Origin of the sequence: Brucella sp. (assembly GCF_032066345.1) — a bacterium.
Lineage (GTDB): Bacteria > Pseudomonadota > Alphaproteobacteria > Rhizobiales > Rhizobiaceae > Brucella > Brucella pseudogrignonensis.
In genome coordinates this window covers 132,497-241,501 of sequence record NZ_DAMBKZ010000005.1, presented here as the reverse complement: position 1 = coordinate 241,501, position 109,005 = coordinate 132,497, and the positions used below count along the sequence as shown (strand labels likewise).

Here is a 109,005-nt window from a genome sequence, read left to right as displayed (position 1 = left end):
CCTTTACCGGCCCTGCCGCCGTCTGGAAGACGACATCTTTCTGATATGCACGCGCTTTTAGTGAAACATAAGCGTCTTTAACGCGCTTTTCAGGCACGGAATCGCGACCATTGATATCGCGCATTTCGTTGTAATCGATGACTTTATAGTCGCCATTATCGGCGCTGCTTAGCACGCCCGGATAGGCGAAATAGTCATCCTTGAACGGAGGGAGCGATCCTTGGGCAAAAGCGGATGTTGCAGTCAACAGCAACAAACCCGCCAATAATCCAGCCCGCTTGTTCATTCTCCCTCCCTCAAACAATTTCAGAGTTCCAGCGTATGATAGCGGCGATTGAGATAAATCAGCGCTTCTTCGTCTGCATTCGAACGCAAGCCAACGACCTCGCCAAACAGTACATGATGCGTGGAATGCTCCTGCACACTTGTCACACGACAATCAAAAGCTGCCAGCGCGCCTTTGAGTACAGGTGCACCCGTATCGATTATGTCCCATTGTGCCAGCTCGAAACGCTCGTCTTGCGTAAGCCCTATGCGCCCTGAAAACGCATCGGCAAGCTGCTGATGTGAGCCTGCCAGCGTATTAACCGCAAACACGCCGTTCTTGATGAAAAGCAGGTTCTCTTCGTGCATTTTCTGCAGGCATATCAGCAGAGTTGGCGGGTTATCCGAAACTGAACAGGCCGCAGTTAAAGTAAGTCCGCGCCTTCCGGCAGCACCTGCGGTGGTAACAACCTGCACCGCACCTGCATAATGACTCATCGCATCGCGGTAAGTCTTCGGCTCGAGCGATACAGTATTTGAGGTAGTGTTTTTATCCGTTTGCACGTCAGCAAGCATCCGTATTGTCTGCCAGGCTTCCTGAAATCAATATCTGATTGCCTGTATACATATACGGGCATTGCACAAAGGCGAGGAAACCGCTACCCACTTTTCGTTCAATTAGCCATGAAATGTTTGAAGAAGATAAATCGCGTGATCAAGCCAGAGCAATTGCCGGAAAGACATGAAGCGGTTTTCCGCCCGGAATTGCGCGTTCTCAACGGGACGAAACTCTTCGCCATAGCGCTATCGGCTTTCACAATGCTTTGCCTTCCAGCATCAGCGCAGGAAAATGCGACTGAAATCCGCATTGGAATGGCAGCACCTTTGAGTGGCGGCTTTGCCCCGCTTGGAAGCCAGCTGGTAGAAGGCGCCCGCGTGGCGGCCAGTGCCAAGAATGCACAGCTCGTCGTTGCAGATGATCGCTGTGATGCAGAAGGTGGCAAAGCCGCTGCAGAAACCTTCATCAAAGAAAACGTCCAGATCGTAACCGGGTTTCTCTGTTCGGAATCGCTGGAAGCAGCACTTCCCGTTTTGAGCCAGCGCAATATCCCTGTTATCGCCTCAGGCGTCAGCGAACAAACCCTTACAGAAAAGCGTGCAGCAACGCCTTTTCCGGTTTACCGCATTACGACGGGGCTGGACAAGGAAACGCGTGCTACGGGTAGCTTTCTGGCAAGCCTATGGCGCTCCCAGCCCTTCGCGGTCATAGACGATGGTACGATTGAAGGCCGCGAACGTGCGGGGCAGGTTTTGGCTCACCTGAAGGACCAGCAGCTTCAGCCTGTTTTCACGGATACATATCGCCCCGGCCTCGAAAGCCAGAACGCGCTTGTTGCACGCCTGCGTCGTGCAGGAGCAACGCATGTTTATGTCGGTGGGGAACGCGACGACATTGCAGCTATTGGCACAAGTGCCGTGGCACTTAAATATCCGCTGGTGATCGCGGGCGGCAGCGTCCTCAATGCAGCGCCGGGCGCTCAACCACTGAGCACTGAAACCCTGATGATTGCACCTTTGAAGCCGCAGGATCTTTCGACAGCAAAAACGGCGGTCGATGCCATCAGTCAGGCAGGCAAACTGCCGGAAGCTTATTCCGTCACCGGTTTTGCTAGCATTGAACTCGCGACTTCCGCGATCAGCAAAGCTGGGGAACAAAAGCAGCCGCTTATTGATATCTTGCGCGACAGCTCATTTGAAACCGCGCTTGGCACAATCAAATTCGATGGTAACGGTATGCGCAGCGACAATCCAAATCGTCTGCAGCGCTATGATGGAACGCATTTTATAACAGCCGACTGATAAGCCCGATCAGGCTAGCAGCGATAATAACCCCGGTCATAACGCTCATACTCGACCAGAAAAGCGAAAGCGCAGCATCGATATCGTCTGCATCAGCTTCCCGCTTACCTTCACCATAAAACAGCGGTGCTTCGACCTTTTCCGATCCATATTGGCGCGGTCCGGCAAGTGCCAGCTCAAGCGCACCTGCAAAGGCCGATTCCGGCCATCCAGCATTGGGCGAACGGTGCAGCCGCGCATCGCGCCACATGACGGATAGTGTTCTTTTCCCGGCTTTTTTATCAACCGTAAACGCAGCAGCTATTGCAGTCAGCAAACCAGTCAATCGTGCTGGAATATAGTTTGCAACATCATCAAGACGGGCAGCGAAGCGCCCGAAATGACGATAGCGGTCATTGAGATGACCGATCATCGAGTCTGCCGTGTTGATGAGTTTATAAGCGAAGAGCCCCGGCAAGCCGGCGACGAGAAACCAGAAAGCAGGAGCAACAATGCCATCCGACGCATTCTCGGAAAGGCTTTCGATCGCTGCGCGACTGATACCGCCTTCATCGAGCTGATCCGGGTTACGTCCGACAATCATCGAAACCGCTTTGCGACCACCTTCAATACCGTCTTCACGCAACCCAGAGGCTACCGCCCGCACATGATCGGCAAGGCTTTTCTGGGCCAGAAACACTGCGACGATGGTGATTTCAACCAGCGCGCCCGCTGTCCCCAGATAAGGCAGCAAATATTCTAGCGCCAACCCTACCACAATACAGGAAATTACCAGTCCGATTATCAGCCACATGCCATTGCTGCGCAGTGCATTGACGGAAAGACTGTGATCGTTGAGGCGTTTTTCACCCCAGCTGATTGCCTTGCCAAACAGAACCACCGGATGCGGAACTTTCTGCCAGAGCTGTGGCGGATCACCCACCACACGGTCCAGAACAAGCGCTAAAGCAAGAATAATCAGCTTTATTTCCATGGACTTGATGCGCTTTCCTGAATCACTTTTTCAAGCGGAGAGTATCCCGCAATGCCTGTTCCAATCGCATAACGCCCGCCTGATCAGGCGCTAGTCCTATGCGCAGCCAGCTTGGTGCATAGGCAAACTTTCGGACAAGAATATGCCGCTCACAAAGTGCATCGTAAATTGCATGAGCATTTTCATGTTCAACGAGCGAAAACAACGCTGTGCCACCTACTTCCACGAGCTGACAATGTGCGAGCGTCGCGGCGAGCTCTGCCCGTCTTGTATCAATGCGTCCGTGAAACGCCTCAAGCTCAACACCACTTTCGAAAGCATGGAGTGCAATCGCAAGCGTTGGCCCCGCCACGGCCCATGGACCGAGCCTGCCTGCAACGCGCTTCACAAGCGCATCATTTGCAAGCAGGAACCCAAGCCGAACGCCTGCAAGGCCAAAGAACTTGCCAAAGGATTTCAACACGACCAGCGGCGCATTCGCAGCATGTCTTGCAATGCTCACCTCCGGATGCGGATCAGCAAAAGCCTCATCCACAACTAGAAAGCCACCACGCTCGCCCAACTTTCGCGCAAGCCCCAGCAAATCAGGCCGCGCAACAGTCCGGCCATCCGGGTTGTTCGGATTGACGATTGTGACCACCAGCGCATCCTCCGGGATGTCGTCGAGCGTCGCACATTCGATCACATTCCAGTTTGCCGCTTCAAAAGCTGCCGCATGTTCCTGATAGGTCGGACCCAAAATGGCGACCGTGGCAGGCTCAAGCAATGTCGGAATAAGCTGAATAAGCGCCTGCGTTCCCGGGCTGGCAACGATTGGCGCATTCTGACCGGCTTCGTAATAGGAACGCGCCGCAGTCAGAACCCGCAACAATAGCCCCTCATCCGGCAAACGGTTCCACAAGGGCGCAGCCAGTTCCGGCAGAGGAAAATGTTCGGGATTGATACCCGTTGAAAGATCAAGCCAGTCTTCGGCCTTGCCGCCAAAGCGCGCAATAGCCTTATCCAGCGCTCCGCCATGCTCAATAGTCATGTTCAGGCATTCTCTCCGGAAAAATCAATCACATGCATGAAGGAGCCAGCAACTGAACCAACGCGAAGTCCCGCCTCTCCCAACTCTTCACCCAACGCATCGCGGACGCGGAACAGCCGTTCGGCCTCACCTTCAAGCACAATACTGGCATAGTGAAACTCATGAGCCGAAAGCGGCAACTGCCATGGCGAACCCGGCAAAGGTTCCAGTTTGCGATAGCCAAGGTGCATTTTGCGTTTGGCAAAGCTTGTTTCAAGCGGAAGCAGCCCAAGCATAGGATGCTTCACGCAAGACGAATCTTCCAGCGTCTCACCCAGCACCATATAGCCGCCACACTCGCCGTAGATACGCACACCACGATCCGCAGCGCGTCTCATGCTCTGCTGGAAATGCTTCGCTTGGCTCAGTTTTGCGGCATAAAGCTCAGGATAACCGCCCGGCAGATAAATGGCGTCAACGCTTTCATCGGGCGCTTCATCAGCAAGCGGTGAAAAGAATGAAAGCTCGGCACCACGCCTGCGCCAGCCTGCAAGTAGATGCGCATAGGCAAAGGCGAAGGCGTCGTCTCGCGCTACTGCAATGCGGTTTCCAAGCGGCGTGAGGCGAGGAACATTCGCCATAGCCTCATGATGCTTTGGCCGCGACCAGATATGCTCTAAAGCGCTTAAATCAATACGCGCATCAACCACATCCGCAGCGTACTCAAGGAAACGCTCCAGATCGGCATGTTCTGCTGCTTGAACGAGACCCAAATGCCTTGAAGGCAGAACCAGCGCTTCATCGCGCGGAATTACGCCCAGAACGGCAATACCGAGCGGTTTGATCGCTTCGCGCAGCATGGCCTCATGTCTGCCGCTGCCAACCCGGTTAAGGATGACCCCGGCAATCAGCACATCTTTGCGAAACTGGCTGAAACCTGAAATAAGTGCAGCAATGGAATGGGATTGGCGTGCGCAATCAACCACCAGAACAACTGGCAGATCAAGAGTTCGCGCCAAATCTGCCGACGCACCCTTTCCATCGAGCGCTCCGTCGAAAAGCCCCATCATGCCTTCAACAACAAGCAGCTTATTGCCTTCGGTCATACGGGATGAAATGGCACTGATAAGCTCTGGCCGCATGGCCCAGGGATCAAGATTAAAGCAATCCACACCGCTGGCAGCCTTATGGTAGGCAGGATCTATGTAATCCGGACCAGCTTTCGCAGATGCAAGCGCCTCGCCGCGCCGCTTTAGAGCGCGCAGCAGCCCAAGCGTCAAAGTGGTTTTGCCTGAACCGGAAGCCGGCGCTGCAATCATGAAACCCTTCATGCGCTCTTTTCCCTGCTAAGATGAAGCGGATCGCTTGTCAGTTTTCGACCCTGAGATGCACCGGCCCAGTCAAGCCCCGCACGCAGCTTCACAACCTCTCCCACAACCACGATTGCCGGTGGCTTGAGACCCGATGCTTCTACATCTACAACCGCGCGTGACAATGTTGTCTCCAGAACCACCTGTTCAGGCAAACTGGCATTGCAGACAAATGCGACCGGCTCATCTGGCGAGCGTCCTGCTGTCATCAGACGCTCTGTGATGAGGTCGATATGCTTCATCGCCATATACATCACAATAACCGGAGAAGACTGAGCAATGCCCTCCCAATTAATACGATCTGGCATCAGCCCTGTTGCATCGTGGCCCGTGAGGAATGTAACTGATTGGTTGATATCGCGATGCGTGGCCGCAATTCCTGCATAGGCAAGACCGCCGATACCCGCTGTAATGCCTGGCACAATGCGAAACGGCACGCCATGTTCGACAAGCGTCAGCGCCTCCTCGGCACCGCGCCCAAAAACAAATGGATCGCCACCTTTCAGGCGCAGAACCTTCTTGCCTTCTTGAGCCAGTTCCACCAGTCGAAGCGAAATATCGCGCTGCTTTGGTGAAGGCTTGCCGCCGCGTTTGCCTGCGTATTCAACAATTGCGTCATCGCGCTTGAGTGAAAGACAGGCTTCATCAACCAGCGCATCATAGACAATAACATCCGCTTCCCGCAGCGCGTTGACTGCATGCAATGTGAGCAGGCCCGGATCACCCGGCCCGGCACCAACAAGCCAGACGTGCCCGGGCTGTATCGCGGGCAAGCTGACTTTGCTCTTCGCAACGATACATTCCGGCGCATGTTCAGGCTTATTCATCGTCATCAACCATAATTCTATCTAGTGGTCTAATTCCAAAATTTACCACCATCGGTTACCAACGCTGAGAAATTTTGGAATTTAAAAGATCACTAGCATCTCTATGAACCTAGTGGATTTTTCGAATTTTACGTTTGTTACGACGCCTACTTCAGTAGAAATACAAACGTAAGATTCAATCCACTAGCGGCACAGCTATCAGATACATTATAAGGCGTCCATGAACGATGAAACCGCCCCTGCGAATAAAACTCCGGAAACGGACAAAGAAAAAGCCGAACTGCGTCGCGGCTGGACAACGGGTGCCTGTGCCACAGCTGCTACCAAGGCAGCGCTGACTGCGCTCATTACCGGTGAATTCCCCGATCCGGTCGGCATCATCTTGCCCAAAGGCGAAGTCCCCTATTTCCAGCTTGAATATGAAGGGCTGGGTGAAGGCTATGCCATGGCAGGTATCGTCAAAGATGCGGGTGATGATCCGGATGTCACGCACGGAGCAACAATCATTTCAACCGTTTTCCCTGCCCCTCCCGGCACAGGCATTGTGTTTCAGGCCGGTGAAGGTGTAGGCACCGTAACCCGACCCGGCTTGCAAATTCAGCCGGGCGAAGCGGCAATCAATCCAACTCCGCGCCGCATGATGACAGAAATCTGCGAACAGATATGCGCGGAATATGGTCTGCCTGCTGATCTGGTGATTACGATTTCCGTTCCGGGCGGCGAAGAAATTGCGCAGAAAACGTGGAACCCCCGCCTTGGCATCGTTGGCGGCATTTCGATCTTGGGCACAACAGGCGTTGTGCATCCCTTTTCGTGTTCAGCATGGATACATTCTATCCATCGCGGCATAGATGTGGCGCGTGCTGAAAAGCAAAAACATGTACTCGCTGGGACCGGCTCAACCTCTGAAGACGCAGCACAAGCACTTTATGATCTGCCGGATTTTGCAATTCTCGACATGGGTGATTTTGCTGGTGGCGTACTCAAATATCTGCGAGCGCATCCCATCGATAAGCTTACCCTTGCAGGTGGATTCGCCAAGCTTACAAAACTTGCTCAGGGTGAACTTGATCTTCATTCCGCGCGCTCACAGGTCGATAAAAGCTTCCTCTGGACTATTGCCGAAAAGGCTGGCGCGCCAAGCGACATGAAGGACCGGATTCTTTTTGCGAACACTGCGCTGGAAGTGCTTGAAATGACTCAAAGCCTTGGCATCGACATGGCTACGCCGATTGCTGAAAAAGCTAAGCAGGTGGCGCTCGAAACCCTGCGCGGCGCACCTGTTGAAGTCGAAATCATTGTGACGGATCGCAAAGGCAATATCCTTGCCCGCCTCTAAAATACTCATTCTTGGCGGCACGGCCGAAGCATCAAAGCTTGCTTCCTCACTGGAGGCCCTACCCGTCGAAGCTATCACCTCGCTTGCAGGCCGAACGGCCAACCCTGCTCCAGTCATCGGCAAGCTGCGCATTGGCGGATTTGGCGGCGCAGAAGGTCTAACGGCTTATCTGGCAACCGAAAAAATTGATCTTCTGATTGATGCGACACATCCCTATGCAACGCGCATTTCACACAATGCTATCGTTGCATCCGATATGGCAAATATTCCGCTACTCCGGCTTGAACGTCCAGCATGGGAAAAGGCAAGCGGCGATAACTGGATTGAGGTCGAGAACGAAGCGCAGGCTGCGACCTTGATCCCCGCTGGTGAGCGTGTTCTGCTCGCACTGGGCCGCCAACATATCAAACCCTTTGCAGATCGTAGCGATGTTCACTTCATCATGCGGATGATCGACCCGCCAGAAGTAAGCCTCCCGCACGATTGTGAAATCGTTCTGGCACAACCCGGAAACTATGAATCTGAGAAGCAATTCCTGAGCGGGCGAAAGATCGGCCTGATTGTCAGCCGCAATTCTGGCGGCAGTATATCCTATGCGAAAATCGAGGCAGCGCGCGATCTCGCCTTACCTGTACTGATGATCGCACGCCCACCCGTTGAAGCCAAAACTGTTGTCGCCACCGTGGATAAAGCAATTGAATTTGCGCGTTCAGCTCTAAGGTTTTGAGCGCGCAACATGGCTATGCGCTTCATGATAAAGCGCTGAATCACGGAAGTTCTTCGGATCAAGACCACGTCCAATGAACACCATCGCCGTTCTTTTGACGCCAGAAAGCTCCACTTTTGCCACAATGTCAGACAGTTTTCCGCGCAGAATCTGCTCATCTGGCCACCCAATTCGGTATGCAACGACCACTGGACAGTCAGAACCGTATAGTGGCGTCAGCTCCTTTTCGATCTTCGCAAGGTTCCGGATCGACAGGTGAATGACCAAAGTCGCACCAGATTTACCCAGCGTGGCGAGATCCTCACCTTCCGGCATCGCAGATGATTTTACCGAAGTCCGCGTCAGAATAATGCTCTGGTTAACTTCCGGAATTGTCAGTTCCTGTTTCATTGCAGCCGCAGCCGCTACAAAAGCCGGGACACCCGGCGTCACGTCATAAGGGATGCCGAGCGCATCAAGCCTGCGCATCTGCTCGGCCATCGCGCCATAAATCGACGGATCGCCTGAATGCACGCGTGCAACGTCATGCCCTTTGGCATGAGCCGCCTCAATCGCCGCAATGATTTCATCAAGTGTCAGCGAGGAACTATCAATCAGCAGCGCATTATCGGGTGCAGATGCAACAACTTCTTTTGGCACCAGCGATCCTGCATAAATGCAGACCTGACAGCTTTCGATCAGTCGCAAACCACGCACGGTGATAAGGTCGGCGGCACCGGGACCGGCTCCGATGAAATGAACTGTCACGTTTTCTTCCTCTGTTCAGGCGTTTCGAATGCCTGTCAGGTGGCAGAAGAGTCAATCTTTTTCAGGCAAAAGTCCTTGAATATCATTGAAGATCGACTGCCACTCTTCCGGCGTCAGCTCGAAGAAGTTGAAGCTTCTGAGCAGAAATGCACCCTCATTGGCAATGAAAGCCAGTCGCGCGCGCCTGCCTTCAGGTGTCGAAACATCAAGTCCATCCCACTGCTTGCGATACCAGGTCCGCGTTTCATCAAGATAATGGGAGTTGGGAATAAGGCTCGCCATCATTGCGGCAAATCGTGAATCGTCCTCAGCATCGCTTTCGCGCGTCACCGCGATATGGGCAGCAATATGTGAAATCGCATCTTGTCTGTGCTGTTTGCGCGCTGTCACCAAATCGTCGAACCGGTCGCCCCACCGCTCGATCATAGCTTTCATCAGCCCGTCTTTATTACCAAAGCAATACTGCACGCCGCCCTTGGTAACGCCGGAGGCCTGTGCCACCGCATCCATGGTCAGCGCAACGATACCACCTTCGGCAACCAGCTTCTCGGCCATATCCAGGACGTGGTCACGGTCGATTGAGCGCGGACGGCCGGTTTTCAGCAATTTCTTACTTTCCATACGGACGGATTTATATTATGTCAGCCACCCTGACAAGTTTGAATACGCTCGTATTGAAAAGGTGTAATCCGATGTTGCCGCAAAATCGCTGGCTCGTTCTCGCAATTGTTTCCAGCGCGTTGTTCCTGATCGTTGTGGATATGACAGTGCTTTACACAGCGCTGCCACGCCTCACCCATGATCTGGCGGCAAGTGCTTCCGAAAAGCTCTGGATCATGAATATCTACCCGCTGGTGGTGGCAGGCCTGCTGCCGGGCCTCGGCACGCTAGGCGACAAGCTCGGCCACAAGCGCATGTTCATGAATGGCCTGGTGGTGTTTGGCCTTGCTTCGCTATGTGCAGCCTATTCGCCAAACCCGGAAGTGCTGATCGCAGCCCGCGCATTTCTCGCTTGTGGCGCGGCGATGATGATGCCTGCTACGCTTTCGATCATTCGACTGACCTTCACCGATGAAAAAGAACGCTCGCTTGCCATTGGCATCTGGGCGGCGATTGCTTCGGGTGGCGCGGCCATCGGCCCTGTCGCGGGCGGTGTACTGCTCGAATATTTCTGGTGGGGCTCAGTGTTCCTGATTAACGTGCCTGTTGTACTGGTGGCCCTGGCACTTTCAGCCTTCAACCTTGAAAATCGTCCCCTTGGCTCCAAGCGCAAATGGGATCTCGTCGGTTCGATCCAGATTATGATCGGCCTGATCGCATTGACCTATGCCGTCAAGGAACTGGCCAAGCGCGATGCATCAATGACTGTCTTTGCGAGTGCTCTGATTATCGGCCTCATCGCAACGACCATTTTCGTGCGCCGTCAGTTTTCAAGCAAGGAGCCGCTCATCGACTTCTCGCTTTTTAACAACAGGCTGTTCTCAACAGGTGTGTTTGCGGCTCTCGTTGCATCAGGTTCGATGACTGGTATGGAACTGGTATTCAGCCAGCGCATGCAGCTGATCGAAGGCATGACGCCTTTGCAGGCTGGCCTGATGATCTTGCCTATTCCGCTTGCGGCCTTTGTAGCTGGACCGCTGGCTGGCATGATGTTGCCGCGCCTTGGCGCAGGCAAGGTGCTTTGGGCGTCGCTCGGCATCACCGCTCTCGGTGTGGTGATCTATATCCTGACCTATAAGCTCTCGACGCATTTCTATCTGGCAGGGCTTGCTGTCCTCGGTTTTGGTGTTGGCTGTGCAATGACCGGCGCATCCTCGTCAATCATGGGTAATGCACCGGCCGAAAAGGCTGGCATGGCGGCATCTGTCGAGGAAGTTTCGTTTGAACTTGGCAATGCGCTGGGTGTGACGATCTTCGGCAGTATCCTGTCGGCATTCTATACCGCCAGCCTTATCCTGCCTGCAGGCTCAAACATTCCATCTGTTGTCCGCGACAGCCTGGATGAAGCGCTTCTCGCTGCACAATCGATGCCGGAAGCGGATGCCTATACTCTGACTACCCTCGCATCGCAGGCATTCGAAAATGCCTATGTGGCTGTCATCGTTGCAACCGCTGCCCTGCTGCTCGTTGCGACTGTTGCAACCTACATCGTGCAACGTCGCAAGGTGAAGATCGCGTAATTCATACGCTCCGTGTCACCGCAATCGCTGCGGTGGCACATTCACTGGTCGTTTTTCCGATCAGCAATTCTGCATCATCTCCGGCCGCAGCAAGCGCTGCAGATTCTGCAACGCCATGGCATCCGACCGTAGCGAAAACCACGTCCGACGGGTGCTTCAACTTTGGCGTTTCTTCTTCAAGCCGCACGGCATCAAAGAAGAGCAGCTCGCTACCATAATGTTGAGCAAGCTTGGCCCAGACCGGATCACCTTGCTTAGTGGAAATTGTCGCTATGACAGAAGGTCGCTTCAAACCGGCTTTAAGCAAAACCTTGTCTGCCAATGAAACGAGTTCCTCGAGACTTACGCCTGACGAACTTCCCATCCCAAGCGCAGCCCATTTTTCCTTAGACTGCACGAGGTGCCGACTGCGGGGCCAGCTGCTGAGCCTGCCGCAAATCATCCGCTGTAACGCCAAGGATGTCGGCAATGCGCTTGATCATCGCTGTTTCGGACTGATCAACATGATTATCTGCACGCGCAATGCGCATCAGATCGCGCAGTAGTGATGCACGGCGTTCAGGGGCCATTTCAGCCAGCATAGAAGCCGCCTGCTTGGTGGTGGTCTCATAGCCGAAGTCTTTAAGATACTCGGTAACTTCCGGCAGCTCTTCCGCCGAAATACCAAAATTCTCGGAAACGATATCTCTGAAAGCTGCAATTTCTGCCGGATGACGATCGCCATCGGCAAAAACCACATGAAGCAGAAGAAGCAGTTCCGAAGCGAGTGCCGGATCTTCGGCGACACGCTGCACAGCACTCTTTTTGCTGAGAAACGCAGTAATGCGTTCGAAAATGCTTTCGCTCATGGATGACCGTCTCCTGTTACCAACCTGACCTGCATCAATAATGATGCCTGAACAAAAAAACAACGCAAGCGCCAGCAAGTTCCCGCCCTCGTCTTTACCCGAAAAAGCAGGAGAAACGCGTCTGGCGCAATCAGGTTGTCTGCTCTATGTTGCATCAACTTTTGCCGGACCCCCTCCATGCTTGAATTTTTCGATACATTGACGCTCCTCCTGACCATGGCCGCTTTCATTGCGGGCATTATCGATTCTATCGCAGGCGGAGGCGGTATGATTACGATCCCGGCATTGCTTCTGGCAGGTGTGCCACCTGTCGAAGCGCTTGGCACAAACAAGTTGCAAGGCCTGTTCGGCTCTTCCTCTGCAACCATTGCCTACGCGCGCAAAGGCCATGTGAACATCAAGGAACAATGGCCCGAAGCCATTGCATCGCTGGTCGGTTCAGTTTTTGGTGCGCTTTTGGCAACTGTCCTGCCAGTCGATATCATGCGGGCAGCCTTGCCAATTCTGCTGATCGCGATTGCCATTTACTTTGCGGTGAAACCAAGCCTTGGTGATGTGGATCGCGCACGTCGGATAGGACCCTTCCTGTTTGGCGTCACGCTGGTTCCATTGATTGGCTTTTACGACGGGCTGTTCGGTCCGGGAACCGGCTCATTCTTCATGCTGGCATTCGTCGCACTGGCAGGCTACGGCGTACTGAAAGCAACCGCTCATACCAAGCTGCTCAATTGCGCATCCAATATCGGCGGCTTTGCCACTTTTGCGCTCGTTGGCACGATCAACTGGAAACTAGGCATCTGTATGGGGATTGCACAGTTCATCGGCGCTCAGATCGGTGCAAGCCTTGCCATGAAGATTGGCTCACGCATCATAAAGCCCCTGCTGATTGTGGTGAGCCTCGCGCTTGCCGTGCGGCTTCTCATGGAGCCGAGCAATCCCATTCGCCAGATGATAGGTTTCTAAATCCTCAGCGCTACCAGCACGACACCACAGCCGATCAGCGCAATTCCAAGCCAGTTGATCGTAGACATACGTTCGCCAAGGAATGCTGCGCCGAAAAGCGCAACTAATACCACCGACAGTTTATCGACAGGGGCGACGCGTGACGCGTCACCAATTTGCAGCGCCCGGAAATAGGCAAGCCATGACGCGCCGGTGGCAAGGCCAGAGAGCACGAGAAACACCCAAGACTTTGCAGAAATTTCGCCGGGCTTCTGCCATTGGCCTGTCACGGTCAGAAAAAGGCAAAGCGCGCCGATGATCACCAGCGTGCGAACCAGCGTGGCAAAATCTGAGTTGATGCCCTGAATGCCGACCTTGGCGAATATCGCCGTCAAGGCAGCGAAAACCGCCGACATCAAGGCCCAGAATTGCCAACTCGCTACCATGATCAGAACTCGATCCCCTTTTGCGCCTTCACGCCCGAACGGAACGGATGTTTGATCATTTCCATCTCTGTGACAAGATCAGCAAACTCGATCAGCTCATCCTTGGCATTGCGGCCAGTAATGATGACGTGTTTCATCTCAGGCTTGGCGGCAAGCACTTCGATGATTTCCTCGACAGGCAGATAATCATAGCGAAGCACAATATTAAGCTCATCGCAAAGCACCATGTCATAGCTTTCATCGAGGATCAGGGCCTTAGCCTGTTCCCATGCATCGCGCGCCATGGCGATATCGCGGGCACGATCCTGCGTTTCCCATGTAAAGCCTTCACCGAGTGCCGAGATCGTCACCTGCTCCGGAAACTTCTCCAGTACCCAGCGCTCGCCGGTATCCCATGAACCTTTGACAAACTGCACGACACCAATCTTCATACCATGGCCAAGTGCGCGGAAAACCATACCGAAGCCTGCGCTCGACTTACCCTTGCCTTTGCCTGTATGGACAATGACCAAACCTTTTTCGTCGGTCTTAGTGGCTTGAATCTTATCACGCGCCGCTTTCTTCTTGCGCATCTTATCCGCATGACGGGCATTCAATTCCTCTTCCGTCATCGAAAGAAGTTTCGCAGATTTCTCAGCCATTTAATGCCCTTTCCGGAATCAGTTTTTTAAGTTTAGCAAGGTCCATGGAAGATGACAGATCTTCCAGATCGGACTTTGCTTACAAACAAAGAGTGGCACGTCACATCATCGTTTTCGTGCGGTACTCCATAAGGTTTTCCAGCTCAAACCGTGCTGAATTGGAACGTGGCACCCAGAAGCCACGTTCAATTGCATCGTTGAGCTTTGAAGCGGTTTCACTCAGCGCAGCCGGATTTTTCTCAAGCATAAAATCATGCACCGCTCTATCAGCGATATAGGCCTGATAGACAGCCTCGAAGTGATGATTGCCAACTTTGCCAGTCGTGGCCGCAAAAGCGAAAAGATAATCGACAGTGGCTGCAATTTCCGCTGCCCCTTTGTAGCCGTGGCGCATGACGCCAGCGATCCACTTAGGGTTCGCCGCACGGCCGCGCACAACCCGCGCCAGCTCTTCTTCGAGCGTGCGGATCACCGGCTTCTCAGGTTTTGAATGATCATTGTGATAGACGGTCGGCATCGCGCCCGTCAGCTTCTCAACAGTCGCAGCCATTCCACCTTCGAACTGGTAGTAGTCATCGCTGTCGAGCAGATCATGCTCGCGATTATCCTGATTCTGCACCACGGCCTGCACAGAACGAAGCCGCTCTTCAAGCAACCCGCGCTCCGCTTGTCCTTCTTCGCCTGCACCGTAGGCATAGCCACCCCAGACAAGCCAGGCTTCCGCCAGATCATTGCGGCCAGCCCAGCCATTTTCGTCAATCAGTGCCTGCAAGCCAGCGCCATAGGCGCCGGGCTTTGATCCGAACACGCGATAGCCCGCGCGACGCTCGGCGGTCTTTTCGTCAGCCCCCGTTGCGATAAGCCGTGTTTGTTCGGCTTTGATGCGATTAGCAATCGGATTGTCATCCGCCTCTTCATCAAGCGCACCCACAGCACGAACAGCCTTGTCAAACAATGCAATCTGCTCGGGGAATGCATCGCGGAAGAAACCGGAAATTCGCAATGTCACATCAACACGCGGGCGGCCAAGCTTGGCAATCGGCACAATCTCGTAGCCGGTGACGCGCCGCGAAGCCATATCCCAGACAGGTTTCACGCCGATGAGCGCAAGTGCCTGCGCAATATCATCGCCGCCGGTGCGCATGTTGGAGGTTCCCCATGCGGTCAAACCAAACGAGGTCGGCCACTCGCCGTGATCCTGCGTGTAACGGGTAATCAGCAGTTCCGCCGACTTGCGCCCCAATTCCCATGCGGCAGGTGTCGGCACGGCACGACTATCGGTCGAAAAGAAATTACGCCCGGTCGGCAAAACATCTGGCCGTCCACGCGTTGGCGCACCCGATGGTCCCGGCGGCACAAAGCACCCTGAAATAGCAGATAGAAAACCTTCAATCTCCGAAGGGCCACAGGATGTCACCATGGGGCGCAAATGATCATTGATCGATTGCAACACGGCATTGGTCTGCGTCCAATCTGCCGGGCACTCGACTTCGCCCTCAACAAATTGCGCGGCAAGCAATTCGATACGTTCAACCGTATCACCTTTAATACGCCAGCTCGCAGGGCTTGCAGCCAACAGCAGTGTAGGCTTCGGCCCGGTCCACGGATCAGCCATCACACAGTCGAGTGGATCAAAATCTTCCCCAAGGCCTACGTCTTTTGCGATTGCACGTTGCAGGCTTTGTTCGCCCGTCAAACCACCCAGCGCAACAGGAATACCACGCGGAACGCGTGCCAGTGCTACCAGCAAATCGGTAAGCAAACGCCCCTCTGGGGCCAGACCAAAAATGTGCAGCCCATCGCGGATTTGCATTTCCTTGAGATCGCAGAGATAGGCATCAAGCTTTTGCAGCGCCATATCTTCATCGTCATGGTCGTGAATACCCGCGTCGCGGTCGAGACCAATATCGCGCACAAGATCAAGAATCTGCGCCTTCAACCGCAGCAGGCGACGCGGATCGACGCCCGACGCCTCGTAATATTCATCGACCAGCGCTTCCAGATCTTTAAGCGGACCATAGCTTTCGGCTCGCGTCAGCGGCGGTGTCAGATGATCAATGATCACGGCACCCGCACGGCGCTTGGCCTGCGTGCCTTCACCCGGGTCATTAACGATAAACGGATAGACATGCGGTGTCGGGCCGAAGACCGCTTCGGGATAGCAATTTTCCGATAGCGCTAAGGCTTTACCGGGCAGCCATTCCAGATTCCCATGCTTGCCCATATGCACGATGGCATCGATCTTCGCCACATCACGCAGATAAGCATAAAACGCGATATAGCCATGCGGTGGCACCAGATCAGGTGAGTGATAGGTTTCTTTCGGATCAATATTATAGCCGCGTGCTGGCTGAATACCGGCAATGGTTTCGCCAAGTTTCATCAGCGGCAGTGCGAAACCTTCAAGCTTTCTATCAAAGAACGGGTCATTCTCCGGACCACCCCAGCGCATTGTCACTTCATTCTGAATCACATTCGGAAGCTTTGCAAAGAAGGCTTTGTATTGATTCAGAGAAATGACTTCGCGGATTACACGCCCGTCACGCGCGGCATTGGTTGGGCCGGCCATTAAAAGCTGCATAAAAGCATCACTATTGGCAGGCACATCACCCACCTGATAGCCCTCGCCTTTCATAGCCCGCAGCACTTCCACCGTTCCCGCGGGCGTATCAAGCCCAACGCCATTGCCCAGCCTGCCATCGCGGTTTGGATAATTGGCGAGGATCAGCGCAATGCGGCGTTCTTCTGGTTTCCTAAGCTTCAGGCGCACCCAGTTTGCCGCCAGTTCCGCCACAAAAGTCACGCGACCGGCATCCGGCTCGTGGGTGACTATATTGGCTTCAACGGCGCTATCGAATTGCTTTGCCGATTTAAACGACACCGCACGTGACAGCACACGGCCATCCACTTCCGGCAGCGCTACGTTCATCGCGAGATCGCGCGCCAGCAGCCCCTGCTGCGATGCTTGCCATGTGGCTTTTGGCGTACCGGAAAAGATCACCTGCAAAACCATATTACCGCGCTTATCGAGCACGGTCGGTTTGCGCTCAGCACCCGGTGATGAAATCGCAAAGCCGGTGGCATTGAGAACGATATCCGGCTGGTAATCTTCAAACAGACCATCGACAACCGCCGCCGAAAGTCTGTCTTTGAGGCTGGAAACAAAGATCGGAACCGGGTTCAAGCCCTTTGCCTGCAATGCACTGATCAGTGCTTCAACCGGCTGTGTCTGTCCGCTCTGCACCAGCGCACGATAAAAAATGATTGCCGCAGTAGGCGCCTCAACGGCCTTCCATTGCTGGCGGATCAGATCGAGCGAAGGCGTGGCCATATTGGGCCACCACAGCCCAGCTTTTAGAAGCGGTGCAGCCTCTTCCGGCTTTTCGCTCTCATCAATCAGTGCGCAACAATAATCGAGAAAGCGAGACGTATTGGCGGCCCCGCCTTCGATCAGATATTGCCAGAGGGCATCCCGCTCCTGCGCTGGCACGGTTGAAAATCTTGTCAGTCCGTAATCGGGCTTATCATCACCCGGCAGCACGGCGATTTTGATGCCGTGTGAAACTGCACAGGCATGAAGCGCCTCAAGCCCATAAGGCCAATAGGTCTCGCCACCAATAATCCGCACGACAATAAGCTTCGCATGCTTTGCCGTACGCTCAATATAAGCGTCGACTGACATGGGATGTGTGAGGCTTAGAAAATTAGCGAGCCGGAGATTTGGCCCGCTTTGCCCAAGCTTATGTGCTTGAGCAAGGCTTGCCAGTTCCGTATCGGCAGCGGAAAGGAACAATATATCGCCCGGCGTCTGGCCGAGGTCGACGGCCTCATTGCCGTCGCTGATCGTTCCTTTCTGGGCAAGTAAAAGATGCATTACAAGACGGCTTCTTTCACGGCTTTGGTGATAGCCTGCTCATCGATCTCATGCAGACCAATGACGACAAGACGCGTATTACGCACCTCATCCTTGCCCCATGGGCGGTCGAAATAATGCTCAATGCGTGGACCTACGGCCTGCACAACCAGACGCATCGGCTTGCCCGGCACATCGACAAAGCCTTTGAGCCGCAGAACATCGTGCTCCGCAATCACAGCCTTGAGCTTCTCGGTAAATGCCTTTGGATCAGCAACCGAGCCTGCTTCGACCACAAAGCTTTCAAACTCATCGTGATCATGCTCATGGCCATCAGCATGATGGATTTCATGATGCGACTTGCGGTTGGCGATATCGTCTTCCGTACCCACGCCAAGACCGAGCAGCACATCCGCACCAAGCTTGCCGAAGCTTGCTGGCACCATGTTGACGCGACGCGATGAGCGTGCAGCCACATCGGTCTTCACGCTATCGAGTTTGGCCGGATCAACGAGATCGGCCTTGTTCAGAACAATAAGGTCAGCTGCATGAATCTGATCCTCAAAAAGTTCCTCTAAAGGGCTTTCATGATCAAGAGATTCGTCCGCCGCGCGCTGAGCATCCACCTTGTCGTGATCGTCAGCAAAACGACCTTCGGCAACGGCGGCAGCATCGATAACCGTCACCACGCCGTCGACTGTTACCTGCGTCTTGATTTCAGGCCAGTTGAAAGCAGCGACCAGCGGCTGAGGCAGCGCCAGGCCAGAAGTTTCGATCACGATATGATCAGGACGATCCGCACGATCCAGAAGCTTGGTCATCGTCGGAATGAAATCATCGGCAACAGTGCAGCAGATGCAACCATTGTTGAGCTCGATCACGTCTTCCTCACGGCAGCTTTCGATACCGCAGCCTTTCAGAATTCCGCCATCAACGCCCAGATCGCCAAACTCATTGATAATGAGCGCGATGCGCTTTCCATTGGCATTTTCCAGCAGATTGCGGATCAGCGTCGTCTTGCCGGAACCTAAGAAGCCGGTGATTACGGTCGCTGGAATCTTTTGTCCCTGCATCGAATTATCCCTTCATTTTGAGCGGCAAGCCTGCCGCCAGAAAATAGACTTCATCCGCCACTGATGCCACGGCCTGATGCAAAAAACCGGCATGATCGCGAAACTCCCGCGCCATCTGATTTTCCGGCACAATGCCTAGGCCAACTTCGTTGGAAACGAAAACAACCGGACCTGAAAGCGGACTCAACGCCGCTATCAGTGTCTCGGTTTCAGCAGCGATATTCTGCTCTGCCATCATCAGATTGGTGATCCAGAGCGTCAGGCAATCGACCAGCACGAAGCGGTCATGCCCCGCATGTTTTTCAAGCGCCCCAACAAGGTCGAGTGGTTCTTCCACCGTCTGCCATTCACGTCCGCGACGGTCGCGATGAATGGAAATACGGCTTTCCATTTCCTTGTCGAATGCACGTCCTGTCGCGAGATAGACTGGCTGAAGTCCTGAGTCCTCAACCAGTTTCTCCGCAAACGACGACTTACCAGAACGGGCTCCGCCAAGAACGAATGTAATTTTTGCATTTTCATTTCTGGGCGGAGCCATAGGTATCAGCCTTCAATATCCGACTTTGCATAAGCCTGAATGAACCAGCCCAGCGCAAGACCAATGACGGCCCACATGAACAGGTTTGTTGCAAGCGATGCGACTGCATATTGCGAAGCAAGCAGCGATGGGATTGGCGATGCAATATCTTCAGGATGCGGTGCACCATAAAGATGTGGTGCGATAATCAACACAAGCCCGAGAATTTTGGAAATGATCTCACCACGCAAAACCAGCAGATAAATGCCGACGCCGCTTAACACCACTGTCAGAATCCACCAGAGCTGGCGCTGCGCCAGATCGGCTGCGGGCATCGCAGGCAGTTCCGGCGAAAGCCCCAAAGCTGGCAGGAAAGCGACTGCAAAGAAACCGGCCACACCCCAGAAAATACCGTTCTGCGGCGTAATACGACGACCAAGCAACAGAGCAACACCGCCCAAAAGCAGGGCAAAACCTGCGCCAGCTACGAGATTGGCGAGCAATGTATTGCCAAGACGACCAAACGGCAGTTCTGCCCCGGCCTCACCTTCACCTTCGCTGGTTGCAGCTGCTGCATGATCGTGCGGTGCAGCCGCTTCGGCTGCATCACCATGACTATGACCACCACCAGCGTCTTCATAAGTTTCCGCCTGAATGATCAGCGGAACGGTTTTCAAGTACATGGCAGGCGTCACGAGAAGCCCTGCCAAAAGGCCAGCAGCAAGTGTGGCCAGAAGATAACGGATCAACATTTCATTCCCTCAATAGCAATTCCCGCTCCGATGGCCGTCCACCATCGAGCGTTGCTCATTTCCAATTCAAAAAGCTAAACGGCTTAGTGGCAGGGAAAACCGTATGAATGACGCGTGTCGTGCGCTGAATCGTGCAGCGTATCGGAGTGAGCAAGACCCACGCCGTAAATCAGAAATGCACCAAGAAGCAGCGAAACGACGGCCGTGCCAAGACGCGTTGCAAGCGGCATAGCTAAAGTGTTGGGAACAGAATTTTGGGTACGCGCAGCCATGACAACCTCCGTGCAGGCAGCAGGGAAAACCTCCCATGGGGTGCGGACAAAATGTCCTTCACGCAACAGGCAGGTCTCCTGGCTCACGGGTCGTAGGGTTTGAAGCTGCCTTCCCAGAAACGCTGTGTTTCCAGTGGCCGCCGGTTAACCGGCTTGCCTCATCCCTCTCCGCTCTACAGTCGCGGGGTCGGCTGCGATAAAGACGCCCGGATTGGGTCCGTCCGTCGCATTCCCTTTTGGTATCGCCGGGATTCGTCCCGGCAAAACCTGTTGTGTAAATCGACACTAGGCTTTCACAAATGCGGCGTCAATCGAGTGCGAACAACGCATCAATATCAAGGCAGTTTTCAAGGCCGTCAGCCAGCTCATCAAGTGCCGTTTCAATGCCAGCACGATAATTCTCGACTGAACTGCTCACGCCGAGCGTTGCAAGAAACTGCCGACGGAACTCATCCGCACCAAAAACACCATGCAGGTAGGTGCCCATCACCCGACCGTTCGCCGAGACTGCCCCGTCATCGTGATCGCCGATCCGCGCGAATGGGCGGATAGCATCGGGACCATTTGTACGCCCTATATGAATCTCGTATCCATCAAGTGCTGCATCATAAAGTTGCGAGTGAGCCGCAACATTGCGCACGACTTTTTCCGGTTCCATCACAGTGTTGACGTCCAGCAGCCCCAACCCGTCAATGTCGCGCACCTGCCCCTCGATGCCGTCCGGGTCACTGATCCGGTTGCCGAGCATCTGAAACCCGCCACAAATACCAAGCACATGCCCGCCGCGCCGCACATGGAGCTGCAAATCGCGCTCCCATCCGTTTTCACGAAATGCAATCAGATCGGCAATCGTTGATTTCGTGCCCGGTAAAACCACAAGCCCTGCGTCATGCGGCAAAGGCTGTCCCGGCGGAACCATTACAACCTCAACCTGGTTTTCTGCTTTCAGCGGATCAAAATCGTCGAAATTCGCAATACGCGGCAACAGGGGGACTGCTACTTTCAACGCCTTGGCATCGCCGCGCGTGGCTCGTTCCAGAACGACCGAATCTTCAGCAGGCAGTCGTGACACGGCTTTCAACCATGGAACAACCCCAAAAGAACGCCAGCCCGTAAAGCGGGTAATCGCTTCCAGACCGTCATCAAACAGCGAAATATCGCCGCGAAACTTGTTAATCATGAAGCCGCGCACCATGGCGCGATCTTCATCCGGCAGAATTGTATGCGTACCGACCAGCGAGGCAATCACCCCGCCGCGATCAATATCACCCACCAAGACGACTGGCACATTTGCGCGCGTGGCAAAGCCCATATTGGCGATATCGCCGGCACGCAGATTGATTTCGGCAGGCGACCCCGCGCCTTCGATCAACACCAGATCGGCGCCATCACTGACAATATCAAAGGATTCCATCACCGCCGCCATCAGTTGCGGCTTTAACTGCTGATAATAGCGCCCACGCGCCTCGCCACGCACTTTACCCTGCACAACCACCTGACTGCCCATGTCAGTCTGTGGCTTCAGTAGAACCGGGTTCATATGAACCGATGACGGCTCGCCGCAAGCCAGAGCCTGAAGCCATTGCGCGCGCCCAATCTCGCCGCCATCATCGCTGACGGCTGCATTATTCGACATGTTTTGCGGTTTGAACGGCCGGACTTTCAGCCCGCGATTGCGTGCAACGCGACAAAGACCGGCAACAAGCACGCTTTTGCCGACATCCGAACCCGTTCCCTGAAACATGATTGCGCGTGTCATGCGAGCTTGCCTATCCCAACTTCATGCGACTGGCAATCGCCAGCGGTTGCGGCAACCTTATATGCAAAAATGCGCATCAGTTTATTACAAAAGTGAGCAACATTATTCCAATGGAGCGTTGGCAGCCACGCGCCATTGTGATCTAGTCGCCTCAGGAGGGTGCGGTGCTCATAGGGAGGAAACCATGGATACTGCCGACCAGAACCAGTTTGAACTCAATGAAGATCAACTCGCCATTCAAGATATGGCGCGCGGCTTCGCATCGGATTTTGTTGCGCCTCATGCACTGCGATGGGATCGCGACAAACATTTCCCGATTGACGTTATAAAGGAAACCGGACCGCTTGGCATGGGTGGCATTTATGTTCGCGAAGACGTAGGTGGATCGGCACTTAAACGCTCTGATGCGGTCCTTATTTTCGAGGCGCTTGCCGAGGCTTGCCCAGCTTTTTCAGCGTTTATTTCCATCCACAATATGGCAGCATGGATGATCGATACGTTTGGCAATGAAAGCCAGCGTCAGACATTTTTGCCTAAACTTACGTCGATGGAATGGCTTGCGAGCTATTGCCTGACTGAACCCGGTTCAGGCTCCGATGCAGCCGCACTTCGCACCCGCGCAGAGCGGGATGGCGATCACTATGTACTTAACGGCACCAAGCAGTTTATTTCCGGTGCGGGAGCTACCGATCTTTATGTAACTATGGTGCGTACCGGCGAGGACGGTCCGAAAGGAATTTCTACCATCGTTGTGCCGAAAGATGCGCCCAGCCTGTCGTTTGGCGCCAATGAGCACAAGATGGGTTGGAATATGCAGCCCACCCGCACAGTGATTTTCGACAATTGCCGCGTGCCTGTCGCCAACCGTCTGGGTGACGAAGGTACGGGCTTCCGAATCGCCATGGCCGGCCTTGATGGTGGACGACTAAACATCGCCGCCTGCTCGCTCGGTGGTGCACAATCTGCACTCAATAAAGCTTTGGAATATACGGGGCAGCGCAAGGCTTTCGGCCAGAGAATTGACCGGTTTCAGGCGTTGCAGTTCCGCCTTGCTGATATGGAGACCGAGCTCTCAGCAGCAAGACAGCTTCTTTACACTGCTGCGAGCAAGCTTGACCGCAAAACGCATGATGCCGGCAAATGGTCAGCGATGGCCAAACGCTTTGTCACCGACACAGGCTTTAACGTCACCAATGACGCGCTGCAGCTTCTGGGTGGCTATGGCTATCTTCATGATTACGGCATCGAGAAACTTGTCCGCGATCTGCGCGTTCATCAGATTCTCGAAGGCACCAACGAGATCATGCGCGTCATCATTGCTCGCCAGCTGATCGGACGCTGATACAAATATTGAATGGGAGGAAATCATGGCCACTATCGCGTTTATCGGCCTCGGTAATATGGGCGGCCCAATGGCCGCCAATCTGGTGAAAGCCGGACACAAGGTCATAGGCTTTGATCTGCTGCATGCTCATCTTGAAGAAGCTAAAGCCAACGGCCTTCAGATCGCGGCAAATGCTGCAGAAGCGGTCAGCGATGTAGACGCGGTTATAACCATGTTGCCTGCTGGTAAACATGTTCTTTCTGTTTATGAAGACATTGCCCCTAAGGCTCGTAAAGACTCACTCTTCATCGATAGCTCGACGATTGACGTTGATTCGGCGCGCAAAGCTCACGAAATCGCAGCCCGCCATGGCCACCTCTCCATTGATGCACCGGTTTCGGGCGGCACAGGTGGCGCCGCAGCAGGTACCCTCACCTTTATGGCGGGCGGCAGCGATAATGCCTTTGCAAAGGCTGAGCCGCTTCTTCAGCCGATGGCTGGTAAGATCGTGCATTGCGGCGGCGATGGCGCAGGTCAGGCTGCAAAAATTTGCAACAACATGATTCTCGGCATTTCGATGATCGGCGTCAGCGAGGCCTTTGTGTTAGCTGAAAAATTAGGCCTCTCGCATCAGGCACTGTTTGATGTGGCATCCACCTCATCGGGGCAATGCTGGTCGCTGACGACCTATTGCCCGGTGCCCGGACCAGTACCAACATCGCCTGCCAACCGGGATTATAAGCCCGGATTTGCAGCAGCTCTGATGCTCAAAGACCTCAAGCTTTCGCAGGAAGCGGCAAAAAGCTCGGGTGCTGCAACGCCGTTGGGCGCTCATGCAGAAGAACTTTACAGCCGCTTCGACAATGAAGGGCATGGCGGAGACGACTTTTCGGGCATAATAAATTTCTTGCGCTCAACCAAAGCAGGCAATTGAGAAATTCTTCGCCAAAGCAGCGAAAAACTTGCTTTGTTTAGATTTGCTTAAGTATCTGATAACTGTCCGGTAACGATGTTGCGCTAAAAAGGAGCCAGAGACGGTGCAAACCTTCTCGACGCTCCGGATCTGGTACTGCGTACCGGAGCTTCAGTCTCTCCCGCCTGTGTATTGTTTGGCGGGAACGCCATGCGTTTTTGGCAAAACCGTGCACCTTCAGAGGCAGCGCGGTTTTTGCCATTGTTCATTTCATAAATTATGCGTGATTTTTATATTAGATCTGGTTCCAAAGATTGAATTCTGGCCATAATCCTGTGAAAGCTAACCGCTGCTTGGTACGCAGATAAAGCGTAATTTTTTCTGGGATCTATAGATTTTGAGTGCAACACGACCAATAACGGCACTTCCAGCCGAAAAAAACACGTTCGGTTTACCGGCGGCGGTGCTTTTTGTCCTTTGTTATTTCGCCTTCCAGGCAATATTGGTCACGTTTGTATCAAACGGTGCAGGTCTCGACGATGCGGAACAGCTCGCCAATATCGGCTATCTTGATTGGGGTTACGGCGGCTCTCAGCCACCGCTTTACACCTGGATAACAAATATTACGGCGTCGGTGCTAGGCACTTCTATGCTGACGTTGCAGATCGTCAAGTTCGGTGTACTCGCAAGCCTTTTTCTAAGTGTATTCGCCGCAATGCGGCTGCTCGGGTTTTCACGTATCGTTGCCTCGACGTCAATGCTTGGGCTTTTTCTCATTCCGCAGATTGGATGGGAATCGCAGCGCGCACTCACACACTCTGTTGCAGGCACAGCGGGCTGTGGTTGGGCCTTTTTGGCTCTTGCCTGGCACATGCGCGCCCGTCATGTGGGTTCGGCGGCCGTACTCGGCATTACTATGGCTGCAGCGATTCTGGGCAAGTTCAATGCCTCGCTTTTCATAATTATGCTGATTGTCACCGCTCTTTCAGTCCCCGAATATAGAAAAATTCTCCTTTCAAAGCTCTCTATCGTCACAATCATTGCCTTTGGCGCGGCTTTCGCCCCCACGGGCATGTGGATGCTCGCGCACAAATCGAGCGTCATTGCTCGCTCTGGCAAACTCCAGATAGGCGCTTCGGGAAATCTCTTTATTGACCGCCTCAACGGTGTCGGCAGCTTTATTGAAGCAGCCTTTCTATTTTCGATTGTAGCACTCGCGGTTGCGGGCATTATTGCGCTTATCCACTCGAAAGCACGGACATCACCAAATAAACCGTTCACTTCAGGCGAGATTTTTATGCGTCGCCTGCTTATCATCGGAATGGGAATTGTTTTTGCCGGTGTCGTGCTGGCCGGTGTCAGCAATATCAAAGACCGCTGGTTGCAGCCGGTTCTTTTCCTTCTGCCTGCAGCCACCGCTGCCTGGTTTGCACATTATCGAGCCGGAACACGAGCGCTGATAGATTTCGCGACTGTAAGTATCGTTGCGGCTCTAATTGTGCCACCTGTCCTTGCCTATTATCTCACATATGGCTCAAGCACGCCGCCCTATGGCCAGCTGGAATATCAGCGTCTTTACGATGAAGTGAGGCAGCAGGGCGAGTTTAAAACGATCTTGACGGACAACGCACAGATCCCCGGTAACTTCCGTCTCTTCGACCCGTCTCTCCAGATTATTCATCCTGAAACACCGTTTGGTGCGGCCAATGCAGCGAGACCTACGCTGGTTATGTGGTTCGGAGATGCAGTTCCAAATGAGCGTGTATCGGCGCTTATAAACGAGGCGCAGATTCATATTCCTGAAACGGGTATTACAACGACCAAGATCGCCTACAGAACCCGTCCAGACATGAACATCACTGTGAGTTACTTCCTGCAGAAATAAAAAAGGTCCGGGTTAATTACCCGGACCTTTTCATTTTATTCTACTGTTTCCTGCACCGCATGTGCGGTGCCTTTGACGTCGCGCCCGACGCCGCGGACTGTATTTGCGCAAGACGCCAGCGTGAAAGCACACAGAACGATGGCAACGGGGACAATGCGGGATAGCTTCATAACAGTCTCTCCATTGAGATGCTCAATTCAACCAAATATGCCTCCCAAACTACCTGACGCGCGCTGCCCGGTATTCTGGCGGTGAAGCCGTTACTCGGCTGTCACATATAAAATCTAGCGCAGCTTTTTTCGCTGGCAAGAGAGGTATTTAGTAAACTGCTAAAGTTTCATTGCACGGCTCAACCTGCGCGAAATGTATCGAAGCGACCGCTGCGGCGATAGCTTTCAAAAACATTGCGTAAATGTTCAGCGACCACCTGAATGTGCTGGCGCGCGTCCGGTTTAATGATCATTCCGAGCTGATAACGTCCAAGCTGCGGCAGATTATGTTCAGGTCCGAGCGCTACAATTCCCTCTCCCAGCAATGTTTTACCGAAAGGTGCAATAGCGAGATCAGCCTGTATGGCAGCGCGCTGCCCTGTAGAATGAGAACTCATATAGGCGATACGATAAGACCGGCCTGACTTCTCCAATGCTTCCAGCGCATTTCCACGCCATGCACAGCCCTCTTCCCATATGGAAAGCGGGAGCGGATCACGACGATAGGCCGTACCACATTTTGCGCCTGCCCAGACCAGCTCCTCATCAAGCAACACTTCAACGTCACCTCTGCCCGGGACTGTGTGCGAGAGATTGACCAGCGTGACATCAAGACGGCGTTCATCCAGCCGCTTGCGCAGATTGGTGCTTTGATCAATGACGACATCGACAGTGACGCCCGGATGGGTCTCAGCAAATCGCTTCAAAACCAGAGGCAAAACACATTCGCCAATATCGTCAGGCGACCCTAAGCGAACAACGCCTGTAACCGTCGGAGCAACAAATTTGGCCACGGCCTCGCGATTGAGCGCAAGAAGTCGCCGTGCGTAGCCGAGCAATATCTCACCATCACTCGTCAGCGTGACCGAACGCGCATCGCGCTCAAAAACGGCAACCCCGAGCTGCTCTTCAAGTTTCTTGATCTGCATCGAAACAGCCGAGGGCGTCCGAAAAACCACATTAGCCGCCGCCGAAAAACTGCCTGTATCGGCAATGGACGCGAATGTGCGCAACACATCAATATCGAGCATTGGCAGAGGATGTTGAACCGGCGCTGTCATGTTGAACTCCGCGATTTCCGTTAGTTCAATTTTTCTGATCTTATACCTTTCTATATTTCGTTTGATTGAACGTCAAGATGGTCGCAAGTTCTCATCATCGAGATCAGAACATCTCCAACCAACCACTTGGTCTCACTTTTTGTCAGGAGAACGAAAATGAGCATTCAATGTGAAGCACTGCAAAACGAATCTGGTTCGCGCCCATCTGTCATCCCAAGCTGGCTGCAAGCGAACATTGCATCGGTCGTCGCTTTCTATGCCGAATGGGCTTATCAGCGGCGCGTAAAGAAAAGCCGCAGGGTGCTGGAGTCGTTACCGGAACACATTCTACACGATATCGGCTGGCCTTGCGTGGATGATCGCCTTCCCACTTCCACACGCATCAGCCGAAAGAAGTAAATAACATCATCAGTTGAGGGCAGGATATTCCTTGCCCTCAATTAAACGACATATAGATGCCAATTTACGGCAGGCATTTAGCCGCACTATGCAATCTGAAAGTTCTATGTCTCAATATGTCTGTCCTGTTTGCGTCATAGCCTACCCCCTATAAATCCGGGCTGGAGCAACAGGATGGCCGGTCAGAAAGCGACCGGATGACAGGGTCTGACAAAGCCCCGGTGTCATGACGGAGGCACAAAGCCGGAAACTGCGTCGGGAACCGCAGTTCGGGCTTTCGAGAATGGGAACGATCAGGCTATGAATCAAGCTTCATCGGTTAAGCGGTCTATTGTTTTTTTTCTGGTCCCTGACTTCTCGATGATCGCATTTGCGACAGCAATTGAACCGCTGCGCATTGCCAATCGAATGCTGGGCTATGAAGCCTATCGCTGGCGGTTGACATCCACCGACGGCAAGCCGGTAACAGCGTCGAACGGCGTGGAATGCGCTGTCAATGCTTCGCTGGAGGACGAGCGACGCTTCCTTCAGCGCGAACAGCGCCCTTCCATGGTATTTGTTTGCTCGGGCGTTTTTGTCGAAGAATTTCGCAACAAGTCAGTCTTTGCCTGGCTGCGCGAAGAATATAACCGCGGCGTCGCGGTTGGCGGCCTTTGCACCGGCGCGCATATTCTGGCGGCTGCCGGCCTTCTCTCTGGTAAACGTTGCGCCATTCACTGGGAAAACCTGCCCGGCTTTTCCGAAGCTTTTCCAAAAGCGGAAGTCTATGCCGATCTCTTCGAAGTCGATGGCAACATCTATACCTGTGCAGGCGGAACCGCCTCACTCGATATGATGCTAAAGCTCATCGGTGATGACTTCGACGATAATCTGGTCAACCGCATTTGCGAACAGGCTCTCACGGACCGCGTGCGCAATCCGCATGATCGCCAGCGTCTGCCGCTTCGCGCTCGTCTTGGTATCCAGAACTCGAAGATTCTGACAATCATCGAAATGATGGAAGCCAATCTTTCAGAACCGGAAGCGCTTATCGATGTGGCGCATAATATCGGGCTTTCGCGTCGCCAGGTCGAACGTCTGTTCCGTCAGGAAATGGGTCGCTCACCAGCGCGTTATTATCTCGAAATTCGTCTCGACCGGGCCCGGCATCTGCTGCTGCAATCATCCATGCCGGTTGTTGAAGTTGCCGTTGCCTGTGGCTTTGTTTCCGCGTCGCATTTTTCCAAGTGCTACCGCGAACTTTACGGGCGTTCGCCGCAGCAAGAACGGGCAGACCGCAAAATGCTGATAGCGGCCTGATCGGAGAACCAAGCATAAAAGCCGCATCATTCACAATGCGGCTTTTCTTTTTAAATCATAGTGATAGCCCTACTCTGTGAATCAAATTCTCAACACATTAAGGTTCCGGATTTCCTGACCGTCAAAACGATCAAACAGCCAATGAGCTTCGGTCGCCTCACGCCGTGATTATGTCGTAGAATGACAATTGTAAGCTCCTGCCAATCACTATGATTCCATCAAATGAAAAATGGGATCGCATAAAATGGCAGAGTTTCCTAAGAAAGCGAAAGTAGTCATTGTCGGGCTGGGAGGCATAGTTGGCGCATCCGTCGTCCATCACCTGATTGAGCGTGGCTGGGACGATATTGTTGGCATTGATAAGTCAGGCATCCCCACCGATATCGGGTCCACCGCACACGCATCTGATTTCTGCTATGCAACCAGCCATGATTTTCTGTCGTGCTGGACAACGCTCTACTCCATCGATTTCTATGAAAAGATGGGCCATTACGCACGCGTCGGCGGCATCGAAGTTGCTCGCGTCGGCGACGATTCCCGCATGGAAGAACTGAAACGCAAAGTCGCATCCGGCAAAGCCTTCGGCACACGCGCCCGCCTGATGGAGCCTGCGGAAGTCAAAGAAAAATTCCCGCTAATCGAAGAAAGCCTCGTTCAGGGCGGCTTGTGGGACCCGGATGCAGGTCTCGTTATTCCGCGTTCGCAGACGGTTGCGGGCAAGCTGATTGACCAAGCCGAAGCAGCTGGCAAGCTTCAGAGCTTCGCCAATACCCCCGCACAGTCGCTTGTTGTTGAAAATGGGCGCATCAAGGGCGTTGTCACCCATCGCGGTACGATCGAAGCGGATTATGTTGTGATCTGTGCCGGTCTCTGGGGCCGTCTGATTGCCGAGATGGTTGGCGAAGACCTGCCAGTCATGCCGATTGACCATCCGCTCACTTTCTTCGGTCCCTATAATGAATTTGCAGGAACCGGTAAGGAAATCGGCTGGCCGCTCATGCGCGATCAGGGCAACTCAGCCTATATGCGCGACACCGGCGACCCGAAGACGGCAGAAGGCGGTCAGATCGAATGGGGCTATTACGAAGAAACCAATCCGCGCCTCTGCCATCCGCGTGATTTGCTTGAAAAGCATGAAGCACGCCTGTCGCCATCACAGCGCGATCTCGACATGGAACAGGTACTCGAACCGCTTGAACGCGCCATCGAACTGACCCCGATCCTCGGCGAGCTGGGTTACAATGAAAGCCATTCCTTCAATGGTTTCCTTCAGGTCACAACTGATGGCGGTCCCTCGATGGGTGAAAGCCAGAAGGTGCGCGGCCTCTGGTATGCAGTTGCGATCTGGGTCAAAGACGGCCCCGGGATGGGCAAGCTCATTGCTGACTGGATGACAGATGGCCGTACAGCAATCGATCACCACGCTATCGACTATTCGCGCTTCTATCCGCATCAGATGACCGAGCAGTTCATATGGGATCGCTGCACCGAAACGGCGATGAAGGTCTATAATCCGGCAGTGCATCCGCGCGAACCATTTTCCAAAGGCCGCAATATTCGTCGCTCACCTTTCTATGAGCGTGAAAAGGAACTTGGCGGTCACTTCATGGAGCTGGGCGGCTGGGAGCGTGCGCACGGCTACGCGGCCAACGAACATCTGCTTGAGAAATATGGCGACCGCATTCCGGTCCGTGAGAACGAGTGGGACAATCGCCATTTCTGGCGCGTTTCCAACGCTGAGCATCTCGCACTGAGTGAAGATTGCGGCATTATCAATCTGTCGCATTTTGCCATGTATGACATCGAAGGTCCGGATCATGTCGAGCTGATGGAATGGTTATGCGCTGCCAAGATCGGCGGCGATGCCAATATCGGCAAAGGCATCTATACGCATTTTCTCGATGATGAAGGCATGGTGCGCGCCGATTTCACGGCCATCCGCATGGCAGACCGCATCCGCATGATCAACGGCGCGGATGCCGGTCCGCGCGATTTCCATTATATGCGCCGCGTGGCTGAAGATAAGGGCTTTGATGTCACTATTACCGATGTGACTGAGAAATATGTCACCATCGGCATTTGGGGACCGAATGCACGAGACAATCTCAAAAAGGTTGTCGAGAACCCGGAGGGTCTTGACCTTGAGAACTTCGCGTTTGCCGCCATCAAGCCAATCCGTATTGCAGGCAAGGACGTAACAGCGTTCCGTATTTCCTATGTCGGCGAACAGGGCTGGGAATTGCACATGCGCTATGAAGACGGCCTCGCTGTCTGGGATGCGCTGCGATCAACCGGGGCAATTGCTGTCGGTGTTGAGACCTATGCGAATACACGCCGCATGGAGAAAAGCCTACGCCTTCAGAATGCAGATCTGCTCACTGAATACAATCTGCTTGAAGCTGATCTGGCTCGCCCGAAGGTCAAGGAAGCAGACTTCCGTGGCAAGGCGAAGCATCTTGAGTACAAGGCTCGTGAGCATCAGCCAGCCATGCTTTGCACGCTGGTTATGAGCGAGAATGTCGACTCCAAAGGCGTCAAACGCTACCCGGTCGGCATTCTGCCGGTGCTCGACCCTGAAACGGGTGCAACATTGGTTGATGAACTCGGACGTCGCTCGTTCACGTCGTCCATCGCCTACGGCCCAACCATCGGCAAGAATATCGCACTTGCCTATCTGCCTTGGTCCTACTGCCAGGAAGGCCGGAAGTTGAATGTGGAGTATTTTGGCGAGACTTATCCGGTCGAAGTCGTATCGATTGGTTACAAGCCACTCTACGACCCGGAAAATCTCAAGCCCCGCAGTTAAAGAGCAGACCGAAAAGTGCGACGCGGTTCTCGGAACAAGAGGCGCGCAAAAACAAATAGATAGAGACTTCCAATGGTTCAATGAAGATGGGAGACGCTCTAATCGTAAAGTTCAATAAAAAGCCGGGGTTGTGCCCCGGCTTTCTCAATTCGTGTTGATCTATTTATTGAATGGTCGCCTTACCACCCGAAATCGTAATGGTTTCGTCGCCCTTCAGCGCCTCACGATCACCATTCGGGAACGTTACAAAACAACCGCCATTGCAGAAATCGACTGTTTCACCAGGTGCCACCAGCATTTCACGCTTCGAAGCGCCTTCAGTCACCACAATGGTCTGAGCCGAGCTGTCATTGTTGGCAACAGTTGCAGCATAAAGACTCGGTATGGAGAACGAAATCGCGAGCATCGCACCGATAGCGACCTTGCCAGCATAATTGACCTGAGTTCTGTTCATATCGTTTCAGCGTTCCCGCTGCTCCCGCTACAAGCCGAGTATTCGGCCCCATTGCTCTAAGACAGTTCGCCTGCCTCTTTTCGTAATCATTTATAAGACTTCAAAACTGAACTGCAACTGAACGACATATTCATAATTCGCATTAAAGCGCATCCCAAAAAGCACGAAGCGGTTTTCGGAACAGGATGCACGCAAAAACGAATAGATAGAGAGTTTCCAACGATTCAGTGAAAACTGGAAGTAATTTAAAGCGTTCAGACTTTGTCGTCATGTTCAGGCTTTTCGCCCTTCTCAGACTCAGCAGGCTTTTCCTTCCGCGTCTTTGTAGCGCGTGGGGTATCTTTATTCACAAGCTCGGAAAGCTTTTCGATTTCAGTAACACCAAGAACCAGATCAGTGGAAGACGAAGCCAGCTCGATACCTTCTGCGTGAAAACGTTCAACAATCTGGAATCGCAGCTCATTCTTGATACCGCCTGTCGATGTAATATCTGCAACATGTGCGTAGATATCGAACACCAGCAGAGAATCCGTCATGCTCTGAAACGCTACGAACGGTTCCGGATTTTTTAGAATTGAAGGATGACTGCGGATGATTTCTAGCAGCAATGTGTGAACGCGACGCGGCTCATCGGTATAGGCTGCCTGCACATTAATATCGATGCGGCCAAGCTTGTTACGGAGGGTCCAGTTACCGACATTGCCGTTGATAAGCGTCGAGTTTGGAACGACAATCGACTGCTTCTGGAAAGTCTCAACTTCTGTTGCACGCACGCTGATCTTTTTTACGATACCGCTAACCGTGCCTGCTTCGACCCAGTCGCCCACTTTGAACGGACGTTCAGCCAGAAGAATAAGGCCCGAAACGAAGTTCTGGACAATGTTCTGCAAGCCAAAACCGATACCAAGTGACAGACCACCAGCAATCAGTGCGAGACTGGACAGATTGAAGCCAGCTGCCGAAACACCAACCAGCGCCGCAAGTACCAGACCAACATAGCCAACCACCGTACGGATCGAATTACGAACGCCGGAATCCACACGTCCACGCGCCATGACGCTGTTATCAAGCCAGTTCTGGAACCAGCGCGTCATCAGATAGACAACGACGAAAAGCGCAATACCCGTCAGAATACCCATCAGCGAAATGGAAATATTGCCGATAGGGATGCCGGTCATCAGATTATAGAAAGTGCTTTTCAGCTCCGACCATTGAAAACCAAACTGCATCAGCACGAGCGGTATGCCGACCAGCGCCACCGCAAAATTGATGAGAATGCCGACACCAAGCCCTATTTGATCAAGTGTCGCTTCATCAAAATGGAAGCGGTCACGCATAACCCGACCAATCGGGCTGGACGCAAAGGCCTGTTCTTCCGAAATTGCACGGCCGGTCAAAAACCCGAGATACATCGTGACGAGGAACGCCCCGGTAACAACGATCTGCTGTGCAGCAAAGCGTGCAAGTCCGATAAAGCCAAGACCAGCTGCGATAATCGGCAAAAGACCAAGGACGATCAGGAATATCCTGAACATCTTAGGCCAGGGGCGGACGCCCTCTTCTCCGTCTTTTTCTATTGGCTTCACAAAGGCGACGATGAGGATCAGAACGCCGATAACGACCGTCGAAAGCAAGCTTTTCGCCATCGTCAAAGAGAGCGGCGAGGAAAGAACCTGGTTTACTTTGCTGAAAAACGAGTCGAGCCCGTTAATCAATGCCATGCCTGTAATCAGCCAGACGAGAACTCGACCTGGGCGTGGCGCGACCGGCACCAACCGCCATGCTGGTGTGTATGGGCTTATACAGGCAAACGCCAGCCGGCTGATAAAGAACACAATGCCTAAAACGACGAAGAGCGACTGTAGAAGCCCTGCAATATCAGGTCTTAAAACATTGAAGTAATTGAGAAAGAAATAGGTCGTTGCCAGAAACACACCGACAGCACCCGATGGGATCGCTGTCGACCAGAATGCAACCGACAAACGGCTCAGATAAGACGGTGTTTCAATCGTCGGATCACGTTCGTAAAGCGAACCGAGAACACGGCGCGCGCCGAGCTGGATGATCAGTGCCGCAACAAATGCGAAAAAGGCCGCTGCCAGAAACGAATTCAGCTTGAAGGTGGAGACAAAGCGCCACCATGATTTCACGATGCTCCACAGCGAAACCATCTGATCGCCAGCAGCCGAGGTTACTTCAGATCCGAGTGTAAGATCGAGATTGACGCGCTGAGACAAGGTTTGCGCAAACAGGTCACGGCGCATATTACCGATTTTCGCCGACATCTGATTGACCGAAAGCGATGCATCTTCCGTCTCGCCGATAACGGCGTTGATCTCGGCCTTTTCAGCAGTCAGTCGTGCGCGTTCATCCGCAACGATTTGCGGCTCTGCTGGTTGATCGCCGGAGGGGGCGGCACCCAACTGCTCCAGACGTGTGTTGATTTCCGTCAGCCTTGGACGAAACGCAACACCCGCATCAAGCAGCTTCTTGGAAAGACCATCAAGCTGTAGCTTGAGATTTGCGAGCGTCTCATCGCTGGTCGAAGATTTTTGCAGCTGATCGTTGATCGATTTGGTCTGCTGCTTGAGATCGTTGATGATCGGCTTTTGTTGCTGCACCACACCAGAAACGGGTGTGCTAGCTGCCGCAGGTTCTGCTGATACCGGTGCAGGAGCTTGAGCAGGCGCCGATTGCTGAGCGAGAGGCTGAGCCTGTTGCGGTTTGTTATCCTGAGCAAACGAATGATCCAGCGCCCCAAGCGACACAGCAAAAGTGGTCATTGCAAATGCAATTGCGCGGAACGTCGGTAAATATGCCAATTTAAGCTCTGCCAGTTTCACGATCACTGTTTCAACATAAAGCGCGTTAAAGCGGAAGCAAGCCCTACAACATTGGGCCGAAAATCGAAATCGGTTTTATGACCAACAGAGCCTAATCGACGCAGGATTTTGGTTGTGTGAGCAGCAGATCAGGAACCATCGCAAACCCTTTCATGCGAACCGAGGGGCAGCAGGTGACAGAAATAGATTCCAATTTGTGAATCGATGCTGTAGGTGTCAACGCTAAGTCCCGATAAAAATACAAAGTTTTTGAATCGGGCTTTGCATAAAATCGAATAACTAGAGTGGTTTAGGCCAATCGGAAAACCACTCTGGCACTGGCTCATTTCTGCGGAAAGACTGTAGAGGAAAGTCCAAGCGTTTTGATTAAGGGCATGAACAACACAGATCAGCGCACTGATCGTTATCATCAGCATGGATTCATGCTGTTTGTAACGTGCGTCCTGTCGTTTGCAGCCTTTATGTTTGCAGTGGACCTTTCTGCCCTTGGCGATGAAGCCTGCCGCACTGTTCCCAAAAGCATGGCAGCCCAGCAGGTCGAAGACGCGCCTGCGATACCTGGACGCCAGCAATCCACGCCTGCGACGCAGCCGTTACGCGCCGTTCTGGCCGAAGCGATTGCTGCTAAAATCAAGGCAACCTATCCCGACGGAAATGGTGCAGGCTTGTCGGCAATGCCGCGTGATCTTGCATTTTTCGACGCAAAACCAGTCGAATCCGCAAGGACAAACGCGATTTTGAGACTTTCGCGGAGCACATATGCTCCCGTACGCGCGCCACCAAGGAGCGCCTGAAAATCGTCATTGAGATTGGTCATAGCCAATCCTGAATCATTTACGAAGAAATGCGCCTTAAATTTTTGTATTCATTACGAAATTTGAATGCGCTCAATATCCGGAACTTCAACTCATGCGTACTTCTAAATGGGTCGCTGTGCTATATGGCCTGATCGTTCTGATCGGCGTCATTATCGCCCTGCCCAATTTCTTCACACAGCAGCATCTCGACGCGATGCCGTCGTGGTTCCCTAAACGACAGGTAACGCTCGGCCTCGATCTGCGTGGCGGCTCCTACCTTGTTCTTGAAGTGGATGCAGCTGGTCTCAAAAAAGATCGTATGCGTGCGCTGCTTGATGATGCGCGCGGCAAGCTGCGCGCTGAACGCATTCAGCCACAATCGATCCGCGCCGTTGGTGATTCCGTCATCGTGACGATCCCTGACGCCGATCAGCGTGCAAAGGCCGATACCGCGCTCAAAACCCTGATTTCTCAGGTTAACACGAGCGGCTTCGGCGCAGCGATCAACGATATCGACGTCACGTCCAGCGACAATCAGATCCGTCTGACGCTGACACAGGCTGGCTTCACCTATCGCCTTGATTCAGCGCTTCAGCAGAGCCTTGAAATCATTCGCCAGCGTGTTGACCAGGTCGGCGTTGCCGAGCCTTCGATCCAGCGCGTTGGTTCCGACCGTATCGTTGTTCAGCTTCCAGGTCTTCAGGACCCAGCACAGCTTCGCCAGCTTCTCGGAAGCACCGCGAAGATGAGCTTCCACATGGTGGCTGACGCGAATCCGAATGATGCACCGCCTCCGGGCGTCAGCATCCTGCCGGATTCCAAAGATCCAAACATCAAGTACCCAATTGAAGATCAGGTTGCCCTGTCCGGTGAGCGTCTTACCGATGCGCGTGCAGGATTTGATCAGCGCACCAACGAACCAATCGTTTCGTTCCGCTTCGACAGCCTCGGTGCCCGTCAGTTTGCTGACATCACCACCAAGAATGTCAACCGCCCATTTGCTATCGTTCTTGACGGCAAGGTGCTGAGCGCGCCGGTCATCCGTGAACCGATTACCGGTGGTAATGGCCAGATCAGCGGCAGCTTCACGGTTCAGGATAGTGTTGTTCTCTCAGCACTGCTGCGTGCAGGTGCTCTCCCTGCCCCACTGACGGTTATCGAAGAGCGTACAGTTGGTCCTGACCTCGGTGGCGACGCCATCAAGATGGGTCTGATCACCGGTATCGCTGGCTTCATCCTCGTCGCGATCTTCATCCAGCTCCTTTACGGCGTCTGGGGTCTGATTGCCAACGTAGCACTTCTGCTCCACACGTTGCTGACCTTCGCAGCACTGAGCCTTATCGGCGCGACACTGACGCTGCCCGGTATCGCCGGTATTATTCTGGGTATCGGTATCGCGGTTGACGCGAATATTCTCATCAACGAACGTATTCGAGAAGAAACCAAAAGAGGCCTTGGTGCTATGGCAGCCCTCGACCGAGGCTTCCATAGCGCTTTCGCAACAATCGTTGACTCCAACGTTACCTCGCTGATTTCGACGCTGCTCCTCTTCATGTTCGGCACAGGCCCGGTACGCGGCTTTGCTGTTGCCATGATGCTCGGTATCGTGATCTCGATGTTTACCGACGTGACGCTGGTTCGCATGGCGATGGGTTGGTATGTGCGTCGTCGCAAGCTCAAGGTGCTTCGCATTGAGCCACTGGTAAGGATCGCACCTGAAAACCCTAACTTCCGCTTCATGAATGCGCGCTTCTTCGGCATCGGCGTTTCCATCGTCCTGTCGATTGCTTCGATCGCGCTCTTCTTCAAGCCGGGGCTGAATTACGGCATCGACTTCAAGGGCGGCATTCAGGCGGAAATCACCACGTCGCAACCTGCTGATCTGGCGCAATTGCGTGAGAAGCTCGGCGGACTTGGCCTTGGTGAAGTTGCCCTGCAGTCTGCTGGCAGCCCAAATGATGTGCTGATCCGTATTCAGCGTCAGGATGGCGGTGAAGAAGCACAGACGGTTGCAGTCAACAAGATGCGCGACGCTGTTACTGAAATCGATCCGGGTGTGAAGATTGAACGTACCGAAGTTGTGGGACCAAAGGTCTCCGGCGAACTGGCCCGTTCTGGCTTCATCGCGGTCGTGCTTTCGGCTCTTGGTATGCTCATCTATCTTTGGTGGCGCTTCGAATGGTTCTTCGCAGTCGGCGCGATTATCACGCTGATACTCGATACCACGAAGATGGTTGGTTTCTTCGCGCTGCTTCAGCTCGACTTCAACCTGACCGCCATTGCAGCGCTTCTGACCGCTATCGGTTACTCGGTAAACGATAAGGTCGTTGTTTATGATCGTATGCGTGAAAACATGCGTCTCTACAAAACGAAGCCTCTGCGTGAGATCGTCGATATGAGTATCAATCAGGTACTCGTCCGCTGTATCTATACATCGGTTGTGACGTTCCTCTGCCTTCTGCCAATGGCAATCTGGGGCGGCAGCGCCGTTCATAATTTTGCCGTGCCAATGCTGTTCGGTATCTTCATTGCAACGACGTCGTCGATCTTCATCGCTGCACCGATCCTGCTGTTGCTGGGCAACTGGTGGCAGCATCGTCGGGAAGCGCATCAGGCGCTTGAAGACAACACGGCTGCACAAAAATAACTCCATTGCCGGGCATGGTTACGATCATGCCCGGCTCTCCATAAAAATTTTATAAGACTGAAGAACGGGAAGGCACCCCTATGCCCCATGACACGCCTTTGATTGCGACAATCGTCATCGGGTTATGTCTGGCGTTTATCTTCGGCGCGATTGCCACCCGTCTCAAAATCTCCCCCCTCGTCGGTTATCTGCTTGCTGGTGTCATAGCTGGCCCGCACACGCCCGGTTTTGTTGCCGATCAGGACCTCATTCTCCAGCTCGCGGAAATCGGCGTTATCCTGCTGATGTTCGGCGTTGGTCTGCACTTCTCTCTCAAAGACCTGCTTTCTGTGAAAGCAATTGCTGTTCCCGGCGCGCTGGCACAGATCGCGACAGCAGCAGCACTCGGCACAGCTCTCGGTCTTGCACTTGGCTGGGACGTAAAAGCCGGTCTTGTCTTCGGGCTAGCGCTTTCAACGGCCAGTACCGTCGTTCTCCTGCGTGCGATGCAGGATCTGCGTCTTATCGATACAGATCGAGGCCGCATCGCCATCGGATGGCTGATAGTCGAAGACCTCGCCATGGTCATGGCGCTGGTGCTTCTGCCTGCCCTTGCCAGTGTCGGCACTGAAGCCGGACATGCCGCAGCCAACGATCCTATCGCCGAGTGGCTGGGGCTAGGCATTGGCGGCATCATTCTTCTGACCATTGCCAAGGTTGCAGTTTTTGTAGCGCTTATGCTGGTGGTGGGGCGAAAGGTGATCCCATGGCTTCTGAACGTCATTGTTCAGACAGGCTCGCGTGAACTGTTCCGCCTTGGCGTTCTGGCTATAGCGCTTGGTGTTGCCTTTGGTGCCGCCCATCTGTTCGGCGTATCTTTCGCGCTTGGTGCATTCTTTGCTGGCATGGTGATGAGCGAATCTGAGCTAAGCCATCGCGCCGCAGAGGAATCGCTGCCTCTGCGCGACGCTTTCGCGGTTCTGTTCTTCATTTCCGTGGGCATGTTGTTTGATCCGATGAGTCTCATCCGTGATCCCCTGCCCCTTATTGCGACACTCCTGATCATTCTGGTTGGCAAATCGGTTGCAGCATTCTTCATTGTCCGCGCATTTAAACGTCCCGTTGGAACAGCTCTTACCATTTCCGCAAGTCTTGCTCAGATTGGCGAGTTCTCATTCATCCTCGCAGGGTTGGGAGTAGGCCTCAACCTTCTCCCGCCTGAAGGGCGCGATCTGATCCTCGCCGGTGCAATCCTTTCGATCTTCCTCAACCCGGTCATGTTCATTGTTGCCGAGCGACTACGACCTTGGATCGAAAAGCGTCTGGGCGTTGAAGGCTCAACCAATGATTTGGGTGAAACAAGCCTCGATATCTCGGAACCCGAACCGCTACCGCTCACCAAATTGACAGCTCACACAATCATTGTGGGCTATGGCCAGATCGGTAAACGAGTGGCTTCGACCTTGCAGGAAAAGCAAATGCCTTTCCTTGTGATCGAAAATTCGCCCAAGATTTATTTCAGATTGAAAGAAATCGGCATTGAAGCTATTGCGGGAAATGCCTCTGATGCTGAAATATGGGAGGCGGCGAATCCTGAGATGGCAATCAATCTGGTGATTGCTATCCCGAATGCATTTGAAGCCGGGCGCGCAACATCACTTGCCCGCGCTGCAAATCCGGGCCTGCGCATCATCGTGCGAGCCTGCTCGGCAGCTGAAGCACAATACCTGCACGATCTAGGTGCAGACTCCGTTATCCTGGGCGAAGCCGAAATCGCCGGAGCAATGGAGAGAGCAATTATAAACGAGAGACGAAACGAGGGTGTTCAGCAACATCGCCCTTCGTCCGAGACCTTGGTTGATTTGAAGGGGATCGAACCGGAAGCAACCTGATGCAAGAACCGGAGAGATCGATAAAGGGGAATTAGATGCGAGTTGAAGGTGCGGTGATCGGTTAATGAAGTTCAAGGATTACATCTGGCCGGTAATAGGCATTCTAGCAGTCATTGTTTCAGCCTGGCTTCTTTATCGGGAGCTGCGCAGTATCTCGCTTGAAGACGTTCTGGATAGTCTTTACGCGATCCGCGCGCATCATTGGTTGCTGGCAACAGCAGCGGCACTCCTCGCCTATAGCTCGCTGGCCGGTTATGATCGCATTGCGCTTCTCCACTTGCGTCGCAAAATTTCCTGGCTCTTCATCGCTCTCTGCTCGTTTACGACCTACGCATTGTCGCACAATATCGGCGCGTCGGTCGTTTCAGGTGCAGTGGTGCGTTATCGCGCATATTCCTCGCAAGGAATGCCAGGCAGTGAAATCGCTGTCCTTATCGCTTTCTGCTCATTCACATTCATTCTCGGCGTAATCATCACCTCCAGCATTGTCCTGCTGCTGGAACCGCATATTTTGATGCGGTTCAACTCGGACTTGACGCCGACTGTGTCGATAGTCATCGCGTTGTTGATGCTGGCTTTTGTACTGCTTTATATCTTCGGCAGCTGGTTGCAATTACGCCCACTTCAGATCGGCAAATTCCGCCTCGAATATCCGCGTTTGCCAGTTGTTACACAGCAGCTGATTGTAGCGCCGCTCGAACTGATTGGTGCCGCAGGCATCATCTATTTCGCATTGCCAGAAGCAGGCAATCCGGGCTTCCTGATTATTCTCGGCATCTTCCTGGTATCGTTCTCGGCAGCCCTCATATCACACGCTCCGGGCGGCCTTGGGGTGCTTGAGCTGGTTTTCCTCACCGGCCTGCCGGATATGGATCAGGCTGACGTTCTGGCGGCACTTATCGTCTTCCGCCTGCTTTATCTTCTCATTCCATTTGCCATGTCGCTGATCGTGGTTCTCGTTTTCGAGAAATCGCAATTTGTGCTGCGCTGGAACGACAAACAAAAGAAGTAATCAATCTGAGGCGGGATTAATTTTTACACACCCGCCTCAATTTGAATTTATATTCCTTAAATTGATATGAAATAGCCCCTATCTTGGAAATTGCTTCGCATATCCTCCCGATGCAGAGCAGAAACGCCTCCCAAGGCACATTCCAAGAGGAACTAACGCATGCCTGCGACATTGATCATCCCCGGTTACAAGGGATCGGAAGCAGGCCACTGGCAGCGCCAATGGTTGCATGACGATCCGTCAGCAGTGCTCGTCGAACAAGATGACTGGCACTATCCGGTGCTATCCGACTGGATGCACGCGCTTGAAGCCAAACTCGCCGAAAATCCCGGTGCGGTTCTGGTTGCCCATAGTCTTGGTTGTATTCTTGTTTCGCATCTCGCAAGCCGTCCGGCTGCGGCTCACGTTGCTGGCGCACTTCTGGTCGCCCCGGCAGACGTTGAAACTATGTCGCGTCGCGATAGCCGCTTTGCGAGCTTTGCACCCTTGCCTCGGCATGAATTAGCTTTTCCATCCATCGTCGTTGCCAGCCGCGATGACGAATATATGCGCTTTGCCAAGGCAGAAGCCATTGCGAATGTCTGGGGTTCTGGCTTTGTCGACGTCGGCCATGCAGGCCATATCAACGTGGCAAGTGGCTTCACGCATTGGCCGGAAGGCGCAATCCTCGCCTCATCCCTGCAACGCGAACCAAGAACACACACGCTCTCCCAAGCAGCGTGACCGCCAGCCGCCTGCCTCTAAAAAAGCAGGCGGTTTCTTTTTAGCCGTTCTGTTTCCGCTCAAGCCAGATTTTCAGAACAAGCGTCAGCAATGCTAAGCCGGCCAGTGTCGAGGCGGCAGCAAAGGCACCAGCGACATTGTAATCGTTGAACAAGAGCTCAACCTGCAGCGGCAATGTATTGGTCTTGCCACGGATAGCGCCTGACACAACGGACACCGCGCCAAATTCGCCCATCACGCGGGCATTACAAAGCACAGCACCGTAAAGCAGCGCCCATTTGATATTGGGCAGCGTGACATAGAAAAATGTCTGCCAGCCATTCGCTCCAAGCGTAAGAGCCGCTTCTTCCTCATCACTGCCCTGCACTTCCATCAGTGGAATCAGCTCGCGTGCCACAAAAGGCGACGTCACGAACAGGCTCACCAGAACGATCGCGGGAACCGTGAACATGACCTTGATGTCGTAGCTCTCAAGCAACGGTCCTAGCAGTCCCTGCGAGCCATACAGGAAAAGATACGTAACACCAGCGACGATCGGAGAGACCGAGAACGGAATTTCGACGAATGTGATCAACAGTCGGCGACCCGGAAAGCGGAATTTTGTGACCAGCCAAGCTACACAAATGCCGAAAGCCATATTGATCGGCACAACCACAATCGCGGTCAGGATCGTCAGCCACACCGCATGAAGCGTATCAGGCTTGAGAATTTCTCCAAAGAAGACATCCACCCCTTTGCTGAAGGCATAGGAGAAGATGACGGCCAGCGGCGCGCCAATGCAGATTGCTGACAAAATGGCAGCCATTCCGATCAGCAGGCTACGCACAGAGCCCGGCTTGTTGCGCGCCTGCGCGCTTGCACTAGCGCTCTGCATAACGAAGCCGCCTTGCCTGAATAATATTAGTCACAAGAAGCATAAAAAACGCCATGAGCAGCATCATGAAAGCGAGTGCTGCAGCAGCTGGATAATCATATTCATCCAGCCTGATGAAAACCAGAAGTGATGTGACTTCCGTTTCAAACGGCAAATTGCCGGAGATGAAAACGATGGAGCCGAACTCACCGAGACTGCGGGCAAAGGACAACGAAGCGCCAGCCAGGAACGCCGGGAAGATTGTCGGCCAGATAATATGTGAGAAAACCTGCCAGGGGCTGGCACCCAGGCTGCGCGCAGCCTCTTCCACATCAGCACTCATATCTTCCAGCACCGGCTGTACGGTGCGGATGACAAAGGGAATGCTGGTAAAAAACATCGCAATCATAATGCCAAGTGGCGCATAAGCAACCTTGATACCAATCGGCTCAAGAAAACGACCAAACCAGCCATTGGGTGCGAACAGCGTCACGAGCGCCAGACCGGCTATCGCAGTAGGCAAAGCAAAAGGCAGATCGACTGCCGCATCGATCAGTCGCTTGCCAGGGAACTGATAGCGGGACAGAACCCATGCAAGCAGAAGTCCAAACAGACCGTTGAACACGGTAGCTACGGCTGCGGCACTGATTGTGATGCGAAACGTCGCCAGTGCACGATCTGAAGACACGATGTTCCAGAAATCGCTCCATCCAAGACTGGCGGTTTTCAGGATCATTGCCAGTAGCGGCAAGGCGACAATGACCGCCAGATAAAGCAAAGTGCAGCCAAGGGTCAGTCCGAACCCCGGCAGCACAGAATTGCGTTTCATGCTAAGAAGCGACACTGGATTTTTCCAAAAGAAAGGCGAGAGCTGGGTGCTCCCGCCGGGTAGTCTTGTTTACTTAGCAGTAAAGAGCTTATCAAGTACGCCGCCTTCGGCAAAATGCTCTTTCTGAACCTTTTCCCAGCCGCCAAAAGCATCTTCGACTGTTACAAGGCGCACATCTGGATAGATATCCTTATGCTTTGCAATCACGTCCTTATCGTGCACGCGATTGAAATTCTGTGCGAGGATTTCCTGACCTTCAGGCGCGTAGAGATAGTTTAGATAAGCTTCGGCAATCTTGCGCGAGCCGCGCTTGTCGACAACCTTATCAACGACAGTGACTGGGAATTCAGCCAGAAGGCTGACTTCCGGAACAACCACATCATACTTGTCTTCGCCGAGCACCTTGGCTGTACCGCGCGTTTCCGCTTCAAACGTTACCAGAACGTCGCCGATACCTCGTTCAGCAAAGGTCGTCGTTGCACCACGACCGCCTGTATCGAACACTGGTACGTTCTTGAAAATCTTACCGATAAACTCGTGGACCTTTTCCTGATCGCCCTTGAAAGCTTCGTTGGCATAAGCCGTCGCTGCCAGATAGGTATAGCGCGCATTGCCAGAGGTCTTAGGGTTCGGGAAAACAACCTTCACGTCGTCACGAGCGAGATCATCCCAGTTCTTGATGCCCTTTGGATTGCCTTCACGCACAAGGAAAGCCGGGAACGAGTAATAAGGCGAAGAATTGTTTGGCAGGCGCTTCTGCCAATCAGCAGGAATAAGGTCTCCCTTATCGTGCAACACCTGAACGTCCGTCACCTGGTTAAAGGTTACAACATCAGCTTCCAGACCTTCGAGAATGGAACGAGCCTGTTTGGATGAACCGGCATGGGACTGATTGACAGTGAGGTCTTCTCCAGTCTTGGCTTTCCAATCGGCGATGAATGCCTTGTTGACCTGCTCGTAAAGCTCGCGTGCGATGTCATAGGAAACGTTAAGGATTTCCTTTGGCTCCTGCGCGTTGACCGGAGCTGCGCCCAAACTGAGAGCAACAGCCGCATATAGAATAATTTTCTTCATAGATCGCACCCTTCTCACTTTGCTTGCGCAAAGCGCCCGTAAATCGACTTCTGTTGGGAAACAAATCTACAGAGAGACAAGCAAGAATCAATCTAAATCATTGATTTAAATATATAAACTACTTTCACAACCATTATTGGAAACCTCGCCTAACGGAAAAATTGGCCTGAGAATATTTTTCCAAAGACAGGTAGAAACGCGCAATAAAAACGCGAAAGCCGGAAGCTTTCGCTCCCGGCTTTCGAAACTTTTTTCATTGCTTAGATGTTACCAAAACCCACGGTGCTGCCAGCACCAGAGAAAATTTTGCTCGCCACGCTCCAAGCGATTACGACGACGCTCTGCAATTTCATCAGCGCTCAGCTTCATGCCGCGCCAAGGCTGCTCCAGATAGGCCGTCATGCGCAGCACAGCATCTTTTATGCTTTGCGCCAGCAATTGAATTTTACGGTTCATAAGAGCCTCCATTTCACGTTCACCACTCAAGCTGCAATCTGAAGCCCAATTTGGGCCACGCTTTCGCCGCATCAATGAACGATGTGTTAATTTTGAAGGCTTCTGCGATAAAGTCAATATCCCACTTATTTTATGGGAGTTAACATCGCGAAATATTTTGCGAGCAACCATGTGGATGCCCGCAAAATTATTCTATTTTAGACTTCGTAGTCGTCGACAGGCCTGATCCGGACCTTTTCAACATGACGACCGCTCATCGCTTCGATGGTGAACTGGTATCCATCCTCTACAAAGCTTTCACCGCCCACCGGCAGATGGCCGAGGTGCCAAAGCGCATAACCCGCAAGCGTTGTGTAACGATCGCTATCATCCACCAGATCGCGCTGCAGGATGCTGCTGAGACGGCGAATATCTGTGAAACCATCAACCAGATAGCCACCCTGTCCGTCTGATTCTGCAACAGCAGCCTCTTCGTCTTCATCCGGGAACTCACCGGCAATGGCTTCAAGCACGTCGGTCGGTGTGACTACGCCTTCAAACGAGCCATGTTCATCCACCACCACAGCAAGCTGCACCGGCGAAACGCGAAGCTGTTCCATGACGCGAAGCACATTCGCATTTTCATGAACCACCAATGGCTGCTTGACCACTTCATCCCAGTTGATCTGCTTCTTGTCGGTCATATCAAGCAGCAGATCCTTGACCGAAGCAACACCGACAAACTCATCAACCTGACGACGGGCAACAATTACGCGGGAATGCGAAAGCTTACGGATCGCTTCATGAAGCTCAGCTTCATCCTCATCCAGATCAAGCCATTCGATCTCATTACGCGGCGACATGATGGAACGAACCGGGCGATCGGCAAGATCCAGTACGCCTCGGATCATTTCCTTTTCTTCCGGCAGGAAGACGTCACTGGCAGCCGTCTGCTGCGCAATCACATCAACTGTGTCTGAAAGTGGGTTATCGCCGCGATGACCACCGAGCAGGCGCAGAACAGCGCCCGCTGTGCGTTCACGAAGATCGTTTGTGGTCACGAGCTTTTCGCGATTCTTACGCGCCATCTGATTGGCCGCCTCGATCAATACCGAGAAGCCGATAGCGGCATAGAGATAGCCCTTCGGAATATGGAAGCCGAAGCCTTCAACGACAAGGCTGAAGCCGATCATCATCAGGAAGCCGAGGCAGAGGATAACCACTGTTGGATGCTTGTTGACGAAGTCCATCAGCGGACGCGAAGCCAGCATCATGACTGCAATCGCAATAATGACCGCGATCATCATAACAGGCAGATGCTGCACCATACCAACAGCCGTGATCACGCTATCGAGCGAGAAGACCGCATCAAGCACGACGATCTGAACGATAACCTGCCAGAAGATCGCATGGGCAACGCGCGTGTTCTTAGGTCCATGCGCGCCTTCAAGGCGCTCATGCAACTCCATCGTACCCTTAGCGAGAAGGAACAGACCACCAACCAGCATTATGAGATCGCGACCAGAGAAGGAAAGTCCCATCACTGCAATCAAAGGTTCACGCAGCGTCACGATCCAAGAGATCGAAGCCAGCAATGCAAGACGCATTATCAAGGCCAATGAAAGACCGATTATACGCGCACGATTACGCTGATGAGGCGGAAGTTTATCGGCCAGAATGGCGATAAAGACGAGATTGTCGATGCCGAGAACAATTTCTAGCACCACCAATGTCACGAGTCCTACCCAGGCATTGGGGTCGGCAATCCAGTCCATGGACCAATCCATGATTTGTCGGCTCCTGTAAAATCAGAGAAAAGAGGAAACAGAAAAAACGCCGCATGCGTTTCCCTCCCGAACCACAGAAAAGCGGATCGGCCAGAAGGAATTGCAAACGGCGTGAGAAAGCTCAAAGCCTTTTAAGTCCAATGCTCCCATACAGGGAGCGGGACTTCGTGAAGACGAATCGTCAGAACTGTCGTCGGGCATAAAGCGCGATGAACCTTTTAAAGAGACACGAAGCAGACCCTTTGTCTGCTCCAGAACACCATGTTTTCATATGGCATATGATGGCTGCATTATGCAGACGCGCGGCTTACGCGCAAGACCATATACTATTCAGCCGGAGAAACATGCACGCCGCGCTTGCGCTCACGACGTGGGCGACCTTTGAAATAACGCATACCGATCACCGTTGCCACGATCGTCAAGGCCGTAATGCCTATCACGGACCAGAACATGTGATCGCCATCCATCTTCGCAAATACGCCTATGCCGCGACCAGCGAGCCAGCCTGGTAGGAACATGAGCGGCGCCCAGACCACTGCAGAAAGCACGTTTGCGGTCTGGAAGCGCTTCTGATCCATCGACATCATGCCTGCAACCATCGGAACGGTACAACGGACCGGCCCAAAGAAGCGACCAAGGAAAACAGCCGAGAAGCCATAGCGGCGAAATAGCAATCGTGCCCGCGCAATGCCGGTGCGGTGCTTATTGAGCGGCCACTTGTGAATAATGCTGCGACCAAGCCACCAACCAAGCAAATAAGAAACGATATCGCCAATGACCGCGCCGATGATGGCGCCGATGATAATTGGCCAAGGCTCCACGATTCCGGCGCCCACCAGACCGCCAATGGCGAGCATGATAGGTGTGGCAGGAATGAACATTCCGATAATAGCGAGAGACTCGCCGAAGGCTATAATGCCTACGATAGGACCCGCCCATACCCGATGATCGGAAATGAACTGTCCGAGATCGCTAATTATGCTTTCCATTCCGTCCTCAAAATGCCGCGAACCGGATTCTGAAGTCAGACCCCAACCGTGGGGTGACTTCGGGTTTTCTTAAACGAGGACAATCCGGTGCGTGAACCCCTCGCCTGCCTGCGCGTAACAAACGCTTGCAGCATTCTCTCAATGGCAAAGAACTTATTTGCCTATCAAGTCTTTTATATGCCGAACCATCTCAGACAAGCATCAAAAATTGATGACATGGCTGCGAATTTTGCTGCGCAAATCATTTAGCTCGAACGAATAATGCCAGTCCCCTCTTGAGCGAAGCATTAGCAAGTCCAAATCGAGCGTTGCGAATATGGAAATTCCTGCGTCCACTTACAACGTCATTTGGAAAAAATGATTCAAAATCAGAATCATGACAAGAATGATTCCACTGGCAGAAATTTATTTTAGCAATCAAAACGATTAGTTTTCACTTATACGCGGAATAGGTGCATTGAGTATTTAATTAAGAACTCCGCATTTCCGGGCTTTTTGAAATCTCTGCAACTTTTTTTCATTTTTTTATCACTGAAGGCTAGACAGACAGAAAAGCGGCCTTTATAGAACCGCTCACCTCACCGGGGCCGCTGCCTCGGAGAAGCGAGTGGGTGATTAGCTCAGTTGGTAGAGCAGCTGACTCTTAATCAGCGGGTCGTAGGTTCGATCCCTACATCACCCACCATTTTCTCCTCTTCTTTCAAAGAGTTACCGCTGATTACACGATAGCCGGACGAACCGGCTCAAGTTTCAATTGCGTTGAAAATCTTCTTCCTTGCTACTTGTAAATATCCAGCAATATTGCAGCCTAAATGCGCAAATAGGCATGGCGAAACCAATAAGGTGGTACTATGAGTGTGCCACATGACCCCAAAGAGCCTTGGTTACACATTCACACTTCTAGCCGTTGCCATTTTTGCGGCACAAGATGGCATCTCGAAGTATCTCGGATCACATTACTCGCCCATCTTCATAACGATGGTGCGTTATTGGGCGTTTGCCGTTTTCGTGATTCTACTTGCGATGCGCGCCGGGGGAATTGTACGCGCTGCTTCGACTAAGCGTCCATTTTTGCAGATCTTCCGCGGCGTCTTGCTAGCAACGGAAATCGTTATCTTCGTATTCGGCCTTAGCCGGGTCGGCATGGCCATGGCGCAGTCAATCTTTCAGGTAGGCCCATTACTCGTCACGATGCTCTCAGTGCCCTTCCTTGGCGAAAAAGTAGGCTGGCGTCGCTGGACCGCGATTGTGGTTGGTTTGTTCGGTGTTCTTCTCATCATCAATCCAACTCATGTGAAATTCGACCTGAACTTGCTGTTCCCCATGGCTGCAACAACCATGTTTGCAATTTATGCGATTGCGACACGCGCAGTCAGCAAATCTGATAACTCCATGACCAGCTTCTTCTATACGGGCATTGGCGGCGCTGTTGTACTAACCGCAGTCGGTCTTTTTCATATGGAACCAATTGCGCAGCATGACTGGCCCTGGATGGCGGCGCTTTGCGCCTGTGGCATTGCAAGCCATTATTGCCTCATCCGCGCCTACGACATTCTTGAAGCCGGTGAGGTGCAACCATTATCCTATCTCCAGCTCGTGATTGGAGCGTTCATTGCAGTTCTTGTTTTCAACGAACATCTGACCTGGAATGTAGTGACCGGTGCAAGCATTGTCGTCGCGGCTGGCCTCTTCTCGATGTTTCGGGAGAGAAAGCTCGCAAGCAAGGCATCGTAACATTACGAATTATTAATTGGCCTGTTCATATCAGGTTCACCTAAAATGGCTGACATTGCTCACACGCCAATAAATGGCGCCGTGTATAGAGTAATGGAGTCAAATAACCATGAAATCGAAGACCTTGTATATTGCAGTTATCGCTTCTGCATTGCTTTCCACCGCCGCATTCGCACAGGAAAAGGCCAGCGAAAATACAGACAAGTCAGCGACGGATACTTCCATTACACAGAATGATGGATCTAAAGGCAAGCGCGGACCAATCGATCTCGAGAAATTCTCCCGCATGGACGAATTGAAAGCCGCCGACACAAATGGCGACGGCGTCCTCTCTCGCAATGAAATTGAAGCACTCGCGCTCAAGCGCATGGTCAGCCGCGCAGCAGACCGCATGGAACGTCGCCTTGATGTAAAGGGCGATGGCAAAATCACTCTGGAAGCGATTGAAAAGCAACGACAGAAGGAATTTGCAGCGCTTGATCGCAACGAAGATGGTAAGCTAGACCGCCACGAACTACGTGCGGGCAAGAAGTTCCACCACCATGGCCCAAAGGGTCCGCATCACGGTGGCAAAGGCAAAATGGAACACCACCAGCCAAAGCCACAGCAGTAAAATGGACATTACGAAAAAGCCCCGCAATGCGGGGCTTTTTTTGTTTCCATTATGAGCGAATAACGCCCTTCTTGAAAATGATATTGCCATAGAGACGCTTTTCGCCAGAGCGGATGACTGCATAGGCAGCACTCGCCCGATCGTAGAACGCAAAGCGATCAATCGGATCAACAGCAATTTTGCGGCCTTCTGCCTTCTCAATGATGGCTTCAAATTCACCAAAAATCGCAGGCGTCTCGCTAGGGCACTCCATCACAGCCGCTGGCTTATCAACAAAGTCGTCGAGCGGCAGCAGTGAAAGCACAGCGTCTGCAATATCTGTCGCGCTGATCCCCGGAAAGTCCAGAACCTGCACACCGGAAGCCTGTGCTGGATAATTGGCATCAACGATAACAAGATCGTCGCCATGGCCCATATCCGCAAGCACTTCAAGAAGCGAACCGGTCAGCAGTGGGTTTAGATTTTTAAGCATTGGGTAAATCCGAATGGTGGAGTTTGAATGCGCGCACCCTATAGCATCACCGTAATAACCGATATCGGTTTCTGGAGACACGGGGCAAAGATAAAAGAAGCGAAAGTGTCGTGTCCACACTCATTATGGTGATCACAAGCGACAAAAAACGCCGGCTGATTAAAGCCGGCGTTTCCAGTTGATCACTTAAAAAGAAACGTACCGTTATTCAGCTTTCGCTTCAATATTGACCTTATCAAGCAGCGCTAGCGGGTTCTGCGATGCCGCAACCATTTCCAGCGCACCAATACCCTTGTCTGACTTGGACTTGACCGTCACCTCAAAGATATTTGGCTTAGCAAGGAATGTCGAAAAAGCAGTGATCGCATCTTGAAGCTGCGGTTGGTCGGCAGCAAGTTCCTGCAGAACTGCATTAGCAATCATGGTCAAAGCGCTGCGGGCATCTTCGACAGTCATGTTGTTTTCGTCTGCGTAGAACTTGAGACCCTTTTCAATCAGACCCTGTTCTTCAATCTTGAGCTTTACCTCACGAGCCTTGAGGCCGAGAAGTGCAACCTGTGCCAAAACTTTATCACCGGAGAAGAACTCTTTGGTGAAGCCGCCCAATAGACCAGACATGGAAATTTTTCCCATGTCCTGACCGCTGACCGACAGATCCTTGATGACGAGGCTCTGGCTGGCTTCATCCCAATTTGCTTCCAGATTGGATGAAACGTTTACACGGTCATAACCGAGCTTGCGCAGCTGCTGATACATTTCTTCACGGCTGTTCGCAGGAACAGGCAAAGACATATCCTCATAGGCAACACGAATATCAGTCGGAATACCGTTGAACGGCTTGTTCAATGCCAGCTCGTAGCTCTTCATGCTGAACTTGATGCGCTCAGGCAAACCGGTTGCTGGCGGCGTTGCAGTGGTGTCCTGATCTTCCTCAACATCAACATCGTCATTGGCGTTACTGTCGCCCGGCAGATCAGCATCAACACCTTTGACGACCATCGTGCCGAATTCAGGCAGCATGGTCGTGAACGGGAAATTCTCCATTTCCTGGTCGCTCAGACCTGCAAACTTTGTCACGGCCTCTGCCGACGGCGCCCAGTTGAAGCCTTTAAGCGAGAATTCGTCCAGCTTCACGAAGTCGGTGCCGTTACCAGCCGAGAAGCCATTAAGCGACATGTCGAGCTTCTTATTGTCGAAGGACATCGCCATCTTGTCGATTTTGCCTTCGCCCTTTTCTGGATCACCCGGTTGGATTTTCATCCCGAGTAACTCGACGTCGCCCTTACCAATCGTGTCGAAGAGACCGATCAGGCGCATGAAGAACTCTTTACGTTCTTCATGCGAAAGAGATTCGATGTCCTTGGCTGCTTCCAGTTTCTGTAGTGTTTCGGTAAACGGCTCTGCAGGCAGGCGCATGGTAAAGCCGTTGCTGCGAACTTCATCATAGCTGAAGCTCGACTTTGTGCCCTTTACGGCGATATTCTTCGCAGAAAACGGTCCATAAACTGGCTTCGCTTCGGTATCGCTCGGGCCAGCCTTCTCAGTATAAAGACGCGCTATAAAAACGCCGTCAATATCCTTGCCTTCTGATGCGCCGATCGTACCAGCCATACGTTCTTCATTAATCGTGCCGTTCTCATCGGGCAACGAAAGATCAAGATCGAATGTCGCGCCACTTGAAGTGTAGCGTGCGACATGGCCATGAACGATGTCTTCCAGCGCGACATCTTTATAAGATGTCTTCTGTTCCTTATCGTTCAACATCTGAACGATGTTGATTTCAGGCACCAACATGCGCTTGGCAGAAACACGCCCAACGCGTTCAGCAAGGCTCAACTCGCCATTGCCGAACGTATCGCGCAGCATCTGGATATCGAAATTCGCATCGTCGATAAGAACACTCGGCATCTCAATCTTAAACTGAGCGATTTCCGTCTTGATACCTTTGGCATCAAGCATGCCATTCAGAAACAGTACTTTTGGACGACCTTCGATCGAAGCGATGGTGACGTTCGTGCCGTTTTTCAAAGGCAGGACCACATCGGTCAGCTTTATGTGGCCGAGAAAATCTGCCGAAACAGAGGCAGCCTTGCCGCCACGCCGCTCAAGCTGGGCGTTAATCGTCTTTTCGAGTGTGATCTTGTATCCGACTGCACCTGCAGCCGCGATGGCTATGACTGCGACAGCTGCCCAAAGCGCTTTGCGTCCGCCCTTGCGTTTTCCGCTCGTTGCCTGCTCCACGATTTCTCATCCTTTCAGCGCAATTTCAACGGGATCTGATAGATGATTGGTTAATCACAAGAAATTGTAAGAGCAAGCAGGATCGGTAAAGATTAAGATTTTTTCGGCCGCCAGATGTGAAAAATCCTGCACATTCTGGAAGGATTTTGCAGAAATTGGTGCAGAAGAGCCTCAGAGCGGGTTTGCTGGATGCGGAGACGAATCGTATGCACCCCAAATCGACTGGTCAAAATTCACGATTGCACCAGTCATCATTCCGGATTCTTCCGACGCCAAAAACGCAATCGCGCGCGCAACTTCCCTGGGATCAATCAGACGTCCAAATGGCTGGGCCTTGACCGCTTCATCCAACCAATTGGCGGGTGCGCCGTGGAATTCGCGCTGGATACGATCTTCGCCATCCGATGCCATCCAGCCGATATTGAGGCTGTTGACGCGGATGCGATTACGCAGCACCGAATAGGCAATATTGCGCGTGAGCGTATCAAGCGCACCCTTGGACGCACAATAAGCAGCGATGAATGGTTGGCCGCCCATGGAGGACATGGACGAAATATTGACAATCGCTCCTTCAACCTTTTCACGCCGGAAAAGCTTGATCGCTTCCTGAATAAGAAAGAAAGGTGCACGCGTATTGACCGCAAAAAGCCGATCAAACAGTTCAGGCGACGTATCAAGTATATCGCCACGGTCCGTCAATCCGGCTGCATTGACGAGAATATCAAGCCGTCCAAAAGCCCGATCCGCTTCCGAAATCACCTGACGGCAATCTTCGACCTTTTCCAGATCGGCTTGAACAAACACGGCCTTCACACCGAGCTGCTCCAGCGTGTCGGCCTGCGCCCTGCCTTTTTCGGCTGAGCGACCGCAGATCACTATGCCCTCCGCGCCACGTTCGGCAAAAAGCTGTGCTGTAGCCGCACCAAGACCTTGGGTGCCGCCAGTGATGACCGCAACCTTGCCATTCAATTGTCCGCTCATTTCTGGCTCCAAATATAAGTTAAACCCGTCCACCCAACGCAGATGAGAGATCAGCCAGTTCCTGGCCGCCTGCCATAAGGCTCTGCAGCTCATCCATGTCCACATCGCTTCTGGTGCGGGTTCCAAACGTGGCACCGCGATTAAGCACGGTAAACTTGTCGCCTACGGCATGAGCGTGGCGCACATTATGCGTGATGAAGATCACACCAAGCCCTCGCTCACGCACAAGGTTGATATACTTCAGCACCATAGCTGTCTGACGCACACCAAGTGCCGAGGTTGGCTCATCGAGGATCAACACTTTCGCCCCAAAATAGACTGCCCGTGCAATCGCTACACATTGTCGTTCGCCGCCCGACAACGTGCCAACGGCCTGCTGCGGATCACGGACATCAATACCGATCTTCTTCATCTCTTCACGGGTCACATCTTCCGCAAACTGCGTATCGAACCAGCGAACTGGCCCAATCCCCTTGGTCGGTTCCCGACCGAGAAAGAAATTTCGCATGACCGACATAAGAGGGATCATCGCAAGATCCTGATAGACCGTCGCAATGCCGTGATCGAGCGCATCGCGCGGACTGTTGAAGACAACCTGTTTGCCTTCAACAAAGAACTCTCCGCTTGTTGGTTTGTGCACGCCGGACAGTGTTTTAATCAGCGTCGATTTACCGGCACCGTTGTCACCAAGCAGACAGTGTACCTGCCCCGGTTCCACACTGAGTGAAACGCCGTTCAGCGCAATAACAGGGCCGAAGTGTTTGACAAGATTGCGAACTTCAATGATCGGGGTTGTCATAGTGCATACTCCCTATCAACGCAGTTTCAGGAAAGTTTAGAAGCGGTTTCCCCGAAACTGCGTGAATGCTGAAACCTATCGCTCGCCGGTGGCGCGCTTACGGATAAAGTTGTTGAAGAGAACGGCGATCAGCAGCATTCCGCCAAGGAATACCAAGTACCAGTCCTGATCAATCGTCGTGTAAGTCAGGCCAATCAGCACCATACCGAAGATGATCGAGCCGAAGAATGCCCCAATGGCCGAACCATAGCCGCCGGTAAGCAGACAGCCCCCGATAACAGCTGCAATGATCGCTTCGAATTCCTTCTGGAAGCCGCGCCGCGCATCCGTCGACCCCGCATCAAGAACAGTAAGAATGGCAACAAGTGCTGCTGCCATTGCCGTACACATGAAAAGAATTGTCTTAACACGACGCACAGGCACACCCGAATTGCGCGCAGCCAGCGCATCACCACCGGACGCGAAAATCCAGTTGCCGAAGCGGGTACGAACCAGAACGTAGGTCGCCACGAGAGCAATGCCGATGAACCAGAGAACTTCGACGGGTACACCCTTCACCGTCGGTTGGCCATTTGGGAACTTCGCGATGAGGTCTTTTTCCGCAAGCCATTCAAACAATCCTTGAAAAGCATCACCAGAAAACAATCCTGCAAGATAGCTCGTGCCAACAGCTTCCTTCACGCCACGCAATTGCGTTGCACCGCCCGTCGCCCATTTGAGGCCGACCAGCGAAAGCCCACGCAGGATGAACAGAAACGCCAGCGTAACGATGAAGGAGGGCAAGCCGGTTTTAAGCACAATCTGCGCGTTCACAGCCCCCACAAGCGCCGCGAAAACCAGTGTCAGAATGATGGCAACGATGAGCGGTACCTGCCAAACGACGAGGGCAGCAGCGAATATTAGGCCGGCGAACGCTATCATTGAGCCTATAGAAAGATCAAATTCGCCACCGATCATGAGTAGCGCGGCAGCCACAGCAAGAATGCCAAGCTGCGATGCGGGCGCCATGAAATTCATAATACCGGCGGCGGTGAACATTGCCGGATTGGCTGTCGACAGGAAGAAGATCGTGATGAGCACGAGACCTGAAACCGCACCCAGTTCAGGCCGACTAAGCATCCGCTGAAGTGCACTGGCGTTCTTCAGCCGCTCATCCCGTTGCGCAGCTGCGATCGCCGGATCATTTGCTGCGGTCTGAGCGGGCTGCTCTGATGAAGTTGGCTCACTCATGCTTTCCTCCTTCAAGCGTATCCGCGAAAATACGCATTAAAACAATTCCCTAGAGCACCATTTTGATTCAATTTGAGAGAAACGCGCTCTAGACAACGCGACATGAAAGTCGCGAACTTATGGGTATGGATACTCGATCCCGCCCATTTTCATGGGCGGGGTGAGATATTCAAAAGTTATGCGTTGCTGCTTAGCGGATGCCCTTGGCAGACAGTTCAACCACCTGCTTGGCTTTGTCCTTGGTAATCAGGTTCGGGCCCGACGGCACATTGCCGCCCGGCATCAGGCCGTATTTCGCATTGAGCGCCAGAAACGCAACTGGCAGATAACCCTGCAGAAACTGTTGCTGATCAATCGCGAAATCCGCTTTTCCGTTTTCAACCGCCTCAAGGAAGCCAGCCGACATATCGAAAGTGGCAATATGAATGCCTTCGCGACCACTTTCTGAAGCTGCCTTTACCGCGGGCTCACCGGCCAGCGTTGCGTTCAGCGTCAGAATTGTATCGACCGCCGTGTCAGATGCGAGTGCTGCACGCACCTTGGATTCGTTTTCAGTCGGATCTGCCGAAGTAGGCAGAACCGTCACATCGCCAAAACCTTCCTTGAAGCCCGCGCAACGCTGATCGAGCGAGACGTTACCGACTTCCTGATTGACGCAGATGCCTTTCTTGCCACCAGCCTTTTTAAGTGCTTCACCGGCAACCTTGCCAGCATCGAACTCATCCTGACCGACATGCAGCAACGCACCAAGCTTTTTGGAAGCATCCGAACCTGCGTTCATCGAAATAACCGGAATACCGGCTGCAACAGCACGTTCAATCGACGGCCCGAGCGCGTCCGCATCGGGAATCGAAACAACGATGCCCTGCGGGTTCTGGTTGATCGCAGCATCAATCAGCTGCGCCATCTGCACCATGTCGAATGTTTCAGGTGCGCGATAATCAACCTTTGCACCTGTATCCTTGGCTGCTTCCGCAACACCATTCTTCACAACCGACCAGAAAGGATCGGATGCCTGGCCGTGACTGACAACAACAATGCTGACATCCTGTGCCTGCGCCGCAAATGACGCAGCCATCAGCGCAACGCCAGCAACTGCCGATTTCAATAGAGATTTCATGTTCACTCCTCCCTGCCCGGCACTCCCCGCCGGTTTGTTAATTTATCTGCACCTCGTTCAGAGCTAATTCCGGGGCTGCCTCCACGCATTTGATCCCGGCAATTTCGCTGCAATCTTTGTCATTTAATAGAATGAAACATTCATTAGAAAATTCTCGTGGAATTATAATTCCATTTCTGTTAGCTCATGTCAATCACATAAGCAGCAGTCAAAATGCACATGCAATTTAGCTCTGGGAGGAGAGAATGGCAGTTGTAGCAGGCCTGATCGGCTCGGGTTTCATGGGCAAAACTCATGCTCTCGCCCTTGCGAATGTAAACCGGATTTTCGACCTGCCGATGACGGTCGAGCTTCACACATTGGCCGATGTGGACGAGAAAACCGCCTCACGCGCAGCGTGTCAGCTTGGCTTTGCTCATTCCACAGGCAGTTGGCGTGACCTGATCACCAATCCAGCCATCAATCTGATCGATATCACCACCCCAAATCGCTTTCATAAAGAAATGGCGCTTGCTGCCATTAATGCAGGCAAGCACGTCTACTGTGAAAAGCCATTAGCTCCAACTGCCGCCGAATGCCTTGAAATGACACTCGCTGCCGAACGGAAGGGCATTCAAACCGCAGTCGGATTCAATTACCTCAAGAACCCGATGATTAAGCTCGCTAGAGACATCATCGAGAGCGATGAAATTGGCAAAGTCAGAAATTTTCGCGGCATCCATGCCGAAGACTTCATGGCCGATCATCGAATTCCTTGGTCATGGCGACTTGATCCGGCAGGCGGTGGTGGCGCACTTGCCGATATAGGCAGCCATATCATTGCCGCGGCACGCTATTTGGTTGGTCCGGTTGCAGAGGTGATGGGCAAAAGCGTGACAGCAATTGCAGAGCGTCCCGACCATAACAACCCATCGCACATGAAAGCAGTCGAAGTGGATGATATCTGCCATGCTTTTCTATCGTTCGAGAATGGCGCAACCGGCAATATCGAAGCGAACTGGCTCGCCAGTGGTCGCAAAATGCAACATGATTTTGAGATATCAGGCTCAAAGGGCTCGATCTTTTTCTCGCAAGAGCGCTTCAACGAACTCGACCTATTCCTTTTCTCTGACAAGAAAGGGCAACAGGGTTTCCGCAAGATCTTCGCAGGCCCAGACCACGAGCCTTATGGCGCGTTTTGCGTGGCGGGCGGGCATCAGATTGGCTTCAATGATCTGAAAACGATTGAGGTGCGCGACTTCCTGTTAAGTATTGCAGGACAGAATACAGGTCACGCCGATTTCCGCGAAGGCTATGAGGTGCAAAAAACTATCGAAGCCATCTACGTATCCAGCCGCGAGCGGCAGTGGAAACCAATATAATCTACCGAAAGCGCTTACGCGTATGCAGGATGAATTCGTGCTCGATCTTCATCAGCTGCGCGTCGATGCCATAGACCTCTTTCAGGAGCGTCGGATTGAGCACCTCTTCCGGCGCACCATCGGCGACGAGCCGACCCTGATTAAGCACAATCAGCCGGGTGCAATATGTCGCGGCCAGACCAAGATCGTGCAGCGAGGCGATCACCGTCTTCTTCTCGGTTGCCAAACCGGCAAAAAGCTCCATCAATTCTAACTGATGGGCCGGATCAAGCCCAGCTACAGGCTCGTCAGCCATGATGATCGGCGTGTTCTGTGCCAATACCCGTGCGATCAGGGCGCGCGCTCTTTCACCGCCCGATAGCTCGTTAGCAGGACGTGACGCAAGTTCAGCCACACCCATGCGCTGCATGGCAGTCTCGATCACAGTTTCATCGTCACGGTCCAGTCCTGCAAACACAGGCTTCAGTGCTGACCGCCCAAGCGATACCAGCATCCTAACTGTTACCGGCCATGCAACATCGCGTTCCTGCGGCAGATAAGCGATGATCTTGGCGCGATCCGCAACATGCAATCTTCGGAGGTCCGAGCCATCCAGCAGAATGTCCCCTGTCGAAGATGTAAGGCCTAAAAGCGCACGCAGCAGCGTGGTCTTGCCTGCACCATTTGGACCGATCAAGCCGATAAACTCACCTTCACCTGCCTCGAAACCGACAGCTTCAAGCACCGCTTTGCGCCCCAGCGAGACATCAAGATTGTGGATTGAAAGAGTGCTCATACCAGCCGTCTCCGATATTTAAAGACAAGCCACAGGAAGAACGGGGCGCCAATGATTGCCGTTAGCACTCCGAGCTTTAATTCGCGCCCCGGCATAATCACTCTCACCAGCACGTCGGCAGCCAACAGAAGGGCAGCACCGCCAAAGGCACTGGCAACAAGCAGACGTGACGGTCGCGAACCGACCAGCGGGCGCAACAGATGTGGCACTACAAGCCCTACAAAACCGATTGCTCCCGCAACCGCAGTCGATGCGCCAACGGAAGCCGCAGTGCCAAGGACAGCGAGAATCTGAACGCGCGCGAGATTGACGCCCATGCTGGCTGCCGCATCCGATCCTAACGTTAGGCTATCAAGCGCACGCCCCAGTGAAAACAACATCGCCCAACCGATCAGAATGAAGGGTGCGGCAAGCCATACATGCGTCATCGACCGATCGGCAAGAGAACCCAGCATCCAGAACACGATTTCCATGGCAGCGAATGGATTAGGCGACAGATTAAGCGCCAGTGCTGTCATCGCTCCGGCGAGACTGGTGACGGCAACACCTGCCAAAATGACAGTCAGTGTTCCGGCGTGACGCCCCGCGAGAGCCTTGACCAAAAAGACTGACAGAAATGCCCCGACCAGCGCCAGTAATGGCAAAGCCAACGGGAAAACCTGCGACAGCCCCGTATAAATCGCAATCACCGCACCAAGTGAGGCCGACGAGCTCACGCCAAGCAGCCCTGGCTCGGCCAGCGGATTGCGCAGATAGCCCTGAAGAGCAGCACCTGAAAGGCCTAGCGAAGCACCAATTAGCAAGGCAAGCAAAGCGCGCGGCAGCCGGATTTCGCGCATAACCAACACGATCACATCCCCCTGCCCGGCAAATAGCGCCCGAATGCTCCCACCCACACTGATGGATGCCGGACCAACCAACAGCGAAAGCGCAAATAGCACCAGAACCATCAAGCCAAGAACAACAAGCAGGAGATAAAAACGACCAGTTTCAGTCACGCGCAGCCTCCGCGAGCTTCGCAACAGCTTCAACGCTGAACGGCCCGCCACATACTGTCAGATTGTCGTTGAGCGCCACGCTTCGCGTGTGCCCTTCGAGCGCGCGCAATGCCGGATGCTCGAAATTCTCAAAGGCCAGTGCGGGCGGTCGTCCCCGCGATCCGCGCACCAAAATATCAGGCTTTTCCATAACCAGCATTTCCAGCGGCAGCATAGCTGAACCACGAACACCCGCCTTATCGGCGATATTATCAAGCCCGGCCAGACGGACTGCTTTATCAATCAGCGTGCCGCGTCCCGACGTATAACTATTCGCATAATAGAGCGCGACGGTCTGTTTATGGTCAGGCTTTTGGATTGCTGAAAGAGCCATATCCATGTCTGCAATCTGGCGAGTTGCTTCGCTTTCACGGCCGAGCAATTCGCCCATGCGCTTCATATGCACTTTGATATCCTCAAAAGAGCGTGCAGGCGCAAATTCCTCTACCTGCACACCCAAATCCCGCAACAACCCAACCGTGGCACGCGAAGAAAACGTGCCCGCCAGCACCAGATCAGGCTTCATGAGGAACACTTCTTCAGCCTGCCCATGGTTGATGGGCAGCTGTTTTGCTCTCTCGGTCATCACAGACAGAAGCGGGTCACGCGAGAGATACGACACCGACCGCAGCTGAGTGGCATCTGCCAGCAGCATTGCCAGCTGATCTGTACAGACATTGATCGACACGACGTGCTTGGGCAATCCATCCGCATGAGCGGGATGAAACGCAGTCAGAAACAGGCAGGCCAAAAGGCCAAACCTGATTTTCCATAACCCGGACTGCGTTTTCATGTTGCGCATCTCGTCAGAAATTCCGCGTCAGCCCGATATTAAAGCTGCGCCCCGGCGCATTATAGCCGGACGTTGTCTGGTAATCCTTGTCGAAAATATTCTCTACCGAAAGCTTCAACTGCGATTGTGTGTCGATATCATACAGTGCAATGAAATCCGCCGTCACATAAGGATCAAGCTTCTTGGTATTCGCGGCAGTTGTGTAGCGCGAACCGCCGTAAAGCAACCGAGCCGTTAGATCGAGCTTGTCTATAGGCTTGAAATTCACTTCAGCTGTCGCCTTCACCCGCTCGCGATATGGCAAATCGTTGTCAGTATCTTCATCAATTGGCTTTTTGAGGTCGAGTGATCCTTTCACCGCCCAAGTTTCGTTGAAGCGATGAGTCAGCGCCGCTTCGAAACCCGTCACTTCTGCACGCGCAATATTGTAAGGCAGATAGGATGGTGCCGTGCTCATGATCGCATCACGTAGCCATGTCTTATAGAAAGCCAAATCGAGACTTGTATCGGCTGTTGCTTGCCAGTTCAGACCAATCTCATACGATCGGGATTTTTCCGGCTGCAGATCGGCATTCGCAAAGCCGGGATAGTAAAGCTCATTAAAGGTCGGCGCACGGAAGCCAGTGCCAAACGAAGAACGCAGCACGAGATCCGGCAGAATTTCGTAGCTCGCGCCGAGATTATACGTGACCACGTCACCAAACTGCTCATTATAATCGTAGCGCACACCGCCATCAAAGCGCAGCGCATCATATTCGAGCGAGTATTGCCCGAATACCGCAGCCAGATCACGACTGGTTTTGGCATATTCGGTCGTAGCGCTGACTTCCTCGCGGTAAGCTTCAACGCCACCTGTCACCACATGCGAAACATTGCCCGTTTCAAACTGCTTTTCCGTCGAGGCAAAGATGCCATAGCGCTTGGTTTCAAACAGATCAGACCCACTAACCCCCTTACGGAAATTTCGGCTGTGATCTAGACCAGAGCTGAGCTCGATCGTCGAAGACCAATCAGCGGTGTGATCGATACGCGCACCCAACTTGCCGCTAAATGCTGTTGTATACGCTTCATTAGCAGACGGTGCTTTGGCATCATATTGATTGCGGCCGCGGCTCAGGAAGCCATCAGTATAAATCTTCCCCCAGTCAAAATCCTTCGACAGCGAGAAGTTAAACGAACCCTGTAGAAAACCATCACGATCAGGCTCATAGCCGAAAGAATCCGGTGTCGTAAAATTATATCCCTGTGTGCCTGTGACAGCGGCACCAAAGGCATAATCAATGCCATCCTTGCTGCGTCCCTGAAGCGAACCGGACGCATAACCGCCCCATGGATGCGTAACCCCCGTTGTCAGACTTCCGCAGTAGGAGCGCTCCCCGCAGGCTCCACCCTGCTTTGTGATGATATTAATCACACCACCCATCGCATCCGCACCATATTGCGAGGAATGCGCGCCTTTCGCGATTTCAATACGATCAATTGAACTCAGCGGAATATTGGAAAGCGCTGTTGCTCCGGTCGTTGCTGATGCGGTTCGCACACCATTGACGAGAACAACCGTCTGTTTTGACGACATACCGCGAATGTAGAGATTGGAAGACGATCCCTGCCCGCCATTGGTGGTAATCGAAATTCCCGGATAGTACTGAAGAAGCGATTGCAAATCAGGCGCCGCTGATCGGTCAATTTCCTCCCGATCAATGACCGTGACGGACGATGTGGAGCGCTGCAAAGACGTTGCACGCCTCAACGGTGTGACGACAATCGTATCAAGCACAACGCCATCCTGCACGCTTGCCTTCGTCTGAGCGAATACGTCGAGCGGCGTAACCACCAGAACGGTGGATGCGAGATATGCCGATAGTTTGAGAATATGCATTATTTCTACTTCCTGCGTGCAAGCCTTGCTTCACCGCAGGTGTCAGAAATCAGGGCGGAAGCCCCTTGTCTTTGTCCCACGGCAACATTTCACAATGTCACCGCTACGGACGGCCGCGACTGGACACCCCTCGTGTCAGCCATGGGTGACTGGATACGGCAGGTCTCCTGACTTCCGGGTCTTCATCGGTCCTCCGCCTTCCCGAACGTGAATATTCAGTGGCTATGATCGCAACTTACGATCATGGGAGGATGACTCGCCGGTCACAGTTGCGGGGGCAGTCTCGGTCTCAGCTCTTCAAATGAGCCTCACCGTGTTCCCTTTTCATCCATCCTTGCGGACAGAACCGTTTCCTGTGGCGAGCGATAGCAAGGGGATGGCAGATTATCAACTGCAACAATGTGCCCCATCTGAATCACATTCAGAGCCAAGTGATTCAGATGGTTGAATTGTATGGATTTTTCATCTCAGGAAGTCGCGGAAACGACGCAGTGCAAAGAAGAAAAGAACACTTCCGATTACAATCATGGCCAGCAATTGTGGCCACACGACACTCAATCCCGCACCGCGGAATAGCACCGATTGCGCGAGCATCACGAAATGCGTGTTGGGTGCCGCCAGCATGATATTCTGAATAATTTCCGGCATACTTTCGCGCGGCGTTGTACCGCCCGAGAGAACCTGTAACGGAAGCAGAACCAGCATCAGGAGAAGTCCGAACTGAGGCATAGAACCAGCAATCGTTGCTAGGAAGATGCCAAGGCTCGTTGTCGCGAAAAGCTGTAATGCAGCACCCGCCAAAAACAGCGTCAGCGAACCATTGATCGGCACCGCGAGAATGCCCTGCACAACCACAACCAGGGAAAAGGCAGTCGCCACCAGCACCACCATCCCCATTGACCAGACCTTAGAGACCATGATCTCAAGTGGCGTCACCGGCATGACCAGCAGATGTTCGATTGTGCCATGTTCGCGCTCGCGGATGAGAGCTGCGCCCGTCAGAATGATCGAAAGCATAGTTACCGATGAAATGACATTTGTGATCGCACCGAACCAGCCTTTGTTCAGATCCTGATTGAAGCGCGCACGTAGGTTAAGTCCAACCGGTGTTTGAGTATCCCCGCGATAGCGATTGAGAAACTCGTTCACTTCGCTGGAAACTATCGACTGAACATAACCGCCGCCGGTAAAGGCCTGACTCATGCGCGTTGCATCGACATTCAACTGAATCGTTGGCGAACGCCCGGCAAGCAGATCGCGCTGAAAATTCGGCGGGATATTGAGCGCAAACGTATCGAGCCCAGAATCCATCCGTTTATCCATCTCATGAGATGAGATGAGCTTTGGCGGCACAAAATATGGCGGATAAAACGCAGTCGTGATGCGACCCGAAACCGGTGACTGATCCTCATCAACGATTGCGATTGCCGCATTGTTGAGATTTTCCGGCATAGCCTTTGCAGCGGTATAGATCGCAAGTGTGAAGGCATAGACGATAAGCAGCAGAAGCATCGGATCACGCGCCAGTCCGCGCAGTTCCTTGACGCCAAGCTGGAATATATTGGAAATCCGCATCTCAGCCCGCCTGCTTCTTGAGAAGTACAATGCCGAGAACGGTAAGAACCGGTATGGCAATCAGCAGCGGCAGGAATGACCCGGCGAGATCGGAGAAATCGAGCGCCTTTGAGAAAGTCCCGCGCGAAATTGTCACAAAATAGGTCGTCGGATAAATCTTGCCGATAAACGCACCTGCCCCCTGCAAAGACGAGACTGGATCGATAATGCCAGAATATTGCACTGCGGGAATGAGTGTCAGCAATGCAGTACCGAAGATCGCCGCAATCTGGCTATTGATAAAGGTTGAAATCACCAAGCCCATGCCGGTCGTAATGATGACATAGAGAAGCGCTGCCGTGGCATAGGTCAGGAAACTGCCTGTGAATGGCACACGGAATATGAAAACAGCAAAGGCCGTCAGCATCAGGAAGTTGAGAAAGGCAAGCGCGATATAAGGCAGCTGTTTGCCGAGCAAAAACTCGAACTTAGTCACCGGCGTCACATAGAAATTAATGATGGAGCCAAGTTCTTTTTCACGCACAACGCTCAGAACCGCCAACATTGCAGGGATCATCAGCAGAAGTAGCGGGATAACTGCTGGCACCATGGCCACAAGGCTCTGGACGTCCGGATTATAACGATAACGAATTTCCAGATTGAAGTTGCCGACAGTGGCGTTGCTTCCATAAAGCTCGCGCGCTTTTTGTGTCAGCCAATTGGCATGCATTCCCTGCACATAACCACGCACGGTTTCCGCTCGCGTTGGCATGGCGCCGTCGATCCAGGCACCAATTTCGACGGGACGACCACGCGCGACATTGCTGCCGAAATTCGGCGGGATTTCAATTGCCAGGCTGATTTCACCTTCGCGCATACGCCGATCAAGGTCGTCATAATCGGTTATGGGTGCTTTTTCAGTGAAATACCGGGAACCAGCAAGTTGCTGCGTGTAATCACGGCTGATCGTCGTATCGTCGCGATCCAAAACCGCAAACGTCAAGTCCTCGACATCGAGATTGATACCGTATCCGATCACGAACATCAGGATCACAGTGCCCAGAATGGCCAATGTCGCGCGGATCGGATCGCGTTTCAACTCCAGCGCTTCGCGGCGTGAGAAAGCTAGCATTCGCCGAGGATTTGGCAACCAGCCTGCGCTGGCCGTCGTGCTTTTCTCAACTTTTTCAGGCTGAACCTTCACCGACTCTTGAACGTCTTTCTCAGGCGCTGTTTCGCCAATTGCTTCTTCGAGATATGCGATGAAAGCATCTTCAAGTGTTGCTGCATTCCGGCTTGCAGTAATGGCTTTTGGCGTATCGCTGATCAACACCTTGCCAGCATGCATCAAGGAAATGCGATCACACAGTTCCGCTTCATTCATGAAATGGGTCGAGACGAAAATCGTGACATTGTCGTTGCGCGAAAGATCGGCAAGGATTTGCCAGAACGCATCGCGCGCAACTGGATCAACGCCTGAAGTTGGCTCATCGAGAATAAGAATATCCGGCGAATGGATCAGCGCGACAGCCAGCGACAGGCGCTGACGGATGCCGAGCGGCATCGAGTCGGGAAGATCATCCATAACGCCAGCCAAATCAAACCTTTGGGACAGTTCCTTGATTCTGCGCTTGGTATCTTCTTCCGCCATGCCAAACAGCTTGGCGTGAAGCTCCAGATTTTGATGAACTGTCAGTTCGGAATAGAGCGAAAACGCCTGCGACGTGTAACCAACATGACGGCGTATATCGATATCCTTTGGGTCGACTTCGCGTCCAAACAGCCTTGCCGTGCCTTCGCTTGCAGGCAACAAGCCGGTCAAGACCTTCATCGTCGTGGATTTGCCGCAACCGTTAGAGCCGAGGAAGCCGAAAATCTCGCCGCGCGGAATACGGAAACTTACATTGTCAACGGCAGTGAAATTGCCAAATCGCACCGTGACATGCTCGGCTTCGATAGCGATGCCACTATCTGCCTGTGTATTGCGCGGTGGCATTACTACTTCGCTGTGCCCTTTCCGAAGCTCCTCCGGCAAAAGCGCGATGAAGGCTGCATCAAGATTAGGCGTCTGGGTTTTCTCAAGCAGTTCCTGAGGCGTGCCGGTTGCAAGAATCTGGCCGTCATTCATAGCAACCAGCCAATCGAAGCGCTCCGCTTCTTCCATGTAGGCCGTGGCCACAATAACGCTCATCCCCGGACGATCTTTGCGGATATCGTCAATCAGTTCCCAGAACTGACGCCGCGATAAAGGATCAACGCCCGTTGTCGGCTCATCAAGGATAAGCAAATCAGGATCATGGATCAGTGAGCAGCAAAGACTTGTCTTCTGCTTCATGCCACCCGAAAGCTTACCAGCCGGGCGATCAGCAAAAGGCGACATGCCCGTTCGCGCCAGAAGGTCTGCAATGCGGCGTTCGCGCTCATGCTTGTCATGGCCAAACAGCCGCCCGAAAAATTCGATATTCTCGAACACGGAGAGCGTCGGATACAGGTTTTTCCCCAATCCTTGCGGCATATAGGCAATGCGTGGAAATGCCGACTGGCGATGACGCTTGTCGGCAATATCGCCGTCGAGCACTTCAATCCTGCCCTTCTGCATAACGCGAGCGCCAGCAATCAGCGACAGAAGGCTCGACTTTCCAACGCCGTCAGGCCCAATCAGCCCGACCATGCAGCCGGCAGGCACCTCGAGCGAAACATCGCGCAATGCTTCAGTCGATCCATAGGACAGCTTCACGCTATCTGCGCGAACGACAAAGCTGTCGTCGCCCACGCCAGCCTTTATCGAAGCCCCACTCATTTTACTGTTTCCGCGAGATTCTTCGGCCATTCAGCATTTTGATCGAGTTTCACGTAAGCCATACCCGGAAGCCCGGTTTTGACCTGCTGAATATATTTCTGAAGCAATTCCTGCGGGATTTTTGCCTTAACGCGGAACATGAGCTTTTGACGCTCTTCCTCAGTCTCAACCGACTTTGGCGTGAACTGCGCAACATCGGCTACAAAGCTAATCGTGGCAGGGATCACATATTGAGGAGCTGCATCAAGCACGATGCGAGCATCAGCACCAATGGCCACGCGTCCAGCCTGCGAAGTCGGCAGGAAGAAAGTCATATAGACATCGCTGACATCCACCAGATTCAGCACGCGACCGCCAGCCGACAATACTTCACCCGGTTGCGCAACACGATATTGCACGCGGCCAGGCTTTGGCGAACGCAATGTGGCATCATTGATATCTGTATCGATGGTGGCAATCGCAGCCTTTGCAGCTTCAACCGCAGCTTCTGCATCAACAACTTGTGCCTTTGCAGCACTGATCGCAGCCGCCGTCGCGGCGAGCTGCGCCTTTGCAGCACCCACGGCTGCCTCAGCACCCTGCGCGGTTGCGCGATCATCATCCAGCACCTGCTGAGAGACTGTGCGCGATTCTGAAAGCTGTTGCGAACGGGCCAAACGGCGATTTGCAGCGTCCAGTTGCGCTTCGCGCTGTGCGACCGTGGCCTGAGCGGCGGTTTGCTCGGCTTCACGCTGGACAACCAAACTTTTCGCTGTCTCAATGCTTATTTCAGCGCGACGAAGCTGCGCTTCAGCCTGTTTTCGCTGGCTCTCGAGCTGGGCAGTATCCATGCGCGCCAGAACCGCGTTTGCCTCAACAAACTGTCCTTCGTCGGCAAGAATTTCGCGGATACGTCCGGGGCTTTTGGTGGATACATCGATCTCTACGGCTTCGATTCGCCCATTTCCGCCAGCAATGCCTTCCGGCAGTCCGGGTTCGCTCAGTGCTTTCCAGGCATAGTAGCCTCCGGCTACCAAAGCCACGACTACACCAGTTGCGATCCACTGCTTGCGATTAAACCCCATGCCGAAACATCCTCTGCGTCATCATCTTGCGGGTCCGCAAAGCAAAGCTATGCGGCAAACGATACTACTCAGTCAGATTGAATTCTGTATTTTCACTTGGGAGTGCGTGCCTTGATTAAAATCAACTATACTCAAATGCACCGCAATTTCATGCGTTAAATAATAAATATAAGAAAATTCGCGGGTGCCGATTTAGTGAGATGGAGGGCAATGCTGACAGCACCCGCTGGCTGTCGACAGTACAACATTGCAAAAAGATCGCGCTGGTGCGCTCGACAGATCCTTGAATTGTTTAAAATTAGCCGGGGCGTCGCTTTGGTTGGGCCTCGACGCCCCGGAGATTGCCGACTCTGGTGGAACTCGGCAACAAGCGATCATTAGCATCCGCTGGCGGAGGCTTTCTTTGATTTAAATCAACCAGATAATAAATAACCTGAATGTGCCGCTATTTTTCAGGTCGACACTTACCCCAGGTCTTTTTCAAGTATGACGATACGCTCTTGAGCTTCGGATCAGACAAGAAACCCTGTCGAAAAAGAATACTGCCTTTGACCTCCGGTATAGCGCTGTTGAGGTCAAGCTGGCGCTTGATTTCATCGACGCCATTTCCCGCAAGCCATTCAGGCTCAGCCTTACTCGAGGTGCCAGCGCGATAAAGTGCCATACCGATATAAAGATCAGTATTTGTGCCTTTAACTGTATCCGCCCACCATCTGACGATAGGGCCATAAGGCACATCCTTGCGGCCTGACGACCAATAGACCTGCGGCGCGATATAATCGATCAGCCCATCTTTCACCCAGGCACGCGTATCAGCAAAGTCTCCATCATAATTGGTCTTACCCGCCCGCGTTGGCGAACCAAGCGGATCGTTAATCTGATTGCGCCAGACGCCGCCAGGGCTGATACCAAAGCGAACATGCGGCTTGATGGCTTTGATCTTGTGCGATATTTCCTGCACCAGCGTATAGGTATTGTGACGCCGCCAGTCATGCTTGCTGGAGAAATGCGTCCCGAAACGTTTGAATGTCTTGTCATCCTTGAGTGGCGAGCCCTGCGTTTCGTAATAGAAATAGTCATCGAACTGGATTCCATCGACATCATATTTCTGGACAACTTCAGCCGTGATGTTAGTGACCCACTGGCGCACTGCCGGAATACCGGGGTCAAGCACATAGCGATCCGCAGATATGCCTACCCAACCCGGATTGGTTTTATAAACGCTAGGCGGAGAATCGCTGGAAGAATTATTCAGTTCTTTTCGCGTTGCCGGTCGCACATCCATAGAAACACGGTAAGGATTGAGCCAGGCATGTAGCTCGATTCCACGCTTGTGCGCTTGCGCGATCGCAAAGCGCAGTGGATCGAAGCCCGGATCTTTTCCGAGTGTACCCGTCAGATAAGATGACCACGGCAGATAGTCTGATTTGTAGAAAGCATCCGCAGCAGGTGAAACCTGAAAGATCACGGCGTTAATGCCATGTTCGGATGCTTCTTCAAACATTCGCACCAGTTCCTGCTTCTGGCGCTTCACGCGTTCGGAATCGTCCTCAATCTGTGTGGAAGCTCTGGACGGCCAATCCAGATTAAGAACAGTCGCAACCCAGCTCGCATGAAAAGTATCGCAATCAATTGGCATCGATTACCGCAGTCCCGTTCTATTCTAATATTAACGCCATATCTGGTTTGATATGATCAACTGGGTAACTACTTTAAAGATGTATAAAGTCAAAGCGAGGGCACGATGTATAAGAATATCCTAGTCACCACAGATGGTTCAGAGTTTGCAGAGCGCGGTCTTATTCATGGATTTGATACCGCGAAAGCCATGGGTAGCAAGGTGACTGTCCTCACCGTGACCGCCCCCTATTCGCTTTCCGGCCTGCCTGGTGGCTTTACTGACAGTCCGGCCTTTATCGAGCGTTATGAAGAAGAATGGAACGATTACGCCGATGCTGCACTTGCCCGCGCCCGTGAACTGGCAAGTCTGTCTGGCGTTGAAATCCATACATTGCATGTCGTGGCACAGCATCCCGCCACCTCAATTATCGAAACCGTAAAAGAATTGCGCAACGACCTGATTGTGATGGCGTCACATGGTCGTCGTGGGCTGAAAGGCATGTTGCTCGGTAGTCAGACCTATGAAGTTGTCACGCGAAGCACTGTTCCGGTGCTGGTGGTTCGCTAAATTCAACCGGCCTGATGACCAGTGGCGCTTTCAATATCAACGCGAAAGAAAACAGGTTCCAGTTTGCGTTGCTCGCCGCCACTGGTGATGGTCTTGGTATAAGCAGGCTCCCACCATGTCGGCTCGTTGGAGAGCATATTGACGATCGCAGCCTTTTCTTCCTCGCGTGTGATCTCGCGATAATGACCGTTCACAACAACGCTACGCCATTCCGTTTTTGAAATGATGTGATCGAACAAAATGCAGACCGCATCATTTTTCCGCATAGCCTCAGTCTTCTGACCATCGGTAGTGAAGGAATAAAGCGCCCCACCACTGAACCGAAAACCGAGCGGCACCACAAATGGTCGATCACCAAGAATATAACCCAACCGCCCGATCTGGGTATGCTGGATCATATCACGGACATCAATTTCAGACATTTCCTTGATTATCATGGCAAGCGTCCCTCGTTCAGCTAATCTGTTGTTAGATTACTATAGGGCGGCGATTGCGCTTTGACCGCAATCAAAACATGAAAATCAGACGAACAGGCGCCCTTCAGCAATCTTGACTGCCGTGCCGCCAATACGAGCACCGGTGAGTGTCTGGTTTGACACATCAAGTTCAAGGCGAATACGCGAGGGGCGCCCCATCTCCATGCCCTGCTCGATCCACCATTGCGAACTTCCATCCACCGGCTGGTCTTTGGCCAGGATCATTCCTGCAAAAGCCGCCGCTGCAGACCCCGTCGCGGGATCTTCATACACATTCGAGCCTGTCACAAACATGCGTGCGTGATAATTACTGTCGAACAGAATTGTTTCGCGGCAATAGACGTAAATTGGCAATGGTCGATCGCCCACATGCGGCAGACTCTCGCTCACATAGACAGGATCAATGGAGACTTTGGCTGCAGCGATCAGGTTATGAACCGGCACAAGAAGATAGGGTGTGCCTGCGCTCCAGACAGCAGGAATATGGTTTTCAAAGCCGATCTCATGCGTGCCTAGCCCGATTGCGGCGGCTGCCTCTTCCTTCTCGATCTTGATATCGAGCTTTTCCGGCAAACGCGGCAGATCAAATTCGGCAAAGGCGCTGTTTTCACCTAAGATGACACCACAGCGAACGATACCTACCTTCTCTTCAAGCGTCACCAGCCGATCCGACTCGTCGCCTGTTCTGCGATGACGTGCCAGCGATACCGCAGCGCCAACAGTCGGATGACCGGCAAATGGCAACTCGTAGTCCGGGGTAAAAATGCGGACGGCTGCCTCATGCATCGGATTTTCAGGCGGAAAGATAAAGACCGTTTCGGACAGATTGAATTCGCGCGCGATGGCCTGCATACGCGCGTCAGTCAGCCCTTCACTCTCGTGCACAACAGCCAGCGGATTCCCAGCCAGAGCCTTATCGGCGAAAACGTCGAAAATCTCATAATACCGGCCAGCACTGGCAGCTTCAGTCATCGTTCACCTCTCCCTCACTTCAGTAAGGCCATAAGCCTTGCTTTGCGAGCATAGTCAATTTCGTGGCGCTGTCATCTGCAAGAACTGATCGTTACTGTTGATTTTCAAAATGCCAATCGGCAAATGCGCGCACATAGGATGGCGTCGCCTGCCCCATGGCTCCTGCCTGCTTAACCGGAATGATTTCCGACAATTCCGGCTCTGCTTGAGCCGCGAGATTAGACTCTATTCGTTTCAACAATTCCGCCGTCGAAAGATCAAAGTAATGTCGGCGGAAAAGCGCAATGCTTCCATCGGCAGTTACCAGATGGGTCTTTGCTTCCGCCTTGGCATCACCAAGATTGATTCCGGTTTCTTCAAAGACTTCGCGGGCCATATTCGTTGTATAATCGGCCCGACCATCAACGACATCATTGTCATCAATGGAACCTGCCGGAAAATAGACCCGTCCTGCGACCGCATTATGCGCGCTCATACGGGCTGCTATCAAATGCCCTTCAGCGGACACCATGATACCGACGCCAAAAATATGCCACGGCCGTAAAGGCTGTGCATCTTTGCGCCAATACATAAGTGTTGCAAAGCTCGTGCGATGGAAACCGGCGGAAAAAGATTGGCCTTCCAATTTCGCGTCTGGTGCAAGATAAATTTCACCATCAAACAAGGTCGGATTAGCCTGACACTCGCGCTGCCAGTTTTCAGCGATTGCGGTTTTATTGGCTTGCGCATAGTCGAGCGGTCCCGGCAAAATCCGGACATCGACACGATCAATTTCATAAACCGTGTTTTCTTTCACATGCTGCATTAGCCGTCCCATTCTCAAACAATGTTCAGCGTGACAGCCACGGGGCAATGGTCACTGGCCTTAGGACGATCCCATCCAGTCCGTGGATAACGATCAACTTCTTGTCCCGGCGAGAAAACCGTGCGCCAGGGCTGGCCACGGCGGATAATCTGCGGAATCGCACCACCGTTTTTGTCAGCCAGAGCCGGCGACGCAAGAATGTAATCAAGCTGGCAAAGATGGCGTTCCTGCGGTCCGCGTGTGTGATAGAGCGTCCAGCGGTCCATTTCAGGACGGCGCTCCACAAGATTGATGGCGAAGCCATCGCTTAGCAGCGTATCCAGAGCACTGGCAGCTTCCTTCACAGGCGAGAATTGATAACCGTTCCACTCATCGCCTTCGATGATGACACGTTCACGGTAGTCGTTGAAATCACCGCAAATGAGCCAGCGCTTACCCGAAGTGTGCCCTGCGCCAAACTTCTCTTCGATAATGTGGCGGATCGCACGCGTTTCTGCCTGTCTGACCGGCAAGGATGCAGTGCGACCATCAAGCCCGTTACGTGCACCGCCCATTGATTTCAGGTGAACAACAAAAAGCGTCAGTGGCTTGCCGTCGATACGCATATCGAGACAAAGGCAATCGCGCTTAAAAATGCGATCATTCGGTTCAAGTCCTAGCTCCGCAAGCACCGGCTGATAAAGATCAAGATCCTTATAGGTCAGATGTGCGTGGCTGGTGACTTCCAGCACTTCAATCCGCTGGCCATCACGCGTCGTATCGCGTGCCATCACGGCAACGTCGATGCCTCGGCTATCATTGCCGTCAATCAGATACTTATTGCGATAGCCCTGCCCGACCATCTTGAAAAGATAGCCATATTCAAACGCGTTAAGAGCAGCGAGATTATCGACTTCTTGCAGGCAAAGCACATCGGCCCGTGTTTCGGCTATTGCCAGCGCCGTCATCTGCCGTGTGTCATCGGTATGGGCAATCGCCCGCGCCTGCTCCAGCAGACGGTATTGCGTTTCATCGCCGATCTCGAAGAGCTTGAGCGAGCGATCCTGATGCAATTCATTTCGAAAGCCGGAAAAATCAAACCGGCGCATCAGATTTTCGACATTGAAGGTTGCTATCGTAAACATGCCCGCGCAATCTCACCACTTGCGCTATGATTGGCAAGTGGTTCTTTTCAAAATTGCACAGCCACGCTGGTTTTGATCAGAAAAGCCACCATATAAAGTCAGGAAATCAGGACACCGAAAATGCTTGATAAGATACGGTACATCGCACTTTGCTCAGGTCTCTTTGCAGCAAGCCTTGTTGGCAGCGCTGCAGCGGTTGACCTGAATACGCCTTACGTGCCGTCTTTGCGTCCAAGCACGCCCCCTATCGCTGGCGGGCTGCCGCGGACTTATCAGCCACAAGCAGGATCAAGTAAGTGTTACGGCGTGGGGTGCCGCGACAGTGGCAATTACATCTCGCGCGAAGGCATCCCGATCTACAAGAATGGCGACCCGCTTCAAGTTCGCCCATCCAATCGCAAGCCTGTCACCACCTTCGGTCCAAGCAGCAACCATATTTCATGGTGCTCAAATCGTTACCGCAGTTATCGCACTTCGGATAACACATACCAGCCCTTGGCGGGGCCACGCACTGGCTGTAATTCGCCTTTTCAATAAAAAAGCCGGGCAGTGCCCGGCTCATTTATTTCTTATGCAGCTTTCGATTTGGAATGCGTGCGGATCAAACGTCCCAGACGCATGATACCTTCATCAATCATTTCATCATTAGCGCATGAATAGCTCAGACGCAGCGTATTGGCACCCGTGCCATCCGCAAAGAAGGCCTTGCCCGGAACGAAAGCTACCTTCTCGCTTTCAATCGATGCGGCAAGCAATGCAGCACCGTCCATGCCCTTTGGAAGCGTGACCCAGATGAACATGCCGCCTTCCGGCTTGGTCCAGTCAGTGCCTTCCGGCATGTATTTAGCAAGCGCTTCAAGCATCTTATCGCGGCGGTGCTTGTAAACGCTATGCAGCTTAGCGACTTGACCGTCAAAACCAGTCGAAGCAACACGATGGATGGCAATCTGGTTGATCGTCGAAGAATGAAGATCAGCCGCCTGCTTCATCAGAACCAGCTTGCGGATAACCGATTGCGAAGCAACCACGTAACCGACGCGCAGGCCAGGAGCGAGAGTCTTCGAGAATGAGCCGCAATAGATCGTGCGGGTCTTTTCGATATCACCGCCGTGACGCGCAATATCCATCGACAGGATCGGCGCAATCGCTTCCCCGTTGTAACGCAGATACTGATAAGCGGCATCTTCGATAATCGGCACATTCAACTCATCAGCATCGGCCAGCAGCTTTTCGCGGCCCGCACGATCGACCGTTTCGCCGGTCGGATTGCTGAAATCTGCCGAAAGATAGGCAAACTTAACCTGACCGCCGGCATTTTCCGCCGCCTGCTTATAGGAATCCGGTGTGCGATTGCCATTCAACGAGAGAATGTCATAGGTCGGCTCGTAGGCGTTAAACGCCTGCAACGCGCCAAGATAGGTCGGGGCCGTTACAAGTGCCGTGTCATTTGGCGAGATGAAAAGCTTGCCGAGATAGTCAAGTGCTTGCTGCGAACCGGACGTAATAAAGACGTTGTCTTCCGTGCAAGGAATACCGATCTTGGCAAGTTCACTCACCAACCAGGTGCGGAGCGGCTTGTAACCTTCGGATACCGAATATTGCAGAGCTGCATTGGCTTCAGGGCCACCAAAGATGTCCTGATAAGCGCTCTGGAATTCAGCATGTGGAAACAGCGCCGGATCGGGAATACCGCCAGCAAAGGAAATAATATCCGGACGTTCCAGCAGTTTTAGAAGTTCACGGATTTCCGAAGCGCGCATACGTTTCGAGCGCGTTGCAAATACAGTTTCCCAGTCCAACACGGGAAATCTCCTCAATACGGTGGAGGCAAAGCCTCCTCAAACCTTGCCAGATAAAGTTCTAGCGATAGCGCAATTTTTTGCTAACGAGAACACTTTCTTCCATGCTGAGACGGAATAAAGATATTCTGAATTGTTTTGGCCAAACGACGCACAAAACATAAATTCCAAAAGCATCAGACGATCTTTTCGTGCGCTACGTTTCACACGACCAAATCCCTATGCATGAAAGGGGCGTAAGAAACGCCCCTCTTTTCTCTGACCGTAGAGCACCTAAAATCTGATGAGATTCAGGTCTTTCGCATGGCGAAAATGGTGTTCTGTGAGAACCGGAGCGGAGCGTACATAAAGTACGTGAGCCTAGGTAAGCGAAACAAAATGCCATTTGCAGACGGCGAAAGCCTGAATATCGCAGATTTTTAGTTGCGTGCCTTGTCGACGAGCTTGTTCGCTGCGATCCATGGCATCATGCCGCGGAGCTTTTCGCCAACTTCTTCGATCTGGTGGCTGTCGTTGTTACGACGGATACCCTTGAAGCGAGCTGCACCTGCACGGTATTCCTGCATCCAATCGGAAGTGAACTTGCCGGTCTGAATGTCCTTCAGAACGCGCTTCATTTCTTCCTTGGTTTCTGCAGTGATGATGCGTGGACCAGTGACGTATTCGCCCCACTCAGCAGTGTTGGAGATCGAGTAGTTCATGTTCGCAATGCCGCCTTCGTAGATCAGGTCTACGATGAGCTTCATTTCGTGCAGGCACTCGAAGTAAGCCATTTCTGGTGCATAGCCAGCTTCTACGAGAACTTCAAAGCCGGTGCGGATGAGTTCAACAACGCCGCCGCAAAGAACAGCCTGCTCACCGAACAGATCGGTTTCGCACTCTTCCTTGAAGGTGGTTTCGATAACGCCCGAACGGCCGCCGCCAACGCCCGAAGCGTAAGACAGAGCGAGATCATGTGCGTTGCCCGAAGCATCCTGATGGATAGCGATGAGGCAAGGAACGCCGCCACCCTTCTGGTATTCGCCGCGAACCGTGTGGCCTGGGCCCTTTGGTGCGATCATGACAACGTCAACGGACTTCTTTGGCTCAATCAGGCCGAAGTGAACATTAAGGCCATGAGCGAAAGCAATCGCTGCGCCGTCACGGATGTTATCCTGAATGTGGTCTTTGTAGATGTCAGCCTGAAGTTCATCAGGGGTTGCCATCATGAGGAGATCGCCCCACTTGGCAGCATCAGCAACGTTCATCACTTCGAAGCCATCAGCTTCGGCCTTCTTGACCGTTGCCGAACCTTCACGAAGAGCGATGCGCACGTTGGCAGCGCCGGAGTCCTTGAGGTTCAGCGCATGGGCACGGCCCTGGCTACCGTAACCGACGATAACAACCTTCTTCGACTTGATCAGATTAACGTCTGCATCACGATCGTAATAAACGCGCATTTTCGTATTCCCTTCATTCAGATTATTTTTCAGATTGCTCTGCGGCTTCCTCGCGTTGGCCGTTGGTTATGCCCCGTAAAGAGCGAAAAACTGCTTTGTGGCACGCCGGGCGTCCCGGATGACCACTTCGTCAGTCAGTTCCAGCCGGTCGCCAAGCAGCAACCGGATCTGCATGTCCCGAACGACAAGTCCGAAAAATGCACGAAAAGCTTCGTCGATATCGTCAAAAGCCAGAAGCTTTGCTTCCTGACCCATTTCAAGGATCGGCTTGAGGCGCTTTGCCATCGCCACCGGACCATTGGCGAGAACAATGTCGCCAAGTGCCGATTTGCCCGATGCCGTGTGGCTGACAGCCAGACGGTTCAATGCAATCGATGTTGGACCAGACAGCACCAGCAGCCAGTCACGCGCAAAATGTTCTAGGCTTGAGAAAAGCGATTCAGCGTCAAGCTTCTCGCGAGCTACCGGCACGACACGAACCTTCGATGCTTGCCAGCGAACCATTGCGGTTAGCAGACCATCGCGATCACCAAACCATTTATAAAGGCTTTCCTTGGAGCAATTGGCAGCACGCGCAATGCTCGCCGTCGTCAAAGCGCGGTCCCCGCCTTCGACAAGAAGGCGCAACGCCTGCTCCAGAACATCGTTCTGACGCGGCGAAAAAGACGGCTGCTTCTGAGCCTGCAATTCGTCGCTTTTATCAGTCACGGATCAATCCCTCCACCTTGTACCGTACGGTACGGTTCCGTTTATTAATCTTTGCTTGAGAGACCGTCAAGCAGGATTTTTCAACACGATGGAAGATTTTAGAATTGTGATCCGAGCACCGCTTGGAGCTTCGTTTCGACAACTGGAAAGAAGCAAACAAATTCAAAAAGAAAGGGCGCCTTCCGGAATCAACTTCTCAGAAGGCGCCCTTCAAAAATATGCATATCTGGCTTCATGCCTTAGAGATTAACTTGTGTGCCTATTTCCACAACACGACCTGTTGGGATCTGGAAATACTCCGTCGCATCAGAGGCCGTACGAGCAAGCAGGATGAAAAGCTTATCCTGCCAGAGCGGCAAACCGGAATGTGCGGAAGCCTTGAGCCAGCGACGTGACAGGAAGAAAGACGTCGTCATGATGTCGAACTTCCAGCCGAGTTTTCGGCAAAGCCCCAGCGCGCGCGGAATATTCGGTTGCTGCATATAGCCAAATGTCAGCGTGACCTGCATGAAGCGTTCATTGAACTGCGAAACACGCGCACGGTCAGCACTCGACACCCAAGGCTTGGAAGCCGTTACAACAGTCAGAATAACATTGTTCTGGTGCAGAACCTTATAGTGCTTGAGACTATGCATGAGTGCCGTCGGCGCGCTCTTGGGATCACCTGTCAGAAACACAGCCGTTCCCGGAACGATTGTCGGCGGACGCTTGTTCATCTGCTCGACGATGAGATCGAGCGGCACCTCCGCCTTGCGTGTCTTTTGGAACAGGTGGCGCGTACCGCGCACCCATGTCCACATGATGACCACGAGAATAAGCGCAAAGGTAATCGAGGCCCAGCCGCCATCATGCACTTTGATGATGTTGGCGCTGAAGAACATCACATCAATGATCAAAAAGCCTGCGATCAAGGGAGCAGCGCGGCTGACACGCCAGTTCCAGATGCGAGTCATGACGAAATAAAGAAGACCGGTCGTGACCAGCATATTGCCCGTCACGGCGATACCGTAAGCAGATGCCAGATTGTTCGACTTCTCAAAGCCGAGAACGAGAATGATGACCGTCAGACCAAGCAGCAGATTGACGCGCGGAATGTAGATTTGTCCGTGCAGTTTTTCAGACGTGTGCTGGATTTCAAGACGCGGCAGAATGTTAAGCTGAACCGCCTGACGCGCCACAGAAAACGCGCCGCTGATGACGGCCTGACTGGCGATCACAGTGGCAGCTGTCGCCAGAAGCACCATCGGCCATAGCGCAAAATCCGGCATCATCTGGAAGAAAGGCAACGCCGCCGCTTCACCATGGGACAACACGAATGCCGCCTGTCCGAAATAGTTAAGTAGAAGGCACGGAAACACAATCCAAAGCCAAGCTCGAACGATTGGCTTGCGGCCAAAATGACCGAGATCAGCGTAAAGCGCTTCGGCGCCTGTCATGGCAAGAAAGACTGCGCCTACAGTAATAAAGGCGACACCGGGGCTCACGACAAGAAACCGCAGGGCATAATAAGGATTGAGCGCTGCCATTACTGTCGGATCGTCAAAAATATGCCAAAGACCGGACGCACCGAGGGCCAGAAACCACACCGCCATGATCGGCCCGAAAACAATCGCAACCTTGCCCGTCCCGTACTTCTGGATTGAGAAAAGAACGACGAGGATGACCACGGTAATGGGCACCACAAAGGGCGTCATATGGGGCGCAACAATCTGCACCCCTTCCACCGCAGACAATACCGAAATCGCGGGCGTAATGACCGCATCGCCAAAGAATAGCGCCGCTCCGCAAATACCAGCGGCCAGAACGATGTCGGGCCGCCCTTTAAGGGCAGCCCTTACCAAAGCCATCAGAGAGAGAATGCCGCCTTCGCCATTATTGTCGGCACGCAGCACGAAGATCACATATTTCACCGTCACAACGAGCAGAAGCGCCCAGAAGATCAGAGAAACGACACCCAGAATATCACTTCTGGAAAGAAACCCATCCGAAGTTGCCGCGTGCAATGCTTCGCGGAAGGCGTAGATCGGGCTCGTACCAATATCACCATAAACGACGCCGAGAGCACCAAGCACCAGCATCTTCATACTGTCATGGGAATGGTCGTTTTCTTCCGAAGCAATTGCGTTCTCTGGAGAAACGCCAGCAGGCAGCGTATTTTGAGAACCCGCCTGCGCATCTCCTGCGACTGGCGTGTTCTTATCTGGTTGCTCGCTGCTCATATGCAGACACCTCGTGAGGTCGTAAGTATCGGGATTGGATATCAGAGCGCCTGGGAGTTAAACAAACCGTCAACAGCTAGGGAATACATGATCGCTGCAAAGGTTCCCATGCAAGTTCGGTATCAGTCAAATGCCTGAAGTGTCAAAGTTAAACTCTTTAAAGAAAAGTAGGCTAACTCGCCGCTGAAGCGCGAAGCTCGGACTGCGGAAAACTTCATGTATGCTTCCCTCAAATGACCCAGCGCGCCCCCGAGCGTGGTTATTCTGTGGCGGGCGGTCTATATCTTGTCGCGCCCGCGCACAAATGCAGATTTCGCAAAGCTCCATTGTCAGCCATGCATTTTCGCAAAGCCTATCCAGCCAAGGCTGTAATGTATCGGCTAACGGTCACCGGCATGCCATACATCAAAGCATCTGCGGTCAGACCGTGCCCAATCGACACTTCGCTTAACTGCGGTACACGTTTGACCAAAGCTGGGAGATTTTCAACTGTCAGATCGTGCCCTGCATTGATTGCGAGCCCGAGCGCCGTTGCTGCATCTGCAGCTTTGCCGAGACGGCTCAGTTCCTGTGTGGCGGCAGCCGGATCATCATAAGTCGCTCCATAGGGGCCCGTATAGAGCTCAATGCGGTCTGCGCCAATTGCCTTGGCCTTTTCATAACCCAGCGGATCAGGGTCAGCGAATAACGATACACGCATTCCCTGTGATTTCAGCCGCTGAACGATAGGTTCCAGGAAATCGGATTTGGTTTCAAAGTCCCAACCGTGATCGGAAGTTGCCTGCATCGGATCATCAGGAACCAATGTCACCTGCTCAGGTTGATGTTTTTCAACCAGTTCCAGAAAGGCTTCTGTTGGAAAGCCTTCAATGTTGAATTCAGCCTGCGGGTATTCATCATCGATCAATGCGCGGATATCGCCAAGATCGGTAAAACGAATATGACGCTGATCAGGGCGCGGGTGCACCGTCAAGCCAGCCGCTCCTGCTGCAAGCGCCGCTCGTCCTAGACCGGTCACACTCGGCCAAGGAAGATCTCGTCGATTACGCAACATGGCTATGGCGTTGAGATTGACGGACAATTTTGCAGGCATAGAGCTTCGCTCCTTCAATTCGATATGAGGCTTTATATCGTCAGCCATTGAAAAGTGTGAGTGTTTTCCTGTCACACCTCAAACCAATATAGGGATTGCTAATTTTGAAGGCCTGCCGCAACCTTTATCCCCTGAGAGGCGTTTTAGTGAAATAACACGACGTTCTAAGAACCGGAGGTCAACGATGCGCAACGAGGACATTCCTGTCATCCGTCGCATTCCAACCAATCGTGAAGATGTCTTTGCTTTTGCAATCGAGGGACATCTCGACGACGCTTCCCTCGAAAATCTTTATGGGCTCCTCGATGCAGCCTATGAAGGCCATGATGAAATCGACCTTCTCATCCGCCTGACCGGCTATGACGGCGTGGATTGGGGTTCAGCATTTTCGGAGAGCATGCTGTCGATGCGTGCAAAATCTCTGCGTCACCTTCGACGTTATGCGATTGTTGGCGGCCCGCTATGGATACAGGCAAGCGTCACGCTCATGCAGCCGTTTCTGTCCATCGAAATGAAGACATTCGAATCCGAAGATGAGCCCAAAGCTTGGGAGTGGCTAAGCGCCGAACCAACGGAACAATGATTATTTTACAATTGTCAGCTGTTCGGCTGCACGCGTGATTGCGGTGTAAAGCCAGCGCTCGCGCGTGTCGCGGAAAGCGTAGCTTTCATCGAACAGCACGATATTATCCCACTGTGAACCCTGCGCTTTGTGAACCGTCAGTGCATAACCGTAATCAAAATCATCGAAACGCTTCTTGGTCTGCCAAGGAATTTCAGCATCCGGGTCCTCAAACTGCGCTTTGAGCAGTTTGATCTTGGCGACGCCTCGGTCTTCGTCTTCGGGCGAGACCAGAAGATTAATTCCCGGTTTCACTGTTTCCTTGGACGAGGTCATTACCTTCCAGAGAGAGCCGTTCAGAAGCCCCTTGGCCGGATCGTTGCGCAGGCAAACCAGCTTATCGCCGGCCTGGGGGTATTCCGCAGTAAAGCCCTTCAACTCGCGCAGCCGCTGATTATAGCGCTTGCGTGTACGGTTGGTGCCGACGAGAACCTGATCGGCAGAAAGAACCAGATCCTGATTAACCTCAGATTTGGAAATGACTTTCGCTCTTCCCTCATCGCCATAAGCAAGCTCACGACCCTCACGCACGTCAAGCGCCATACGGATGATCGGGTTATCGCGTGCCTGACGATGAATTTCCGTCAGCAGATAATCCGGTTCGTGCTCAGTAAAAAAACCGCCGCCCGAAATCGGCGGCAACTGTCCCGGATCACCCAGCACCAGAATAGGTGTGCCAAATGTCATCAGATCGCGGCCAAGCTGCTCATCAACCATGGAACATTCGTCCACGACGATCAGAGCGGCCTTGGCCACCGGGCTTTGACGATTCAGGGAAAATGTCGGGGCGATAGACGTCTTACCGGTTGTTTCGTCTTCAATCGCTTCTTCACCGCGCGGCCGATAGATCAGTGAATGCAGCGTGCGCGCATTGTTTGCGCCCTTGGAGCGTAGCACCTGCGCGGCCTTGCCGGTGAAGGCTGCAAACTGCACATCACCATCCACATGCTCGGCAAAATAACGCGCAAGCGTGGTTTTGCCTGTGCCAGCATAACCAAACAGCCTGAAGATAGGGGAACGCCCTTCCTTCAGCCACTTGCCAACGGCTTTTAAAGCCTGATCCTGTTCCGGTGAAAACTGCATACCCTGTTCAGACAGGATTCGGCACTTAAAGACAAGTGAATAGGAGAACAAAACAGCATCAAAGCTATGACGCCACGCACAACAAACCATCAGTGTTAGCTAATAAACGAGCCGATTATATCGAAGAATAAATTAGTAATGCAAATAATTATAAGTACGTTTAATCGTTTTCATCATAACTTAATAAATCATATTCAGTATAAACTTATAGAAGGAGTTCAATCATGATGCTTCTTGTTTTTGCAGTTTTGGCACTTTCATTAGTTTTCGCATGGTTCGGGCGTCAGTCCGTTGCAATATTTCTTGCCGTTCTCTGCCTTGCATTGGGCGTAAAACAGTTTCTTTGGGAAATATATAGTTCTGAATACGGCTATCGGATGCCTTGGATTCAAACAGAAGTGGTCGATCAGCTTAAGCGGCAACAGTCCGCTTCTGCTTTCACGCCGAGCTTAAAATCTGATGGAACAGCAGCATGATTGATTTAGCCTCAGATCATGACACCAACAAGCAGCAGACATTCGCCACTCTTCTCTCGATTTATCTTCTGGGAATGATGGCCGTCATCGCAGCAATTTTGACCGCAGCAATGGTGCTGCAATATGCCAATGGAGAAATACCTTGCCCGCTTTGTCTTTTACAACGCGTTGCGATGTTTGGTGTTTGTTTCGGCATCATTTTGCAGTTTCGGCATGGTTTCTCATACCGCAACACCGGCATGAGTATGATGTTCTCACTTTTTCTGCTGATCGTATCCGTGCGGCAGACATTGCTTGATATCTACCCTCGCCCTGGGCATGAATATATCGGCACCTCAGTCTTTGGCCTTCATATGCCCGTCTGGTCGATTCTCATTGCTGTCGCGCTGTTGATTGCCTTCGCTTTTCAACTCATCTTATGGGGCGGCAGCACGCAATTGCAGCACAAATCTCTGACGCATCAGTCGTCACTTCGCGTGTTGGCAACTGCTCTCAGTCTGTATGTGATTGCGATTGGTGTGATTAATTTCGTATCGGTCGGCGTTCAATGCGGCATCGATGAGTGCCACACCTTTGGCTACGCCCTTCTCAAATGAAAAATAGCGGCTGGAGTAACTCTCCGGCCGCTTTCCCAACTTAGCTGCCAACCAGCGCTGCAAATCTTTCCAGATCGACATTGCCACCACTGACGATCACGCCAATACGCTTGCCTTTGAGTCCTGGCACCATCTGCAAAGCGCCAGCGAACGCCAGGCAGCCGGTCGGTTCGACCACCATCTTCATTCGGCTGGCAAAAAACTTCATGCCTTGCACCAGATCATTGTCACTGACTGCCAAAATATCGTGAACGCTGTTCTGAATGACAGCAAATGTCATATCGCCAAGTGCCTGTGTCTGCGCGCCATCGGCTAAAGTTTTTGGAACGTCAATATGAACGATCTTGCCAGAACGGAATGATTGTTGGCCGTCATTGCCTGCTTCCGGCTCAACCCCATAGACATCGCATGAAGGTGAAAGCGCTTTGGCCGCAAGAGCAGAACCCGCCAGCAAACCGCCTCCACCAAGGCATACAAACAGCGCGTCAAGCTGGCCAACCTCTTCAATCAGCTCTTTGGTTGCCGTGCCCTGCCCCGCAATGATATGCGGATGATTAAACGGCGGAATAAGTGTTAAACCGCCCTCCTCCGCAAGCTGCTTTGAAAGCGCATCTCGGTCTTCAGTATAACGGTTATAGGTCACAACCTTTGCACCATAGCCACGCGTTGCGTCCAGTTTTGCAGCGGGCGCGTCTTCAGGCATAATAATCGTGGCAGCTATGCCGAGCAATTTCGCCGAAAGAGCTATCGCTTGCGCATGGTTTCCAGACGAAAAGGCAAGGACACCGCGATTCTTCTGCTCATCGCTAAAGCGCGACAAGGCATTGTATGCCCCACGAAACTTGAACGCTCCGATACGCTGAAAGTTCTCGCATTTGAAAAAGAATTGCGCGCCTGTATCGCGATCAATGGTCGTTGAGGTGAAGATGGGCGTGCGATGCGCGTGCCCTTCAATCAGTTCAGCTGCAGACACCACATCGTCATAGGTAGGAAGTGCAGACATCATTCACCTCTTCAACTCGTTATTTTAACATCGGCCACAAGCTCAGAACGAGCAGCAAGGCCATGGTCAGATTGAACCACTTCAACCGGGTGGGATCAGCAAGCCAGTTGCGCAACAATGTGCCAAAACCCGCCCAAACCGACACGCTCGGCAGGTTCACAATCGCAAAGGCAGTACTCACCAGCAGCACTGCCACGTAGTAGTTGTCGTGGTTGGCGTAGGTCGCAATACCGGTGATCGCCATCACCCAGGCTTTGGGGTTAACCCATTGAAAGGCAGCAGCCTGAAAAAATGTCATCGGCACGCCGCTATCACTGGCCTTGGATTCCCCGATGGAGCGCGAGGTAGCAATTTTCCATGCTAGATAAAGCATATAGGCCCCGCCCGCGAATTTGAGCGATGTATAGAACGACGGCACGGTTTCGATCAGCGCGCCAAGACCAAAGCCAACCGCTAGCAGCAGCACGAAAAAGCCCACGCCAATGCCCAACATATGCGGGACTGTGCGCCGGAAACCGAAGTTCACCCCCGACGCAAGCAGCATCAGATTATTGGGGCCAGGGGTAACGGAAGAAACAAAGGCGAATACGAGAAGCGCTAAGAAAATTTCAAAAGACATTGGATTGATCCAGCTAACAAGGACAAATTAGCCCAATAAAAAACCGGCACAATCGAAACATTGTGCCGATTTCAACCGATATTGTCTCGATTTACGTAACTTAGAGTCCCTGAGGACCGCGGTTCATTGCAGCCACGCCGGTCCGGCAAATCTCCACGAGACCAAGCGGCTTCATCAGCGAAATGAACTGGTCGATCTTGGCAGTCTTGCCAGTAATCTCGACGATGAAATGCTCGGTCGTGGCGTCCACAATCTTGGCATTGAAAGCATCGGTCAGACGCAGAGTTTCAGCGCGTGCTTCGCCTTTGCCTGCTACTTTAATCAGCGCTAGTTCGCGCTCGATCGGGCGCTCGTGGCCAAGCTCGACAGCGCGATGCGTCATGTCAACCACGCGATGCACCGGAACAATACGCTCAAGCTGATGGCGGATCTGATCAAGCACATTCGGCGTGCCACGCGTCACAATAGTAATGCGCGACAGATGCTGTTCATGCTCGGTTTCAGAAACCGTCAGGCTTTCAATGTTGTAGCCACGGCCAGAAAACAGGCCAATGACGCGGGCTAGAACGCCCGGTTCGTTATCAACGAGAACCGAAAGCGTGTGCGTTTCTGGTGTCTGGGTATCCGCTGCAATAAAATATGCTGAGCCGGATGCTAGATTTTGTGCGTTCATGTTCTTTACTCCGGATCAGACTAGGGCGCGGCCCTTGGCATCGATAGCATTGGCAACAGCTTCGTCAGTCGCTTCATCAGGCAACAACATTTCATTATGTGCCTTGCCAGACGGGATCATCGGGAAGCAGTTGGCGAGATTAGCAACGCGGCAATCGAAGATAACCGGCTTCTTGATCTCAATCATTTCCATGATCGCATCGTCGAGTTTCTCTGGCTTGTCACAACGAATGCCATGCGCGCCATAAGCTTCTGCAAGCTTCACAAAATCAGGCATTGCTTCGGTGTAGGAATGCGACAGGCGATTGCCATGCAACAGCTGCTGCCATTGACGAACCATGCCCATATACTGATTGTTCAAGATGAAAATCTTGATCGGCGCTTCATATTGGATCGCAGCCGACATTTCCTGAATGCACATCTGGATAGACGCGTCACCGGCGATATCAATAACCAGCGCATCAGGATGAGCAATTTGCACGCCCAGAGCAGCAGGCAGACCATAACCCATCGTGCCGAGGCCGCCCGATGTCATCCAGCGATTTGGCGCGTCGAAATCCATGAACTGCGCAGCCCACATCTGATGCTGGCCGACTTCAGTGGTAATGTATGTATTACGGTCCTTGGTCAGTTCGTTCAGACGCTGCAACGCATATTGCGGCATGATGACGTCTTTGTTTGGCGCATATGCCAGCGAATTGCGAGCACGCCAACGGTCAATTTGTTCCCACCAGGCAGCAATCGCGTTCTTCTCAGGCTTCTTTGCTGACGCGCGAAACTGGCGAACGATATCTTCCAGAACATGCGCAACATCACCGATGATCGGAACATCAACACGAACGTTCTTGTTGATCGACGATGGATCAATATCGATGTGAATCTTGCGCGAATGCGGAGCGAATGCATTCAGACGGCCCGTGATACGGTCGTCAAAACGCGCTCCAACGCACAGCATGACATCGCAATCATGCATGGTCATGTTGGCTTCGTATGTGCCATGCATACCGAGCATGCCGAGCCAGTTCTTGCCCGATGCAGGATAAGCACCCAACCCCATCAAAGTCGAGGTGATCGGGAAATTGCTGATCTCAACCAGTTCGCGCAGCAGCTTCGTTGCAGCAGGACCAGAATTGATAACACCGCCACCCGAATAGATGACAGGCTTCTTCGCAGTCAGCAGCATTTCAACAGCCTGCGCGATAGCTGACTTGTCACCTTCAATGGTTGGACGATAGCTGGTGCGCGGCGAAGTCTGCGGTGGCGTGTAAATACCGGTCGCAAACTGGATATCCTTTGGAATATCAACCAGAACCGGACCCGGACGACCAGTCGAAGCAATGTGGAAAGCTTCGTGCAGAATGCGCGAGAGGTCATTAACGTCACGAACGAGCCAGTTGTGCTTCGTGCAAGGACGGGTGATACCAACCGTATCCGCTTCCTGAAAGCCATCGGAACCGATCAGTGATGTTGGAACCTGACCGGAAATGCAGACCAGCGGGATCGAATCCATCAGCGCGTCCTGCAAAGGCGTAACCGCATTGGTCGCACCTGGGCCGGATGTCACCAGCATAACGCCAACCTTGCCGGTCGAACGTGCATAGCCTTCAGCCGCATGGCCAGCGCCCTGCTCGTGACGGACCAGAATATGCTGAACTTTGTCCTGTTGGAAAAGTTCGTCATAGATCGGCAGCACTGCACCACCCGGATAACCAAAAAGATGCTCCACGCCATGATCGATCATAGCCTGAACCACCATTTCCGCGCCGGTCATTTCGCGTTGCCCCGCGGAGATCGTCGCCGCCTCGCTTGTTGCTGCCGTCATCGTCGTCACTTCCCGTCTGCTTTACATATTCAATTTCGTTGATGTTTAGATAACAAAAAAGGCCCCCGAGGGAGCCTGTCTTTCGCGCATGGGAGCTTTCGCCGGATGGTTACACCATCCTGCCCATGCGCGTACGTACCACAAGAATAAGAGCTGTTCTGTTCATGGCGGCGAGACTAATCAGCGAAAATCGTGTCGTCAACGCATAAATGTATGAAGCGCGATATTTTCTTCTGTCAAACTGCGCCTCTCGATAAGATTATTGCCCTGACAGGGCATCTTCACCAGAGGAGAACACCTTCCAGCTCTCGTCAAGCTGGTTGCGAAACCATGTTGATTGCCGCTTGGCATATTGGCGGGTGGCGATAATCGATCGTTCGATAGCGTCTTCACGCGTCATCTCACCCGCAAAAAATGCCGAAATCTCGCGCACCCCGATCGCCTTCATCGCAGGCAATGCCGGATCAAGACGAAGCGCGCTCAACGCGCGCACTTCATCAAGCGCCCCATGGTCCCACATGAGATTGAAGCGTTGAGCAATCCGCCCGCCCAACCATTTGCGGTCGGGCAGCAACACGATCTTTGTTGCGCTTGCATCATCAACGAGAGCCGTTCCGGTATTCTTCTGCCAATACAGCAGCGACTTGCCGGTTCCTTCAAACACCTCCAGCGCACGCACAATACGCTGACTGTCAGTCGAGCGCAGTGTGGCGGCAATTTCCGGATCAAGTTCTGTAAGATGAGTGTGGAGCGCTTCTGCCCCTTCTTCACTCATTCTATTGCGCCAGTACTCGCGCACATCTGCGGGCACTTCCGGCATCTGCGAAAGACCGCCTAAAAGCGCACGGAAATAAAGTCCGGTGCCCCCAACAAAGATCGGTGTGCGGGCTCTGAGATCAGCACGCGATAAAAGGGCTTCGACATCTGCAAACCATTTTCCTGTCGAATAGGATACTGATGGCGCGACATGGCCGTACAGAAAATGCTCGGCTTCACGAAGCTCGTCAGATTGCGGGCGAGCGCTCAAAAGATCGAGCACATCATAAACCTGCATGGAATCGGTGTTCACGATGAAGCCGCCGGTCTTCTTTGCCATATGAAGGGCAAGAGCCGACTTGCCGCTGGCCGTTGGGCCAGCTATCAGGATTGCATCCTTTGCCGCTTCACTCATCGCAGGAAATATTCCTCATGTCCCGATCCGCTTCCCTCGTTGCTACACTGATTGCCAATCCGGCCAAAGCGTCGCTTATTCCGTCCTTGGGGATTAAAGCCTCGGCAGCAGTGAATGCAAGCGGGCTTTACTGGCTCGCCGACGGCATCGCCTGCGATATACCGCTTGCTTCCGGTTTAAGCCATGAAGAAGCAGATCAGGCGTTGCGCTCTTCCCTTGATGACGCTCCAGTTGATGTCGTGGTGCAGGAACAGGAAAGCCGGCGCAAGAAAATTCTGATTGCAGACATGGATTCCACCATGATCCAGCAGGAATGCATCGATGAACTGGCGGAAGAAGCTGGTCTTCGTGAACATGTTGCAGCGATCACCGCCCGTGCCATGAATGGTGAAATCGAGTTCGAACCAGCACTTCGTGAACGCGTAGCACTTCTTAAAGGCCTGCCACTGTCGGTAATCGACAAGGTTATCTCGACCCGCATTTCGCTGATGCCGGGTGGTGTCGAGTTGGTACGCACAATGCGTAAGCACGGCGCCTATACGGCACTTGTGTCTGGTGGCTTCACATCCTTCACACGCCGTGTTGCAGAAATGATTGGCTTTAACGAAGATCGCGCCAACACACTTCTTCATGATGGCGCGCATCTAAGCGGCACCGTTTCCGATCCGATCCTCGGCCGCGAAGCAAAAGTGGAAAAGCTGATCGAAATCGCTGACCGTCTTGGCCTCACCCCGCAGGATGCAATTGCCGTGGGTGACGGTGCCAACGATCTTGGCATGATCCAGCTCGCAGGCACAGGAGTCGCGCTTCACGCAAAACCAGCTGTCGCAGCGCAGGCAAAAGTGCGTATCGATCATGGTGATCTGACTGCCCTTCTCTATATTCAGGGTTATCGCAAATCGGATTTCGTTGAATGATTATTCTGGAAACGCCTCGCCTCATTATTCGTAACTGGGAAGATCGAGATCGTGAATTAATGCACGAGATCAACTCCGATGATGACGTGATGCGTTTCTTTCCATTTCGGCGCAATCGTGCAGAATCGGATGATCTGTTTGAGCGTCTGCAGAAAATGATTACTGAAACTGGATTTGGCTTCTACGCACTCGAAGAAAAACTGAGCGGGCAATGCATCGGATTTGCAGGCCTTGCCTGCACTGACCTTGAACCGCATTTTCCAAAAGGTACTGTCGAAATCGGCTGGCGACTAGCTCATCGTTTCTGGGGCAAAGGCTATGTAACGGAAGCTGGCAACGCGCTTCTGGCTTATGCCTTCGAAACACTGAACCTTCCCGAGGTCGTATCCTTTGCAGTGTTTAACAATGACCGTTCAACATCTGTTATGCAGCGTATAGGTATGGCTCGTGATGAGACTGGCGACTTCGATCATCCCAATGTGCCTGACGAAACGCCTCACCTCAAACATCACGTCGTCTACCGCTTAGCAAACTACACGAAGAACAGAATCACATTCAGAGCTACCCCGCCTAAATGATTCAAACTACAATGAAAAAAGGCGTCGCAAATTGTTGCGACGCCTTTTTTGTTTAAGAAAAGAATATTTAGTCGATGCGGATTGTCACAAAACGCAGTTCGCCGGAACGCGACGCAAGCATCAGCAACGCATTCTTACGGCCTTCACGACGCAGAGCATCAATTCGCTTCTTCACATCAGCCGGTGACTTCACAGTAACCTGTCCGATATCGACAATCACGTCGCCGGTTTCGATACGCTTTTCACCAGCAGCAGAACCGGGAGCAACATAAAGTACAGCCACCCCTTCCACATCTTCGGCAATGCCAAATTCGCCACGCACATCGTCGTTGATTTCCGAAAGCTTCATACCGAGCACCGACGTGCCAGCCTGTTCCTTTTGCTCCTTCTTAGGAGCGTTTGGAACTTCTTCACCCTCTTCGCCTTCTTCCATATCTGGCGGAGGTGCCTGATCTTCGGTCGCTTCCTCGCTGCTCTTATCGTCTTCGACCAAACGGCCAAGCTTGACCTTTACGGTTTTCTCTTCGCCATCGCGGACAACAACAACTTCGACTTCATCCCCGACAGCGCTTTCGGCAACAAGACGCGGCAGGTCACGCGCGCGCTCTACCGGCTTGCCGTCATAACGGATCACAACGTCACCCGCCTTGATCTCTTTATTGTCGACACCTGAATTTTCGATAAGACCGGCGATCAATGCGCCTTTAGATTCCTTCAGGCCAAGACTCTGGGCAATATCATCAGTGACCGGCTGGATACGAACACCGAGCCAGCCTCGGCGCACTTCGCCAAACTCTTTAAGCTGGTCGATAACGCCAACAGCCATTTCAGCCGGAATAGCAAAACCAATACCGATAGAACCACCCGATGGTGAATAGATCGCCGTATTGATGCCAATCACCTTGCCGTCCATATCAAACAGCGGACCTCCGGAATTACCGCGATTGATTGCAGCATCCGTCTGGATGAAATCATCATAAGGGCCAGACTGGATATCGCGCTTGCGTGCGGAAATAATACCGGCAGTCACTGTGCCGCCAAGGCCAAACGGATTACCGATTGCCAGCACCCAATCGCCAATGCGCGCCTTGTCCGAATTACCAAACTGCACGGATTTAAGCTTATGTTTCGTTGGATCAACTTTCAGCACGGCAAGATCGGTCTTTGTGTCCTTCCCCACCAGCTCCGCTTTCAACTTGGAACCGTCAACGAAATTCACTTCGATCTCATCTGCATCGGCAATGACGTGGTTATTTGTGACGATAAAGCCTTTTTCGGCATCAATCACAAAGCCCGAACCCAGCGATTGCACTTTGCGCGAATCGTTTTTCTTTGCGCCGTCCTTATCGTTGAAGAAGTCGTTGAAATACTCCTGAAACGGAGAACCTTCCGGCACCTGTGGCATAGGCACACCGCCGTCTTCTTCACCATCTTCCTTGACGGTCTGCGATGTCGAAATATTCACGACCGCATCCAGAAGCCCTTCAGCCAGATCAGCTACAGAACCCGGCCCCTGCCTGATTGGCGCTGTTTGCTGGGCGAACGAAGGTGCGGTGCCAATTGCAACTGTCCCTGTAAAACTCATCGCTCCAAGAGCTACGGTTGCTAGAAGGGTGCGAGCAAATCTCGCCTTGGGTGCAATTGCCATGAAGCTCTGCTCCGTTTCTGTCTGCGATAAGAAATCCAGAAGTTTAGATCGCTGCAAAATACGGCCTGTTTACGGCCCCGCATAGAGCGACGAGCAGAAATATAATGAATGAACTGGCTTATCCCCTGACAAGCCAGACAATGAAGACGCCAATTGCCAATGCCGAAAGCCCTGCAATCCGCAACATGCTTTCGGGCGCTTCTGATGCATCGCGCGCAAGCTTTTTGGCAAAAAAAGGAAAGCCGCCATAGAGCAGCCCTTCGAAGACGAAGAGAAGACCTACGGCGGCTAGAAAATCGCTCATTTGCGATAATTTCTCTTACTGAGACGGCGTTGCCAGTTTCCCACCAGCATCACGGAAGAACTTGAAGAACTCCGAATCCGGTGAGAGAACAAGCGTTGTGTCTGGCGTCTGGAGAGCTTCGCGATACGCTGCCATCGAACGGTAGAAGGCAAAGAAGCCAGGGTCCTTAGACGCAGACTGAGCGAAGATATCACTGCGCTGTGCTTCGCCTTCACCGCGAAGGATTTCAGATTCCTTACGTGCTTCAGCAAGCGTTTCCACAACCTGACGATCAGCAATAGCGCGGATACGCTGCGCTGCTTCACGACCACGCGCACGCAGACGTTCTGCTTCTGCAAGACGTTCTGCCTTCATGCGGTCGTAGGTCTGCTGCGAAACTTCAGCTGTCAGATCGGTACGACGAATACGAACATCTTCAATCGTGAGACCAAGCGAAGTCGCGTCAGCGCGCATCTGGTTTGCCACTTCACGCATCATGTCGCCGCGTTCTTCGGAGAGTGCAGCTTCAAAGCCACGCTGACCGTAAACGCCACGCAATGCAGCATCAAGACGCGTACGCAGGCGCTGTTCGGCGAGCAAAGTGCTACCCGAAACTGTCTCGCGGAATTTGCGGGCATCAGTAATACGATAAACGAGGAACGCGTCCACGTCGTAGAACTTACCGCCCGAAACCTGAACACGGATATCATCAAGATCGAAGCGCAGGAGACGATCATCGATCAACTGCACGGTATCTGCATCAAGAAAGCCGAAAGGCATTTTGAAATAGATGCCTGGTTCAGTCTTCACAGCAACAATCTGACCAAAGCGCAGAACGATTGCCTGCTGGCGTTCGTTAACAATGAACGTGGCCGAGTATGCCAGGAAAAGGATGACGGCGATGATACCGCCAATAATCGGAAGCCTGTTCTGAGACATTACTGTGCACCTCCGCCGGTCGTGGTTGCGTTTGCACCGGGACGCGGCTGCTGACGCATAAGTTCATTCAGAGGCAGATAAGGCACGACTTCTTTTCCGGGCTCCACGATGACTTTTTTCGTGCTCTTGAGTACCTGTTCCATCGTTTCTAGGAAAAGACGATTACGGGTAACTTCCGGCGACTTCTGATATTCGCCAAGCACCGAGCTGAAACGCTGCGCTTCACCTTCAGCTTCCTGGACAACACGGTTTTTATAAGCTGCTGCTTCTTCACGAAGCTGTGCCGCTTCACCGCGCGCCTGACCGAGACGCTGGTTGGAGTACTGGTTGGATTCTTCTACGAAGCGGTCTTCATCCTGTTCAGCACGCTGTACTTCATCGAACGCATCGGCCACTTCACGCGGCGGCGCTGCATCTTCGATGGAAACGGCGTTGACCTGAATACCGGCATTGTAGCGATCAAGCGTTGCCTGAACGATGTCGCGAACGCTCTGCGCAATGGCAGCACGGTTATCACGGAACACGTCCTGAGCTGGTCGGCGGCCGACGATCTCGCGGATCGCACTTTCCGAAACCTGCTGGACCATCGAGTCCGGATTATCGACATTGAACAAGTATGCACGCGGATCTGATACGCGGTAAAGCACCGAGAACTGAACATTGACGATGTTCTGATCGCCCGTCAGCATCAGGCCCTGCGTGGCGTTACGCGAGCCCTGCCCACCGATATTGATCTGCTTTTCGACGATCTGAGCCTTTTCATAGGTCTCGATCGGCCAGAAATGGAAATGCAGGCCCGGCTCGGAAACTTCAGCCTTTGGTTTACCAAAGCGAAGTTCCACGGCGAGTTCATCAGGCTGAACGGTATAGACCGACTGAAAAAGCCAGAAACCCAACACCGCTGCGCCGATGAGGAAAAATACGCCGCGATTGCTGCCGCCCTTGCCGCCACTGCCACCTGGAAAAACTTTTTTCAGACGGTCCTGGCCCTTACGGAGAATGTCTTCAAGATCCGGCGGTGTGTTTGGTCCGCCACCGCGCGGTCCCTTCGGTCCCTGCCCCCATGGGCCACCGTTGCCACCATTATTATTGTTATTGCCGTTATTATTATCGCCGCCGCCACCCCATGGGCCGCCGCCGCCATTCTGATTACTCCAGGGCATCCTCACCTCTCGTCCGGGAGACGGGAAAGCAAGCGCCACCTCCCGTCATCAACTAATGTTACCGTTTTATAGGCATCGCGAGGGCCGCTTTCAACGTGAGGCGGCAAATTTCCTGCGTTATAATTTACGCAACACGCCGTTCGTACTGAATATAGCGTGTTGGATGACTGTCTTTTTCGCCTGCAGGCACGTCTTCACTCGAAATTGCCTGCCAGATATCCGAATCGATTTCTGGGAAATACGTGTCACCATCAATCGTGGCCAGAACCCGCGTCAGATGCACCTTATCGGCCAATGGTAGCGCCTGCGCATAGATCTTGCCACCACCAATAATGCAGACTTCATCGACACCCAGCTCTATTGCAAGCTTGCGGCCGAGATTGATTGCATCTTCGAGCGAAGCAGTAATCTGAGCACCGTCGGCTGCAAAATTCGCATCTCTCGTTATCACGATATTTGGGCGCCCCGGCAAAGGCCGACCAATAGATTCCCATGTCTTCCGCCCCATAATCACCGGCTTACCAAGTGTGAGTGCCTTAAAGCGCTTGAGATCGGTATACAGTTTCCAAGGCATGTCATTGTCGCGGCCAATGACACCATTTTCCGCAGCAGCCACAATGATCGATACAATCGGATTTCGAGCAGTCATATCTTACACCGCGATCGGAGCTTTGATCGTCGGATCAGCTTCGTAACCCACCAGTTCGAAGTCTTCGAATTGGAAGGCAAACAGATCTTTGATATCCGGATTGATCCGCATGGTCGGCAATGCTTTTGGCGTGCGGGTCAGCTGTAAACGCGCCTGCTCGAAATGATTGGAATAGATATGCGCATCACCAAGAGTATGCACAAAGTCTCCCGGCTCAAGGCCCGCAACCTGCGCAATCATCATCGTCAGCAACGCATAGGATGCGATGTTGAAAGGAACCCCAAGGAAAATATCTGCCGAACGCTGATAGAGCTGGCAGGAAAGCTTGCCATCAGACACGTAGAACTGGAACAGGCAATGGCATGGCGGCAGCGCCATCTCATCAACAAGCGCCGGATTCCATGCAGATACGATCAGACGTCGTGAATTAGGATTTTCACGCAACATCTTGAGAAGATTCGCAATCTGATCAATGTGGCGGCCATCCGGGGCTGGCCATGAGCGCCACTGATAGCCATAGACAGGGCCGAGATCGCCATTCTCATCGGCCCATTCATCCCAGATCGAAACGCCGTTTTCCTTAAGATAGGCGATATTTGTATCGCCTTTGAGAAACCACAGCAGCTCATGAATGATTGAGCGCAGATGCAGCTTTTTGGTGGTTAGAACCGGAAACCCTTCGGCCAGATTGAACCGCATCTGATAACCGAAAACCGAACGCGTACCCGTTCCTGTACGGTCGCCACGGTCAACGCCATTGTCGAGCACATGCTGGAGAAGGTCGAGATAGGTACGCATAGGGAAACTTTCCGAGTCCGATTCGCTTTAGGACCACTATAAAGAAAAACCTCGGCGCGACGAGGCACCGAGGTTTCAAACTCCACAAGGGAGTGAATGGATCAGAGGTCGCCGAGCTTACCAAGCTGCTTTGCGACGAGATAATAGAAGGTGACGCGGTGCTTGTTGCGATCGCCCTTCATCACTTCAGCTACATGGTTGACCACTTCTTCAGCCTTGGCAGCGTCGGCAACACCGAGCTTCTTCGCTACCCAGCTATCGCGCACGCGCTTGAGTTCTTCCGGATCGGTTGCTGAAACTAGAGAGGAATCGCGATTGCGCAGCGCAATGCCGAGATGCTTTACGATCTTCTCGACAGCGGCTTCATCAGCGCCAGCATCATAACGACGGACATCCGCGAGATAGTCACTCATATATCCACTCTCCTTAGATTGGGTATCTGCCCCGATTAAACCTCCGACACAGCTGGATATTTCTGTTTCTATCCAGCATGCACCGGTAGTGGAGTGAGGATTGACCAGCCTGCGCTGACTGTCAATAAAAATGAACGCTAAAAGCGAAGAGCAAGATCGGCGAACAACCTGTTAAATCATAACTACCCCCTTCCAATCGAAGGGAAGGACGCCTATATACGGCGTGTCAGCGCAAGCTGACTATGGTGATAAATGGACGATGTAATAAACCTATTGGACCCGGGGGCGGTACCCGGCGCCTCCACCACAACGCAAGAAGCATTAAAAGCGAGTTGCGCTGCGGCGGGGGCGAAATAGGATCGACAAGGGTGTAAAGATCGCTCTTTTGCTCGGCATGATACCACCGTTATCGGGTCAATTGAGTAGTTGCAAATGACAACAAAGCTCAGGGTTACGCTCTCGCTGCCTAATGGCGGTGCGGGAAACCCACTCTAAAGCCCTTAGGGTTAGCACCTTAAGGCGGGGTTCGGAGGCACCTGGCAACAGAAGCCTCCACTTCTCTACAAAATTACAGCGGCTTAAATGAAAACGGCTCCAGAAAATCTGAAGCCGTTCTGTTTTAGACTATTGCTGCTTCTGTATCCGGCTCTGTCTTGCGCGAGAAAACAATCAGCGCAAGCAGGAAAGCCGTCACGGCACAGGCGGCGATTCCGCCTATCATTGGCAGTGCAGAACCATCGAAGAAAGCACCTGTGATACCAATTGCGATACCGCCAATCACAAAGTGCAGTGTTCCCAAAAGTGCTGAGGCAGTTCCCGCAATTTCACCATGGTCTTCCAGTGCCAGCACGGCAGTTGTCGGGATAACCAGACCAAGGAAACCGTAACCGACAAACAGGAAGCTGGCGATTAGCCAAAGCGAATGATGACCCATTAGCACGGCAGCGAACATCGCAAGCATAACAGCTGCAAATCCCGATACCGCCACGCGCATCACGCGGCGCAACCCAAAACGGGCACCCAAAACACCATTGAGCTGCGACACACTAAAGAACGAGACCGCGTTCACCGAGAATGCCACAGCATATTGGCTTCTGGTCAGGCCATAATGGTCGATCAAAATGAACGACGAGTTAGCCAGATAGACAAAGAAAGAAGCGATACCGAACCCACCAATGGCAGCCAGCCCCATGAAGTAACGATCTTTGAGCAGGCGTCCATAGCCGCGCAATGCGCTGCTGAGATTACTTTCAAGACGCGCTTCGGCCCCTCTCGTTTCTTTCAGAGCTGTTGCAACTAGCACGATGCCGACAAGAGCTGCGACAAGCACCGCCCAGAACACGCCGCGCCAACCAAAGAAATCAATAAGCACCGAGCCACTCAAAGGCGCGAGGATCGGTGAAATCGAGAACACAAGCATGAGCAGCGACATTAATCGTGCAGCATCCACGCCTGTATGGAGATCACGCACCACAGCACGCGGGATCACCGTACCGGCAGCAGCTCCAAGGCCCTGAAGGAAGCGGAACATCACAAGGACATCAATATTGGTCGCTAAAGCCGACCCGACGCTGCCGATCGCAAACAAAATAAGTCCGCCATAAAGAGGCACCTTGCGCCCCACCATGTCAGATAACGGGCCACAAAATAGCTGTGCAATCGCCAAAGCGATAAAAAACGCCAGAAGGCTCATCTGAACTGCACCGGTTTCAGCGCGCAGATCAGTCGCAATCGTCGGCAATGCTGGCAGATACATATCAATCGCAAAAGGGCCTATTGCTGACAAAAGACCCAGAATAATTGCGTTGCGCACGAGACCGGAAGTAGCAGAGCCAGATGAGGATCCTAAACGGGTGCCTGAACTCATGGGGGGAGCACTTTCATCAATGTTTCGTGAGTCGCCTGTTACGATTTCGGCCCCGGGTCATCGCTTGGGAGGATGGCAGGTCAGGGTCGAAATATCGCAACCGGATGTCTATCCACATGTTATCGCTGAATATTTTCAATTATATCTGTGACAAACCGGCCCCCAACCGGATATCGCAGCCTTTAAAAACAGTGTAGCAATCCGCATAATGGACGAGATGTCAAAACCGTTTTGACACAAGTGTAAAATTAGACACTATTGTCCAAACCGTCAAGTCGTCTTATGTTATGAATATGAAACCTACTGACATGCTCGATATAGCCGTTCTGCCGGACAGACGTGCCACCCTTTCGAAAGGGATGAATTCTGCGGCAGTGAAACCGGGGCAATGCATGAAGCGCGACTTCATTCTTTGCGCTGCAGCCCGCGTATTTTACCGCGATGGGTTTCAAGGTGCGAGCATAGATCTGATTGCCAGCGAAGCCGGAGTATCCCGTCAGACGATCTATAATCATTATCGCGACAAGGAAGCACTACTTGCAGCTGTCGTTGACGATGCCTTCGACCGGATGACTGCTAGCCTTTTCGCTGTTTTAGCCACTTTTCCGCAGTCGGGCGAAAACCTGGAAAAGGCTTTGATCTCATTTTCCATCAGGATGAGCCGTAGCTGCGTTTATGACTCTTCTACTGTTTTTCTTCGCAAACTTTTTCAATCCGACGAAGATGCTCTGCCGTTGAAAAGCGATATTTGCAGTAATCGCGGCCCCGCACAAGCCGTGCCAGCAATTGCCGCTCATCTGGCTCGTCTTGCGCTTGCCGGCGACTTGCAGATTGAGGATCCGGACCTCGCCGCTCGCCATTATCTGGCACTTATCAATGCTGACATTCACTACCACCTCCTGACAGGCCAAAGTGTGGATGATAGCATTATCGAGAAAAGCTCGATCAATGGTGTCCGGACGTTTCTGATGGCATTTGGAAAGCGCGCTTAGGTCTTCCTCCCCCCTCACATTCGCGGCCTGATTGCTTTTACAGTCCCACCGTCGTGGGAGTTGAGCTTTTTCACGATATAATTTTCAATTCAATTGAGAACAAACTTGACATCAACCCGCGAATCCGTGGGATAAGCAAATCATGGTACAGGATTTGATCCGTTACGATATTTTGGCTCAGGAAGCCCTCCGCGGCGTCATTCGCAAGGTTCTTGCGGAGGTCGCGTCAACTGGCTTGCCTGGAAACCACCACTTCTTCATCACGTTCCTGACGGGAGCGCCTGGTGTGCGCATTTCATCGCGCCTCAAGGAAAAATATCCTGAGCAGATGACGATCGTGTTACAGCACCAGTTCTGGGATATGGTAGTGACAGACCAGCTTTTTGAGATTGGTCTGTCCTTCGGTGATGTCCCTGAAAAGCTGACCGTTCCGTTCTCGGCTATCCGCGGCTTTTACGATCCTTCCGTGAACTTCGAGCTGGAATTCGACGTGTCCGTCGTTCAGCCGACCAGTGACAATGACGAAGGCAGTAATATTTCTTCAATTGAGCTGATTTCTTCTGAAGAGACCCCGGCCAAAAAGCCGAAGTCAAAACCGCGCAAAACTGCTGCGGAAAAGGAAGATGCAGCCGCCAAGGAAAACGAAGCGTCAGAAGGCGATGATGCAGAATCCAAGCCATCTGCGGATGTCGTTTCGCTTGATTCTTTCCGCAAGAAGTAAGCTTAAACCTTCCTTATGAGATCAGCGCCAGAGCAGGTTTTCCTCTCTGGCGTTTTCATTTGCGCGCTCAAAAGCGACCTTCCCATAAGCCAGATTTTTTGCCCAATTGACTTTAATCAAGGCATACGGACAATTAGGCGATAATTATACAAATATTGGCAACGATTTGGATGGTGGTTTTATGCTGCGTTTAATTGCACAGGCAGTCTTGTGGCTCAGCGGGCTTATTGCTGCGGTATTCGTTGCAAAGGATGAGCCGAATTTTCCGCTCTGGCAAATGACGTTCGGCTTGCTTATGCTTGTTGTGCTGTCATTGGCCATCTGGTGGTTTACAAACCCCAGAACGCCAAGAAAATAACAGGGGCGGTTGCAAGCCTAACCCACTAATCGAATAACAGGCTTTCATGAGCGATATCGTCAATCTGCGCCAGTTCAAGAAACAGAAGGCTCGCCAGTCGAAAGAACAGCAGGCCGAGCAGAACCGTATTCTTCATGGACGCACGAAAGCCGAGAAAGAATTCGCGCGAGAAGAAACGCGAAAAGCTGAAAAATTCCTCACCCTCAATCGGCTGGAGCCGAGCAAGAAACCGGATGACGGAGCGTGAGTGTCTCTGCCCGGCTTCGCAAGCATTCCGTCAGCATTCGTGGACATGCCACCAGCTACACGCTGGAGGACCCCTTCTATGAAATCATAGAAGAGATAGCTCAAGAACGTGAGATGGCCGTTGCCGCTCTCATCGCGGAAATCGACAGTCAACGCGACCGAATGATAAATCTTTCATCAGCTTTGCGTCTTCATGCGCTTGAATGGCTTAAAGCCAAACTGCCAGTAACAAATTAACCTAATTTAAGGCTGAGTTTGTGGGCTGGGCTGCGTATCTGGCGAAGGCTCTAGACTCTTCAGGAAATCATTAAGCGACTGACCATTCTGGCCATTGAGAGGTGCTCCGCCGCCACTTGGCACAGGTATGGTAGCCCCATCATTTTGCATTTGCTCAGCCCTGCGTTGGGCCTCAGCCCGTGCATCGGCTTCAGCTTTTTTGCGCGCTTCCTCTTCCTGCTTCACACGCTCGCGCTCCTGTTCATCGGAAGTAAGCAAATCAAGTTGGCGACGCAGCTGCTGTTTTTCAACAATGCTTGCCTGCATCGCTTCAACGCGCTCCTGCTCACGCTCAAGCGCACGCTGTGTGAGGAATTGCACCAGCGGCTGACGGTCAAACTGAGCCGAAGGCGCGTCATAAGTGCCGCCGATTGAATAACGCAAATTGGCAGCGCCATCAGCTTCAGCATTATCTGCGTTTTTGAAAGACAAGCTGCCAGTACCACCCAAAGCAAGCGTGGAAAGATCAAACTGCAAGTCACCAGAAAGCACCGTATCGCCAGCGCTCAAACTAAATGGCGAAAGTCGCGCGATGCCACCGGCGATGGTGAAATCAAATCTGGTCATGCCTGCAATAAACTGCCCTTGGCCAACTGCTTTATCGGCAATTGCCACAAACTGCTTCGCATCAATCTGCGTGGCACCTGTAGGCTGATCTGCCAGTGTATCAGCTGCTGTCAACATCGCGGGGAAACTAGCAGCATCAAGCCCGTTGATGGCGAAGTTTTCAACATCTGCACTTCCCGTGCCCGCAAGTGATGACACGAGTTCCGCGACACTTGTGCCGCTGCCGTTCAGCGACAATGCGGCCTTCACTGTCCCGGCAAGCGGGATGCCACCATCTGGCAGATGGTAGAGGTCCTGAAGTGCTGCACCACTCCATTTTAGGTCAGAGGTCAACAGCGCAGTCTTGTCGTTATTGCGCAGCGAAACGTTACCAACCAGATAGCCACCAGCCCAATTTCCAGTCAGTTCACCAAGCGTGAGCCCATCAATGCTTTTTTGCAGCCGCGTGGAAAAATCACTGACTGTTCCAAATCCATCCATATGCGCCTGGGCTGCGGTCAGTTTCATGTCCATGAGCAACGGCAATGACGGTCGAACAGCAAAAGTGTTTTTCGGCCACACAGACCCTTTACCCGCTTTTGTCGGTTCTATCGCATCCTGCCCAAGCATGATCCCAGCAAGGCTCGCCAGCTCAATTGATGCAAGCTTTGCTTCACCCTTGATCTGCGGCAGACCACTGTCAGAAAAATTCGCCTCTATGCGTGCAGAGATGTCATCGCCGCCAAGTTTTCCTGCGAAATTTGGGAAGCGCAGCAAACCTTTTGCGAACTGAAAATCACTGGAGAGATCGGCAGAAAGCCCTTCCCCAAAACCAGGAAGCGTGTAACCGGCCGTCGCAATGAAGGGCTGCAAATCGGCCGATTTCAACTGAGCCTTGCCGCTCGCAGCAATATCGCCGCCAACCAATGAAAGAATACCATCGGCGACCGCGTTACCGTCAGGCGCGGTAAGCTTGAGTTGAGTACGCATACCAGCGCTTGGTGCACCCTGCATCGTCAGATCAGCGGTCAATTCACCAGCAAGGCCAAGTGGCAAAGATGGAACTCCCAGCAATGCAAGCACTGTCTCGCCATTCGGCGACGATGCTGTGCCATTAAGCTGCATTTGCATCGGATCACTGTCGGAGCTGCCACCACTCGTTGTTCCGGATAAATCAAGCTTCATCCCGCCCGCTTTGCCAGTCACACTGAACGAGGCTTCTCCACCTTTGGCTGGTGTCTTTGTGTTCGCTTCTTTGGTGCGCGCGCTTTTATCCTTGCCCGCATTTTTGCTCGCGGCGGTTGCCGATGCGGCAACGTTGCTGGGCGGTGCAACCGCATTTGCGATGATGTTGATTTCAGTGTCTTCGAACAGGCCGGGATAGTTATCCGCGCGCGCTGAAAGCGAGCGGAAGAACGGAACCTGCGGATGGCGATGCGCAGCCAAAGTCAGGAATTGCGAAAGATCGGAAGACAACAAGGTCGCATCCAGCGAGCCAGATGGCGCAGTCGCAAAAGGCTCATAAGTTCCGGTTGCAGTAAGGGTTGTGCCCGCGACGTCATTGATCATCAAGCGATCAAAATCAAAACGGCCACCATGCACGCGTACAGCGAGATCGACGCTGCCTGCTTCCATATCCTCATATTGGACTGGGCCTGCTTTAAAGCCGATATCAAGCGCCTGTCCATCAAGCGAGGCCATGCCGTGGCCGTCTGAGAAAAAACCAGTAAACGCCCGCAAAGCATTTCTATCAACAGAACCACCCTGTAGGCGCAAAGTGATAGCAGGTTCAGCTGAACCTGCTATCTGACGCAAGAAACTGCCCTTGAGTGTCGTTTTGCCAAGTCCGATTTCGAGATTATCGATGCTCTGCATTCCGTCGCGCAGATCAACTTTGCCTGAAAAACCGACGCCATCGAGTTTGCGGATCGATTCATCGACTGTTTCATTGAGCCACGAAGCAAGACCGGATGGTTGACGTGAGGCCACAAGCATATCACCCGCGAACCCGAAATCGCGTCCCACTGAAAGCCTGCCCTTGGCTTCAACCTTGGTGCGACCTGGAAGGTCGGCTGCGAACTGGCGAATATTCCAGCCATTGCCATCAGGCTCCGCACTGACGGTTACGGAACGAATTGTGGTACCACCTGCAATTACCGCAGGCAGACGCAAATCGACATTGCCAGGCATGCCAGGTATCGGAAATTGCTCCAGTATTCGCCGGGCAATCGCGACTCGATCGGCAATCGGAATGGTCTGCACTTCCGCTTGGCTCTCTTGCGTATCGACCGGACCCCAAAAAATCTGCTGGCCATCAGCGCTGATCTCAAAGCGCGGCGTATCACCGTAATCAATCAGCGCCTTGCCGTTCACAACATAAGGGTTGTCGGCAGGCCCCTGCTCCATGCGAAACTCGCTCGCATCGAAACGGCTCTTGTTTGCATCGAATTTTCCACTAACGCGAAGATCGCTGAAGAATGGCTTCTCGATTGGAGCCTTCTGGTTTTTGGCAGCAGGTGCCATCGCATCAGCAGAGCGCAGTGAGAAATTACCGGCATAATTCAACCGGCCATCATCAAGCGTGATGTCACCATCAGTTTCAAACGATGCAGGTACAGCTTCGGGCGAAATACGCGCGCGCAGACGCAATGAACCATTTGGTTTTGCTTCGCCGCTGTTAAGATCGAGCGCGAGCTTTTGCCCTTCGATGTTGAGTGTACCGTTGGCATTCCACGGACCTGCAAGACTATTGGCCGACATAACAGCATTAATCGCTGTCGCTTCATGCGAACGGCCACTGGCTCTGTCGACCAGTGTCGCCTTGCCATCTGTGATCGAAAGACGTTCAACCTTGATCTTCGCCGGATCGAGCGGCGTTGACGGGCGAATTGCCCAATCAACCTTGCCATCCTTATCAAGCGAAATTGTTGCCTGCGGACGCTCCACGCGCATATCGAAAATCAGCAACTGGCCGCGCAGAAACGGCATCAGTTCGGCATCCATCGAGAAAGTATCGACAGTCATTACCGGATGTTTGACATCTGCCCCCACCCGCACATCGGAGAAAGCCACCGAAGGAAACGGCAGCAATCGAGCACTGACATCGCCTGTCACATGAACCGGCCGGCCAAGGATCTGGCTTGCCTCACGTTCGAACTCAGCCCGATAGCCGCTCCAGTCGACAAATGGCGGCACGACAAGCGCTGCAGTCAAAAGCAGCACCAGCAATCCACCCACGATGACGAATATGCGACCCAAACGAAGCTCCGATAAAATGCTTAATGTTCGCCGCACGAAACAAAGGGTGAATCACGCGGTCTTTATCGGTGCAACATAACGGCATCGTTCCGGCGATAACAAGGCAAATTGCCTTCTCCGAAGCGATTCATGGCTGTTTCATGGGTGATATTGAATCGCCTTATCAAAAAGACGATTCAAAACGCTGATTTGAATCAGGAAATCAGGATTTTCCCGGGGTTCATAATGTTATACGGGTCGATCGCTTTCTTGATCATCCGCATATAATCAGTCGCCTCACCAAGCTCCATGGGAAGGTATTTCATCTTACCCTGCCCGATGCCGTGCTCGCCCGTGCAGGTGCCTTCCATAGCAATTGCACGCCGGACCAGACGATCCATGAAATCTTCGGCGCGCTCCATCTCCGATGCATCATCGGTATCGAGCAGAAGCAGAAGATGGAAATTGCCATCCCCAACATGGCCCACGATTGGCGCAATCAGAGCGCTTTCAGCCAAATCTTTTTCTGTCTCGGCAATACAGTCGGCAAGCCGCGAAATCGGCACGCAGACGTCAGTTGAGACTCCCTTTGCGCCTGTGCGCAGAAGGAAGGACGCAAGATAGGCATCATGCCGCGCACGCCAGAGCCGGTCGCGTTCTTCTGGATCATTGGTCCAGCGAAATTCTCCGCCACCATTTTCAGCGGCAATCTCGCCAAAGATTTCGGCCTGTTCGGCGACGCCGGTTTCCGTGCCGTGGAACTCGACAAACAGATATGGCTGGGCCTCATAAGGCAGTTTGGAATGCAGGATCAGCGCTTCCATCTGAAGCTTGTTGACAAGCTCAATGCGCGCAACCGGAATACCCATCTGGATGGTTTCAATCACCGCGCGGCAAGCCGATTCAACATCCGGGAATGGGCAAATCCCGCCTGAAACAGCCTGCGGAATACCTTGGAGCTTCAAGGTAAGTTCGGTGATGATACCGAGCGTCCCTTCTGAACCGATCAACAGGCGTGTCAGATCATAGCCAGCGGCTGTCTTTTTCACGCGCTTGGACGTTTCGATAAGACGGCCATCCGGCATAACGGCTTTGAGCGCCAGCACGTTTTCGCGCATGGTGCCATAGCGCACCGCATTGGTGCCGGAAGCACGCGTCGAAGCCATACCGCCGAGTGTTGCGTTCGCACCCGGATCAATCGGGAAGAAAAGCCCGGTATCGCGCAGATACTCGTTGAGTTCGCGACGTGTGATCCCCGGTTCAATAACGCAATCCAGGTCTTCCGCATGAACAGCCAGAACGCGGTTCATCTGTGTGAGATCAATCGAAACACCACCCGCAGGCGCATTCACCTGACCTTCAAGCGAGGAACCGGCACCAAAGGCAATCACCGGAACCTTATGCTCAGCACAGATGCGGACGACTTCCTGCACGTCCTGCGTATTATGCGCAAAAATGACAATGTCAGGTGCCTGTGTCGGCACATAAGTCGTCGTGTGGCCATGCTGCTCGCGGATTGCCTGCCCGGTCTGGGCGCGTTCGCCAAAACGCTGTTTCAGGATTTCAACTGCGGCAGCAATACCCTCCTCATTACGCTGAAGGGCAACCACATTCTGAAGCGACATTGTTCATTCTCCGTATTTCAAATTAGAGCGCCGGGCGCTCTAACACTTTAAAATCAGAGCATAATTTTACGCTAAACTGATTCAAGTTTAAGGATTTTTCTCTATGCTGCGGGCAAAGCCAGAGCGACGGGGTCTTGGCCGAGATGCTCCGCAATGGCTCGCACAACCAGGTTATGATCCTCTCGCTGCGGCAGACCTGAAACAATTGCTGTTCCAATCACCCCTGCACCCGCCACATTGATCGGGAAACCGCCACCCGCGAGAGCATAATCGGCAACATCAAGCGCCTTGTGGGCCGCAAACATCTTGTCGTCGCGGTTCTGTTCAAGAACAAGGCGATAGCTCGAAGCATGAAACCTTCGCACGACATTGAATTTGCGGCGCAGCCATTCGCTGTTGTCCACAGTCGTTCCGGCAGTAGATGCAAAGAACAGACGGCGATCCCAAAGCGAAATATCGATAGCAACTGAAAGCTTTTGCTTCACGGCCAGATCACGAATGCGATGACCAAGAGAAAACGCATCATTTTCGTTGAAAGACGTGAAAATCAACGCCTGTTCCTGTCGGATAATCTGCTTGATATCGTCGCTCTGAGCCATGTTGCATTATCTCCCCAAAATTCAGTGTGAGTTCTTTTGCGCCCTCAATCACATGAAGGCAACCGCTTACCCGCACCATCAAACTTGATTGATCGCGCGTGAACCGCTAGTGGAGCCTTATGGCTCAGAAACCGAATATTGATGTACCCGCAAAAGGCGACCGCATACCGGAGTTTGTGGAAACCGCCGTATTCAAGCGCGATGTTTTTTCCGAAACCCGCGCAGGCTATTTTGCGGGCGATCCGGAAACCCGCATCATTCGCCGCGTGGTCAGCGCCGCTCCATGGTGGTCGAAGCCGCTGGCATGGATTTTGGCGCGGCGTGAAATCCGTGGCCTGAAAACAGTCCGCGGCATCGAAGGTGTTCCACAGCTTCTTTTTACTGATCGTGACGGCCTTTATCGTTCATGGACGGATGGCACACCCCTGCATCTTGCGCGGCCTTCCGATCCCAAATGGTATCGCACAGCGCATCGCATTCTGCGCGACATGCGCCGTATGGGCGTTACGCATAACGATCTTGCCAAGCCACAAAACTGGTTGATGACGCCAGAAGGCGAAGCAGCTGTAATCGATTTCCAATTGGCAAGCGTACATCGTCGTCGCGGTGCATTCTATCGCCTGCTGGCCTATGAAGACTTCCGTCACCTTATAAAGCAGAAACGCGCCTTTGCTTCCGATCTGATGACACCGACCGAAAAGCGTATTCTCGCGCGGCGCTCGCTGCCATCACGTATCTGGCTCGCGACCGGCAAAAAAGTCTACAACTTTATCACCCGCGGCATTTTCAACTGGTCGGATGGTGAAGGCACGGGCGACCGTATCGACAATGAAGGCCCAGCCATCATGGCGGCCCTCAAGTCTGATCCGCGCGTGAAAGACGTGGCGCTTGCGCTCTATTCGCTGCCCGCCAAAGGCGTTGGCCTTTATGCGTTCGTTGAAACTCTGGATGCAGATGAAAAAAGTCTGCGTGCGCGGCTAAAGGGAACGAAGCTTGAACTCATCCAGCCGGTTGCACATCTGCCTCGACGTGATGACGGCACAATCCGTGACGACATCCTGCGCCTGATCGCCATGAACCAGATGACAGAGCTCGATGATTTGCTGAGCCGCGAGCCGGAAATGCGCGGATTGGTGGAAGCCCTTGCTTCGCACCGCCTCAATTTCACGGACCGGCGCGTCACTCAGCTTGAGTAATTTAC

General features: G+C 52.8%; 100 protein-coding genes, 1 tRNA gene, 1 other RNA gene, 1 pseudogene and 2 riboswitches. Of the genes and pseudogenes, 35 read left to right on the top strand and 68 right to left on the bottom strand.

The window, feature by feature from the left end:
- Together RT142_RS09085 and RT142_RS09080 are read right to left on the bottom strand one after the other, a co-directional pair.
- Positions 1-286, bottom strand: a pseudogene (locus RT142_RS09085) (hypothetical protein); the annotation flags it as partial.
- Positions 287-306: 20 nt separating this feature from the next.
- The gene (locus tag RT142_RS09080) at positions 307-840 is read right to left on the bottom strand and encodes a flavin reductase (RefSeq protein WP_064320752.1); all 534 of its coding nucleotides are present in this window, start codon (positions 838-840) and stop codon (positions 307-309) included.
- A 108-nt stretch (positions 841-948) separates the two neighbouring features.
- On the opposite strand from RT142_RS09080, the gene RT142_RS09075 reads away from it, so the two are divergent.
- On the top strand, positions 949-2,124 hold the full coding sequence (locus RT142_RS09075; protein ID WP_407975641.1) for a branched-chain amino acid ABC transporter substrate-binding protein: 1,176 nt from the start codon (positions 949-951) through the stop codon (positions 2,122-2,124).
- Here the strand turns inward: RT142_RS09075 and cbiB are convergent.
- Genes cbiB through cobA form a run of 4 tightly spaced genes read right to left on the bottom strand, consistent with a single transcriptional unit; the run spans position 2,108 to position 6,303 of the window.
- The gene (gene cbiB, locus RT142_RS09070; protein WP_112805795.1) at positions 2,108-3,097 is read right to left on the bottom strand and encodes an adenosylcobinamide-phosphate synthase CbiB; all 990 of its coding nucleotides are present in this window, start codon (positions 3,095-3,097) and stop codon (positions 2,108-2,110) included. The genes RT142_RS09075 and cbiB overlap by 17 nt on opposite strands.
- A gap of 22 nt (positions 3,098-3,119) precedes the next feature.
- Entirely contained in the window at positions 3,120-4,133 is a 1,014-nt protein-coding gene (cobD, locus tag RT142_RS09065) for a threonine-phosphate decarboxylase CobD (RefSeq protein ID WP_112805793.1), read from the bottom strand.
- Positions 4,130-5,437 carry a cobyrinate a,c-diamide synthase gene (locus RT142_RS09060; protein WP_313028384.1) on the bottom strand — a complete coding sequence of 436 codons (1,308 nt, stop codon included), beginning with the start codon at positions 5,435-5,437 and terminating at the stop codon, positions 4,130-4,132. The genes cobD and RT142_RS09060 overlap by 4 nt, the downstream gene beginning before the upstream one ends.
- Positions 5,434-6,303 carry a uroporphyrinogen-III C-methyltransferase gene (gene cobA, locus RT142_RS09055; protein ID WP_112805883.1) on the bottom strand — a complete coding sequence of 290 codons (870 nt, stop codon included), beginning with the start codon at positions 6,301-6,303 and terminating at the stop codon, positions 5,434-5,436. The genes RT142_RS09060 and cobA overlap by 4 nt, the downstream gene beginning before the upstream one ends.
- A gap of 220 nt (positions 6,304-6,523) precedes the next feature.
- Between cobA and RT142_RS09050 the strand changes: the two genes are divergently transcribed.
- Positions 6,524-7,642 (top strand): cobalt-precorrin-5B (C(1))-methyltransferase, encoded by a 1,119-nt coding sequence (locus RT142_RS09050; protein ID WP_112805789.1) that lies wholly within the window; start codon positions 6,524-6,526, stop codon positions 7,640-7,642.
- Positions 7,629-8,369, top strand: coding sequence for a cobalt-precorrin-6A reductase (locus tag RT142_RS09045; protein ID WP_313028382.1), 741 nt, complete (start codon positions 7,629-7,631; stop codon positions 8,367-8,369). Before RT142_RS09050 ends, RT142_RS09045 begins: the two co-directional genes overlap by 14 nt.
- On the opposite strand, the gene cobM is transcribed toward RT142_RS09045, so the two are convergent.
- The gene (gene cobM, locus RT142_RS09040) at positions 8,358-9,116 is read right to left on the bottom strand and encodes a precorrin-4 C(11)-methyltransferase (protein WP_313028381.1); all 759 of its coding nucleotides are present in this window, start codon (positions 9,114-9,116) and stop codon (positions 8,358-8,360) included. The two genes, RT142_RS09045 and cobM, sit on opposite strands and share 12 nt — an antisense overlap.
- Positions 9,117-9,167: 51 nt before the next feature.
- Positions 9,168-9,722, bottom strand: coding sequence for a TetR/AcrR family transcriptional regulator (locus RT142_RS09035; protein ID WP_313028379.1), 555 nt, complete (start codon positions 9,720-9,722; stop codon positions 9,168-9,170).
- 86 nt (positions 9,723-9,808) lie between these two features.
- Here RT142_RS09035 and RT142_RS09030 point away from each other — a divergent pair, with 86 nt between their 5' ends.
- Entirely contained in the window at positions 9,809-11,296 is a 1,488-nt protein-coding gene (locus tag RT142_RS09030) for an MFS transporter (protein ID WP_313028377.1), read from the top strand.
- A 1-nt stretch (position 11,297) separates the two neighbouring features.
- Here the strand turns inward: RT142_RS09030 and RT142_RS09025 are convergent, their stop codons facing one another.
- Both RT142_RS09025 and RT142_RS09020 read right to left on the bottom strand, forming a co-directional pair.
- On the bottom strand, positions 11,298-11,660 hold the full coding sequence (locus RT142_RS09025; RefSeq protein ID WP_105518680.1) for a cobalamin biosynthesis protein: 363 nt from the start codon (positions 11,658-11,660) through the stop codon (positions 11,298-11,300).
- Between the two features lie 22 nt (positions 11,661-11,682).
- A complete protein-coding gene (locus RT142_RS09020; protein WP_007875568.1) occupies positions 11,683-12,144 on the bottom strand; it encodes a TerB family tellurite resistance protein in 462 nt (153 codons plus the stop codon).
- A gap of 177 nt (positions 12,145-12,321) precedes the next feature.
- On the opposite strand from RT142_RS09020, the gene RT142_RS09015 reads away from it, so the two are divergent.
- On the top strand, positions 12,322-13,107 hold the full coding sequence (locus RT142_RS09015) for a TSUP family transporter (protein WP_064320762.1): 786 nt from the start codon (positions 12,322-12,324) through the stop codon (positions 13,105-13,107).
- Here RT142_RS09015 and RT142_RS09010 read toward each other — a convergent pair.
- From RT142_RS09010 to RT142_RS08975, 8 genes are all read right to left on the bottom strand, one after another.
- Entirely contained in the window at positions 13,104-13,532 is a 429-nt protein-coding gene (locus tag RT142_RS09010) for an EamA family transporter (RefSeq protein ID WP_094543162.1), read from the bottom strand. The genes RT142_RS09015 and RT142_RS09010 overlap by 4 nt on opposite strands.
- Before the next feature lie 2 nt (positions 13,533-13,534).
- Positions 13,535-14,173 (bottom strand): cob(I)yrinic acid a,c-diamide adenosyltransferase, encoded by a 639-nt coding sequence (gene cobO / locus RT142_RS09005; protein WP_064320764.1) that lies wholly within the window; start codon positions 14,171-14,173, stop codon positions 13,535-13,537.
- Between the two features lie 100 nt (positions 14,174-14,273).
- The gene (gene cobN / locus RT142_RS09000) at positions 14,274-18,047 is read right to left on the bottom strand and encodes a cobaltochelatase subunit CobN (protein WP_313028374.1); all 3,774 of its coding nucleotides are present in this window, start codon (positions 18,045-18,047) and stop codon (positions 14,274-14,276) included.
- On the bottom strand, positions 18,047-19,099 hold the full coding sequence (gene cobW / locus RT142_RS08995; RefSeq protein ID WP_313028372.1) for a cobalamin biosynthesis protein CobW: 1,053 nt from the start codon (positions 19,097-19,099) through the stop codon (positions 18,047-18,049). Before cobW ends, cobN begins: the two co-directional genes overlap by 1 nt.
- Positions 19,100-19,103: 4 nt before the next feature.
- Complete coding sequence (gene cobU / locus RT142_RS08990; protein ID WP_007875591.1) at positions 19,104-19,637, bottom strand: bifunctional adenosylcobinamide kinase/adenosylcobinamide-phosphate guanylyltransferase; 534 nt, start codon at positions 19,635-19,637, stop codon at positions 19,104-19,106.
- A gap of 5 nt (positions 19,638-19,642) precedes the next feature.
- Positions 19,643-20,368 carry a CbtA family protein gene (locus RT142_RS08985; protein ID WP_007875592.1) on the bottom strand — a complete coding sequence of 242 codons (726 nt, stop codon included), beginning with the start codon at positions 20,366-20,368 and terminating at the stop codon, positions 19,643-19,645.
- An 83-nt stretch (positions 20,369-20,451) separates the two neighbouring features.
- A complete protein-coding gene (locus tag RT142_RS08980; RefSeq protein ID WP_007875594.1) occupies positions 20,452-20,640 on the bottom strand; it encodes a CbtB domain-containing protein in 189 nt (62 codons plus the stop codon).
- Positions 20,641-20,690: 50 nt separating this feature from the next.
- Positions 20,691-20,926: riboswitch (cobalamin riboswitch) on the bottom strand.
- 21 nt (positions 20,927-20,947) lie between these two features.
- On the bottom strand, positions 20,948-22,399 hold the full coding sequence (locus RT142_RS08975) for a cobyric acid synthase (protein WP_112805777.1): 1,452 nt from the start codon (positions 22,397-22,399) through the stop codon (positions 20,948-20,950).
- A gap of 184 nt (positions 22,400-22,583) precedes the next feature.
- On the opposite strand from RT142_RS08975, the gene RT142_RS08970 reads away from it, so the two are divergent.
- The 3 genes from RT142_RS08970 (at position 22,584) to RT142_RS08960 (ending at position 26,521) form a co-directional block, all read left to right on the top strand.
- Positions 22,584-23,741 (top strand): isobutyryl-CoA dehydrogenase, encoded by a 1,158-nt coding sequence (locus RT142_RS08970; RefSeq protein WP_112805774.1) that lies wholly within the window; start codon positions 22,584-22,586, stop codon positions 23,739-23,741.
- Positions 23,742-23,766: 25 nt separating this feature from the next.
- Entirely contained in the window at positions 23,767-24,657 is an 891-nt protein-coding gene (gene mmsB, locus RT142_RS08965) for a 3-hydroxyisobutyrate dehydrogenase (protein WP_079212029.1), read from the top strand.
- Positions 24,658-25,138: 481 nt separating this feature from the next.
- On the top strand, positions 25,139-26,521 hold the full coding sequence (locus tag RT142_RS08960; RefSeq protein ID WP_313028368.1) for a glycosyltransferase family 39 protein: 1,383 nt from the start codon (positions 25,139-25,141) through the stop codon (positions 26,519-26,521).
- Between the two features lie 35 nt (positions 26,522-26,556).
- On the opposite strand, the gene RT142_RS08955 is transcribed toward RT142_RS08960, so the two are convergent.
- On the bottom strand, positions 26,557-26,691 hold the full coding sequence (locus tag RT142_RS08955; RefSeq protein WP_007875604.1) for an entericidin A/B family lipoprotein: 135 nt from the start codon (positions 26,689-26,691) through the stop codon (positions 26,557-26,559).
- A gap of 179 nt (positions 26,692-26,870) precedes the next feature.
- Entirely contained in the window at positions 26,871-27,791 is a 921-nt protein-coding gene (locus RT142_RS08950; protein WP_007875606.1) for a LysR family transcriptional regulator, read from the bottom strand.
- Between the two features lie 156 nt (positions 27,792-27,947).
- Between RT142_RS08950 and RT142_RS08945 the strand changes: the two genes are divergently transcribed.
- The 3 genes from RT142_RS08945 to RT142_RS08935 all read left to right on the top strand — a co-directional run bounded on the left by RT142_RS08945 (position 27,948) and on the right by RT142_RS08935 (position 32,295).
- Positions 27,948-28,190: a hypothetical protein gene (locus tag RT142_RS08945; RefSeq protein ID WP_064320774.1), complete on the top strand. Its 243-nt coding sequence runs from the start codon at positions 27,948-27,950 to the stop codon at positions 28,188-28,190.
- A 300-nt stretch (positions 28,191-28,490) separates the two neighbouring features.
- A complete protein-coding gene (locus RT142_RS08940; protein ID WP_112812478.1) occupies positions 28,491-29,489 on the top strand; it encodes a GlxA family transcriptional regulator in 999 nt (332 codons plus the stop codon).
- A 244-nt stretch (positions 29,490-29,733) separates the two neighbouring features.
- Complete coding sequence (locus RT142_RS08935) at positions 29,734-32,295, top strand: FAD-dependent oxidoreductase (RefSeq protein WP_079212031.1); 2,562 nt, start codon at positions 29,734-29,736, stop codon at positions 32,293-32,295.
- A 163-nt stretch (positions 32,296-32,458) separates the two neighbouring features.
- Here RT142_RS08935 and RT142_RS08930 read toward each other — a convergent pair whose 3' ends face one another.
- Together RT142_RS08930 and RT142_RS08925 are read right to left on the bottom strand one after the other, a co-directional pair.
- Entirely contained in the window at positions 32,459-32,749 is a 291-nt protein-coding gene (locus tag RT142_RS08930; RefSeq protein WP_064320777.1) for a hypothetical protein, read from the bottom strand.
- Positions 32,750-33,003: 254 nt separating this feature from the next.
- Complete coding sequence (locus tag RT142_RS08925; RefSeq protein WP_409558575.1) at positions 33,004-35,532, bottom strand: mechanosensitive ion channel domain-containing protein; 2,529 nt, start codon at positions 35,530-35,532, stop codon at positions 33,004-33,006.
- 434 nt (positions 35,533-35,966) lie between these two features.
- Here RT142_RS08925 and RT142_RS08920 point away from each other — a divergent pair, with 434 nt between their 5' ends.
- From RT142_RS08920 to RT142_RS08900, 5 genes are all read left to right on the top strand, one after another.
- Positions 35,967-36,386 carry a hypothetical protein gene (locus RT142_RS08920; RefSeq protein WP_105518691.1) on the top strand — a complete coding sequence of 140 codons (420 nt, stop codon included), beginning with the start codon at positions 35,967-35,969 and terminating at the stop codon, positions 36,384-36,386.
- Between the two features lie 115 nt (positions 36,387-36,501).
- Positions 36,502-39,036, top strand: coding sequence for a protein translocase subunit SecD (gene secD, locus RT142_RS08915; protein WP_064320778.1), 2,535 nt, complete (start codon positions 36,502-36,504; stop codon positions 39,034-39,036).
- A gap of 80 nt (positions 39,037-39,116) precedes the next feature.
- Positions 39,117-40,907, top strand: coding sequence for a YbaL family putative K(+) efflux transporter (ybaL, locus tag RT142_RS08910; protein WP_112805764.1), 1,791 nt, complete (start codon positions 39,117-39,119; stop codon positions 40,905-40,907).
- Positions 40,908-40,971: 64 nt separating this feature from the next.
- Complete coding sequence (locus tag RT142_RS08905; RefSeq protein WP_007875615.1) at positions 40,972-41,919, top strand: lysylphosphatidylglycerol synthase domain-containing protein; 948 nt, start codon at positions 40,972-40,974, stop codon at positions 41,917-41,919.
- Positions 41,920-42,078: 159 nt separating this feature from the next.
- Positions 42,079-42,642: an alpha/beta hydrolase gene (locus tag RT142_RS08900; protein ID WP_112805762.1), complete on the top strand. Its 564-nt coding sequence runs from the start codon at positions 42,079-42,081 to the stop codon at positions 42,640-42,642.
- A 40-nt stretch (positions 42,643-42,682) separates the two neighbouring features.
- Here the strand turns inward: RT142_RS08900 and cysW are convergent, their stop codons facing one another.
- The 6 genes from cysW to RT142_RS08870 form a co-directional block, all read right to left on the bottom strand.
- On the bottom strand, positions 42,683-43,516 hold the full coding sequence (gene cysW / locus RT142_RS08895; RefSeq protein ID WP_313028363.1) for a sulfate ABC transporter permease subunit CysW: 834 nt from the start codon (positions 43,514-43,516) through the stop codon (positions 42,683-42,685).
- Positions 43,503-44,324 carry a sulfate ABC transporter permease subunit CysT gene (gene cysT, locus RT142_RS08890; protein WP_064320782.1) on the bottom strand — a complete coding sequence of 274 codons (822 nt, stop codon included), beginning with the start codon at positions 44,322-44,324 and terminating at the stop codon, positions 43,503-43,505. Before cysT ends, cysW begins: the two co-directional genes overlap by 14 nt.
- 69 nt (positions 44,325-44,393) lie before the next feature.
- Positions 44,394-45,398 (bottom strand): thiosulfate ABC transporter substrate-binding protein CysP, encoded by a 1,005-nt coding sequence (cysP, locus tag RT142_RS08885; protein ID WP_112805758.1) that lies wholly within the window; start codon positions 45,396-45,398, stop codon positions 44,394-44,396.
- 267 nt (positions 45,399-45,665) lie between these two features.
- Positions 45,666-45,854: a hypothetical protein gene (locus tag RT142_RS08880; protein WP_039859886.1), complete on the bottom strand. Its 189-nt coding sequence runs from the start codon at positions 45,852-45,854 to the stop codon at positions 45,666-45,668.
- 197 nt (positions 45,855-46,051) lie between these two features.
- Entirely contained in the window at positions 46,052-47,620 is a 1,569-nt protein-coding gene (locus RT142_RS08875) for a TerC family protein (protein ID WP_007875627.1), read from the bottom strand.
- Between the two features lie 326 nt (positions 47,621-47,946).
- Positions 47,947-48,609 carry a DedA family protein gene (locus RT142_RS08870; protein WP_113159992.1) on the bottom strand — a complete coding sequence of 221 codons (663 nt, stop codon included), beginning with the start codon at positions 48,607-48,609 and terminating at the stop codon, positions 47,947-47,949.
- Positions 48,610-48,696: 87 nt separating this feature from the next.
- Between RT142_RS08870 and RT142_RS08865 the strand changes: the two genes are divergently transcribed.
- The 4 genes from RT142_RS08865 (at position 48,697) to RT142_RS08850 (ending at position 50,956) form a co-directional block, all read left to right on the top strand.
- Positions 48,697-48,858, top strand: a complete 162-nt coding sequence (locus RT142_RS08865; RefSeq protein ID WP_153222971.1) for a hypothetical protein — start codon at positions 48,697-48,699, stop codon at positions 48,856-48,858.
- Between the two features lie 360 nt (positions 48,859-49,218).
- Positions 49,219-49,294, top strand: a tRNA-Lys gene (locus tag RT142_RS08860).
- Positions 49,295-49,473: 179 nt separating this feature from the next.
- The gene (locus RT142_RS08855; RefSeq protein ID WP_112805756.1) at positions 49,474-50,343 is read left to right on the top strand and encodes a DMT family transporter; all 870 of its coding nucleotides are present in this window, start codon (positions 49,474-49,476) and stop codon (positions 50,341-50,343) included.
- Positions 50,344-50,452: 109 nt separating this feature from the next.
- A complete protein-coding gene (locus tag RT142_RS08850; protein WP_113159993.1) occupies positions 50,453-50,956 on the top strand; it encodes an EF-hand domain-containing protein in 504 nt (167 codons plus the stop codon).
- A 49-nt stretch (positions 50,957-51,005) separates the two neighbouring features.
- Here RT142_RS08850 and RT142_RS08845 read toward each other — a convergent pair whose 3' ends face one another.
- From RT142_RS08845 to RT142_RS08820, 6 genes are all read right to left on the bottom strand, one after another.
- Positions 51,006-51,428 (bottom strand): RbsD/FucU family protein, encoded by a 423-nt coding sequence (locus RT142_RS08845; RefSeq protein WP_105518695.1) that lies wholly within the window; start codon positions 51,426-51,428, stop codon positions 51,006-51,008.
- 204 nt (positions 51,429-51,632) lie between these two features.
- A complete protein-coding gene (locus RT142_RS08840; protein ID WP_313028360.1) occupies positions 51,633-53,669 on the bottom strand; it encodes a hypothetical protein in 2,037 nt (678 codons plus the stop codon).
- Positions 53,670-53,840: 171 nt separating this feature from the next.
- On the bottom strand, positions 53,841-54,650 hold the full coding sequence (locus RT142_RS08835) for an SDR family oxidoreductase (RefSeq protein WP_113159995.1): 810 nt from the start codon (positions 54,648-54,650) through the stop codon (positions 53,841-53,843).
- A gap of 19 nt (positions 54,651-54,669) precedes the next feature.
- Positions 54,670-55,449: an ATP-binding cassette domain-containing protein gene (locus tag RT142_RS08830; protein ID WP_112812487.1), complete on the bottom strand. Its 780-nt coding sequence runs from the start codon at positions 55,447-55,449 to the stop codon at positions 54,670-54,672.
- A 75-nt stretch (positions 55,450-55,524) separates the two neighbouring features.
- Complete coding sequence (locus RT142_RS08825) at positions 55,525-56,679, bottom strand: ABC transporter permease (RefSeq protein ID WP_007875638.1); 1,155 nt, start codon at positions 56,677-56,679, stop codon at positions 55,525-55,527.
- Between the two features lie 190 nt (positions 56,680-56,869).
- Entirely contained in the window at positions 56,870-57,799 is a 930-nt protein-coding gene (locus tag RT142_RS08820; protein WP_007875639.1) for a sugar ABC transporter substrate-binding protein, read from the bottom strand.
- Positions 57,800-58,044: 245 nt separating this feature from the next.
- Between RT142_RS08820 and RT142_RS08815 the strand changes: the two genes are divergently transcribed.
- The gene (locus RT142_RS08815) at positions 58,045-59,160 is read left to right on the top strand and encodes a Gfo/Idh/MocA family protein (protein WP_113159997.1); all 1,116 of its coding nucleotides are present in this window, start codon (positions 58,045-58,047) and stop codon (positions 59,158-59,160) included.
- A gap of 1 nt (position 59,161) precedes the next feature.
- On the opposite strand, the gene RT142_RS08810 is transcribed toward RT142_RS08815, so the two are convergent.
- From RT142_RS08810 to RT142_RS08775, 8 genes are all read right to left on the bottom strand, one after another.
- Positions 59,162-59,935, bottom strand: coding sequence for an ABC transporter ATP-binding protein (locus tag RT142_RS08810; RefSeq protein WP_313028357.1), 774 nt, complete (start codon positions 59,933-59,935; stop codon positions 59,162-59,164).
- Positions 59,932-60,933 carry an iron ABC transporter permease gene (locus RT142_RS08805; protein WP_313028356.1) on the bottom strand — a complete coding sequence of 334 codons (1,002 nt, stop codon included), beginning with the start codon at positions 60,931-60,933 and terminating at the stop codon, positions 59,932-59,934. The genes RT142_RS08810 and RT142_RS08805 overlap by 4 nt, the downstream gene beginning before the upstream one ends.
- The gene (locus RT142_RS08800) at positions 60,926-61,765 is read right to left on the bottom strand and encodes an ABC transporter substrate-binding protein (RefSeq protein WP_313028354.1); all 840 of its coding nucleotides are present in this window, start codon (positions 61,763-61,765) and stop codon (positions 60,926-60,928) included. The genes RT142_RS08805 and RT142_RS08800 overlap by 8 nt, the downstream gene beginning before the upstream one ends.
- 13 nt (positions 61,766-61,778) lie before the next feature.
- Complete coding sequence (locus RT142_RS08795) at positions 61,779-63,644, bottom strand: TonB-dependent receptor domain-containing protein (protein ID WP_313028352.1); 1,866 nt, start codon at positions 63,642-63,644, stop codon at positions 61,779-61,781.
- Positions 63,645-63,783: 139 nt separating this feature from the next.
- Positions 63,784-64,010: riboswitch (cobalamin riboswitch) on the bottom strand.
- Between the two features lie 96 nt (positions 64,011-64,106).
- Positions 64,107-65,219: an ABC transporter permease gene (locus RT142_RS08790; protein ID WP_064320792.1), complete on the bottom strand. Its 1,113-nt coding sequence runs from the start codon at positions 65,217-65,219 to the stop codon at positions 64,107-64,109.
- A gap of 1 nt (position 65,220) precedes the next feature.
- Positions 65,221-67,998, bottom strand: a complete 2,778-nt coding sequence (gene rbbA, locus RT142_RS08785) for a ribosome-associated ATPase/putative transporter RbbA (protein WP_313028350.1) — start codon at positions 67,996-67,998, stop codon at positions 65,221-65,223.
- Complete coding sequence (locus RT142_RS08780) at positions 67,995-69,062, bottom strand: HlyD family efflux transporter periplasmic adaptor subunit (RefSeq protein ID WP_313028349.1); 1,068 nt, start codon at positions 69,060-69,062, stop codon at positions 67,995-67,997. Before RT142_RS08780 ends, rbbA begins: the two co-directional genes overlap by 4 nt.
- A gap of 445 nt (positions 69,063-69,507) precedes the next feature.
- Positions 69,508-70,701, bottom strand: a complete 1,194-nt coding sequence (locus tag RT142_RS08775) for a glycoside hydrolase family 10 protein (RefSeq protein ID WP_313028348.1) — start codon at positions 70,699-70,701, stop codon at positions 69,508-69,510.
- 105 nt (positions 70,702-70,806) lie between these two features.
- On the opposite strand from RT142_RS08775, the gene RT142_RS08770 reads away from it, so the two are divergent.
- Positions 70,807-71,250: a universal stress protein gene (locus RT142_RS08770; protein ID WP_313028347.1), complete on the top strand. Its 444-nt coding sequence runs from the start codon at positions 70,807-70,809 to the stop codon at positions 71,248-71,250.
- Between the two features lie 2 nt (positions 71,251-71,252).
- Here RT142_RS08770 and RT142_RS08765 read toward each other — a convergent pair whose 3' ends face one another.
- From RT142_RS08765 to RT142_RS08750, 4 genes are all read right to left on the bottom strand, one after another.
- Entirely contained in the window at positions 71,253-71,687 is a 435-nt protein-coding gene (locus RT142_RS08765; protein WP_007875668.1) for a pyridoxamine 5'-phosphate oxidase family protein, read from the bottom strand.
- An 84-nt stretch (positions 71,688-71,771) separates the two neighbouring features.
- Entirely contained in the window at positions 71,772-72,698 is a 927-nt protein-coding gene (locus RT142_RS08760; protein WP_064320798.1) for a PhzF family phenazine biosynthesis protein, read from the bottom strand.
- Positions 72,699-72,789: 91 nt separating this feature from the next.
- Positions 72,790-73,503, bottom strand: a complete 714-nt coding sequence (locus RT142_RS08755) for an NUDIX domain-containing protein (RefSeq protein ID WP_113160004.1) — start codon at positions 73,501-73,503, stop codon at positions 72,790-72,792.
- Positions 73,504-73,517: 14 nt separating this feature from the next.
- Positions 73,518-74,627 (bottom strand): endonuclease/exonuclease/phosphatase family protein, encoded by a 1,110-nt coding sequence (locus RT142_RS08750; protein ID WP_313028344.1) that lies wholly within the window; start codon positions 74,625-74,627, stop codon positions 73,518-73,520.
- Between the two features lie 120 nt (positions 74,628-74,747).
- Here RT142_RS08750 and RT142_RS08745 point away from each other — a divergent pair, with 120 nt between their 5' ends.
- Positions 74,748-75,164, top strand: a complete 417-nt coding sequence (locus RT142_RS08745; RefSeq protein WP_007875678.1) for a BA14K family protein — start codon at positions 74,748-74,750, stop codon at positions 75,162-75,164.
- A 32-nt stretch (positions 75,165-75,196) separates the two neighbouring features.
- Here the strand turns inward: RT142_RS08745 and RT142_RS08740 are convergent, their stop codons facing one another.
- From RT142_RS08740 to RT142_RS08720, 5 genes are all read right to left on the bottom strand, one after another.
- Positions 75,197-76,429 (bottom strand): PLP-dependent aminotransferase family protein, encoded by a 1,233-nt coding sequence (locus RT142_RS08740; RefSeq protein WP_112805730.1) that lies wholly within the window; start codon positions 76,427-76,429, stop codon positions 75,197-75,199.
- A gap of 416 nt (positions 76,430-76,845) precedes the next feature.
- Positions 76,846-77,865, bottom strand: coding sequence for a ketol-acid reductoisomerase (ilvC, locus tag RT142_RS08735; protein WP_007875687.1), 1,020 nt, complete (start codon positions 77,863-77,865; stop codon positions 76,846-76,848).
- Positions 77,866-77,931: 66 nt separating this feature from the next.
- Positions 77,932-78,573, bottom strand: a complete 642-nt coding sequence (locus tag RT142_RS08730; protein ID WP_007875688.1) for a TetR/AcrR family transcriptional regulator — start codon at positions 78,571-78,573, stop codon at positions 77,932-77,934.
- A 239-nt stretch (positions 78,574-78,812) separates the two neighbouring features.
- A complete protein-coding gene (locus RT142_RS08725) occupies positions 78,813-80,657 on the bottom strand; it encodes a potassium transporter Kup (protein ID WP_235820841.1) in 1,845 nt (614 codons plus the stop codon).
- A 487-nt stretch (positions 80,658-81,144) separates the two neighbouring features.
- On the bottom strand, positions 81,145-81,885 hold the full coding sequence (locus RT142_RS08720) for a pyridoxine 5'-phosphate synthase (protein WP_313028342.1): 741 nt from the start codon (positions 81,883-81,885) through the stop codon (positions 81,145-81,147).
- Positions 81,886-82,069: 184 nt separating this feature from the next.
- Here RT142_RS08720 and RT142_RS08715 point away from each other — a divergent pair, with 184 nt between their 5' ends.
- The gene (locus RT142_RS08715) at positions 82,070-82,468 is read left to right on the top strand and encodes an STAS/SEC14 domain-containing protein (protein ID WP_064320801.1); all 399 of its coding nucleotides are present in this window, start codon (positions 82,070-82,072) and stop codon (positions 82,466-82,468) included.
- On the opposite strand, the gene RT142_RS08710 is transcribed toward RT142_RS08715, so the two are convergent.
- Positions 82,469-83,590 (bottom strand): ATP-dependent RecD-like DNA helicase, encoded by a 1,122-nt coding sequence (locus RT142_RS08710; protein WP_313028340.1) that lies wholly within the window; start codon positions 83,588-83,590, stop codon positions 82,469-82,471.
- 224 nt (positions 83,591-83,814) lie between these two features.
- Between RT142_RS08710 and RT142_RS08705 the strand changes: the two genes are divergently transcribed.
- Positions 83,815-84,066 carry a hypothetical protein gene (locus tag RT142_RS08705; protein WP_313028338.1) on the top strand — a complete coding sequence of 84 codons (252 nt, stop codon included), beginning with the start codon at positions 83,815-83,817 and terminating at the stop codon, positions 84,064-84,066.
- Positions 84,063-84,662, top strand: coding sequence for a disulfide bond formation protein B (locus RT142_RS08700; protein ID WP_313028336.1), 600 nt, complete (start codon positions 84,063-84,065; stop codon positions 84,660-84,662). The genes RT142_RS08705 and RT142_RS08700 overlap by 4 nt, the downstream gene beginning before the upstream one ends.
- A gap of 40 nt (positions 84,663-84,702) precedes the next feature.
- On the opposite strand, the gene RT142_RS08695 is transcribed toward RT142_RS08700, so the two are convergent.
- The 5 genes from RT142_RS08695 to miaA form a co-directional block, all read right to left on the bottom strand.
- Positions 84,703-85,665: a threo-3-hydroxy-L-aspartate ammonia-lyase gene (locus RT142_RS08695; protein ID WP_313028423.1), complete on the bottom strand. Its 963-nt coding sequence runs from the start codon at positions 85,663-85,665 to the stop codon at positions 84,703-84,705.
- A 19-nt stretch (positions 85,666-85,684) separates the two neighbouring features.
- Positions 85,685-86,284: a LysE family translocator gene (locus RT142_RS08690; protein WP_112805724.1), complete on the bottom strand. Its 600-nt coding sequence runs from the start codon at positions 86,282-86,284 to the stop codon at positions 85,685-85,687.
- 100 nt (positions 86,285-86,384) lie between these two features.
- Positions 86,385-86,957: an acetolactate synthase small subunit gene (gene ilvN, locus RT142_RS08685; protein ID WP_007875697.1), complete on the bottom strand. Its 573-nt coding sequence runs from the start codon at positions 86,955-86,957 to the stop codon at positions 86,385-86,387.
- Positions 86,958-86,972: 15 nt separating this feature from the next.
- Positions 86,973-88,778 (bottom strand): acetolactate synthase 3 large subunit, encoded by a 1,806-nt coding sequence (locus RT142_RS08680; RefSeq protein WP_256443808.1) that lies wholly within the window; start codon positions 88,776-88,778, stop codon positions 86,973-86,975.
- 259 nt (positions 88,779-89,037) lie between these two features.
- Positions 89,038-89,949, bottom strand: a complete 912-nt coding sequence (gene miaA, locus RT142_RS08675) for a tRNA (adenosine(37)-N6)-dimethylallyltransferase MiaA (protein WP_313028333.1) — start codon at positions 89,947-89,949, stop codon at positions 89,038-89,040.
- A gap of 17 nt (positions 89,950-89,966) precedes the next feature.
- Here miaA and serB point away from each other — a divergent pair, with 17 nt between their 5' ends.
- Together serB and RT142_RS08665 are read left to right on the top strand one after the other, a co-directional pair.
- Positions 89,967-90,866, top strand: coding sequence for a phosphoserine phosphatase SerB (serB, locus tag RT142_RS08670; protein ID WP_112805720.1), 900 nt, complete (start codon positions 89,967-89,969; stop codon positions 90,864-90,866).
- A complete protein-coding gene (locus RT142_RS08665; protein ID WP_112805718.1) occupies positions 90,863-91,444 on the top strand; it encodes a GNAT family N-acetyltransferase in 582 nt (193 codons plus the stop codon). Before serB ends, RT142_RS08665 begins: the two co-directional genes overlap by 4 nt.
- Before the next feature lie 67 nt (positions 91,445-91,511).
- Here RT142_RS08665 and RT142_RS08660 read toward each other — a convergent pair whose 3' ends face one another.
- The 7 genes from RT142_RS08660 to RT142_RS08630 form a co-directional block, all read right to left on the bottom strand.
- Positions 91,512-93,092 carry a Do family serine endopeptidase gene (locus RT142_RS08660; protein WP_112805716.1) on the bottom strand — a complete coding sequence of 527 codons (1,581 nt, stop codon included), beginning with the start codon at positions 93,090-93,092 and terminating at the stop codon, positions 91,512-91,514.
- A gap of 118 nt (positions 93,093-93,210) precedes the next feature.
- On the bottom strand, positions 93,211-93,396 hold the full coding sequence (locus RT142_RS08655) for a DUF2065 domain-containing protein (RefSeq protein WP_007875705.1): 186 nt from the start codon (positions 93,394-93,396) through the stop codon (positions 93,211-93,213).
- 15 nt (positions 93,397-93,411) lie between these two features.
- Positions 93,412-94,314 carry a protease modulator HflC gene (gene hflC, locus RT142_RS08650; protein ID WP_007875707.1) on the bottom strand — a complete coding sequence of 301 codons (903 nt, stop codon included), beginning with the start codon at positions 94,312-94,314 and terminating at the stop codon, positions 93,412-93,414.
- Positions 94,314-95,477, bottom strand: coding sequence for an FtsH protease activity modulator HflK (hflK, locus tag RT142_RS08645; protein ID WP_064320808.1), 1,164 nt, complete (start codon positions 95,475-95,477; stop codon positions 94,314-94,316). The genes hflC and hflK overlap by 1 nt, the downstream gene beginning before the upstream one ends.
- Before the next feature lie 124 nt (positions 95,478-95,601).
- Positions 95,602-96,126 (bottom strand): dihydrofolate reductase, encoded by a 525-nt coding sequence (locus RT142_RS08640; protein WP_112805714.1) that lies wholly within the window; start codon positions 96,124-96,126, stop codon positions 95,602-95,604.
- Between the two features lie 3 nt (positions 96,127-96,129).
- The gene (locus tag RT142_RS08635; RefSeq protein ID WP_007875713.1) at positions 96,130-96,924 is read right to left on the bottom strand and encodes a thymidylate synthase; all 795 of its coding nucleotides are present in this window, start codon (positions 96,922-96,924) and stop codon (positions 96,130-96,132) included.
- Between the two features lie 101 nt (positions 96,925-97,025).
- The gene (locus RT142_RS08630) at positions 97,026-97,337 is read right to left on the bottom strand and encodes a DUF2853 family protein (protein WP_007875715.1); all 312 of its coding nucleotides are present in this window, start codon (positions 97,335-97,337) and stop codon (positions 97,026-97,028) included.
- Positions 97,338-97,523: 186 nt separating this feature from the next.
- Between RT142_RS08630 and ssrA the strand changes: the two genes are divergently transcribed.
- Positions 97,524-97,894: a transfer-messenger RNA gene (gene ssrA, locus RT142_RS08625) on the top strand.
- 62 nt (positions 97,895-97,956) lie between these two features.
- Here the strand turns inward: ssrA and RT142_RS08620 are convergent.
- Entirely contained in the window at positions 97,957-99,204 is a 1,248-nt protein-coding gene (locus tag RT142_RS08620; RefSeq protein WP_007875717.1) for a multidrug effflux MFS transporter, read from the bottom strand.
- A gap of 287 nt (positions 99,205-99,491) precedes the next feature.
- On the opposite strand from RT142_RS08620, the gene RT142_RS08615 reads away from it, so the two are divergent.
- From RT142_RS08615 to RT142_RS08595, 5 genes are all read left to right on the top strand, one after another.
- Positions 99,492-100,196 carry a TetR/AcrR family transcriptional regulator gene (locus RT142_RS08615; protein ID WP_231195843.1) on the top strand — a complete coding sequence of 235 codons (705 nt, stop codon included), beginning with the start codon at positions 99,492-99,494 and terminating at the stop codon, positions 100,194-100,196.
- 142 nt (positions 100,197-100,338) lie between these two features.
- Positions 100,339-100,917, top strand: coding sequence for an SspB family protein (locus tag RT142_RS08610; protein ID WP_064320810.1), 579 nt, complete (start codon positions 100,339-100,341; stop codon positions 100,915-100,917).
- Between the two features lie 106 nt (positions 100,918-101,023).
- On the top strand, positions 101,024-101,275 hold the full coding sequence (locus tag RT142_RS08605; protein ID WP_064320811.1) for a hypothetical protein: 252 nt from the start codon (positions 101,024-101,026) through the stop codon (positions 101,273-101,275).
- A 46-nt stretch (positions 101,276-101,321) separates the two neighbouring features.
- Positions 101,322-101,522: a DUF4169 family protein gene (locus RT142_RS08600; RefSeq protein ID WP_007875721.1), complete on the top strand. Its 201-nt coding sequence runs from the start codon at positions 101,322-101,324 to the stop codon at positions 101,520-101,522.
- On the top strand, positions 101,519-101,758 hold the full coding sequence (locus RT142_RS08595; RefSeq protein WP_007875722.1) for a ribbon-helix-helix domain-containing protein: 240 nt from the start codon (positions 101,519-101,521) through the stop codon (positions 101,756-101,758). Before RT142_RS08600 ends, RT142_RS08595 begins: the two co-directional genes overlap by 4 nt.
- Positions 101,759-101,764: 6 nt before the next feature.
- On the opposite strand, the gene RT142_RS08590 is transcribed toward RT142_RS08595, so the two are convergent.
- The 3 genes from RT142_RS08590 to RT142_RS08580 all read right to left on the bottom strand — a co-directional run bounded on the left by RT142_RS08590 (position 101,765) and on the right by RT142_RS08580 (position 107,804).
- Entirely contained in the window at positions 101,765-105,601 is a 3,837-nt protein-coding gene (locus RT142_RS08590; protein WP_313028327.1) for an AsmA family protein, read from the bottom strand.
- Between the two features lie 194 nt (positions 105,602-105,795).
- A complete protein-coding gene (locus tag RT142_RS08585) occupies positions 105,796-107,205 on the bottom strand; it encodes an FAD-binding oxidoreductase (protein ID WP_231195837.1) in 1,410 nt (469 codons plus the stop codon).
- Between the two features lie 101 nt (positions 107,206-107,306).
- Entirely contained in the window at positions 107,307-107,804 is a 498-nt protein-coding gene (locus tag RT142_RS08580; RefSeq protein WP_064320815.1) for a heme-degrading domain-containing protein, read from the bottom strand.
- Between the two features lie 119 nt (positions 107,805-107,923).
- Here RT142_RS08580 and RT142_RS08575 point away from each other — a divergent pair, with 119 nt between their 5' ends.
- Positions 107,924-109,000: a serine/threonine protein kinase gene (locus RT142_RS08575; RefSeq protein WP_007875734.1), complete on the top strand. Its 1,077-nt coding sequence runs from the start codon at positions 107,924-107,926 to the stop codon at positions 108,998-109,000.
- The last annotated feature ends 5 nt before the right edge of the window (positions 109,001-109,005 follow it).

Bases quoted from the DNA above. Each gene is read 5' to 3' on its own strand.
- cobU (WP_007875591.1), bottom strand. From the start codon at position 19,637: ATGGCTCCGCCCAGAAATGAAAATGCAAAAATTACATTCGTTCTTGGC.
- RT142_RS08720 (WP_313028342.1), bottom strand. From the start codon at position 81,885: ATGCCTGCAAAATTGTCCGTCAATCTCAACGCCATAGCCATGTTGCGT.
- RT142_RS08875 (WP_007875627.1), bottom strand. From the start codon at position 47,620: ATGGATTGGTCCATGGACTGGATTGCCGACCCCAATGCCTGGGTAGGA.
- RT142_RS08935 (WP_079212031.1), top strand. From the start codon at position 29,734: ATGGCAGAGTTTCCTAAGAAAGCGAAAGTAGTCATTGTCGGGCTGGGA.
- ybaL (WP_112805764.1), top strand. From the start codon at position 39,117: ATGCCCCATGACACGCCTTTGATTGCGACAATCGTCATCGGGTTATGT.
- RT142_RS08985 (WP_007875592.1), bottom strand. From the start codon at position 20,368: ATGTTGATCCGTTATCTTCTGGCCACACTTGCTGCTGGCCTTTTGGCA.
- RT142_RS08835 (WP_113159995.1), bottom strand. From the start codon at position 54,650: ATGAGCGGACAATTGAATGGCAAGGTTGCGGTCATCACTGGCGGCACC.
- RT142_RS08845 (WP_105518695.1), bottom strand. From the start codon at position 51,428: ATGCTTAAAAATCTAAACCCACTGCTGACCGGTTCGCTTCTTGAAGTG.
- cysW (WP_313028363.1), bottom strand. From the start codon at position 43,516: ATGCAGAGCGCTAGTGCAAGCGCGCAGGCGCGCAACAAGCCGGGCTCT.
- cbiB (WP_112805795.1), bottom strand. From the start codon at position 3,097: ATGGAAATAAAGCTGATTATTCTTGCTTTAGCGCTTGTTCTGGACCGT.
- RT142_RS08755 (WP_113160004.1), bottom strand. From the start codon at position 73,503: ATGCAGCATGTGAAAGAAAACACGGTTTATGAAATTGATCGTGTCGAT.
- RT142_RS08710 (WP_313028340.1), bottom strand. From the start codon at position 83,590: ATGCAGTTTTCACCGGAACAGGATCAGGCTTTAAAAGCCGTTGGCAAG.
- RT142_RS08800 (WP_313028354.1), bottom strand. From the start codon at position 61,765: ATGAAAACGCAGTCCGGGTTATGGAAAATCAGGTTTGGCCTTTTGGCC.
- RT142_RS09030 (WP_313028377.1), top strand. From the start codon at position 9,809: ATGTTGCCGCAAAATCGCTGGCTCGTTCTCGCAATTGTTTCCAGCGCG.
- RT142_RS08765 (WP_007875668.1), bottom strand. From the start codon at position 71,687: ATGATAATCAAGGAAATGTCTGAAATTGATGTCCGTGATATGATCCAG.
- RT142_RS09060 (WP_313028384.1), bottom strand. From the start codon at position 5,437: ATGAAGGGTTTCATGATTGCAGCGCCGGCTTCCGGTTCAGGCAAAACC.
- RT142_RS08630 (WP_007875715.1), bottom strand. From the start codon at position 97,337: ATGAGTGACTATCTCGCGGATGTCCGTCGTTATGATGCTGGCGCTGAT.
- cobW (WP_313028372.1), bottom strand. From the start codon at position 19,099: ATGCAGGGACAAAAGATTCCAGCGACCGTAATCACCGGCTTCTTAGGT.
- RT142_RS08900 (WP_112805762.1), top strand. From the start codon at position 42,079: ATGCCTGCGACATTGATCATCCCCGGTTACAAGGGATCGGAAGCAGGC.
- RT142_RS08640 (WP_112805714.1), bottom strand. From the start codon at position 96,126: ATGACTGCTCGAAATCCGATTGTATCGATCATTGTGGCTGCTGCGGAA.
- RT142_RS08790 (WP_064320792.1), bottom strand. From the start codon at position 65,219: ATGCGGATTTCCAATATATTCCAGCTTGGCGTCAAGGAACTGCGCGGA.
- RT142_RS08975 (WP_112805777.1), bottom strand. From the start codon at position 22,399: ATGACACGCGCAATCATGTTTCAGGGAACGGGTTCGGATGTCGGCAAA.
- RT142_RS08795 (WP_313028352.1), bottom strand. From the start codon at position 63,644: ATGCATATTCTCAAACTATCGGCATATCTCGCATCCACCGTTCTGGTG.
- RT142_RS08870 (WP_113159992.1), bottom strand. From the start codon at position 48,609: ATGGAAAGCATAATTAGCGATCTCGGACAGTTCATTTCCGATCATCGG.
- RT142_RS08930 (WP_064320777.1), bottom strand. From the start codon at position 32,749: ATGAACAGAACTCAGGTCAATTATGCTGGCAAGGTCGCTATCGGTGCG.
- RT142_RS08770 (WP_313028347.1), top strand. From the start codon at position 70,807: ATGTATAAGAATATCCTAGTCACCACAGATGGTTCAGAGTTTGCAGAG.
- cysT (WP_064320782.1), bottom strand. From the start codon at position 44,324: ATGAAACGCAATTCTGTGCTGCCGGGGTTCGGACTGACCCTTGGCTGC.
- RT142_RS08905 (WP_007875615.1), top strand. From the start codon at position 40,972: ATGAAGTTCAAGGATTACATCTGGCCGGTAATAGGCATTCTAGCAGTC.
- RT142_RS08660 (WP_112805716.1), bottom strand. From the start codon at position 93,092: ATGGCAATTGCACCCAAGGCGAGATTTGCTCGCACCCTTCTAGCAACC.
- RT142_RS08955 (WP_007875604.1), bottom strand. From the start codon at position 26,691: ATGAAGCTATCCCGCATTGTCCCCGTTGCCATCGTTCTGTGTGCTTTC.
- RT142_RS08745 (WP_007875678.1), top strand. From the start codon at position 74,748: ATGCTTGATAAGATACGGTACATCGCACTTTGCTCAGGTCTCTTTGCA.
- ilvC (WP_007875687.1), bottom strand. From the start codon at position 77,865: ATGCGCGTTTATTACGATCGTGATGCAGACGTTAATCTGATCAAGTCG.
- RT142_RS08830 (WP_112812487.1), bottom strand. From the start codon at position 55,449: ATGACAACCCCGATCATTGAAGTTCGCAATCTTGTCAAACACTTCGGC.
- RT142_RS08580 (WP_064320815.1), bottom strand. From the start codon at position 107,804: ATGGCTCAGAGCGACGATATCAAGCAGATTATCCGACAGGAACAGGCG.
- RT142_RS08715 (WP_064320801.1), top strand. From the start codon at position 82,070: ATGCGCAACGAGGACATTCCTGTCATCCGTCGCATTCCAACCAATCGT.
- ilvN (WP_007875697.1), bottom strand. From the start codon at position 86,957: ATGAACGCACAAAATCTAGCATCCGGCTCAGCATATTTTATTGCAGCG.
- RT142_RS08780 (WP_313028349.1), bottom strand. From the start codon at position 69,062: ATGGGGTTTAATCGCAAGCAGTGGATCGCAACTGGTGTAGTCGTGGCT.
- RT142_RS08920 (WP_105518691.1), top strand. From the start codon at position 35,967: ATGAACAACACAGATCAGCGCACTGATCGTTATCATCAGCATGGATTC.
- RT142_RS09075 (WP_407975641.1), top strand. From the start codon at position 949: ATGAAATGTTTGAAGAAGATAAATCGCGTGATCAAGCCAGAGCAATTG.
- RT142_RS08945 (WP_064320774.1), top strand. From the start codon at position 27,948: ATGAGCATTCAATGTGAAGCACTGCAAAACGAATCTGGTTCGCGCCCA.
- RT142_RS08810 (WP_313028357.1), bottom strand. From the start codon at position 59,935: ATGAGCACTCTTTCAATCCACAATCTTGATGTCTCGCTGGGGCGCAAA.
- mmsB (WP_079212029.1), top strand. From the start codon at position 23,767: ATGGCCACTATCGCGTTTATCGGCCTCGGTAATATGGGCGGCCCAATG.
- RT142_RS08925 (WP_409558575.1), bottom strand. From the start codon at position 35,532: ATGACCACTTTTGCTGTGTCGCTTGGGGCGCTGGATCATTCGTTTGCT.
- RT142_RS09015 (WP_064320762.1), top strand. From the start codon at position 12,322: ATGCTTGAATTTTTCGATACATTGACGCTCCTCCTGACCATGGCCGCT.
- RT142_RS08615 (WP_231195843.1), top strand. From the start codon at position 99,492: ATGAATATGAAACCTACTGACATGCTCGATATAGCCGTTCTGCCGGAC.
- RT142_RS08610 (WP_064320810.1), top strand. From the start codon at position 100,339: ATGGTACAGGATTTGATCCGTTACGATATTTTGGCTCAGGAAGCCCTC.
- RT142_RS08970 (WP_112805774.1), top strand. From the start codon at position 22,584: ATGGATACTGCCGACCAGAACCAGTTTGAACTCAATGAAGATCAACTC.
- serB (WP_112805720.1), top strand. From the start codon at position 89,967: ATGTCCCGATCCGCTTCCCTCGTTGCTACACTGATTGCCAATCCGGCC.
- RT142_RS08855 (WP_112805756.1), top strand. From the start codon at position 49,474: ATGACCCCAAAGAGCCTTGGTTACACATTCACACTTCTAGCCGTTGCC.
- RT142_RS08725 (WP_235820841.1), bottom strand. From the start codon at position 80,657: ATGAAGATGCTGGTGCTTGGTGCTCTCGGCGTCGTTTATGGTGATATT.
- RT142_RS08850 (WP_113159993.1), top strand. From the start codon at position 50,453: ATGAAATCGAAGACCTTGTATATTGCAGTTATCGCTTCTGCATTGCTT.
- RT142_RS08620 (WP_007875717.1), bottom strand. From the start codon at position 99,204: ATGAGTTCAGGCACCCGTTTAGGATCCTCATCTGGCTCTGCTACTTCC.
- RT142_RS08820 (WP_007875639.1), bottom strand. From the start codon at position 57,799: ATGAAATCTCTATTGAAATCGGCAGTTGCTGGCGTTGCGCTGATGGCT.
- cysP (WP_112805758.1), bottom strand. From the start codon at position 45,398: ATGAAGAAAATTATTCTATATGCGGCTGTTGCTCTCAGTTTGGGCGCA.
- rbbA (WP_313028350.1), bottom strand. From the start codon at position 67,998: ATGAGTGGGGCTTCGATAAAGGCTGGCGTGGGCGACGACAGCTTTGTC.
- RT142_RS08705 (WP_313028338.1), top strand. From the start codon at position 83,815: ATGATGCTTCTTGTTTTTGCAGTTTTGGCACTTTCATTAGTTTTCGCA.
- hflK (WP_064320808.1), bottom strand. From the start codon at position 95,477: ATGCCCTGGAGTAATCAGAATGGCGGCGGCGGCCCATGGGGTGGCGGC.
- RT142_RS08655 (WP_007875705.1), bottom strand. From the start codon at position 93,396: ATGAGCGATTTTCTAGCCGCCGTAGGTCTTCTCTTCGTCTTCGAAGGG.
- RT142_RS08815 (WP_113159997.1), top strand. From the start codon at position 58,045: ATGGCAGTTGTAGCAGGCCTGATCGGCTCGGGTTTCATGGGCAAAACT.
- RT142_RS08635 (WP_007875713.1), bottom strand. From the start codon at position 96,924: ATGCGTACCTATCTCGACCTTCTCCAGCATGTGCTCGACAATGGCGTT.
- RT142_RS08760 (WP_064320798.1), bottom strand. From the start codon at position 72,698: ATGACTGAAGCTGCCAGTGCTGGCCGGTATTATGAGATTTTCGACGTT.
- cobO (WP_064320764.1), bottom strand. From the start codon at position 14,173: ATGGCTGAGAAATCTGCGAAACTTCTTTCGATGACGGAAGAGGAATTG.
- RT142_RS09025 (WP_105518680.1), bottom strand. From the start codon at position 11,660: ATGGGAAGTTCGTCAGGCGTAAGTCTCGAGGAACTCGTTTCATTGGCA.
- RT142_RS08665 (WP_112805718.1), top strand. From the start codon at position 90,863: ATGATTATTCTGGAAACGCCTCGCCTCATTATTCGTAACTGGGAAGAT.
- cobA (WP_112805883.1), bottom strand. From the start codon at position 6,303: ATGAATAAGCCTGAACATGCGCCGGAATGTATCGTTGCGAAGAGCAAA.
- RT142_RS08690 (WP_112805724.1), bottom strand. From the start codon at position 86,284: ATGTCTTTTGAAATTTTCTTAGCGCTTCTCGTATTCGCCTTTGTTTCT.
- RT142_RS08585 (WP_231195837.1), bottom strand. From the start codon at position 107,205: ATGTCGCTTCAGAATGTGGTTGCCCTTCAGCGTAATGAGGAGGGTATT.
- RT142_RS08680 (WP_256443808.1), bottom strand. From the start codon at position 88,778: ATGACGGCAGCAACAAGCGAGGCGGCGACGATCTCCGCGGGGCAACGC.
- RT142_RS08695 (WP_313028423.1), bottom strand. From the start codon at position 85,665: ATGTCTGCACTTCCTACCTATGACGATGTGGTGTCTGCAGCTGAACTG.
- RT142_RS08575 (WP_007875734.1), top strand. From the start codon at position 107,924: ATGGCTCAGAAACCGAATATTGATGTACCCGCAAAAGGCGACCGCATA.
- RT142_RS08940 (WP_112812478.1), top strand. From the start codon at position 28,491: ATGAATCAAGCTTCATCGGTTAAGCGGTCTATTGTTTTTTTTCTGGTC.
- miaA (WP_313028333.1), bottom strand. From the start codon at position 89,949: ATGAGTGAAGCGGCAAAGGATGCAATCCTGATAGCTGGCCCAACGGCC.
- RT142_RS08775 (WP_313028348.1), bottom strand. From the start codon at position 70,701: ATGCCAATTGATTGCGATACTTTTCATGCGAGCTGGGTTGCGACTGTT.
- hflC (WP_007875707.1), bottom strand. From the start codon at position 94,314: ATGTCTCAGAACAGGCTTCCGATTATTGGCGGTATCATCGCCGTCATC.
- RT142_RS08700 (WP_313028336.1), top strand. From the start codon at position 84,063: ATGATTGATTTAGCCTCAGATCATGACACCAACAAGCAGCAGACATTC.
- RT142_RS08750 (WP_313028344.1), bottom strand. From the start codon at position 74,627: ATGTTTACGATAGCAACCTTCAATGTCGAAAATCTGATGCGCCGGTTT.
- RT142_RS08600 (WP_007875721.1), top strand. From the start codon at position 101,322: ATGAGCGATATCGTCAATCTGCGCCAGTTCAAGAAACAGAAGGCTCGC.
- RT142_RS09020 (WP_007875568.1), bottom strand. From the start codon at position 12,144: ATGAGCGAAAGCATTTTCGAACGCATTACTGCGTTTCTCAGCAAAAAG.
- RT142_RS09050 (WP_112805789.1), top strand. From the start codon at position 6,524: ATGAACGATGAAACCGCCCCTGCGAATAAAACTCCGGAAACGGACAAA.
- RT142_RS09080 (WP_064320752.1), bottom strand. From the start codon at position 840: ATGCTTGCTGACGTGCAAACGGATAAAAACACTACCTCAAATACTGTA.
- RT142_RS08880 (WP_039859886.1), bottom strand. From the start codon at position 45,854: ATGAACCGTAAAATTCAATTGCTGGCGCAAAGCATAAAAGATGCTGTG.
- secD (WP_064320778.1), top strand. From the start codon at position 36,502: ATGCGTACTTCTAAATGGGTCGCTGTGCTATATGGCCTGATCGTTCTG.
- cobN (WP_313028374.1), bottom strand. From the start codon at position 18,047: ATGCATCTTTTACTTGCCCAGAAAGGAACGATCAGCGACGGCAATGAG.
- RT142_RS08825 (WP_007875638.1), bottom strand. From the start codon at position 56,679: ATGAGTGAGCCAACTTCATCAGAGCAGCCCGCTCAGACCGCAGCAAAT.
- RT142_RS08980 (WP_007875594.1), bottom strand. From the start codon at position 20,640: ATGGCTGCGCGTACCCAAAATTCTGTTCCCAACACTTTAGCTATGCCG.
- RT142_RS09010 (WP_094543162.1), bottom strand. From the start codon at position 13,532: ATGGTAGCGAGTTGGCAATTCTGGGCCTTGATGTCGGCGGTTTTCGCT.
- RT142_RS08950 (WP_007875606.1), bottom strand. From the start codon at position 27,791: ATGACAGCGCCGGTTCAACATCCTCTGCCAATGCTCGATATTGATGTG.